Annotated in this window: 102 protein-coding genes, 1 tRNA gene and 2 pseudogenes (2 of these 105 cut by a window edge); 44 read left to right on the forward strand and 61 right to left on the reverse strand. The window is 70.8% G+C overall.

The window, feature by feature from the left end; genetic code table 11:
• Positions 1 to 821, reverse strand: the 5' portion of a protein-coding gene (locus IW245_RS26825) for a serine/threonine-protein kinase (RefSeq protein WP_197005932.1). 448 nt of this gene lie to the left of the window's left edge; the window shows 821 of its 1,269 coding nt (coding positions 1-821); it begins with the start codon at positions 819 to 821; its stop codon lies off the left edge, out of view.
• A 192-nt stretch (positions 822 to 1,013) separates the two neighbouring features.
• Here IW245_RS26825 and IW245_RS26830 point away from each other — a divergent pair, with 192 nt between their 5' ends.
• The gene (locus tag IW245_RS26830; RefSeq protein WP_197005933.1) at positions 1,014 to 2,552 is read left to right on the forward strand and encodes an MFS transporter; all 1,539 of its coding nucleotides are present in this window, start codon (positions 1,014 to 1,016) and stop codon (positions 2,550 to 2,552) included.
• A gap of 119 nt (positions 2,553 to 2,671) precedes the next feature.
• Here the strand turns inward: IW245_RS26830 and IW245_RS26835 are convergent, their stop codons facing one another.
• Entirely contained in the window at positions 2,672 to 3,469 is a 798-nt protein-coding gene (locus tag IW245_RS26835; RefSeq protein ID WP_197005934.1) for an SGNH/GDSL hydrolase family protein, read from the reverse strand.
• 24 nt (positions 3,470 to 3,493) lie between these two features.
• Positions 3,494 to 4,111 (reverse strand): DUF4386 domain-containing protein, encoded by a 618-nt coding sequence (locus IW245_RS26840; RefSeq protein ID WP_197005935.1) that lies wholly within the window; start codon positions 4,109 to 4,111, stop codon positions 3,494 to 3,496.
• 207 nt (positions 4,112 to 4,318) lie between these two features.
• On the opposite strand from IW245_RS26840, the gene IW245_RS26845 reads away from it, so the two are divergent.
• The 8 genes from IW245_RS26845 to IW245_RS26880 all read left to right on the forward strand — a co-directional run bounded on the left by IW245_RS26845 (position 4,319) and on the right by IW245_RS26880 (position 13,364).
• Entirely contained in the window at positions 4,319 to 4,780 is a 462-nt protein-coding gene (locus IW245_RS26845; protein WP_197005936.1) for a MarR family winged helix-turn-helix transcriptional regulator, read from the forward strand.
• 89 nt (positions 4,781 to 4,869) lie between these two features.
• Positions 4,870 to 5,859, forward strand: coding sequence for a 3-oxoacyl-ACP synthase III family protein (locus tag IW245_RS26850; RefSeq protein ID WP_197005937.1), 990 nt, complete (start codon positions 4,870 to 4,872; stop codon positions 5,857 to 5,859).
• On the forward strand, positions 5,856 to 6,596 hold the full coding sequence (locus IW245_RS26855) for a glycosyltransferase family A protein (RefSeq protein ID WP_197005938.1): 741 nt from the start codon (positions 5,856 to 5,858) through the stop codon (positions 6,594 to 6,596). The genes IW245_RS26850 and IW245_RS26855 overlap by 4 nt, the downstream gene beginning before the upstream one ends.
• Positions 6,593 to 7,717, forward strand: coding sequence for a cytochrome P450 (locus tag IW245_RS42370; protein ID WP_197005939.1), 1,125 nt, complete (start codon positions 6,593 to 6,595; stop codon positions 7,715 to 7,717). Before IW245_RS26855 ends, IW245_RS42370 begins: the two co-directional genes overlap by 4 nt.
• Entirely contained in the window at positions 7,717 to 9,333 is a 1,617-nt protein-coding gene (locus IW245_RS26865; RefSeq protein ID WP_197008698.1) for a class I adenylate-forming enzyme family protein, read from the forward strand. Before IW245_RS42370 ends, IW245_RS26865 begins: the two co-directional genes overlap by 1 nt.
• Positions 9,334 to 9,397: 64 nt before the next feature.
• Complete coding sequence (locus IW245_RS26870; RefSeq protein WP_197005940.1) at positions 9,398 to 10,282, forward strand: NAD-dependent epimerase/dehydratase family protein; 885 nt, start codon at positions 9,398 to 9,400, stop codon at positions 10,280 to 10,282.
• 23 nt (positions 10,283 to 10,305) lie between these two features.
• On the forward strand, positions 10,306 to 10,971 hold the full coding sequence (locus tag IW245_RS26875; RefSeq protein WP_197005941.1) for a GDSL-type esterase/lipase family protein: 666 nt from the start codon (positions 10,306 to 10,308) through the stop codon (positions 10,969 to 10,971).
• A gap of 293 nt (positions 10,972 to 11,264) precedes the next feature.
• Complete coding sequence (locus IW245_RS26880) at positions 11,265 to 13,364, forward strand: hypothetical protein (protein ID WP_197005942.1); 2,100 nt, start codon at positions 11,265 to 11,267, stop codon at positions 13,362 to 13,364.
• A 416-nt stretch (positions 13,365 to 13,780) separates the two neighbouring features.
• Here the strand turns inward: IW245_RS26880 and IW245_RS26885 are convergent, their stop codons facing one another.
• Positions 13,781 to 14,467 carry a hypothetical protein gene (locus tag IW245_RS26885; protein WP_197005943.1) on the reverse strand — a complete coding sequence of 229 codons (687 nt, stop codon included), beginning with the start codon at positions 14,465 to 14,467 and terminating at the stop codon, positions 13,781 to 13,783.
• 418 nt (positions 14,468 to 14,885) lie between these two features.
• On the opposite strand from IW245_RS26885, the gene IW245_RS26890 reads away from it, so the two are divergent.
• Complete coding sequence (locus IW245_RS26890; protein ID WP_197005944.1) at positions 14,886 to 16,310, forward strand: pentapeptide repeat-containing protein; 1,425 nt, start codon at positions 14,886 to 14,888, stop codon at positions 16,308 to 16,310.
• Positions 16,311 to 16,464: 154 nt separating this feature from the next.
• On the opposite strand, the gene IW245_RS26895 is transcribed toward IW245_RS26890, so the two are convergent.
• From IW245_RS26895 to IW245_RS26950, 12 genes are all read right to left on the reverse strand, one after another.
• Complete coding sequence (locus IW245_RS26895) at positions 16,465 to 18,396, reverse strand: DUF3987 domain-containing protein (RefSeq protein ID WP_197005945.1); 1,932 nt, start codon at positions 18,394 to 18,396, stop codon at positions 16,465 to 16,467.
• Positions 18,397 to 18,398: 2 nt separating this feature from the next.
• Positions 18,399 to 18,761 carry a hypothetical protein gene (locus IW245_RS26900; protein ID WP_197005946.1) on the reverse strand — a complete coding sequence of 121 codons (363 nt, stop codon included), beginning with the start codon at positions 18,759 to 18,761 and terminating at the stop codon, positions 18,399 to 18,401.
• A gap of 63 nt (positions 18,762 to 18,824) precedes the next feature.
• Positions 18,825 to 19,172, reverse strand: a complete 348-nt coding sequence (locus IW245_RS26905) for a hypothetical protein (protein WP_197005947.1) — start codon at positions 19,170 to 19,172, stop codon at positions 18,825 to 18,827.
• Between the two features lie 27 nt (positions 19,173 to 19,199).
• Entirely contained in the window at positions 19,200 to 19,442 is a 243-nt protein-coding gene (locus IW245_RS26910; RefSeq protein ID WP_197005948.1) for a hypothetical protein, read from the reverse strand.
• Positions 19,427 to 19,636, reverse strand: coding sequence for a hypothetical protein (locus tag IW245_RS26915; protein ID WP_197005949.1), 210 nt, complete (start codon positions 19,634 to 19,636; stop codon positions 19,427 to 19,429). Before IW245_RS26915 ends, IW245_RS26910 begins: the two co-directional genes overlap by 16 nt.
• A 204-nt stretch (positions 19,637 to 19,840) precedes the next feature.
• Entirely contained in the window at positions 19,841 to 22,039 is a 2,199-nt protein-coding gene (locus IW245_RS26920; protein WP_197005950.1) for a cell division protein FtsK, read from the reverse strand.
• Between the two features lie 89 nt (positions 22,040 to 22,128).
• Positions 22,129 to 22,293, reverse strand: coding sequence for a hypothetical protein (locus tag IW245_RS26925; RefSeq protein WP_197005951.1), 165 nt, complete (start codon positions 22,291 to 22,293; stop codon positions 22,129 to 22,131).
• 149 nt (positions 22,294 to 22,442) lie between these two features.
• Positions 22,443 to 23,324: an ABC transporter permease gene (locus IW245_RS26930; protein WP_197008699.1), complete on the reverse strand. Its 882-nt coding sequence runs from the start codon at positions 23,322 to 23,324 to the stop codon at positions 22,443 to 22,445.
• 8 nt (positions 23,325 to 23,332) lie between these two features.
• Complete coding sequence (locus tag IW245_RS26935; RefSeq protein ID WP_197005952.1) at positions 23,333 to 23,551, reverse strand: hypothetical protein; 219 nt, start codon at positions 23,549 to 23,551, stop codon at positions 23,333 to 23,335.
• Positions 23,548 to 23,925: a hypothetical protein gene (locus tag IW245_RS26940; RefSeq protein ID WP_197005953.1), complete on the reverse strand. Its 378-nt coding sequence runs from the start codon at positions 23,923 to 23,925 to the stop codon at positions 23,548 to 23,550. The genes IW245_RS26935 and IW245_RS26940 overlap by 4 nt, the downstream gene beginning before the upstream one ends.
• Positions 23,922 to 24,158 carry a DUF6284 family protein gene (locus tag IW245_RS26945; protein WP_231400278.1) on the reverse strand — a complete coding sequence of 79 codons (237 nt, stop codon included), beginning with the start codon at positions 24,156 to 24,158 and terminating at the stop codon, positions 23,922 to 23,924. Before IW245_RS26945 ends, IW245_RS26940 begins: the two co-directional genes overlap by 4 nt.
• Entirely contained in the window at positions 24,158 to 24,418 is a 261-nt protein-coding gene (locus IW245_RS26950; RefSeq protein WP_233472941.1) for a helix-turn-helix domain-containing protein, read from the reverse strand. The genes IW245_RS26945 and IW245_RS26950 overlap by 1 nt, the downstream gene beginning before the upstream one ends.
• 142 nt (positions 24,419 to 24,560) lie before the next feature.
• Between IW245_RS26950 and IW245_RS26955 the strand changes: the two genes are divergently transcribed.
• The 4 genes from IW245_RS26955 (at position 24,561) to IW245_RS26970 (ending at position 27,956) form a co-directional block, all read left to right on the forward strand.
• Entirely contained in the window at positions 24,561 to 24,923 is a 363-nt protein-coding gene (locus IW245_RS26955) for a hypothetical protein (protein WP_197005955.1), read from the forward strand.
• Positions 24,924 to 25,105: 182 nt separating this feature from the next.
• Positions 25,106 to 26,440, forward strand: coding sequence for an NsdA family TPR-like regulatory protein (locus tag IW245_RS26960; protein WP_197005956.1), 1,335 nt, complete (start codon positions 25,106 to 25,108; stop codon positions 26,438 to 26,440).
• 23 nt (positions 26,441 to 26,463) lie between these two features.
• Entirely contained in the window at positions 26,464 to 26,988 is a 525-nt protein-coding gene (locus tag IW245_RS26965; RefSeq protein WP_231398953.1) for an NUDIX domain-containing protein, read from the forward strand.
• Between the two features lie 413 nt (positions 26,989 to 27,401).
• Positions 27,402 to 27,956, forward strand: coding sequence for an SLATT domain-containing protein (locus IW245_RS26970; RefSeq protein ID WP_197005958.1), 555 nt, complete (start codon positions 27,402 to 27,404; stop codon positions 27,954 to 27,956).
• Between the two features lies 1 nt (position 27,957).
• Here the strand turns inward: IW245_RS26970 and IW245_RS26975 are convergent, their stop codons facing one another.
• The 3 genes from IW245_RS26975 to IW245_RS26985 all read right to left on the reverse strand — a co-directional run bounded on the left by IW245_RS26975 (position 27,958) and on the right by IW245_RS26985 (position 30,842).
• Positions 27,958 to 29,082: a YaaC family protein gene (locus tag IW245_RS26975; RefSeq protein WP_197005959.1), complete on the reverse strand. Its 1,125-nt coding sequence runs from the start codon at positions 29,080 to 29,082 to the stop codon at positions 27,958 to 27,960.
• A 101-nt stretch (positions 29,083 to 29,183) separates the two neighbouring features.
• Complete coding sequence (locus tag IW245_RS26980) at positions 29,184 to 30,689, reverse strand: tyrosine-type recombinase/integrase (protein ID WP_197005960.1); 1,506 nt, start codon at positions 30,687 to 30,689, stop codon at positions 29,184 to 29,186.
• A 76-nt stretch (positions 30,690 to 30,765) separates the two neighbouring features.
• Positions 30,766 to 30,842 (reverse strand) — tRNA-Thr (locus IW245_RS26985).
• A gap of 155 nt (positions 30,843 to 30,997) precedes the next feature.
• Between IW245_RS26985 and IW245_RS26990 the strand changes: the two genes are divergently transcribed.
• Entirely contained in the window at positions 30,998 to 32,644 is a 1,647-nt protein-coding gene (locus IW245_RS26990) for a metallophosphoesterase (RefSeq protein ID WP_197005961.1), read from the forward strand.
• 190 nt (positions 32,645 to 32,834) lie between these two features.
• Positions 32,835 to 34,400 (forward strand): putative Ig domain-containing protein, encoded by a 1,566-nt coding sequence (locus tag IW245_RS26995; RefSeq protein ID WP_197005962.1) that lies wholly within the window; start codon positions 32,835 to 32,837, stop codon positions 34,398 to 34,400.
• Between the two features lie 54 nt (positions 34,401 to 34,454).
• On the opposite strand, the gene IW245_RS27000 is transcribed toward IW245_RS26995, so the two are convergent.
• Both IW245_RS27000 and IW245_RS27005 read right to left on the reverse strand, forming a co-directional pair.
• The gene (locus IW245_RS27000; protein WP_197005963.1) at positions 34,455 to 35,279 is read right to left on the reverse strand and encodes a PSP1 domain-containing protein; all 825 of its coding nucleotides are present in this window, start codon (positions 35,277 to 35,279) and stop codon (positions 34,455 to 34,457) included.
• A 194-nt stretch (positions 35,280 to 35,473) separates the two neighbouring features.
• The gene (locus IW245_RS27005) at positions 35,474 to 36,775 is read right to left on the reverse strand and encodes an MFS transporter (RefSeq protein WP_233472942.1); all 1,302 of its coding nucleotides are present in this window, start codon (positions 36,773 to 36,775) and stop codon (positions 35,474 to 35,476) included.
• Between the two features lie 258 nt (positions 36,776 to 37,033).
• Here IW245_RS27005 and IW245_RS27010 point away from each other — a divergent pair, with 258 nt between their 5' ends.
• Positions 37,034 to 37,489, forward strand: a complete 456-nt coding sequence (locus tag IW245_RS27010; RefSeq protein ID WP_197005965.1) for a MarR family winged helix-turn-helix transcriptional regulator — start codon at positions 37,034 to 37,036, stop codon at positions 37,487 to 37,489.
• Positions 37,486 to 39,051 carry an MDR family MFS transporter gene (locus tag IW245_RS27015; RefSeq protein ID WP_231398954.1) on the forward strand — a complete coding sequence of 522 codons (1,566 nt, stop codon included), beginning with the start codon at positions 37,486 to 37,488 and terminating at the stop codon, positions 39,049 to 39,051. The genes IW245_RS27010 and IW245_RS27015 overlap by 4 nt, the downstream gene beginning before the upstream one ends.
• Before the next feature lie 108 nt (positions 39,052 to 39,159).
• Here IW245_RS27015 and IW245_RS27020 read toward each other — a convergent pair whose 3' ends face one another.
• Both IW245_RS27020 and tmk read right to left on the reverse strand, forming a co-directional pair.
• Positions 39,160 to 40,350, reverse strand: coding sequence for a DNA polymerase III subunit delta' (locus IW245_RS27020; RefSeq protein ID WP_197005967.1), 1,191 nt, complete (start codon positions 40,348 to 40,350; stop codon positions 39,160 to 39,162).
• A 114-nt stretch (positions 40,351 to 40,464) separates the two neighbouring features.
• Entirely contained in the window at positions 40,465 to 42,441 is a 1,977-nt protein-coding gene (gene tmk / locus IW245_RS27025; RefSeq protein ID WP_197008701.1) for a dTMP kinase, read from the reverse strand.
• Between the two features lie 153 nt (positions 42,442 to 42,594).
• On the opposite strand from tmk, the gene IW245_RS27030 reads away from it, so the two are divergent.
• Positions 42,595 to 43,767 (forward strand): amino acid deaminase/aldolase, encoded by a 1,173-nt coding sequence (locus IW245_RS27030; RefSeq protein ID WP_197005968.1) that lies wholly within the window; start codon positions 42,595 to 42,597, stop codon positions 43,765 to 43,767.
• 71 nt (positions 43,768 to 43,838) lie between these two features.
• Here IW245_RS27030 and IW245_RS27035 read toward each other — a convergent pair whose 3' ends face one another.
• Positions 43,839 to 46,904, reverse strand: coding sequence for an AfsR/SARP family transcriptional regulator (locus IW245_RS27035; protein WP_197005969.1), 3,066 nt, complete (start codon positions 46,902 to 46,904; stop codon positions 43,839 to 43,841).
• A 112-nt stretch (positions 46,905 to 47,016) separates the two neighbouring features.
• On the opposite strand from IW245_RS27035, the gene IW245_RS27040 reads away from it, so the two are divergent.
• On the forward strand, positions 47,017 to 47,568 hold the full coding sequence (locus IW245_RS27040; RefSeq protein ID WP_197005970.1) for an RICIN domain-containing protein: 552 nt from the start codon (positions 47,017 to 47,019) through the stop codon (positions 47,566 to 47,568).
• Between the two features lie 44 nt (positions 47,569 to 47,612).
• Here IW245_RS27040 and IW245_RS27045 read toward each other — a convergent pair whose 3' ends face one another.
• Entirely contained in the window at positions 47,613 to 48,227 is a 615-nt protein-coding gene (locus IW245_RS27045; RefSeq protein WP_372445253.1) for a TetR/AcrR family transcriptional regulator, read from the reverse strand.
• A 124-nt stretch (positions 48,228 to 48,351) separates the two neighbouring features.
• Here IW245_RS27045 and IW245_RS27050 point away from each other — a divergent pair, with 124 nt between their 5' ends.
• Positions 48,352 to 49,626 carry a D-arabinono-1,4-lactone oxidase gene (locus tag IW245_RS27050; RefSeq protein WP_197005971.1) on the forward strand — a complete coding sequence of 425 codons (1,275 nt, stop codon included), beginning with the start codon at positions 48,352 to 48,354 and terminating at the stop codon, positions 49,624 to 49,626.
• 43 nt (positions 49,627 to 49,669) lie between these two features.
• Here the strand turns inward: IW245_RS27050 and topA are convergent, their stop codons facing one another.
• Entirely contained in the window at positions 49,670 to 52,480 is a 2,811-nt protein-coding gene (gene topA, locus IW245_RS27055; RefSeq protein ID WP_197005972.1) for a type I DNA topoisomerase, read from the reverse strand.
• Positions 52,481 to 52,636: 156 nt separating this feature from the next.
• Entirely contained in the window at positions 52,637 to 53,215 is a 579-nt protein-coding gene (locus tag IW245_RS27060) for a hypothetical protein (protein WP_197005973.1), read from the reverse strand.
• A 56-nt stretch (positions 53,216 to 53,271) separates the two neighbouring features.
• Between IW245_RS27060 and IW245_RS27065 the strand changes: the two genes are divergently transcribed.
• The gene (locus tag IW245_RS27065; RefSeq protein ID WP_197005974.1) at positions 53,272 to 53,808 is read left to right on the forward strand and encodes a hypothetical protein; all 537 of its coding nucleotides are present in this window, start codon (positions 53,272 to 53,274) and stop codon (positions 53,806 to 53,808) included.
• Here the strand turns inward: IW245_RS27065 and IW245_RS27070 are convergent.
• The 3 genes from IW245_RS27070 to IW245_RS27080 all read right to left on the reverse strand — a co-directional run bounded on the left by IW245_RS27070 (position 53,777) and on the right by IW245_RS27080 (position 58,119).
• Complete coding sequence (locus IW245_RS27070) at positions 53,777 to 54,439, reverse strand: class I SAM-dependent methyltransferase (protein ID WP_197005975.1); 663 nt, start codon at positions 54,437 to 54,439, stop codon at positions 53,777 to 53,779. The two genes, IW245_RS27065 and IW245_RS27070, sit on opposite strands and share 32 nt — an antisense overlap.
• A 94-nt stretch (positions 54,440 to 54,533) precedes the next feature.
• The gene (locus IW245_RS27075) at positions 54,534 to 56,897 is read right to left on the reverse strand and encodes a sodium-translocating pyrophosphatase (RefSeq protein ID WP_197005976.1); all 2,364 of its coding nucleotides are present in this window, start codon (positions 56,895 to 56,897) and stop codon (positions 54,534 to 54,536) included.
• A 430-nt stretch (positions 56,898 to 57,327) separates the two neighbouring features.
• Positions 57,328 to 58,119: an alpha/beta fold hydrolase gene (locus tag IW245_RS27080; RefSeq protein WP_197005977.1), complete on the reverse strand. Its 792-nt coding sequence runs from the start codon at positions 58,117 to 58,119 to the stop codon at positions 57,328 to 57,330.
• 110 nt (positions 58,120 to 58,229) lie between these two features.
• On the opposite strand from IW245_RS27080, the gene IW245_RS27085 reads away from it, so the two are divergent.
• Positions 58,230 to 60,668, forward strand: coding sequence for a choice-of-anchor D domain-containing protein (locus IW245_RS27085; RefSeq protein WP_197005978.1), 2,439 nt, complete (start codon positions 58,230 to 58,232; stop codon positions 60,666 to 60,668).
• Between the two features lie 21 nt (positions 60,669 to 60,689).
• Here IW245_RS27085 and IW245_RS27090 read toward each other — a convergent pair whose 3' ends face one another.
• Together IW245_RS27090 and IW245_RS27095 are read right to left on the reverse strand one after the other, a co-directional pair.
• A complete protein-coding gene (locus tag IW245_RS27090) occupies positions 60,690 to 61,094 on the reverse strand; it encodes an ATP-binding protein (protein WP_197005979.1) in 405 nt (134 codons plus the stop codon).
• 5 nt (positions 61,095 to 61,099) lie between these two features.
• Positions 61,100 to 61,441 carry an STAS domain-containing protein gene (locus tag IW245_RS27095; RefSeq protein WP_197005980.1) on the reverse strand — a complete coding sequence of 114 codons (342 nt, stop codon included), beginning with the start codon at positions 61,439 to 61,441 and terminating at the stop codon, positions 61,100 to 61,102.
• A gap of 41 nt (positions 61,442 to 61,482) precedes the next feature.
• Between IW245_RS27095 and IW245_RS27100 the strand changes: the two genes are divergently transcribed.
• Entirely contained in the window at positions 61,483 to 64,077 is a 2,595-nt protein-coding gene (locus IW245_RS27100; protein WP_197005981.1) for a DEAD/DEAH box helicase, read from the forward strand.
• Positions 64,078 to 64,311: 234 nt separating this feature from the next.
• Here IW245_RS27100 and IW245_RS27105 read toward each other — a convergent pair.
• The 7 genes and pseudogenes from IW245_RS27105 to ssd form a co-directional block, all read right to left on the reverse strand.
• Positions 64,312 to 64,683 (reverse strand): annotated as a pseudogene (locus tag IW245_RS27105) (Rv3654c family TadE-like protein); the annotation flags it as partial.
• Entirely contained in the window at positions 64,680 to 65,048 is a 369-nt protein-coding gene (locus tag IW245_RS27110; protein WP_197005982.1) for a TadE family type IV pilus minor pilin, read from the reverse strand. The gene IW245_RS27110 and the pseudogene IW245_RS27105, both read right to left, overlap by 4 nt.
• Positions 65,045 to 65,224: a DUF4244 domain-containing protein gene (locus tag IW245_RS27115; protein ID WP_197005983.1), complete on the reverse strand. Its 180-nt coding sequence runs from the start codon at positions 65,222 to 65,224 to the stop codon at positions 65,045 to 65,047. The genes IW245_RS27110 and IW245_RS27115 overlap by 4 nt, the downstream gene beginning before the upstream one ends.
• An 11-nt stretch (positions 65,225 to 65,235) precedes the next feature.
• Positions 65,236 to 65,904 carry a type II secretion system F family protein gene (locus tag IW245_RS27120; RefSeq protein WP_197005984.1) on the reverse strand — a complete coding sequence of 223 codons (669 nt, stop codon included), beginning with the start codon at positions 65,902 to 65,904 and terminating at the stop codon, positions 65,236 to 65,238.
• Positions 65,891 to 66,226: a type II secretion system F family protein gene (locus IW245_RS27125; protein ID WP_197005985.1), complete on the reverse strand. Its 336-nt coding sequence runs from the start codon at positions 66,224 to 66,226 to the stop codon at positions 65,891 to 65,893. Before IW245_RS27125 ends, IW245_RS27120 begins: the two co-directional genes overlap by 14 nt.
• 785 nt (positions 66,227 to 67,011) lie before the next feature.
• Positions 67,012 to 68,013 (reverse strand): annotated as a pseudogene (locus IW245_RS27130) (TadA family conjugal transfer-associated ATPase); the annotation flags it as partial.
• A complete protein-coding gene (gene ssd, locus IW245_RS27135) occupies positions 68,010 to 69,062 on the reverse strand; it encodes a septum site-determining protein Ssd (RefSeq protein WP_197005987.1) in 1,053 nt (350 codons plus the stop codon). The pseudogene IW245_RS27130 and the gene ssd, both read right to left, overlap by 4 nt.
• Positions 69,063 to 69,840: 778 nt before the next feature.
• Between ssd and IW245_RS27140 the strand changes: the two genes are divergently transcribed.
• Entirely contained in the window at positions 69,841 to 70,644 is an 804-nt protein-coding gene (locus tag IW245_RS27140; RefSeq protein WP_197005988.1) for an HAD family hydrolase, read from the forward strand.
• 40 nt (positions 70,645 to 70,684) lie between these two features.
• On the forward strand, positions 70,685 to 71,677 hold the full coding sequence (locus tag IW245_RS27145) for a LacI family DNA-binding transcriptional regulator (RefSeq protein WP_197005989.1): 993 nt from the start codon (positions 70,685 to 70,687) through the stop codon (positions 71,675 to 71,677).
• On the opposite strand, the gene IW245_RS27150 is transcribed toward IW245_RS27145, so the two are convergent.
• Entirely contained in the window at positions 71,674 to 72,855 is a 1,182-nt protein-coding gene (locus IW245_RS27150; RefSeq protein ID WP_197005990.1) for an alpha-L-fucosidase, read from the reverse strand. The two genes, IW245_RS27145 and IW245_RS27150, sit on opposite strands and share 4 nt — an antisense overlap.
• Positions 72,852 to 74,564 (reverse strand): glycoside hydrolase family 35 protein, encoded by a 1,713-nt coding sequence (locus IW245_RS27155; RefSeq protein ID WP_197005991.1) that lies wholly within the window; start codon positions 74,562 to 74,564, stop codon positions 72,852 to 72,854. Before IW245_RS27155 ends, IW245_RS27150 begins: the two co-directional genes overlap by 4 nt.
• Positions 74,565 to 75,033: 469 nt before the next feature.
• On the opposite strand from IW245_RS27155, the gene IW245_RS27160 reads away from it, so the two are divergent.
• The gene (locus tag IW245_RS27160) at positions 75,034 to 75,876 is read left to right on the forward strand and encodes an NAD(P)-dependent oxidoreductase (RefSeq protein WP_197005992.1); all 843 of its coding nucleotides are present in this window, start codon (positions 75,034 to 75,036) and stop codon (positions 75,874 to 75,876) included.
• Between the two features lie 55 nt (positions 75,877 to 75,931).
• Positions 75,932 to 76,498 carry a hypothetical protein gene (locus IW245_RS27165; protein ID WP_197005993.1) on the forward strand — a complete coding sequence of 189 codons (567 nt, stop codon included), beginning with the start codon at positions 75,932 to 75,934 and terminating at the stop codon, positions 76,496 to 76,498.
• Positions 76,499 to 76,522: 24 nt separating this feature from the next.
• On the opposite strand, the gene IW245_RS27170 is transcribed toward IW245_RS27165, so the two are convergent.
• Positions 76,523 to 77,239, reverse strand: a complete 717-nt coding sequence (locus tag IW245_RS27170; protein ID WP_197005994.1) for an oxidoreductase — start codon at positions 77,237 to 77,239, stop codon at positions 76,523 to 76,525.
• 290 nt (positions 77,240 to 77,529) lie between these two features.
• On the opposite strand from IW245_RS27170, the gene acs reads away from it, so the two are divergent.
• The 5 genes from acs to IW245_RS27195 all read left to right on the forward strand — a co-directional run bounded on the left by acs (position 77,530) and on the right by IW245_RS27195 (position 86,010).
• Entirely contained in the window at positions 77,530 to 79,461 is a 1,932-nt protein-coding gene (gene acs / locus IW245_RS27175) for an acetate--CoA ligase (RefSeq protein WP_197005995.1), read from the forward strand.
• Between the two features lie 70 nt (positions 79,462 to 79,531).
• Positions 79,532 to 81,262, forward strand: coding sequence for a bifunctional metallophosphatase/5'-nucleotidase (locus tag IW245_RS27180; protein ID WP_197005996.1), 1,731 nt, complete (start codon positions 79,532 to 79,534; stop codon positions 81,260 to 81,262).
• Between the two features lie 189 nt (positions 81,263 to 81,451).
• Positions 81,452 to 83,737 carry an immune inhibitor A domain-containing protein gene (locus IW245_RS27185; protein ID WP_197005997.1) on the forward strand — a complete coding sequence of 762 codons (2,286 nt, stop codon included), beginning with the start codon at positions 81,452 to 81,454 and terminating at the stop codon, positions 83,735 to 83,737.
• A gap of 74 nt (positions 83,738 to 83,811) precedes the next feature.
• Positions 83,812 to 85,062 carry a Na+/H+ antiporter NhaA gene (gene nhaA, locus IW245_RS27190; protein WP_197005998.1) on the forward strand — a complete coding sequence of 417 codons (1,251 nt, stop codon included), beginning with the start codon at positions 83,812 to 83,814 and terminating at the stop codon, positions 85,060 to 85,062.
• 21 nt (positions 85,063 to 85,083) lie between these two features.
• Entirely contained in the window at positions 85,084 to 86,010 is a 927-nt protein-coding gene (locus tag IW245_RS27195) for an alpha/beta fold hydrolase (protein ID WP_197005999.1), read from the forward strand.
• Here the strand turns inward: IW245_RS27195 and IW245_RS27200 are convergent.
• The 3 genes from IW245_RS27200 to IW245_RS27210 all read right to left on the reverse strand — a co-directional run bounded on the left by IW245_RS27200 (position 85,973) and on the right by IW245_RS27210 (position 90,468).
• The gene (locus tag IW245_RS27200; RefSeq protein ID WP_197006000.1) at positions 85,973 to 89,161 is read right to left on the reverse strand and encodes an AfsR/SARP family transcriptional regulator; all 3,189 of its coding nucleotides are present in this window, start codon (positions 89,159 to 89,161) and stop codon (positions 85,973 to 85,975) included. The genes IW245_RS27195 and IW245_RS27200 overlap by 38 nt on opposite strands.
• 126 nt (positions 89,162 to 89,287) lie before the next feature.
• On the reverse strand, positions 89,288 to 89,611 hold the full coding sequence (locus IW245_RS27205; RefSeq protein ID WP_197006001.1) for a hypothetical protein: 324 nt from the start codon (positions 89,609 to 89,611) through the stop codon (positions 89,288 to 89,290).
• On the reverse strand, positions 89,608 to 90,468 hold the full coding sequence (locus IW245_RS27210) for an SseB family protein (RefSeq protein ID WP_197006002.1): 861 nt from the start codon (positions 90,466 to 90,468) through the stop codon (positions 89,608 to 89,610). Before IW245_RS27210 ends, IW245_RS27205 begins: the two co-directional genes overlap by 4 nt.
• Before the next feature lie 36 nt (positions 90,469 to 90,504).
• Here IW245_RS27210 and mycP point away from each other — a divergent pair, with 36 nt between their 5' ends.
• A complete protein-coding gene (gene mycP, locus IW245_RS27215) occupies positions 90,505 to 91,686 on the forward strand; it encodes a type VII secretion-associated serine protease mycosin (protein WP_197006003.1) in 1,182 nt (393 codons plus the stop codon).
• A 25-nt stretch (positions 91,687 to 91,711) separates the two neighbouring features.
• Here mycP and IW245_RS27220 read toward each other — a convergent pair whose 3' ends face one another.
• The 3 genes from IW245_RS27220 to eccB form a co-directional block, all read right to left on the reverse strand.
• On the reverse strand, positions 91,712 to 92,005 hold the full coding sequence (locus tag IW245_RS27220; RefSeq protein ID WP_197006004.1) for a WXG100 family type VII secretion target: 294 nt from the start codon (positions 92,003 to 92,005) through the stop codon (positions 91,712 to 91,714).
• Positions 92,006 to 92,017: 12 nt separating this feature from the next.
• Positions 92,018 to 92,335, reverse strand: a complete 318-nt coding sequence (locus IW245_RS27225; protein ID WP_197006005.1) for a WXG100 family type VII secretion target — start codon at positions 92,333 to 92,335, stop codon at positions 92,018 to 92,020.
• Between the two features lie 84 nt (positions 92,336 to 92,419).
• Positions 92,420 to 93,790, reverse strand: a complete 1,371-nt coding sequence (gene eccB, locus IW245_RS27230; protein ID WP_197006006.1) for a type VII secretion protein EccB — start codon at positions 93,788 to 93,790, stop codon at positions 92,420 to 92,422.
• Between the two features lie 65 nt (positions 93,791 to 93,855).
• On the opposite strand from eccB, the gene eccE reads away from it, so the two are divergent.
• Positions 93,856 to 95,202, forward strand: coding sequence for a type VII secretion protein EccE (eccE, locus tag IW245_RS27235; RefSeq protein WP_197006007.1), 1,347 nt, complete (start codon positions 93,856 to 93,858; stop codon positions 95,200 to 95,202).
• Positions 95,199 to 95,876 carry a hypothetical protein gene (locus IW245_RS27240; protein ID WP_197006008.1) on the forward strand — a complete coding sequence of 226 codons (678 nt, stop codon included), beginning with the start codon at positions 95,199 to 95,201 and terminating at the stop codon, positions 95,874 to 95,876. The genes eccE and IW245_RS27240 overlap by 4 nt, the downstream gene beginning before the upstream one ends.
• 140 nt (positions 95,877 to 96,016) lie before the next feature.
• Here IW245_RS27240 and IW245_RS27245 read toward each other — a convergent pair whose 3' ends face one another.
• From IW245_RS27245 to IW245_RS27260, 4 genes are read right to left on the reverse strand one after another with little or no spacing between them, the layout of a single operon-like run.
• Positions 96,017 to 96,265, reverse strand: a complete 249-nt coding sequence (locus IW245_RS27245) for an alpha/beta fold hydrolase (RefSeq protein WP_197006009.1) — start codon at positions 96,263 to 96,265, stop codon at positions 96,017 to 96,019.
• A 26-nt stretch (positions 96,266 to 96,291) separates the two neighbouring features.
• Positions 96,292 to 96,474 (reverse strand): DUF397 domain-containing protein, encoded by a 183-nt coding sequence (locus IW245_RS27250; protein ID WP_372445255.1) that lies wholly within the window; start codon positions 96,472 to 96,474, stop codon positions 96,292 to 96,294.
• A 42-nt stretch (positions 96,475 to 96,516) separates the two neighbouring features.
• Positions 96,517 to 97,011, reverse strand: coding sequence for a DUF5753 domain-containing protein (locus IW245_RS27255; protein WP_197006011.1), 495 nt, complete (start codon positions 97,009 to 97,011; stop codon positions 96,517 to 96,519).
• Positions 96,950 to 97,339: a helix-turn-helix domain-containing protein gene (locus IW245_RS27260; RefSeq protein ID WP_197006012.1), complete on the reverse strand. Its 390-nt coding sequence runs from the start codon at positions 97,337 to 97,339 to the stop codon at positions 96,950 to 96,952. The genes IW245_RS27255 and IW245_RS27260 overlap by 62 nt, the downstream gene beginning before the upstream one ends.
• A 245-nt stretch (positions 97,340 to 97,584) precedes the next feature.
• On the opposite strand from IW245_RS27260, the gene IW245_RS27265 reads away from it, so the two are divergent.
• Complete coding sequence (locus IW245_RS27265) at positions 97,585 to 97,854, forward strand: hypothetical protein (protein ID WP_197006013.1); 270 nt, start codon at positions 97,585 to 97,587, stop codon at positions 97,852 to 97,854.
• A 64-nt stretch (positions 97,855 to 97,918) separates the two neighbouring features.
• On the opposite strand, the gene eccD is transcribed toward IW245_RS27265, so the two are convergent.
• Positions 97,919 to 99,340 carry a type VII secretion integral membrane protein EccD gene (eccD, locus tag IW245_RS27270; RefSeq protein ID WP_197006014.1) on the reverse strand — a complete coding sequence of 474 codons (1,422 nt, stop codon included), beginning with the start codon at positions 99,338 to 99,340 and terminating at the stop codon, positions 97,919 to 97,921.
• A gap of 175 nt (positions 99,341 to 99,515) precedes the next feature.
• Between eccD and eccCa the strand changes: the two genes are divergently transcribed.
• From eccCa to IW245_RS27295, 5 genes are all read left to right on the forward strand, one after another.
• Positions 99,516 to 103,391, forward strand: a complete 3,876-nt coding sequence (eccCa, locus tag IW245_RS27275; protein WP_197006015.1) for a type VII secretion protein EccCa — start codon at positions 99,516 to 99,518, stop codon at positions 103,389 to 103,391.
• A gap of 1 nt (position 103,392) precedes the next feature.
• The gene (locus tag IW245_RS27280; RefSeq protein WP_197006016.1) at positions 103,393 to 104,205 is read left to right on the forward strand and encodes a hypothetical protein; all 813 of its coding nucleotides are present in this window, start codon (positions 103,393 to 103,395) and stop codon (positions 104,203 to 104,205) included.
• 29 nt (positions 104,206 to 104,234) lie between these two features.
• A complete protein-coding gene (locus tag IW245_RS27285; protein WP_197006017.1) occupies positions 104,235 to 104,681 on the forward strand; it encodes a hypothetical protein in 447 nt (148 codons plus the stop codon).
• Positions 104,682 to 104,683: 2 nt separating this feature from the next.
• Positions 104,684 to 106,273 (forward strand): hypothetical protein, encoded by a 1,590-nt coding sequence (locus IW245_RS27290; protein ID WP_197006018.1) that lies wholly within the window; start codon positions 104,684 to 104,686, stop codon positions 106,271 to 106,273.
• 209 nt (positions 106,274 to 106,482) lie between these two features.
• Entirely contained in the window at positions 106,483 to 107,589 is a 1,107-nt protein-coding gene (locus IW245_RS27295) for a S8 family serine peptidase (RefSeq protein ID WP_197006019.1), read from the forward strand.
• A gap of 54 nt (positions 107,590 to 107,643) precedes the next feature.
• On the opposite strand, the gene IW245_RS27300 is transcribed toward IW245_RS27295, so the two are convergent.
• The 8 genes from IW245_RS27300 to IW245_RS27330 form a co-directional block, all read right to left on the reverse strand.
• Positions 107,644 to 108,033, reverse strand: a complete 390-nt coding sequence (locus IW245_RS27300) for a hypothetical protein (protein WP_197006020.1) — start codon at positions 108,031 to 108,033, stop codon at positions 107,644 to 107,646.
• Positions 108,030 to 109,670, reverse strand: coding sequence for an alpha/beta hydrolase (locus IW245_RS27305; protein ID WP_197006021.1), 1,641 nt, complete (start codon positions 109,668 to 109,670; stop codon positions 108,030 to 108,032). The genes IW245_RS27300 and IW245_RS27305 overlap by 4 nt, the downstream gene beginning before the upstream one ends.
• Positions 109,670 to 109,966 (reverse strand): type VII secretion target, encoded by a 297-nt coding sequence (locus tag IW245_RS27310; RefSeq protein ID WP_197006022.1) that lies wholly within the window; start codon positions 109,964 to 109,966, stop codon positions 109,670 to 109,672. The genes IW245_RS27305 and IW245_RS27310 overlap by 1 nt, the downstream gene beginning before the upstream one ends.
• A 15-nt stretch (positions 109,967 to 109,981) precedes the next feature.
• Positions 109,982 to 111,166 (reverse strand): MarP family serine protease, encoded by a 1,185-nt coding sequence (locus tag IW245_RS27315; RefSeq protein WP_197006023.1) that lies wholly within the window; start codon positions 111,164 to 111,166, stop codon positions 109,982 to 109,984.
• Positions 111,167 to 111,175: 9 nt separating this feature from the next.
• A complete protein-coding gene (locus IW245_RS27320; RefSeq protein WP_197006024.1) occupies positions 111,176 to 111,817 on the reverse strand; it encodes an NUDIX hydrolase in 642 nt (213 codons plus the stop codon).
• A complete protein-coding gene (locus tag IW245_RS41795) occupies positions 111,814 to 111,945 on the reverse strand; it encodes a hypothetical protein (RefSeq protein WP_267920027.1) in 132 nt (43 codons plus the stop codon). The genes IW245_RS27320 and IW245_RS41795 overlap by 4 nt, the downstream gene beginning before the upstream one ends.
• A complete protein-coding gene (nth, locus tag IW245_RS27325; RefSeq protein ID WP_233472949.1) occupies positions 111,942 to 112,667 on the reverse strand; it encodes an endonuclease III in 726 nt (241 codons plus the stop codon). The genes IW245_RS41795 and nth overlap by 4 nt, the downstream gene beginning before the upstream one ends.
• A 70-nt stretch (positions 112,668 to 112,737) precedes the next feature.
• Entirely contained in the window at positions 112,738 to 113,874 is a 1,137-nt protein-coding gene (locus tag IW245_RS27330; RefSeq protein WP_197006026.1) for a CapA family protein, read from the reverse strand.
• 81 nt (positions 113,875 to 113,955) lie between these two features.
• Here IW245_RS27330 and IW245_RS27335 point away from each other — a divergent pair, with 81 nt between their 5' ends.
• Together IW245_RS27335 and IW245_RS27340 are read left to right on the forward strand one after the other, a co-directional pair.
• Positions 113,956 to 115,191, forward strand: coding sequence for a Gfo/Idh/MocA family protein (locus IW245_RS27335; RefSeq protein ID WP_197006027.1), 1,236 nt, complete (start codon positions 113,956 to 113,958; stop codon positions 115,189 to 115,191).
• A 49-nt stretch (positions 115,192 to 115,240) separates the two neighbouring features.
• Positions 115,241 to 115,343, forward strand: the start of a protein-coding gene (locus IW245_RS27340) for a hypothetical protein (RefSeq protein WP_197006028.1). It continues 890 nt past the right edge of the window; only the first 103 of its 993 coding nucleotides appear in the window; its start codon is at positions 115,241 to 115,243; its stop codon lies off the right edge, out of view.

A 115,343-nucleotide genomic window follows, 5' to 3' on the forward strand; every position in this document is an offset into this window, starting at 1 on the left:
CCGGCCAGGTGCAGCCCCGGCAGCTGGATCAGCCCGGAGATGTCGCCTTCACCTCCACTGAGCTGCGACAACAGGGCGCGCGCCGTTGGCCGGTCCTCGGGCCGCTTGGACACGGCCCTGGCCACGTGCTGGTACAGGTTGTCGGGCAGTCCGGACAGGTCGGGCTGCTCGTGCAGGATCTGGAGCACCCGGGTCACGGAGTCGCCCTCGCCGAACGGGTGCCGCCCGGTCGCGGCGAACGCCACGAGGCAGCCCCAACCGAAGATGTCGGCCGCCTGGGTGACCGGTCCGCCGCGGGCCTGTTCGGGGGCCATCCAGCCGGGGCTGCCGACCATCATCCCGGTCCGGGTCAGGTCGGAGGAGCCGTCCACGGCCCGGGCGACCCCGAAGTCGATCACGCGCGGGCCGCACAGCGACAGGATCACGTTGCCCGGTTTGAGGTCGCGGTGGATCAGTCCGGCCGCGTGGATCGCGGTGAGCGCCGCGGCGACCCCGACGGCGACGCCCTGGACGGAGGAGCTGGGCAGCGGGCCGCGTTCGGCGACGGCCCTCGACAGCGGGATGCCGTCCACGTACTCGGTGACCAGGTACAACCCCTGGGCGTCCTCGCCGAAGTCGATCACGGGTGCGGTGCAGAAGGCCGCGACCCGACGGGCCAGGGCCGCCTCCCGGCGGAACCGCTCCAGGAACTGCTCGTCGTCGGCGAGCCGGGGGTGGATCACCTTGACGGCGACGATCCGCCCGTCCGGGGCGCGGCCCATGTGCACCGTGCCCATTCCGCCGGCGCCCAGCTTCCCGATGATCTCGTACTGACCGATCATGGTCCGCCGTCCCGAGCTCTGGACGCGCGTTTCGAACTCAAGATCACCCATGTTGCCTCTCGGAGTGCGCGTTACACACTCAACGGGCAAAACCGGGCCGAGGTGACGGAGCGGGTCCGCACGGTGACCGGCGCGACTACGATCACTGAGGTACCCATTCGTCACCCCTCGTCATGAGATCAGGTGTCAGCGATGGCGACAGAACCACAGGCCACCGTGAGTGGCAGCCATGTCCAGCAGGGCCGGCACCCCGGGATCGCCCTGGCGGTGATCACCTCGGCGCAGCTGATGATCGTCCTCGACGCGACGATCGTGAACATCGCGTTGCCGCAGATCCAGCGGGCACTCGGCTTCTCGTCGACCGACCTGTCGTGGGTGCTCAACGCGTACACCCTGACGTTCGGTGGTCTGCTGCTCCTCGGCGGCCGGGCCGGCGACATCCTCGGCCGGCGGCGGGTCTTCATCTTCGGCATCCTGCTGTTCACCCTCGCCTCGCTGCTCGGCGGTCTCGCCCAGTCGGCGGAGTGGCTGCTGCTCGCCCGCGCCCTGCAGGGCATCGGCGGAGCGATCGCCTCGCCCACGGCCCTCTCGCTGATCACCACGAACTTCGACGAGGGCCCCGAACGCAACCGGGCCTTCGGCGTGTTCGCGGCGGTCTCCGGGGCAGGGGCCGCGATCGGGCTGATCGCCGGAGGCATGCTGACCTCCTGGCTGTCGTGGCGGTGGACGCTGTTCGTGAACGTGCCGATCGGGATCGCGCTGGCGCTGCTGGCCCCGCGGTACATCAAGGAGTCCGAGCGGCACCCCGGACGGTTCGACGTCGCCGGCGCGATCGCCTCCACAGCCGGCATGTCACTGCTGGTGTACGGCTTCATCCGCGCCGCGGACAAGGGCTGGAGCGACACCGGCACGATCGTGTCGTTCGTGGCCGCCGCGGTGCTGCTGGCCGGTTTCGTCCTGATCGAGCGGCGCAGCGCCCAGCCGATCACGCCGCTGCACCTGTTCCGGGACCGCGACCGGGTCGGCACGTACGTGGTCATGCTGATCACCGCCGCCGCGATGTTCGGGATGTTCTTCTTCCTCACGCTGTTCGTGCAGAACGTCCTCGGCTACTCGCCGCTGCGGGCCGGCTTCGCCTTCGTGCCGGTGACCGTGGCGATCGGGGTCACCGCGCAGCTCGCGTCCCGGATCATCCCGAGGACCGGCCCGAAGATCCTGCTGATGATCGGCGGGGCGCTCGCGGCCACCGGACTGATCTGGCTGTCCCGGATCTCGGAGAGCAGCCAGTACGTCACCGGCCTGCTGCTGCCGATGTGCATCTTCGGGCTCGGGATGGGCTTCATCTTCGTCCCCGTCACGATCGTCGCCCTGGCCCGGGTGGCCAACAAGGACTCGGGCGCGGCGTCCGGGATGCTGAACGCGATGCAGATGGTCGGCGGCTCCCTCGGGCTGTCCGTGCTGGTCACCGTGTTCGGCACGGCCAGCCGCAACGAGGCGGCGATCCAGGTCAAGCGGTTCCTCGCCCAGGCGTCCCCGGAGCAGCTCGCGCTGTTCCAGAAGACCCAACAGCTGCCGAAGCCGTTCTCCAGCCACGTCCTCGCGCACGGCATCTCCTCGGCGTTCCAGCTCGCGGCACTGCTGGCCGTGGTGGCGCTGGTGGTGACCACGGTGGTGATCCGCCGCAAGGTGGCGGGCGAGGAAGCCGGCACGGCGGCGCAACCGATGCCGTAGTCGAAAGACAAAGACCATCATGTGTTACGGCGAGGCCTGCCCCCGCCCGCCGGCACTCGTCAACCCGTGAACGTCATGCACCTCGGCGGGCCGGGCCACCGAGGCGCGTGAAGATCACGTCACAGCGTGGCCAGGGTTTCCACGAGCGTGGCGGCCACGGCGCGCTGGCCGGCCAGGGACAGGTGCAGGCCGTCGTCGAGGTGCCGGTCCGGGTCGGTGACCGTCCGCGTGTCGACCGTGGGCTCGGGGCGCTGGCGGAGCAGGTCGCCGATCGCGGTCAGATCCTCGTTGGCCCAGGTCAGTCCGGCCCGCTGGAAGTGGGGGTAGGCGGCGACCCTGGCCTCGTCGGCCAGGGTCGGGGTCAGCCACACCCAGCGCGCCCCCGTCCGGTGTCCGGCGAGGTCGCGGAGGGCCGTGAGGTTGCGGTCCGTCTCGGTCAGGCTCACCAGGGTCGGGCCGGTGGGCGAGCCGAGGCGTTGGGCGTCGTTGCCGCCGAGCATGCACAGGATCCAGTCCGGCGCGTGGTGCGGCAGGGCCGGGAGCAGGGTCAGGGCCTGGGTGCTGCTGTGGCCCGACACCGCCAGGTTCACGCAGGTGATGTCGTCCGCCGGGCGGCGCAGGGCGAGTAGGTGGCGCAGGATCTCGAACCAGGACAGCAGGTCGTCGGTGGTGCTCTCACCGATCGCCACGATCCGCTGGCCCGGCTCGAAGGGGAGCTTGTCGACCTTCGCCGCGAACTCATCGTCATCGAGCAGGTCCCGGGCCGCAGCCTGGGCGCGCTCGGCGAGGCCGGTCCGGAGCTGCTGATATGCGGCAACGTCCAGGCCGTACAGCGCCGCGAGTCGTTCGTCGTCGACCCCGCCGAGATAGCCCAGCGTCTTCTCCGGGTGCTGGAACCGGACGAGCCTTTCCGTCATTTCCGGGTGCATGTTCATCCTCGATCAGCGGGTACGGGTACTGGGCAGCAGGAAGCCGGCCGTGATCAGCCAGGCCATGCCGGTGAACCGGGCGATCGGCAGCAGGACCGCCGCGTCCGGGACGAGCAGGGTGAGGGTGGCCAGCTCGGCGACCGCCGCGATGACCAGGCCGGTGACGGCCAAGCCCCTGGGCAGCAGCCGGGCGAGCAGGCCGGGCACGGCGAGGCCGGCGACGAGCAGGCCGGCGAACACGACGTGCCCGACGCCGCCGGTGGCGAACGCGAGGTTGTGCAGGGCGTGCACCAGCGCCGGTTCGGTGAGGACGTCTGGGCGGGACAGCACCCAGGTGAGCAGCCCGGACAGGGTCAGCATGGCCGCAGCCAGCACCCCGCCGACCAGCGCGATGGTCGCGCCGGGTGCGCGGATGCCGAGGTTGCGGAGCCGGGCGGCGGTGGTCGCGGCGTACAGCGCGAACGGCACCGAGGCCGCGAACTGCAGCGCCGCGCCCACGCCCACGGCGGTGTGGTGTTCGCGGAAGTAGGCCAGGGTGCCGGCGGGGTCGCCGAACGGCGACGGGAACGGGTCGCCGCCGGCCAGGGCCGTGCCGAGCGCGATCCCTCCGACGAACAGGGTGGTGAACACGATGGCGAGGATCCCGGGCGGCGGACCGCCGGTTGCCTGCGGTGTCCTGGGTGGCGGGCCGCCAGTGGCCTGCGGTGCGGGGCGTGCGGTCGCCGGGTCCGCGCTGGTCAGGGCAGGGGTGCCAGAGTCTGGGCGCACAGGGCAACTCCGTTCACTAGAGTGAATCATTCTTAGCACAGAACTATTCTGCCCCGCTACTATCACCCGATGAGCACCCCACCGCAGCCCGGAGCGGCCTTCCTGCTCGCCCAGGTGGGGGCGCACGCCGCCGCCCGGTTCGCCGAGCGGATCAGCGAGGTCGGGGTCGACCCGCCCGACGTCGGGCTGCTGCGCATGATCGCCAGCCAGCCGGGCCGCAGCCAGCAGTCCCTCGCGGAGCAGCTCGGAGTGGTGCCGAGCCGGGTCGTCGTCCTCGTCGACGGGCTGCAACGCCGTGGCCTGGTCGAACGGCGGCGCAACCCGCAGGACCGCCGCAACCACGCACTGCACCTCACCGCGGAGGCCGAACAGGTCATGACGCGGATCCGGGAGCTGGCGTCCACACACGAGAGCGACATCTGCGCGGCGTTGGACGACCACCAGCGGGCGCAGCTCACCGAGCTTCTCGGGGCGATCGCGGCCCAGCAGGGCCTCACCCCCGGCGTGCACCCGGGATACCGACGCCCTTAGCAGAGAGGCGGGGTCGCGACAAGAGGGGCTGGGCTCTTCCTGCGCCGGTCGTCGTGGCGGACGATTCGAGCAGACAGGGGAGGGTGAGCATGGGTGCTCGGATCACTGGGCTGGCGGTGCATCTGCCGGAGGCCAGGTTGACCAGCCGTGAGGTGACGGAACGGATCACCGGGTACCGGCCGCCGGCCGGCCTCGTCGAGCGGCTGACCGGTGTGGAGTCGTTGCGCGTGATGCCCGACGACTGGCAGGCGTCCGACCTGGCCGCTGAGGCCGCGCGCAAGCTGTTCGCCGACACGGGCACCGATCCCGGCGACGTGGACCTGTTGCTGTTCGCGTCGGCGAGCCAGGACATGGTGGAGCCGGCGACCGCGCACATCGTCGCCGCGAAACTGGGCCTGAGCTGCCCGGTGTTCGACGTGAAGAACGCGTGCAACAGCGTGCTCAACGCGATCGAGGTGGCCGACGCGCTGATCGGGGCCGGGGGGTACCGGCGGGTGCTGATCGCCAGCGGGGAGGCGCCGTCGCGGGCCGTGCGGTGGGACGTGCCGGACCTGAAGGCGTACCTGGAGGCGTTGCCGGGGTACACGTTGTCGGACGCCGGGGCCGCGCTCGTCATGGAGCGCTCCGACCGGCCAGGGGTGCTCGGGTCCGGGTTCTCCGCGCACTCCGGGGCCTGGCGGGTCGGGACGCTGCCGGCCGGGGGGTCGGCGCATCCGAGGGACCCGGAGTACAGCTACTTCCGGATGGACGGGGCGGCGCTGAAGGAGGCGTTCGACTCGTTCGGGGCCGAGGTCGTGGTGGACACGCTCGCGCGGCTCGGGCTGGGGTGGGACGACTTCGCCGTGGTCGCCGTGCACCAGGTGTCGCTGCCGTACCTGGAGATCCTGCGGGAGCGGCTGGGGATTCCGGCCGACAAGCTGGTCGTCACGCTCGCCGAGCATGGGAACCTGGCGTCGGCCAGTCTGCCGTTCCAGCTGGTCAGGGCGCGGGAGGCTGGCAGGCTGGGGCCGGGGGACCTGGCCTGCCTGATCGGGTTGGCCGGCGGTGTGAGCATGGGCGTGATGGCGGTGGAGCTGTGAGTCTCTTTGTTGTGGTCCCGGCCTACAACGAGGCCCGGGGGATCCTGCCGACGTTGCATGCCCTGGCCGCGCAGGTCGACCGGGACTTCACCCTGGTCGTGGTCGACAACAACTCCACCGACGGCACGGCGGCCATCGTGCGCGCCTTCGACTTCCCCGGCGGGCACCTGATCCACGAGCCGGTCAAGGGCACGGGGGCCGCGGCGGACACCGGGATGCGGTACGCGATCGCGCACGGCGCGACCCTGCTCGCACGGACCGACGCGGACTGCCTGCCCGCCCCGGACTGGACGGCGTCGGTCCGCCGGTGCTTCGCGGAAGGGCTCGGGCTCGTCGGCGGGCAGCTGACCCCAAGAACCGACGACGTACCGGTGAGCGCGTGGCGGCGGGGGCTGCTGCTCGCGGCCGTCGAGGTCGCCGTCGTGTTCGGCAGGCTGCGCAAGGGCAACCGGGGGCCGGAGTACCTGGGGCCGTACATCATGGCGCCGGGGTGCAACATGGCCATCACCGCCGACCTGTACGAACGGGCCGGCGGCTTCCCCCGCACCAGGATCGAGGACCTGCACGAGGACCGGGCCCTGGTCAACGCGGTGCGCAGGCTGACGACGGCGTACGCGTACCGGCGCGACGTCCGGGTGAGCGGCTCCGTCCGGCGCGCGCACGCGTGGGGGCTGCGGCGGACCCTGGCGTGGTACGCCGACCACCGCTACCGGCCAGAGATCGTGGACATCCGGTGACCGCCTGGGAGGAGCGGGTGCAGACGGGGGCGCATCCCGTGGCGTACCGGATGATGCGGTTGATCGCGAACAGCGGGCCGGTGCGCCGGGTCCCCCGGGTCGGGGTGGTCGTCAGCGACCCGGTCCTGGCCCGGGGGGTGTTGATGGACTCCGACACGTTCACGAAGACCGGGCCCGGCTCGCCGGCCGATCTGTGGACGCCGGTCCTCGGCCCGTCGGTGCTGCTCAACATGGAGGGCGACGCGCACTCCCGGCTGCGGCGCAAGCTGTCCGGGCTGTTCACGCCGGGGTATGTCCGCGACCTGTGCGAGCGGGTGCTGACTCTTCCGCTGGCGCACCTGCGCGAGGACCTGGCCGCCGGCCGCGAGGTCGACCTAGTCCAGGTCGTGCGGGACTGCGCGGGCGCCGTGATCTGCGAACTCGTCGGCCTGCCCGCCGACCGGGTCGCCGAGGCCTACGCCCGGGGCACCGCCATCACCTCCATGGTCAGGCTCGGCCGGCCCCGGCTCACCGACCGGCAGATCCGGCACGCCCGCACCGAACTCGGCGGCCTCACCGAGCCGGCGATCCGGGCGTACCGGTCCGGGGATCCGGCCACCGTGCCCGGCAGGATGCGCGAACTCGGCCTGACCGAGGAGGAGGCGCACGGCGCGGTCGGGGCTTTCGTCCTGACGGGTACCGAGACCCTGGTGTCCTATCTGCCCCGGCTCGTCGCGCTGTGCCACGACACGGGAGTGTCGATCACCGAGTCCAATCTGGACAGTGTTGTGGCCGAGGGGCTGCGGTACACCGTGCCGTCGCCCGTGATGCTGCGCAGCGTCGTGCGGGACGGGTCCGTCGGCGGAGTCGCCGTCCGGGCCGGGGACCGGGTCGTGATCGCCACACTGTTCTGCGCGCGGGGCCGCTCCCCGTTCGACCCGTCACAGCCGGCCGACCCCGACGTGCGCCAGCTCTGGTTCGGGGCCGGCACGCACTTCTGCCTCGGCGCGCCGCTGGCCAGAGCGGAGATCGACGGGGTGCTCCGCGCGCTGATGGCGGGGCGGGTCGAGATCACGTCCCGGACCGTGGCCCGCCGGGTGCTCATTCCCGGGTACTCCCGACTCATGATCCGGAGCGTGTGATGGACCTGGTGGCGGCGGTGCTGTCGACCGCGGACGCCTCGCCCGACGCGCTGGCGATCGGGGAGATGACGTACGGCGAGCTGGCGCGGAGGGTGCGGTGCACCGCGGCCGGGTTGCTCGACGCCGGGCTGGAGCCCGGTGACCGGGTGCTGTTCTCCGTCCGGCCCGAGGCGGCCGGGGTGGTGCTCGCGTTAGGGATCGTCGCGGCCGGCGGGACCGTCGTGTTCGCCGATCCGGGGACCGGACCGGAGCTGTTCGCCGCCCGGCTGGCGCTCGCCGGGCCGACGTGGGCGGCGGCCGAGTCGCTGCTGTACGCCACCAGTCGGTACGGGCGGGGGCTGGCGCGGCGGCGGGGGCTGCTGTTGCCGTCGTACCGGGAGTTGCCGGTGCGTCACGTGTACGCGGGGCGGTGGCTGCCGGGGGTGCCCGGTGGTGCGTTGTCGGCCCGGAGGCTGGCTTCCACGCCGTCGATCACGGCCGGAGGCGCGGCGCGCGGCGGGTCGGGGGTCGCGGGCCATGCCGGATCGGGCGTCGCGGGGCGCTCCGGGGTCGCGCACCTCGCCGATCAGGAAGCGCTCGTCGTGTTCACCTCCGGCAGCACCGCCGCGCCCAAGGCCGTCGTGCACACCCGCGGCTCCCTGGGCGCAGGCCTCCAGCTCCTGGCCACCCGCTGCCGGATCGGCCCCGGCGACACCGTGCACACCGACCAGCTCATGCTCGGCCTGCCGGCCCTCGTCGCCGGCGCGCACTGGACGATGCCGCCGTACGGGTTCGCCCCCGGGGCCGATCCGGCCCGGTACGCCGCCGGACTCCGTGGCGCGACGCACGCGTTCTGTGTCCCGGCCGACCTCGCGGTCCTCCTCGACGCGGGGATCACCGCCCCCGGGCTCCGCCACCTGCTGGTCGGCGGGGCACCGGTCCTACCGCCCCTGCTCCGCCGGGCCCGGGCGGCGCTCGGCGGCACCGAGATCCTCGCCGTGTACGGCATGACCGAGATCCTGCCGATCGCCATCGCCACCGCTGAGGAGAAGCTGGCCCACACCGGGCCGGGCGACCTGATCGGCGAGCCCCTTCCCGGGGTACTGGTCACCATCGCGCCCGACGGCGAGCTGTCGGTGTCAGGGCCGAACCTGTGCCGGGGGTACCTCGGGGAGGCCCCGCTGGACAGCCACGCGACGGGTGACCTGGCGGCCATCGACGACGGCCGGCTCGTGTTGCTCGGCCGCAAGAAGGACATGATCATCCGCCGGAAGACCAATGTGTACCCGGGCCTGTACGAGCCGGCGATCAGCACGCTGCCGGGGGTGCGCGAGGCCGCGCTGGTGGGGGTGCCCGACGAGATCGGCGACGAACGGATCGTCCTGGCGGTGGTGCCGGACCTTGTCCGGGAGCCGGGGCACGACGGGCGTCCCGGAAGGACCGGCGGCCCGGGCGACGGGCACGAACTCGTGGCCGAACTGCGGGCGAGGCTGCCGCATGTCATCGACGCTTCCGCGCTGCCCGACGAGATCGTGCCGGTCGCGGCGATCCCGACGGTCGGCCGGACCCGCAAGCCCGACCGCGAGGCGTTGCGGCGACTGGTGACCGGGGACCGGGCCGAGGCGGGGAAGCCGTGACCGGGCCGGGCCGGGGTGTGCGTGTGCGGGGTGCCTGGGCAGGGACTATTTCGAGGGGTGTCTGGTGCGGATCGCGGTGACCGGGGCTGGCGGGTTCGTGGGCGGGGCCGTGTGTCGGGGGCTCGTCGCCGACGGGCACCGCGTCGTGCCCCTCACCCGGCGGGAGTGGGACATCACCACCGGCCCGATGACCGACCCGCCGGAGGTCGACGCGGTCGTGCACTGCGCCGCGGCCGTCACCGACTGGGGACCTCTCGAACCGGTCCGCCGGGCCAACGTCGACGGCACCCGGCACGTGCTGGCCACTTTCCGGACCGCCCGGTTCGTGCACGTCTCCACGGCCAGCGTCTACGACCCGTTCCGCCCCACGGTGCGCGCCGTCGAGGCGGAGGCGCCCGTGGGCCGCTACCTCACCGGGTACGCCGCGACCAAGGCCGCCGCCGAGCAGCTCGTCCTGCACCGCCCGGACGCCGTCGTCCTCCGCCCGCACGCCGTGTACGGCCCCGGCGACCCCACCCTGCTCCCCCGGGTACTCGGCGCGATCCGGGGCCGCACGCTGTGGATCGTCGGGGACGGCCGGGCGGCCCAGTCGCTCACGTCCGTGGCGAACCTGGTCCGGGCCGTCGGGTTGGCGTGCGCCGGGGGCCCCGGGGGCGCGTACAACATCGCGGACGCCGAGCCGGTCGAGGTCGGGGCGGCGTTGCGGGACCTGTTGGCGGCCCGGGGGCTGGCGGTCCGGGTCCGTGGGCTGCCGATCGGGGTGGCGTGGCCGGTCGCCGGGGCCCTGGAACGGGGGTTCCGACTGGCGGGTACGCGCCGCCCACCCCGCCTGACCAGGTACGCGATCAGCCACCTCGCGATGGAACGCACCCTGGACCTGACCAGGGCGACCACGCTGCTCGGTTACGCCCCGACCCCGACGTCCTTCGCCGGCGCGGCCGACTGGTGAGCGAGCGTGGGTAGCATCGGTTCATGATCACGAACCCGGACGCGGTCACCGTCCTCTGCTACGGCGACTCCAACACGCAGGGCGAACGCCCCAGCGACTACGACCTGGGCCGCTGGCCCGCCGACGTGCGCTGGACCGGCCAGCTGCAGGACCTCCTGGGCGACGGCTTCTCCGTCATCGAGGAGGGCCTGGGCGGCCGGACCACCGACGTGGACTACGCCGATCGGGTGGGGAAGAACGGCCGCACCTACCTGCGCCCGTGCCTGGACACGCACACGCCGCTCGACATCGTCGTGCTGATGCTCGGCACCAATGACCTGAAGATCGTGTTCGACCGGTCGGCCGACCAGATCGCCGCCGCGGTGGGCGGGTTGTTGGACGACATCGAGACGTACGGGGTCGGCCGGGCCGGGCCGCCGAAGGTCATCCTGCTGTCCCCCGCCCCCGTGGACGACACGAAGCCGGGGTACTACGCCGACGAGATCCCGAGGTACGACACCGCCTCGGTGGCGAAGTCACGGGAACTGGCCGACCGGCTGCGGGCGCTCGCGGAGAAGCGGGGGCACCTGTTCGCCGACATCGGCATCGTGGCCGAGGTGGGCGACGACGGCGTGCACCTCACCCGGGACTCGCACAGCGCCGTGGCCGCGCTGGTGGCGGCACGCATCTCCGACGCTCTGGCCCGCTGACCTACCGTCGCACGCCGGGTCGGTGACGCGGCGTAATCAGAGAATGGTTTTCAAGACCTTCAAACCCATTCATCGGTTACGCCGCGTCTCTCCCCCTGCGCGCGGCGGCTCGACGACAGCGCGGTCGCGGCGCTGCGGGCGCGTCTCCTGACCACATAGCGGGATCAACCGCCGGTATCGGCAACGTTCACTGTCCACGCCTTGCGGGTCTCGATGTGGAGCTCTACGGTGGAGGCCCGATCCGCGCCTACATCTCACACGGGGGAGACTCGTTGCGCACCCTTCGCGGCGCCATGACCGCTGCCATCGCACTGGCGGCTTCTGCCGCAGTCCTTCCGGCTCCGGCCCTCGCCGGACCCGCCGCGCCCACCGCGCCGTACACGGCCATCACCCTCACCGGGCCGGCCTCCGGCAACCACATGTTCAACGGGAGCAAGGTCCTCGACGCGACCACCGCGACCGTGACCGCCACCCCGTGGGGGGCCGAGGGCCTCGTCCTGGGAGCCACCCCGACCGCTGGTGACCCGGTCAGCGTCGAGATGGTCGCTCCGCCGTCGACGCCCTGGCAGACCGGTACGACGTACCAGGTCCAGCGGTCCGCCAACGGCGCCTACGCCGGCATGGATGTCAGCGTGAGCTCGCGCGGCTGCAACCAGACCTCGGGTTCCCTCACGGTCCTGCAGGTCACCCGCAACGCCGGCGCGCTCACCGCGTTCGCGGCCAGCTACTCCTACCAGTGCGACAACGACCAGCCGGTCACCGGCCAGGTCCGGTGGAACTCGACGGTCGGGTACAACGCCGTCGCCCTCAACACCTCCGGAATCGACTTCGGCAGCCAGGAGGTCAATGTCCCGGGCACCCCGCAGCAGGTGGTGCTGACGTCGCTGGGCTCCGAGGCGACCACGCTCGGCTCGGCCGGCATCGTGGGCCCGCACTCCTCGGCGTTCTCCGTCACGGCGGACACCTGCTCCGGCGCGACCCTCGCGTACGGTGCCACATGCGCCGTGACGATCAAGCCGCTGACCGCGCTGAAGGGCCAGCAGACGGCCCAGCTGTCGATCCCGAACTCCACCACGGGCGGCTCGCTGGTCGTCAGCCTCGCGCTGTACGGGACCGACGCGTGGGCGGGTAACAAGGGCACGTACACGACCCTGAACCCGAACCGCATCCTCGACACCCGCAGCGGGCTCGGCGCGGCCGGCAAGGTCGGCCCGGGCGGCATCCTGCACCTGCAGGTCGGCGGCCGGGGCGGCGTCCCGGCGACCGGGGTCTCCGCCGTCACGCTGAACGTCACGGTCACCGAGCCGACCAGCTCGGGCTTCCTGACCCTGTTCCCGACGGGCGTGGCCCGTCCGACGGCGTCGTCGCTCAACTTCCTGCCGGGCTGGACCGGGGCGAACTCGGTCACGGTCAAGGTCAGCGCCGACGGCGGGGTGGACATCTACAACCACGCCGGTCTGACGCACATCATCGCCGACGTCCAGGGCTACTACACCGACAGCGACCAGACGTACTCGATGGGCGGCTTCTTCCACCCGATCGCCCCGCGCCGGCTCATCGACACCCGCGAGGGCGCCGGGGGCAAGCTGCCGTCGAACTACTACCTGCGTACCGGCCTGAACTTCAACGCGGCCAACCCGCACATCCGCGCGTACGTCGTCAACGTCACCGCGACCCAGCCGGAAGGCCCGGGCTTCCTCACCGCGTGGAACGGTCACGAGTCGGACCTCCAGCCCACCTCGACCCTGAACTACCAGCGCGCGGAGACCGTGCCGAACCTGGCCGTCGTCCCCGTCGCGCCCTGCTGGGGCTGCGGCTCGGCCGAGAACTGGCCGGTGATCGGCGTGTACACGATGGCGACCACGCACGTGATCGTGGACATCGTCGGCTTCTTCGACGACGGCACCTACTCGGGCGACGGCCTGCGGTTCGACCCGGTCACCCCGACCCGGATCGTCGACTCCCGCGAAGGCCAGGGCGTCCCCGGCGCGCTGAACGCCCAGACGACCACTAAGGTCACCGCCCCGGCCGGCGTCCTCGACACGAAGGGCGGCCAGACCTACAGCCTCGCCCTGAACGTCACTGCCGTCGACCCGACCGCCGACACCTTCCTCACCGTGTGGCCCAGCGAGATCCCCGGCCTGGAGAAGCCGTGGGTCAGCAACCTGAACCCGCACCCGGGCAAGGTCACCCCGAACGCCGTGGTCACCGGCATCGGCCCGTCGAACGGTTTCAACGTGTTCAACCACGCCGGCCGGCTGCACCTGGTCGTCGACGTGGTCGGCCGCTACTACTTCCACGCCCCGAGCGGGAGCGCCCTGCGGTCGCCGGGGGCGTCCGTGCCGGCACCCGACGCCGGGCCGGTCGCGATCGGCTACAAGGCCGCCGCCTGACAGCTGACGTCTGATGGCGCCCCGGGGGGGGACTCCCCCCGGGGCGCCGTTCGCGTTCCGGGCTTCTCCGGGCCCGTCCGTGTTCCGGTCCCGGGGATGCCGTCCGCGTCACGGGCTCCTGGTGGAGCCACGCGAAAGGCCCCGATCGATGATCGGGGCCTTTGAGCTGGAGCCGCCTTCGGGATTCGAACCCGAGACCTACGCATTACGAGGGGGTATTTTCCTTTGATCACAGGCATCTAGCTGGGCTTTTGTCTTCAGTCGGCATAGCTCCACGGTCCCTGGTTTCATCATGGGCTCACAGTTCGCTCCACGTGTGGCTCCACGTCCCAGCGCACTGCGATCCTGACCCCGGAGATCGGCACGGCCTTTCCGTGGTGACACAGGGTGCCGACCTCCGAGCCTTGGAGCGGTTGCTACTCCTCGGCCGCCGCTGCCGCGACGAGCTGCCCGATCGCCTTCTTGGTCAACTTCGCTCCCTGCCCGCGGGGGCACAGGTAGGCCTGCGGCTCCAGGATGTCATTCAACGCCCGAACAAGCCCGGACACGGTCTGGTCGTCGCCCCAGGTCTTGCCCGCGATCTGAATGATCCAGTCGAGGGTTTCGGCACTGGTGTTGCACTGGTCAAGGTCGACCTCGTAGTCGTACGCGTCTTTCGAAGAGTTGCGCAGGACACGCGTGCTTGCGTCGAGGTGCCACGGGCCCCACCCCTGCTTGGTAAGACGCGCGGGGTCCTTTGCCGTCACTGCCCGGAGACCGCGGTTCAGCAGGACGAGCTGGGTGAAGTCGGAGTCCTGCTCCGCAGCGGCGAGCGCTTGTACCGCCTGGTCGGTGTAGCTCGCAGGAACCATGAGCCGGTACCACCGTGAGTCCGAACTCATGTGTAGGTCATCTCCGAGCCCCTCAGCCCGGAGCACTTCGATTCCAGCCTCGCAACAGCTCCGCACGCAGGCGAGGATGTGGAACGGCACCTCTGGGTCCTGGCCAGAGATACGAAGCTGATCGAAGATGCGGTCGCGGTCGATTTCAACCTTTGACCAGGTCGGATGGGGTTCGACAACGAGGAAGCTGCCGTTGGCAAGTTCAACGCGTTGCTGCTCCATGGAACTCCGTTCGCAGGGTGAGGATGACGACACCAGGGTCCAGCGTCAGGACATCGCCAGATGTTCCACAGAATCAGCAAAATTCTGATGTGCCGGCGAACGGCTCGACAAGATGGCAGCCGTCCCGTAGTCCGTCCTGCAAGGCGCTGGCGGTCGGCGATGCAACTGAGCTGACAGACTTGGCTCAACCCCTAGGCTGGGGTTGGCATGTCGGCTGTCAGCATCACTGCGCTAGGGCATCGTCCGGTCGATGGGGTGATAGGCCACCTTGGCACGTCGAACAATTCTGTGCCCATGGAGCTCGCTGAGTCGGCTTTGTGCTTGCCCATCAACGCTACGTGCCGTAGCACACAACACCATGACTTCATCACGGGCGTCCGAACCAGGACCAGGGAGCCTTGATCAGCCGGTGCGGTTGATGAGCATCAGGCGAGCGATTGGCCTCGGGATCGGTAGTGGCCTGATACTTGTTGCCGGTTTAGTTTTGACAGCCCTTTGGGCGGCCGGCTTTCCACAGTTCAAAAGCGATGGAACCGTTACTGCGGGAACCTTGTTTGAGCTGTTAAAGCTCACCTTCTCTGTCGTTGCCGGCATAGGGGGCGCAGTGGCTCTCGTAATCGCATATCGCAAGCAACGAGTAACCGAGGCTCAGAACATATTGGCACACGTTGCCGATGAGCGTGCGGCAGCAGCAAAGATTCTCGCAGACGCCGCAGATGCACGTGCAGCACTGGAGTCGGACAGGACAGGTGTCCGCATTTTCAATGAGCGCTACGCAAAGGCCGTTGAGCAGCTCGGAAATGATAAGGCTGCCGTTCGCCTTGGCGGGGTCTACGCTCTGGCCGGTCTCGCCGACGACTGGGAGGCTGGTCGGCGTACCTGTATTGACGTTCTTTGCGCGTACCTGCGCATGCCGTACGCACCTCCACCCGATCTGAATGACGAAAGGGTCCAGAAATCTGTTGCCATTACCGGAATGGCTGAATGGTTGCGGAAGAATGCACCAGCCAAAGAGGAGCAGCAGGTCCGCTTCACCATCATCCACCTCATCGGGGCGCACCTGCGCGACACTTCGCCCGTGTCGTGGCAAGGCCACGATTTCGACTTCACAGGCGCAATTTTCGATGGAGGAGATTTTGGTGGCGCCGTCTTTAGCGGAGGCACTGTAAGTTTCAAACAGGCCAAGTTCACTGGCGGAAACACTCGATTTCAAGGGGCTACGTTTTCTGGCGCCGCAGTCAGCTTCGTTGGGGCAGAATTTGCCGGAGGTGTAGTCCAATTTAGCGAGTCACGATTCATGACAGGACTAGTAGACTTCCAAGACAGCGGGTTTACTGGTTCGGACGTATTGTTCGACAGCTGCGTTTTCGCCAGCGAGGTCCTATTCTCGAATATTTCCGTCCTCGCTGGCACGATCTACTTCGGAAGTACCGAATTTCTGGACGGCGCACAGGTGGTCCTCGAAGGCTGCAATATTACAGACGGGGCGCTCGATTTCAGCGGGGCGGAGTTTTCGGGGGGCGATGTTTACTTTGATGGTTCGGAGTTCATTGGAGGTGAGGTAAAATTTACCTCTTTCGGCCTAGGGGCTACGTTTAGCGGCGGCCATGTTCGGTTCAACTCGGCGAGCTTTTCAGGCAGTGTGGCGGACTTCCGCTCGGCAATCTTCTCCGGCGGAGAGGTATCCATGACGGATGCCGAGTTTGAAGTTCCGCCGCTCTTTCCAGACTGGCCCAGCGGACCACCAAAAGGGCTGACGCTCCCCGCTGGAATGGATGCGAGGGGCAATCCGAACACCACATCTCTGCCCCAGAGAACGGGTCAGCAACCCTCAGGAGTTTGAAGGTACCCTGACGCGACCAAGCAGACGCCGGTCGCACGCGCCGACTGGTAGTCGGTGACACAACTGACAGAACTGACACAACCCGCTCGCGACGGGGGTTGTGTCAGTTCTGTCAGTTGTGTCAGGGCAATCTCCGGAAGCATGGATCGGGCTTCTATCGGGTCAAGTTCGGGTTGGTGTGCTTGTCGAGTTCGGGGTGCACCTCGTAGGTCGGGGATGGCGGCCGTCCGCCCCCGACCTTCTGGGATGTCGGTAACTGCCGGATGTATCCGTGGTTTTCGAGGAGCTCGAGAACTGGGTCGAGATGTGCAGCGGTCTTGAAGTGGTTCTGGGTGCCCCGGTAGAGGTCGCGTTTGGTGAGCCGGTCTGTTCGCGTGCGGGTAATCCAGACGAGGGCAGTTCGGGCCTGGGCAACGGTAGGGTCGGCTCCCATATCGTCGAAGGCGGCGAGGGCGTGAGTGGCGTAGTAGTGGCCAAGGATGGTGGCTCGCTCCAGGGTGTCGGCGGTGACGGGGCGGCACGGTCCGTCGTCGAGGTGTTGGGCGAGGTGAAGTAGTCCGGCGATGCGGACGATCGCTCCTGTGTATTTGCTGCCCCAGTCGACGATGTGAGACCACTCGGCTCCTGGTGCAAGGCGTGGTTCGGTGTCGCGTTCGATGTCCAGGACGCGTTCGTTGGCCTCTGGGGTGAGTGGGAGTGCTGCGGGGTCGGTCCAGTCGGCCATGGCACACACCAGCCGGGTGAGGTTGGTGGCGTACGTGTCGGTGACCTCCGCGGTGACGGGTTCGGTGCCGATGCGGCGGCGGCCCACGGTGTTTTCGGGGACGGCGAACAGGATTCGGGCGAGGAGGCCCTTGCCCCGGAATCCGGGCAGGCTGGCGATGTCGCGCAGGACATCGGGCTGAACCGCGAGCCCGAGGGTGAGGGCGGGCCTTTCGACGTGCTCGGATTGGCGGCCTTGGCGTCCGACGCGGAGCATGTCTCCGGCGTGGCCTTTGAGGAAGACTTCCAGGTTCGGGGTGCCGGAGTAGCGGCCGGCGAGGGTGGCGAAGATGCCCCCTTCGGCGGACAGTACTGCGATGCGTCCGCCCTGCTCGCACAGCAGCGAGGCGGCCTTTTCGCTGGTGACGTCGTCGGCGATGAGCTGTGGAATCACGGGAACGGTGACGCTGTCGGCCTGCATGGCGGCGGCGATCGCGTCGGCAAGCAGGGCGTCTCGGGTTGTCGCGTCGGCGTTGGCGGCCACGACGGTGGCTTTCTCCGCTGCCTTGGTGGCGACCCGGGAGGCGAGCTCGGCTTCGATGATGAGGGGCTTGACCCGCTCGGTCATGGCACGTTCGGCTACCAGTAGCGGGCCAATCATGGCTGCGAACACGGCGGACTTTCGCGCCCCGGGCGGCAGGACGACGACGGCGAACAGGTTGACGGGTTCACGCCACGAGCCGCGCACCTCCACCTCGGCGCGTCCCCCTGCTGCGGTGGACAGGGCGGCTAGGGCGAGGGTGCCGGCGACGTCGGGCGGGGTCTGGGTGAACTCGGTGACCCCGGCGACCATGTCGCCGACCCACTCGGGCAGTACCTCGATCGGGAACGTGGGCAGCGTCGCCCGGGAGCCGAGCGGGATCGGTGCCGGCCACACGCCGACCGTCTGTGCGGCCTGTTCCAGCCAGGTGCGGCCCTCGGCGAGGAGTTGGGCGGTGTCGGTGCCGTTGCTGCCGGCGTTGATGAGTCGCGTGCCGATGGTGACGACGTCGCGGTTGCGGGCGTGGTCGGCCACGATCCGGGCGTAGTAGCCGGCGTTGGCGCTGGTGGGCACTGCCCGGACGCAATCATGCAGGTAGGCGACTCCGCCGACCCGGTTGAGTTCGCCGTTGTCGGCGAGGTGGGCGGCGACGGCGACGGGGTCGGTCGGGGCTCCGCTGGCGTGGAGGGAGTGCAGCGTCTGCCAGATGATCATATGTCGTGGGTAGTAAAAGTCCCCCGCCCCCACGACCCCTTTCGTGGTCAGGATGACGCTGGGGTCGAGCATCGCGGCACCGACCACGAGGCGTTCGGCATCCAGGTCGTGCGGCAGGCTGCGCTCCACGGTCAGCTCCCGTCGAGGTCGAAGAGCGGGGTCATTCCGGCGGTCAGGGCCCGGTGTCGGGTGAGGGCGGCGGTGCGGGCGTGGTGCGGAGCGTCGTAGCGCAGGTGGCAGCGCTGGCACATCGCCCGCAGGTTCGCCGGGTCGCAGTTCTCCGGCGTGTGGTCGAGGTGCGCGACGGTCAGGATCACCAGAGAGTGGGTGACCGGGTGCGGCAGCTCGTTGACGGCGGTGCAGCGTCCGCCGTGCCGGGCTCCGCACTCCCCCGCGCACTCGCACCGCCAGCCGGCGCGCTCGTCGCGGATCGCGAGGGATATCTGGGGCCAGCCAGGCGGGTAGCGGTGCAGGTTCTCGGGCCGGATCGGCACGGAAGGCTCCTCAGCGCGGGATGGGTGGCCCGCACCGCACCAGGGCGGTGCGGGCCAGGGCAATCAGCTCGTGGAGTGGGTGCAGTCGGCTCCGCAGGCGCAGCGGCGCGGGCTGGCGATGGAGGTCTTGACGGTGAAGGCGACGGCGTCGGGGACGTGGAGCGCGGTGGCCTTGTGGTGCCAGTAGTCCGCCGACAGGCTCACCGGAGCGGCCGTGAGCCCGAAGAGGGCGGCGATGCCGTCGACCAGGGCCACGCGCTCGGCCTCGTTCCTGATGGCGGCGGTGCCGTACTCGCGGACGTCAAGGAACAGATGCGCCTGCATCCGGTTGGCGTCGGGGTGGGCGTCGAGCGTGTCTGCGATGGCGCGGAGCTTGTCGGCGAGGGTCGTGGTGATGGTCGGGGTGCTCATGGCTGCTGTTCTCCCTACTGGGGTGGGCTATCGGGTTCCGCGTGCGTGGGTGGCTCGGGCGTGGGTGAGGAGCTTCCGGCCGAGCCGGAGTCGTTTGCCGGTGCCCTTGCACCGTTTGCAGTCGCGCCAGGCGCGTCCGGTCGGGGAGCGTTTGCGGCCGGAGCCGGTGCAGCGCGGACAGTTCTTGAACGGCCAGATCGCGCACGCTGCGGCGTAGATCGCGGCCCAGATCAGGGCCGCGCCGACGGCGAGGATCAGGAGTTGCGCCACGGGCCTGACTTGGGTCGGTGCGGTACCGGGCAGCCGACGCCCTCGCAGCGGCCCTTGAAGCATCGGGCCAGGGCCCGCATGCCCGGGGTGGGGCCGGTGCGGATGACGGTCAGGGTGAGTTCGGCGAGTTCGAGGATGCCGCCAGCGACGGCCAGAGCGCCGATGGCGGCGAGGATGATGAGCAGGGTGTTCACGGGTGACGTGCTCCAATTCTGGTGACTGTGCGTGATGACGTTTGGGCATGGCTATCGCCAGCCCGGGGACCCGCCGATGGCCGTTCTTGGCCGTTTCGGCTGGTCAGCGGGTCGGGGTCTAGGTCGCTAGGTGGCTGGCCAGGGTGGTTGGCGGGTTCTAGCGGGGGGTCTAGACCTAGAGGGTTGGGGGTCTAGACCTAGCCCCTATCCGCTCTTCCACTTTCGGTTACTGTCGGTGATGGCCAGGGTGATGTGGTCGCGGATGATGCCCTTGAGGTTTTGGCCCTTCTCGCCGGGCACCTGTCCCCAGACCTGTTCGGTGGCGACCTTGAAGGGCTTGAGGGCTGCGGCCAGCCAGGTGGCCTTGGCTCCGTTGTCGTTGTCGGCCTGGTGCCCGTACACGTCGGGGCGCAGCTCAATCAGCCGCTCGACGACGGTCTTGGACCACACCTTGGCCTCGGATGCCGGGATGACGGCGAGGATGTCTTCGAGCAGGGTCGACGCTGCGGTGGTGTCGGTGGCGGCAACCTCGCCCACGGCCTGGCCGGTCAGGGTGCCGGCGTTCTCGCGCAGCAGCCTGGCCCGGTCGAGGATGGTTTCGGCGTCCTGGCCGTTGGCGAAGTGCGTGCGAACGATGCCCGGGGTGTCGGACATGCCCTTGAGGATGCCGACGCCCTTGTGGGACGGCAGCAGCCGCGACGCGTCGAGGCCCTCGGAGTATGAGCCGGCTCCGAGGACGGTGTCGGAGACCTGCCAGGCGGCGACGCGCAGGGCGAAGCGGGCCTGGTGCTGGTCGCGCAGGATCGACGGGCAGGACTTGTCGTCGGGCTTCTGGGTGGCGCACATGACCGACACCCCCACGGCTGGGGCGACGCGGGTGAGGTAGACGAGGACGTCAAGGATCTGCTTGCCGAACTCCGGGTGCAGCAGGTACTCCTGCACCTCCTCGATGATCGCGAGGGTGAGCGGCATGTCCAGGGACTTGTTCCGCGACAGCTCCGGCGTCAGTTTGCCCTCCGGGCACACCGACTTCGGCAGCTCCGACAACCGGACGTAGCGCTGTTCGGCGTCGGCCTTCAACTCGAGCAGGGCGTTGAGCAGCCGCTCGGCCGGGTCGACCCCGTCCTTGCCGACCACCAGTCCGAACCCGCAGCGGTGGGCCACCTTGGCGAAGCTGCGCCAGTCCGGGGAGCCCTTGCCGTCGAAGACGTACAGCCGCACGAACGGGTCGAGCGCTGCGGCCAGGCCCACCAGGCGAGCGGAGAACGTCTTGCCCTGCCGAGGAACCGCACCGATGAGCAGCGAGATCCACAGCATGGAGATGGCGACCTGGTTGCCGCGCTCGTCCACGCCGAACGGGAACGGCTTCCAGAAGTCCACCTGGTCCATACCGACCAGCGGCGACCTGCCGGCCGGCACCGCGAGGGGGTCGCGGTCGGCCACCCACATGTTCACCCTCCGGTTCGACGTGGTGTCGCGGTCGAGGAACACCTGGGTGTCGGCGATGTCGATACCCGACGCAAGGCGCTCACGGCCCTTGACCGCGTCCCCGAACGTCTTGCCGTACGGCAGATCGACGACGGCACGCCAACCGTCGCCGTCACGCGCGATGGGCTGCGGGAACGCCACCCCCTCATCGGGCTTGGCCAGCCCAGCGGCGACAAACGCGCGGGTCACGATATCCGCCGACAGCTTGCGGGCCCGGAAGGTGACCATCGCGGTGTCGAGGAGCGGCTTGTCCTTGTTGCCACCCACCAGACCCAGCGCACCCAGCAGCGCGGCCAGGAGGGTCCAGGCTCCCCACTCAGGAACCATGTTCAGCACGACCAATGCCGTGACGAACAGGACCACCGCGCCGACGGCGGCGAGGATCAGGCGCATCTTCACGCGGTCATTGCGGACCCCCGTAAGCCGCAGGTATGCATCGATGTCGCCGCTGGACACAGCCGCGCTGCGCAGCGGAGCAGCCTCGGAGTCGAACGTCCAGCGGGTCACGCCGCTGGTGACCTTCCACAGTCCGCCCGGGGAGCGCAGGAGCAGCTTGCCGCCGTACTTCGGCAACCTGACCGCGTGGTAGCCGGCGGTGTGGGTGTAGTGCCGCACGACCCAACGGGCGACGCTACGGGCTTCGGTGGCGGAACGTGCCCAGGCAGGCAGGATCGGCAGTCGGGCCGCATCCTTGGCGGCCATGACCGCCCGGTAGCCGTCCGGGTCGAACCGCTCGACGGCGGCGACCTGGTCGACGGGCAGCAGCTCCCCCTCCACCACCTCGGCGTCGTCGAGGGGCACTTCCCACTCTGGGGACCGCACCTGGTCCGGAACGCTGTCGAGGGCGGGGAGGCTGGGGTTGGCTCGGATCTCCGTTTCGAGCCGATGGAATAGCTCGTTGTCGTCGTGGTTCACTGAAAGTCCTTCCTCGGCTTGCTGGGGAGTGGGTGCCGGGGCGCGGCAGCGGTTCCTAGGCCAGACGGCCGCGCCCCGGGCGAAAATCTCTAGTAGTGCTTCCACCAGGGGAGCTTCTGCACGATCGCGTCCACCTCGGCCGAGACGGCGTCGAGGCGCTTCTCGCTGACGTTCTTCGGGAGCTTGTCGTACTTCGCACGCGCCGCCTTGAGGTCTGCGCGGGTCGGCTTCTCCGGGTTGGACTTGCTGGCCATGAATGATCTCCTTCACCACGGGCCACCTCGTGTGGCCTCGTGCCCGCCCCCGACTCGAACGGGGGTGTCTGCCAGCCGGGCTACCTTGCTGGGCGGATGCCGGGGCGCGGCAGCGGTTCCTAGGCCAGACGGCCACACCCCGGGCGGACCTACCGTTTGATGTTCGTCTCGGTGGTGTTGTGCATCAGGTGCGCGAGCGCGGCGCCCATGCCAAGGACGGCCACGGGCAGGCAGGCGACGGCGGTGGTGATCGGCCACGGGGCCTCGGTGACTCCGGCTGCGGACATCAGGTGATAGGCGACCTGCCCGGCAGCCCCCAGGACGAGGGACCCGATCGCCGACCACTTGGCGAACCTCCGGGCCCGGATCGGGATGGACCCGGACAGCCAGGCCCGCAGCGCGTAGGCGGCGTAGGTCTCCACTCCGATCGGCAGAGTGATCGCGGTGTTGAGCTTCGCGTCATCCCACAGACCCGGCAGCGGGTGCACGACCCCGAACCCGGTCAGCTCCCCCAGGCCCACCCACCCGGACCAGATCGCCACGAACGCCGGTAGCGCCAGCAGCAGCACCGGCCAGGAGCGCACCCGACGCGCCCGCCGGGGCGACTCGGCCTCGGCCAGGTCGGTCACCGTGTCCGGGTGTCCGGCCTCATCCACCTGCACGGTCGCCGCTACCGGCGACGAGTCGGCGGAGGCGACCTCGGTGGTGTCGGATCCGGGTTCCGGGTGGGTGTCCGTGGGCACGGTCTCGGCCGTGTCGGCGTTGCTCGCCAGGAAGTCGGGGACCTCAGTCGGGCTGGTCCACTCGATTCGGCCACTGGCCTTCAACGCCCGGTTCGCGGCCGTCAGGTTCAAGCCGCTGTCCTCCAGGGCCTCGCGGACCTTGATGGCCTTGGGGGCTCCGATGCGCAGCTCGGCCATCAGCCGGTTACGCGACGGGACCTCGCCCAGCTCCACCGCCAGGTTCAGAGCCTTGGCGTGCAGCTCGTCCATCGGCCACGGGTAGGCGCTCCCGCTCTTGCGCTCCTCCATCGCGGCGGTCACTTCGCACCCCCGAACAGCGAGTCACCGATCGAGTTGAGCGACTGGCGGACCGCGCCGACGAGGGCCTTGGACGGCTCCGACAACGCCCCGCCGGAACCGGCGATCGTCAGCCCGAGCATCACGGCGATGACCGCCGCACCGGTCGAACGCGAGTTCTTCCAGCACAACCCCACCAGCCCACCCAGGAGCAGGACCCCGAAGATCGCGAGGCTCATCGGGTCACCCCCGACCCGCCGTAGTGGCGGGCAGCGGCCAGCATGTACGCGGCCAGGACGTCCGCGCGGAGGCGAGCGGCCCACCGGTTGATCGTGTCCGGGTCACAGTCCAGCAGCAGGCACCGGCCCGCCAGCCGGGGCAGGAGGAACCTGCCCAGGCTGATGACCGCGCCCCGAGCGTGCGCCTCGGCGGCCTGGCGCTCGACGTGGAAGCCGAGGGCGACGAACTCGACGAGCTCCGACAGGTCGACACCGGTCACCATCGCGGGGACGGTGTCCCACTTCGGCAGCAGCCGGGCGGCCTCGGCCAGCAGCTCCCCGTTGGACGGGGCGGGAGTCTCAGCGGCCGGAGCCACCACCAACGTAGCCATCACGCAACCTCCTCCAGCTCGACCAGGTCCCCGGCCACCGACGTGGCCCAGGCCAGACGCGCAGCCAGGATCTGGCGCACCAGGTGCCGCTCACGCCGCAGCTCGACGTCCGACGCTGGACGCCCGAGCCGCTTCAACTCCAGGCCCGTCAGCTCCAGCTCCAGCTCGATCACCGGCCACTCGGCCTCGATCGAAGCCAGGTCAGCCGCCGTGGGCTCCAACTCGACCGCGGCCATCACGCCGCGCTCCGCGTGACCGTGTACTCGGCGGCGTCGACCAGGCCCAGCTCCAGCGCTCCCGACTCCATGGCGTCGATCGCCTTGGCCGGAACGACGTACCGGCCCCGGACCCTGATCGCGGGAAACTCCCCCGCGCGGATCGCCCGGTACACCGTGGGCTCGGACAGCTTCATCAGCAGGGCCGCCTCAGCGACGTTGTAGAAGCGCGGCGCCGGCGGGCTGTTCCCGCCCGGTGTCGCGAGTGTCGTGGTGTTCACGAGGTGGTCTCCGTTCTCAGAGGATTCCGTGTAGCGCTGATATTAGCGCTGATATTAGCGCTTGGGAAGTGCGAACTTCGCCGACACGTCGGACTACGATCAGCAGGACGACTGAGCGGCGCGAACGTGCAGGAGGACTCGGGTGGGGGACTGGCAGGCGGTAGCCGACGCCATCAACGCGCGGATGGGCGACCTGCCGATCCAGCAGAACGAGCTAGCCGCCCGTTCAGGAGTGTCTGTCGCGACGATCCGCGAACTCCAGGGCGGCGGCCCAGGCCGACGCCGGTCGGCTCGAACCATGTCCGCGATCTCGACCGCGCTCGACTGGCCAGAGGACCATCTGGCGCGGGTTCTGGCCGGCACCAACTCATCCGGAGGTGGTCGCTCTTCCGCGACATCGGCTCCGAACGACATGAGTGCCGTCCTGGCCAAGCTCGACGAGCTCCAAGTGGAAGTACGTGAACTCTCTCGGAAGCTCGACCGTCTCGCTTCCGATCAGTCGTAGTCGGTTGTCATGTCCGCTGCCCCCTCGCTGTCCGTTTCGCTTGCTGGACTAAGCAAACCGCGCCAGCGAGGGAATCGACAGGCGACGCTTGAGCGACGACGGCTGCCCCAGCTTGACCAGGGGATGACGGGGGATGACTCGGAGGGTTGCCCGGCGCGGAGGCCAAGCCGCATGGTGATCACATGACCCGGTTGCGCGAGGAGCGTGAGCAACGAGGCTGGACCAAGACCAGCCTCGTGCACAAGCTCGAACGCGCTGCCGCTGCACAAGGGGTCGGCGTTGCGACGCGCAAGAGCCTGCTGCGGATGCTCGCCCAGTGGGAGAACGGGCACCGCGAGGTCGGCGAACCCTACCGAACGCTCATGCCCATCGTGTACCGGCTGGAGCCTGCCGAGCTCGGCCTTGGCGCATCCTCGAACGGGACGAACTCGAAGCTCGGCCTTGGGTTCGAATCCTCGCTCGCCGCGACGCTGGTGATCGTCGAGGAGCTTGCCAAGTACGACCTGCTCGGGCACACGGCGATCGTGCAGGGCAAGTTCGCACCCGACGCCCTCAACGCCGCAGTGCTCGACTGGATGTTCGCTGCGCCGTCCTCGGACGTGGAAGGCGGCCGGCGCGAGGTCACCGCTCGTCACGTCGCGGAGGTGCAGGCGACCACGCAGGCATTCGACCGCCTCGACCGCCAGTTCGGCGGCGAGCACAGCAGAGAGCTCGCGACGAAATACCTTCGGGATGCCGTGGTGCCCATGCTCCGCGGTCGGTACGCCGAGGGCGTGGGTCACGACCTGTTCAGCGCCGCAGCTGCGCTGTGCGAACTCATCGGCTGGATGGCCTACGACGCGGACCGCCACGCACTCGCGCAGAGGTACTTCACCCAGGGCCTTCGCCTGGCGAGCCAGGCCGGCGACGATGCCTACGGCGCATTCCTGCTCGCGAGCATGGGCCACCAGGCGCTGTACCTGAAGCAACCAGCCCAGGCGCTACGACTCGCGCAAGCGGCATACGACCGGAGCAGCCGCACGAGCTCGGCGGCAATGCTCACGGAGGCAGCCTTCCTTACCGCTCGTGCGTATTCCGAGCTCGGCGACGCGTCCGGTTGTGGCTCCGCGCTCAAGAGGGCTGAGGATGCCTACGAGCGGATTCGGCCAGACACTGAACCGGCATGGGCGACGAACATCGACGAGACGATTTTCGCCAGCCACGCAGGTACGTGCTGGACCAGGCTGGACCGTCCCGCTCAGGCACTACCGTTCCTGCGCACCCTCTGGGACAACAGCGCGGATCAGGCTCGGCGGAGGGCCTACGCCGCCGTCCAGCTCGCCACCGTCGCCGATCAGGAGGGCGACCTCGAACGGGCTGGCATGCTTGGTATCCAGGCAGCCGAGGCAATCAGCCAGGTCCCCTCAGCTCGTTCCAAGCACGAACTCGCGGCACTACTGCGAAGGCTCGAAACGAAGAAGGACCACCCCTTGATCCGAGACCTGCACGAGCGTGCGCGTCTTGTACTGGCCGACTAAACATGTCAACCACAGGAGTGTCCTTGAACGTCAGCATCGAAGAGGACCTGGTCGCCGAGGGCGAGCCAGAGCCGGAGTTCAACCCGGGGATCGCCGCTCGACTGCCGCGAAAGATCATCGCTGGCGGAGCGCTGATTCGGGACGCTGCTGGACGGATCCTGTTCGTGGAGCCGAACTACAAGCCGTTCCTCGACATCCCCGGCGGCATCGCCGAGGCGAACGAATCCCCTCTTCAGGCATGTCGCCGCGAGGTTGTCGAAGAGCTCCAGCTAGACCTGCACATCGACCGGACACTGGTCGTGGACTGGACTCCGGCCCACGGCGTCTGGGGCGACACGATCCAGTTCGTGTACGACGGCGGCGTCCTCACGCCTGAGCAGATCGAAGCGATCCGCCTACCAAACGACGAACTCGCATCGATCCGCTTCCTGACCCTCGACGAGGCGACACCGAACCTGCGGCCCTCAATGGTTCGCCGAATCGCCGAGGCACTACACGCTCTCAACAAGGGCGATGTTCGCTACGCCGAGTTCGGTCGGCTCCCTTAGACCGATTCGCAGGCGTGGGCACGAGGCCTACGCCTGCGGCTCGTACGCAACGTCTTACTACTCCTGCTCGATCCTTAGCACTGGGCCCGTCCAACCCTCAGGTGCCACCACGAGGCGCATCGTTACACCCGTGGCGTGCTCATCTGCCGCTCTCCCGAAGCACCCCAGAGCAGCTATAGCGTTGTCATCGAAGTTGCCGATGAGTCGAGTCCAGGTCTGAGTGCGAGCGTCGTAGTTCGCGGAGGACTGGCGCATCAATCGGCGTTGCGCTTCCCAGCCTGGTTCGTCGGCGGAGGCAAGCTTTGCTCGGACCTCGATCAGGACCGCCACTTGCGAATTTTCATCACCCATGCACCCAAAGGTAGCGGGTCCACGACCTCACTATCCATCGATGCCCGTGCTAGCGTCCCGACGTGACCCATCCACTTGGCTCAACGTCAGCGTCCGGAATGCGGCTCCCCGCAGACCCTCCAGTCGGCACAGACCCTCTAGACATCGCGCTTCACTACCTGGACTTCTACGTTCAGGAGTACGCGCGCGCAAGGGCCGTCGTGAAGGGACGAGCAAGCCGCGTAGTCATCGGGACGGCCGGCGCGAACGGCTTGATCGCATTACTTGGGGCTCTCATCGCCGTCATGAATGCACCCTGGCTCGGCGTCGTCAGCGCCGGGTTGGCAGGGTTCGTGTCAGTCATCGTCGCCTGGGATGGCATGTTCAGACACCGAGACCTGTGGGTGCAGAGAACGATGATGCTCGCTCAGCTTCAGGCTCTCAAGCGGGTCACCGAGCTCCGACGGGCATCGGGTGATGACCGCCAAACACTCGCACAAACCTGCATGCAACAGCTGAACGAGATCCTAAATGAAGACCTATCGACTTGGGCCGAACTCCGTCGGTCACCGACGTCGGACAGAAACGTCGATGTGGTTTCAGGCGGAGCCGCCAACCCTAATGGGACGGCGACCTGAGCTAGGGCGCAATCGCCAAGTGAATCGCCTCCAGGAGGAGCGTTGGAACAATGTCTAGTGCCTGATCAAGAATGTGTTCGATAGCGTTGGCTTCTCCGGACACGTCAATCTGGATCATCTTCGCCCAGTTATTAGGCTCATAACGCGCCATCATCGACAACGCGAAGAGCACTGCCCACCAAACCAGTAGCGGATGCAATGACTCGGCCATACTTCCAACACTCGGAAATGCCCACCAGTCCACAGAACCACGGTAGCGAAATGACTTCAACTCTCGCGCGGCCTTTCCCCATTCCGGATCCCCTTGTTGCGGATGCGGCCAGTAGACAGGCAAACTGCATGCTTTGCCAGAATCGTCTGGCTGCCACCCGAGTGGGTTGCCGTCAGCCGCAGGGAAGATGTAGCCGCGCAACGAAGGGTAGCGGTCCAGGAAAAGGCTCAACTTTTTCTGATCGTCGCCGATGTCTTGCCTAACAGAATCAGGCACGAACCCAATCGGGACCTGATATGTACTACCTGAGCCTTCCAACGGTTCTTTGCCGCCCCCGAATGACAATGCCGGGAACTTCGGACTCCCATTCAATGGAACGGCGTTTGATTCCGGAATTAACGGCCACAGGTCACCCAGATTGACCTTTTCTCCTGGAACGAGCCCCTGTACCCCGATCGCCGCAGCAACCCCGGGCATCAAGCCAGTCCAGTCCGCCTTGACCGTAACTTTGGCAATTCGATTCTGACTCGTTGCTGGTGCAGTAATCCCATGTCCTCGAAGCATCCAGGCGATGGTTTCAGCCTTAAATTGCCCAGGATTTTCGCGATCGGGGATAGATACTGTCGTCGGTAGTCGCACTGAAGCCGCAGCAATCGCTCGCCCACCCTGCGAAAGGGCGTAAAACAACTGGAGGGGGCGAGTGGCATACCCCGCTCCTTCCGCCGCCGTCATTAACTGCTGTGCTTGTTCGAGTGCAGCCTGGAAGGTGGCCGCCCGAGCGGCATTCGTTGCGGTTGCTCCTGGCAGCGTCATGCGGAGTCCGCGCAGCTGCCGCCATGCCTCCTCGCGTGACGGGAGGCTGATGTCACGCCATGTCAGAACCAATTCGGTCGGCCTCCAATCCTTGGCCTTCAAGCCACGCTTCTGCGTGGAGGATGCCCTGAGAGCATCCTATGCTCGGCATCGGCGAAGACCGCTGATCAGCAGAACAGAGTTCGTTAGCATTCGGTTGCAGGTTAGACAACACGCGCGCGCCTCCCACGCGAGACCGCAACTAGCCTCTCTGCTTGCAGCAGCTCGACGGCACGGTGCGCCGTACTGATCGCGACGCTGTATCGATTCCCTAGGTCGGCCATTGTGGGAAGCTCGTCTCCAGAACGCAGAACTCCACATGCCATCGCAGCCCTAAGGTCAGCGGCGATTCTCTCGTACGGCGCGGAGGGCTCCTCGGGCTCCCGCACCGTTGTCGGCGTACCTGAGACGTCCAGGGCAACCGGCGGGCGTGGGATGTGGTTCGTCAGGTTGCCTGCCGCTCGCTGGTCAGCCTCCGCCCGCCAAGCCGAGTACACCCGCAATGTCGTCGTCCCTCCCCCACCGTGCCCGAGCCGGCCCGCGACCGTGCGCACGTCCACCCCGCTGCTGATCAGCTCCGTCGCCGAGTAGTGCCGGAGGTCGTGGATGTTCATGTCCCAGCCGAGCCGGGCGCACATGTTCGAGTACCGCTGACTCACCGAATCCGGCTTCCGCCATGTGGCGTGGTCTGGGTCGAGGGAGAACACCCGCGCGTCCCTAGGCAGTTTGAGGCCCAGCGCATCGGCCTGGGTCTCGCAGTGCAGCAGATAGGCGCGTAGTAGCGCGATCGAATCCGCGTCGAGCGCGATCCGGCGCTGCTGGTGGTCCTTGGTGTCCTTCTCCCAGGTCCGGCCGCCCTCCTGACCGATGCTGCTGCGGATCGTCAGTACGCCCTTGTCGAGTTCCACGTACTCCCACCGGATCGCGCACAGCTCGCCGCGGCGGGCGCCCGTCACCATCGCCATCCAGACGAGCATGCCCCAGTCGAGATCCTTGAACGCCTCGTTGAGGATTCGGGCGGCCTGGTCGGTCGTCGGCGGGTGCGGCTTCGGCGGTGGGGACGGTGGCGGCTCAGTCATCTCGATGGGGTTGACAGTGAGCCAGCGCCAGCGGATCGCCCGCTTGTACGCCCCGCTGAGCACCCAGTGCACCTTGCGGATGGTGGCCTGGGCGAGGGGCTTGCAGACGTGGGCCCGACAGCGTTTGTCGCAGCTGTGCGGCCCCTCGGTGTGGTGGTCGGTGCCGGCACGGCCTTTGCAGTGTGTTCGGCAGCGGCGCAGCTCGGCGTAGAACGAGTCCACAACCTCACCGTCGAGCCTGGCCACCTGGACGTGCCCGAGCAACGGCCGGATGTGGTTCCGGATGATCCCCTCGTAGCCCGACTTCGTCTTGTCGTCGATCTCGGTGAGCTCCATGTACCGGTCCATGAGCTGACCGATCGTCGCCTTGGTCTTCGGGTTGCGCTGCTCGTCGACCTGGTTGAGGAACCGGGTGCGGACCTTCTCGGCCAACTTGGCGGCGTTCGGGCCGGGAGGAACGGTCTCGACCAGGTAGTTCCGCTTGCGCGAAACGGGGTCGATTCCCGCGTAAACCCTGACTCTGAGTGATCCCGACGGGAGCTCTTCGATCTCTCCACGGGTGCGTCCTTTGGTGCCCTGTGGGGTGGCCATGGAGCCAACATAGCTCGAATAGCTCCACGCGTAGCTCCACGCAAAAGGGCCCCGATCGATGATCGAGGCCCTGAGCTGGAGCCGCCTTCGGGATTCGAACCCGAGACCTACGCATTACGAGTGCGTTGCTCTGGCCAACTGAGCTAAGGCGGCACTACAACGGGCACCGGCAGGCCGGTGTCGCCGCCCCAGCATACGTGAACGATCGGGTTCTCGCGAACCACCCCTCAGCCAGCGGACATTCGGACTGACAGGTCCATGACAGGCATCTATCCGACTCAAGATCCCAGTGGATAAGGTGCTGGACGATGGACACCACGGAACCAATCCGGAAGAAGCCGGTCGCCTGGTTCGCACCGGGGCAGCTGGCGGGGACGGCCCTGCGCGTGCTCCTGGCGCAACGTTTCGGGGCGTACCTGGACAAACGTGAACTTCAGGCGATGTTCGAGCAGCCGACGTTCCGGCACGACAGCGAGGAGCTGTGGCTGGACTACGTCGCAGACGTCGGCGACGGGTTCGACTCGACGTATTCGATCGCCTACCTCCTGGCCCAGCCGAGCCTGCGCCTCACGCCACCGCCCGCCACCGGCCCCGGCGCAGGCGGCGAACCCGGCGCTGCACCCGGACCCGGCGCGGAAACCGACCTCCCCCGGGGCAACGTCCTCGTCATGGGCGGCGACCAGGTCTACCCGGTCGGCTCGGCGATCGGCTACCGCGAGCGCTGCGAAGGCCCCTACTCCACGGCCTTCCCCGACTCCGACGACGACGGCGCGGACCTGCGCGCCCCGGCCCTCTACGCTCTCCCCGGCAACCACGACTGGTACGACGGCCTCACAGCCTTCCTGCGCCTCTTCGGCAAGGGCCGGCACTTCGGCGGCTGGCGCAGTCCGCAGAGCCGGAGCTACTTCGCGCTCAAGCTGCCGCACGGCTGGTGGCTGTACGCGATCGACGAGCAGTTCGACGCGTATCTCGACGAGCCGCAGATGGACTATTTCCGCGCGGCGGCCAAGGAGCTCAAGCCCGGCGACAAGGTGATCATCGCGTCGCCGGCGCCGTCGTGGGTGTACACGGAGGAGAAGCCGAGCGAGTACGACACGATCAAGTACTTCATCAAGAAGATCATCGGGGACCGGGATGTGCGGGTGAAGCTGCACCTGTCCGGGGACGCGCACCACTACGCCCGGTACGGCGACGGCTTCATCACCTGTGGCGGCGGCGGGGCGTACCTGGCGGGGACCCACGGGCTGCCCAAGGGGATCGCGGTGCCCGTGGTCGGGGGCGCGGCCGTGCACCCGTTGCAGACGACGTACCCGAGCAAGGAGGACTCGAAGCGCTACGGCTGGGGCGTGTTCTGGCGGATGCCGCTGCGGAACCCAACGTTCGCGCTGCTCATCGGCCTGCTGCACACGCTGGTGCTCCTCGCGTTCGTCTCCTCGAAGCCCCGGATCCTCACCCTGCCGGTGATCGGGATGGTGGCGGTCGCGTTCGCGGCGACGGTCGGGTTCTCCACTCTGGAGGCCCGGGTGATCCGCAAACGGCACTGGTCGGCCGGGTTCCTGCACGGCTGCGGCCATCTCGCGCTCGCCATCGCCGGGATGATCGTCTGGAACAGGCTGCCGTTCGTGCACCTCGACCCGCCGTGGGGCTCGGCGTCCACGCTGCTCTACCTGCCCGTGGCCTCGGTGCTCGGCGTGCAGATCGTCGCCGCCTACCTGCTGATCGCCGACCGGTTCGGCGTCAACCGCAACGAACTCTTCGCCGGCCAGGGCATCATCGACTCGAAGTCGTTCCTGCGGATGAAGTTCGCCAAGGACGGGTCACTGACGATCTACCCGATAGGCCTGGAGCGCTCCGGCCGCGCGTGGCAGCCGAACACCGGCGACGGCCCCAGCCTGCTGGCCCCGGTCGACCCCCTGGTCCCGCACCTGATCGAGTCCCCGATCGTCGTGTCATAGAAAACCATCATTTTTTACGGCGAGGCCTGCGCGGCTTCCGACGGTCCGCCGGCGGTCAGCTGTGAACGGAGGTTAACGGCCTTCAGAAACATTTAACGTCGCCTTGAGTCGCCCTTGAAGTGCGGGTCCCGATACTCCGGACAGCCAATCCACCCCCCGGTACTGGCGCCCCGAACATCGTGGAGCATCCATGCGTAAACAATTCCTCACCGGCCTCGGCGCGTCGCTGTTCGCGGCAGCGGTGGTCGCCGCCGGTGTCGCGGCGCCGTCCTCGGCGGCCCCGAGCCTCCAGGCGAGCGGGCTCAACGCCACGATCGCGCTGAACAACTGTTCGGCCTCGCTGGTGCGCTTCCCGTCCTCGGTGGACACCGACCGGGCCCTGATGCTGACCAACGGGCACTGCTACGAGGGCAGCATGCCCGGCGCCGGGGTGGTGCTGCAGAACAAGGCCAGCACCCGGTCCGGCACCCTGCTCAACGACGCCGGCACGGCGCTGGGCACCCTGCAGGCGGACAAGCTGATCTACGCGACGATGACGGGCACGGACGTCTCGCTGTACCAGCTCACCACGACCTTCGCCTCGATCAAGACCAGCTACGGCGTCACGGCCATGACGGTCTCGGCGAGCCACCCGGCCGACGGCATCGCGATGACGATCCCGTCTTCGTACTGGAAGCAGACCTGGTCGTGCTCCATCAACGGGTTCGTGCCCACGTTGAAGGAGGACGTCTGGACCTGGAAGGACTCGATCCGGTACAACACCGGCTGCCAGACCACGCACGGCACCTCGGGCTCCCCGATCCTGGACAGCGCCCGCAACGTGATCGGCATCAACAACACCGGCAACGACGACGGCGCGACGTGCACCCTGAACAACCCGTGCGAGGTGTGGGCCGACGGCACCACGCACGTCACCAAGGGCCAGAGCTACGGTGAGCAGACGTACTGGTTCACCACCTGCCTGAACTCCGGGCGCCAGATCGACCTGACGGTCAGCGGCTGCCTGCTGACCGGGGCCACCCCGCCCACCGGCAACACGGTGACGGTGACCAACCCGGGTGGCCAGACCGGCACGGTCGGCACCGCCGCCAGCCTGCAGATCCAGGCCAGCGACTCGGCCTCGGGCCAGACCCTGACCTACTCCGCCACCGGCCTGCCGGCCGGCCTGTCGATCAACGCCGGCACCGGCCTGATCTCCGGCACCCCGACCACCGCCGGCACCTCGAACGTCACGGTCACCGCGAAGGACACCACGAACGCGACCGGCTCGACCTCGTTCAGCTGGACCGTCAACGGCACCGGCGGCGGCTGCTCCGGCCAGAAACTGCTCAACCCGGGCTTCGAGTCGGGCTCGGCCTCGTGGACGGCCTCCGCCGGCGTCATCGACAACGGCACGTCGCAGCCGGCGCGGACCGGGTCCTACAAGGCCTGGCTGGACGGCTACGGCAGCACGCACACCGACACCCTGTCCCAGTCGGTGGCGATCCCGGCCGGCTGCCGGGCCACCCTCACCTACTGGCTGCACATCGACACCGCCGAGACCGGCAGCACCGTGTACGACAAGCTGACCCTCAAGGCCGGCTCGACGGTGCTGTCCACGTACTCGAACGTGAACGCCGCCGCCGGCTACGTGCAGCGCACAGTCGACCTGTCCGGGTACGCCGGCACGACCGTGACCCTCACGTTCACCGGCACCGAGGACAGCTCGCTGCAGACCTCGTTCGTCATCGACGACACGGCCATGACGCTGAGCTGAACTGAGCAATCCCGGGGACGGGGCGGACACCTCCGGGTGCCCGCCCCGTCGCCGTTAGTCGAGGCCTTCGTAGGCCCGGCGCGAGCCGCACACCGACGCCCGGCTGCACGACTGCCGGGACCCGTCCGAGTCCAACCGGACCACCACCGAGTCGCTGGGCACGTTGTGCGCCACCACCCGGCCGTCGCCCTCCCCCGTGGTCACCCGGGAGCCGACGGCCGGTGCCGTGGCCTGGAACTGCTGGTACAACGGATGCTCGTATTTGAGGCAGCACATCAGCCGGCCGCAGGCCCCGGAGATCCGCAGCGGGTTCAGCGGCAGGTCCTGGTCCTTGGCCATTCTGATCGTGACCGGCTCGAAGTCGGTGAGGAACGTGGCGCAACACAGGTCCCGCCCGCAGGAGCCGATGCCGCCCTGGATCCGGGCGGAGTCGCGCGCGGAGAGCTGGCGCAGTTCGACCCGGCACTTCAGGGTCGCGCCGAGGTCGCGGACCAGGCCGCGGAAGTCGACCCGCTGGGGGGCGGTGAAGTAGACGGTGCTGCGGTCGACGTCGCCGCCGGGCACGTGGTCGACCCCGACGATCTTCATGGGCAGGTCGTGGGCGCGGATCAGTTTCTTGGCCGCGACCTTGGCCTCGGCCTTGCGCTTGCGGATGTACGCGTCGCGGGTCAGGTCCTCGTCGCCGGCCAGCCCGAGCAGCCGGGGGAACCCGTCGGTGTCCTCCGTGACCCACTGCGCCGCCCAGACGCACTCGGCGACCGCTGAGCCGTCGTCGGTGGGGACCAGGACCTTGTCGCCGACCTGCGGGGTGAGGTCACCGGGGTCGAGGTAGTAGAGCCGTCCGTACCGGTTGAAACTGACGGCGCACAGCATGCCCATGCGGGAACTCTATCGGGCGACACGAAGACCGCAGGCCCGCGCTTGGCCGAGGATCTGAGTGTCCAAGACCGGCATATGTAAAAAATCCGGTTTTGCTCCCCACGGATGGGCGAAATGCTAGAAATATTGCAGAACCGAACTGGTTCGAAGACCTGCGGGGGGTGCAGGGGCCTGCGGCGTCGTGTACATGGATCTCACCGTGATTCAGGTACCGGCGCCGCAGGCTTGTTCCCGCCCGGCGACGCCGCCTCCTCCGCCACGCGGACCGCGATCCCCTGCCGGTTGTCGTAGGAGATGAACCTCGGTAGCAGGGCCGAGATCGCCACGGTGCCGACGACGCACAGCACCCCGCCGGAGACCACCGAGCCGGTCACGCCCATCAGCTTCGCCGCGACCCCGGACTCGACCTGGCCGAGGGTCGGCCCCGACGAGTACGAGATCACCTCGATGCCGGCGAGCCGGCCGCGCAGCCGGTCGGGGACGGTCTGGCCCCACATCGTGCTCCGGAACAGGCCGGAGATCATGTCGGCCCAACCGGCCAGGACCAGGAAGAACAGGGCCAACCAGAGGGCACGCGACAGCCCGAATCCGATGATGGCCAGCCCCCAGCCGGCGGCGGCGAGCGCGACGGCGAGGCCGTGCCGGTGGATCCGTTCGGCCCACCGGGAGGTCAGCGAGGCGACGAGCGCGCCGAGCGCAGGGGCCGAGTAGAGCAGGCCCAGCACGCCGGGGCCGCCGAGTTTCAGGGCCAGCGCGGGGAACAGCGCGGTGGGCATGCCGAAGAACATCGCGTTCATGTCGATCAGGTACGTGCCCAGCAGCTCCTGCCGGCTCCGCGCGTACCGCAGGCCGGTGACCACCGTGCGCAGGCTCGGGCGTTCGGCGGCCTCCGGTGGGGCGACCGCGCGGACCAGGAGCAGGCAGACCAGGGAGAACGCGTAGGTGGCGAGGTCGACGGCGTACACCCACGGGAGGTCGACCGCGGCGATCAGCACGCCCGCCACGGCAGGCCCGGCGAGCATCGCGGCGGTGGTGGCAGTGGATTTCAGGGACACCGCCGCCGGGAGCTTCTCCGGGCTGACCAGCCTCGGGATGATCGAGTCGAGGGCCGGGCGCTGGATGCCGGCGACCCCGGCGGTCAGCCCGGCGAAGACGTAGAGCACCCAGAGCTGGGGACGGCCGGACAGCGAGTTGAGCATCAGCACCGTGACGAGGACGGCGAACGCCAGCTCGCTGTAGAGGACGAGCTTGCGCCGGTCGACGTAGTCGGCGAGCGCGCCGCCGACGAAGGCCATGAACAGCAGGGGCACGAGCTCGCACAGCCCCATCAGGCCGACGGCGAACACGTCATGGGTGATCGCATACAACTGGTACGGAACGGTCACGTGCGTGATCATCGCGCCGAGGAAGGTGACGCTCCGGGCGCTGAACACCAGCCGAAAGTCGCGGAACTCACGCAACGGGCTGAGGTCGGGGGCCCAGCGTCTGATACTCACGCGCCTCAGCATTCTCCCCGGTCAGGGGCGGGTCGACCGAATTCTCCGTGCCGCTCGTCACAACATGAAGGGGTTTCGAGACAGAAGCGTTCCCTATGACGGATGCTTTCAGGGAGCAAGTTTAAAGCAGGGCGCGTAGCGCCCCTGCGTGAAACGCAAGGCCCTGGCCCCCTTGCGTGAAACGCAAGGGCGTAGCGCCCCTGCGTGAAACGCGAGGCGCGCAGCGCCCTTCACAAACGGGGTCGGGGAGGAGTTGACATGACGTCCCGTAATCCCTCCGACGAGATCCTCGGTCAGATCGGACTGTTCTTCCGCAGGTCCCAGGCGCTGTTCCAGCTGATCAAGCCCCAGGACGACGGCCTGGAACGCCCCGCCTACATCCTGCTCGGCATGATCGACACAGATGGTCCCGTGCGGCTCACCACCCTGGCGGGTCTCGCGCAGCTCAACCTGTCGACGATCAGCCGTCAGGTCGCCGCGCTGGAGGCCGCCGGCATGGTCGAGCGCGACGCCGACCCGGCGGACGGCCGGGCCAGCCTGGTCCGGGTCAGCGAGCAGGGCCACGCGGTCCTGGAGCACAACCGGGGCAAGTGGCGCGCGGAGATCGCGTCGATGCTCAGCGATTGGAACGAGAACGAACGGGGCGAGTTCGCCCGGCTGTTCACGCAGTTGAACGAAGCGATGGCGGTGCGATGCGCCGTGGAGGACAAATGAACGTACAACTCAGCCCGAAACAGATCTGGACGCTGATGTCCGGGCTCATGCTCGGCATGCTGCTCGCGGCACTCGACCAGATGATCGTCGGCACGGCGCTGCCGACCATCGTCGGCCAACTCGGCGGCCTGAACCACTACTCGTGGGTGGTGACCGCGTACCTGCTGGCGTCGACCGCCTCTACCCCTCTGTACGGCAAGATCTCCGACCTGTACGGCCGCCGGCCGTTGCTGCTGTTCGCGATCGGGACCTTCCTGGTCGGCTCGCTGCTGGCTGGCATGTCGCAGAACATGATCCAGTTGATCCTGTTCCGGGGCATCCAGGGCCTGGGCGCCGGCGGCCTGATGACCCTGGCGTTCACCATCATCTCGGACGTGGTCGCACCCCGGGAGCGCGGCAAGTACCAGGGCCTGTTCGGGGCGGTGTTCGGGCTGTCCAGCGTCGCGGGCCCGCTGCTGGGCGGCTACTTCGCCGACCACAACTGGCGGTGGATCTTCTACATCAACCTGCCGATCGGCATCATCGCGCTGGTCATGATCGACCGACTGCTGCGCAGGGTGCCGTTCAAGCGCCAGGACCACAAGATCGACTACCTCGGCGCCGGGCTGCTCGTCGCCAGCGTCGTGTCGCTGCTGCTCGCCACGTCGTGGGGCGGCAAGGAGTACGCCTGGAGCTCCGCCACGATCATCGGCCTCTTCGCCGCCGGTGCGGCGCTCGCTGCGGCGTTCCTGGTCGTCGAGACCCGGGCCGCCGAGCCGATCCTGCCGTTGCGCCTGTTCAGGACGGTGACGTTCTCGATCTCCAACCTCGCGGCGTTCATCCTGGGCGTCGGCATGTTCGGCGGCATCATCTACATCCCGATGTACCTGCAGATCGTCAAGGGCTACACGCCCACCGTCTCGGGGCTGCAGATGCTGCCGATGATGGCCGGCATCATCATCACGTCGATCGTGGCCGGCCGGTCGATCAGCAAGATCGGCAAGTACAAGTGGTACATCGTCGCCGGCACGGTCACGATGACCGCCGGGCTGGGCCTGTTCACCCAGCTGCAGGTCGCCACCCCGCTGTGGCAGACGGCGATCTACATGGCCGTCGTCGGCATCGGGCTGGGCCTGTGCATGCAGCCCCTGGTCCTGGCCGTGCAGAACGCCGTCGGGCCCAAGGACCTGGGCGTGGCCACGTCGACGTCGACGTTCTCCCGGTCGCTGGGCGGCTCGTTCGGCGTCGCGATCCTCGGAGCCGTGCTGTCCACGAAGCTCACCAGCTGGATGACCGAGCTGATGCCGAAGGCCGTGGCGCAGCTGCCCCGCGAGCAGGCGGCGAAGCTCCCGAAGGACATGAGCGCCCTGCTCACCTCCCCGCAGGAGATCGCCAAGCTGCCCGGCGTCATCAAGGGCGCGATTCAGGACTCGTTCGTGAACTCGCTGCACACCGTGTTCTGGGTCGCCGGCGCGGTGTCGCTCGTGGCCGTGCTGGTCGCGCTGTTCCTGCCGGACAAGACGCTGAAGGGCGCACCGTCGCCCGAGGCGGCCGAGGCTCTGGCGGAGTCCTCCGCGCTGTAGTCACACCTGATGCCGCCCCTGCCTGCTGGTGGGGGCGGCATCGTCGTCAGAAGATCAACATCATTCGAGGGTTACGGAGGAGACCGACCCGGCGCGCGTCGGCTGGCCCTAGCCCTGCCAGAGGGACAGCATCATCGACTCGACGGCGATCCGGGGCTTCACGTTGGCGTCGATGGCCTCCCGGCAGGCCAGCACGGCCTCCAGGCGGCGCAGGGTCGACTCCGGGGTCCAGCGCTCGGCGGCGGCCCGCGTCATGTCCGTCCGGTCGGCGTGGATCGGCCGGGCCGGGGAGCGCAGGGTGAGGGCGAGGACGTCGCGGTACAGGCCCGCGAGGTCCATCAGCGCCCGGTCCAGGGCGTCGCGCTGGGCACGGGTGGCCCGGGACTTCTGCCGTCGTTCGAGGTCCTTGAGGATGCCGGCGGTGCCCCTCGCCGCGCCCGCCGCGCCCTTGCCGGTGCCGCCCGCGCCGAGGGCCGTCTCCAGTTCGGCCTTCTCCTTCGCCGACAGTTCGGCGACGGAGGACGCGGCCTCGGCCTCGGACGCCGCGATCAGGGTCGCCGCGGCGTCGAAGGCGGCGCTGATGTTGGTGAGCTTGCGGGGCAGCCCCAGCACCTGCTCGCGGCGGGCCCGGGCCTCCGGGTCGCGGGCGAGCCGCCGGGCCCGGCCCACGTGTCCCTGGGCCGCGGCGGCCGCCCACTGGGCCTCGGGCGGGCTGATCCCGTCGCGTTCGACGAGCACCCGGGCGATGGACTCGATGTTCGGGGTGCCCAGGGCGACGACCCGGCACCGGGACCGGATCGTCACGGATATGTCGTCGGGGTGCGTCGACGGGGTGCAGAGCAGGAACACCGTCCTGGGCGGCGGCTCCTCGATGGCCTTGAGCAGCGCGTTGCCGGCGGCCTCGGTGAGCCGGTCCGCGTCCTCGACGAGGAGCACCTGCCAGCGGCCTTGGGTCGGGGAGCTGGCCGCCCGCAGTACGAGGGCGCGCATCTCGCTGACCGCGATCGACAGGCCCTCGGGGACGACGAACCGCACGTCGGCGTGGGTGCCGCCGAGCACGGTGTGACAGGCGGGGCACACGCCGCAGCCGCCGTCGGGGCACTGCAGGGCCGCGGCGAACGCCCGGGCGGCCACGGACCGGCCGGAGCCGGGCGGGCCGGTGAACAGCCAGGCGTGGGTCATCGCGCCAGCCGGGACCTGTTCGCCGCGCACGACGGCGTCGGCGGCCAGCGCGGCGCGGCGCAGGGTGGCGACGGCGTCGTCCTGGCCGGCGAGGTCGCTCCAGACGCCACCGTTCACGATCCGCTCCGCCTCTCGACGCGAAGCGCCCGCTCCACGAGGGACGCCCCACTGCTGGCACGCACATGCCGTCCCTCGCCGCCGGGCGGGCCGGGGCGCGTCGCCCCCTGGGCGTCAGACATGGGCCGGTTCCCGGGTTAGGAGGACGTCGATCCGCTCCCGGATCTCCAGCGCGATCTTCTCCGGGTCCCCGGAGGCGTCGATGACCAGGTAGCTCTTCGGATCGGCGGACGCAAGGTCCAGGAACGCGTACCGGACCCGCTCGTGGAAGGCCAGGGACTCCGACTCGATCCGGTCGGCCCCGCTGCGCTCCCCGGCCCGCTTCAGGCCGACGGCCGGGTCGAGGTCGAGGAGGATGGTCAGGTCGGGCTTGAGCGCCCCGGTCGCCCAGGTGGACAGCCAGCTGATCTCGTCGGCGGCCATGGTCCGGCCGGCGCCCTGGTAGGCGAGGGAGGAGTCCACGTACCGGTCGCTGAGCACGACCCTGCCCTCGGCGAGCGCCGGGCGGACCACCTCGGTGACGTGCTGGGCCCGGTCGGCCGCGTACAGCAGTGCCTCGGCGCGCGGCGAGATGTCGTCCTTGCCGTCGAGGACGAGCCCCCGGATCCGCATGCCGATGTCGGTGGCCCCGGGTTCGCGGGTGACGACCGGTTCCTGGCCCCGGAGCCGCAGCCACGCGGCGAGCTTGACGACCTGGGTGGACTTGCCGACCCCCTCGCCGCCCTCGAACACGATGAACAGCCCCTTGCCGGGGTCGGTCTCGCCGACGGTGAGCGGCCGGCGGCTGACCGCGCCCCAGATGTCCTTGAGGACGGGCACGCCGGGCCGGTCGTCCATCTGCCGGAAGGCGAGCACGCCGGCCATCGCGCCGACGATGCCGGCGGCGGCGAGCAGGATCCGGGTGAAGGACACGTTGACGCCGAAGATGAGCCGGGTGCCGCCGAAGCCGACCAGGGTGGCCGACAGGGAGATGCTGAGCATGAGGACGACCCGGACGGCCGTCCACACGAAGCCGAAGACCCGGCCCCGGACGTCGTCGCCGATCTCGGTGCCCAGCATGGTCGTACCGGCGAGGAAGGCCATGCCGGCACCCGACCCGACGAACAGCGCGCCGAGGACGGCGACGGCCAGGTGCGGGGCGATGGCGAGCAGGAACACCGCGCAGCTGGCCATGACGATGCTCGCGCCGAACCAGCGCTTGCGGGACAGGGTGCCGATCAGCCGGGGGCCGAGGGCGATGCCGATGGCGAGCCCGACGAACAGGGTGCCGAACAGCATCCCGAACGAGGCGTCGCCGCCGCCGAGGGATTCGGCGTAGAACGGGCCGGCGCCGATCACGACGCCCGCGCCGGCGAACGCGCCGAGCATCCCGAAGACGAGGCCGCGGACGAGGGGGGTGCGGCCGACGTACCGCCAGCCGTCGAGGAACTGGGTCAGCACCCCTTCGCCCTTGTCCCGCTTGGCGCTGCGGCCGCTGATCTCCTTGATCCCGAAGAACACGGTCACGGCGGCGGCGAGGAAGGTGAGCGCGTTGAAGTACAGCGCGATGTTCGACGGGGAGGCCCAGGTGTCCGTCTTGGCCTTGAGCAGCGAGGACACCACGACGATCGTGAGGGCGGCCGACACGGGGGCGACGCCGTAGGTCATCACGAGGCTGAGCTGGTTGGCCCGTTCGAGCTTGCCCTTGGGCAGCAGGTTGGGCACGGCCGCCTCCTTGGCGGGGGCCCAGATCATGCCGACGGTCTCGATCAGGAAGGTGGCGATCGCGGCCCAGCTCACGGCGACCCCGGCGTTCCTGGCGAGCGTGCCGACCAGCGGGATCGAGGCGAACAGGACAAACCGCAGAAGATCACAGACCACCATCGTGTACCGGCGGTCGAACCGGTCGGCGAACACTCCGGCGATGGGCCCGAGGATCAGGGCCGGCAGCAGCCGGATGGCGATCACACCGCCGAAGGCCGCGCCCTTGGCCGCCGAGGAGCTGACCTGGGCGGTGGCGAAGATGGCGGTGGCCATGAGCCCGAGCCAGTCCCCGAACGAGGACAGGCTGAGGACGAGCCAGAGACGACGGAACGGCCGGATTCGCAGAATCGCGCGGACGTCGGCTCCGCTGGACAGATCGACCTGCGCGCTGATGACGAATCCCCCAACTCGGAAGCCTGATACTGCCGATCACTGTATAACTGTTGGCCGTCCGACTCCGTGGCACCATCAATGTGAGTGGGTTTCGCGTTAAGCTGGGCCATGCCTGCGCGCTATGACCTAGCGACCACCCATCTCGACCCGCCGTTCGCGGTGGTCGACTCCGCCGCCTTCGACGCCAACGCCGCCGCCATGCTCCAGCGGGCGGGCGGCAAGCCGATCCGTGTCGCCAGCAAGTCCGTGCGCTGTCGGCCCCTCATCCAACGAGCCCTGGCCCTGCCCGGGTACGCCGGCGTCATGGCCTTCACCCTCGCCGAGGCCCTGTGGCTCGCCGAGACCGGCACGAGCGACGACATCCTGGTCGCCTACCCGACGGCCGACCGGGGCGGGCTCGCCGACCTGGTCAAGTACACCGACAAGGTCACCCTGATGGTCGACGACCCCGCACAGCTTGACCTGATCGACGCGGCCGTGGCACCGACGCACCGGCCGGACTTCCGACTCTGTCTGGAACTCGACGCCTCCTGGCGGCCGTTCGGGGCGCACATCGGGGTCCGGCGCTCGCCGCTGCACTCCCCGACGGCGCTCGGCGAGTTCGCCGGCCTGATCGCCGGACGCCGGGGATTCACCCTGGTGGGCGTCATGGGGTACGAGGCCCAGATCGCCGGCCTCGGCGACGCCCAGCCGGGCCGGCGCGCCTACAGCAGAATGGTCCGGTTCATCCAGCGCCGGTCGGCCGCCGAGCTGGCCGAACGCCGGGCCGCGGCCGTGGCCGCCGTGCGCCGGCACGGTGAGCTGGAGTTCGTCAACGGCGGGGGCACCGGCAGCCTGCACCTGACCGCGGCCGAGGACGCCGTCACCGAGCTGACCGCCGGCAGCGGACTGTTCGGCCCGACCCTCTTCGACGGGTACTCGGCCTGGCAGCCCCGACCGGCCGCCCTGTTCGCCCTGTCCGTGGTCCGCCGACCGGCTCCCGGGATCGCGACGGTGCTCGGCGGGGGCTGGGTCGCCTCGGGGCCGGCGCACGGCAGCCGGCTGCCGAGCCCCTATCTCCCGGCCGGGCTGAAGCTGAACAGCTCCGAGGGGGCCGGCGAGGTGCAGACGCCGCTGCTGGGCCCCGGGGCCGACGCGTTGCGGGTCGGGGACCGGGTGTGGTTCCGGCACGCCAAGGCCGGTGAGCTGTGCGAGCACGTCAACGAGCTGCACCTGGTCACCGGGGACCAGGTGGTGGACGTGCTGCCCACGTACCGGGGCGAGGGCAAGGCGTTCCTGTAGGGCACGACCGCCGGCCCCGGGCGGGCTCGCCCGGCACCTGAGCAGGCATCGGCCGGGAGGCCCAGGCCCGGTCAGGGGTCGGGCGGGAGGCCCAGTGCCTCGTGCAGGGCCGCTGCGAGCGCGCGGAGCCGGGTCGCCTCCGGCTCCGGCGCGCACCGCGCCACGCTCAGCAGCGCCGTCGCCTCGGCCTTGCGCGCGCCCGTGCCGCGGGCCAGCTCCAGCGCGGCCTCCAGGTGCACCAGGGCCGCCCCGCGCTGTCCGACGGCCTCCAGGGCCAGGCCGAGCCCCTGGTGGGCGTTCATCAGGGAACCGGGCACCCCGAGGTCCATGGCGAGCGCCACGGTGCCGCGGAACCGGGCCACGGCGTCGGCGTGCCGGCCCTCGCGGTGTTCGAGCAGGCCGAGGATGTTCAGGGTCTCCAGCTCGGCGACCCGGCTGCCGAGCTCGCGGTGCACGGCCAGCGCCTCGGAGAGGTGGATCCGGCCTGCCGCCCAGTCGTCCCGGTTCGCCGCGGCCAGTCCGAGGTTGTTGAGCGCGACGCCCACCCCGCCCCGGTCGCCGGCCGCCCGGTAGACAGCGAGGGCCTGTTCCAGGTGGTCGACGGACTCGGGAACCCGGCCGCTGTGCCGGTACACGATGGCGATGTTGTTGAGGGTGTCGCCCTCCCCGGTCCTGAAGCCGGTCGCCCGGTGGATCGCGAGGGCGCGCTGGTAGCAGTCGAGCGCGTCGGGCCACTCGCCCAGCCACTCGTGCACGAGGCCGATGTTGCCGAGAACCGCGCCCTCTGCGGCGACGTCCCCCAGTTCGCCGGCGACGGCCAGGGCGCGGTGGAAGTGGTCGAGCGCCTCGTGCGGGCGGCCCGCCTCGCTGTGCACCGTGCCGAGCCGGTGCAGGGTCGCGCTCTCCCCGATCCGGTCGCCGTTCTCGGCCCGGATCGCCAGCGCCCGGCCGAGCTGGTCGAGGGCGTCGCTGAACCGACCCATCCGGAAGAGCGCCACGCCCCGGTCGTGCAGTGCCGCCGACTCGGCCCGGGAGTCGGCGGCCTCCCTGGCCACGTCGAGAGCGAGGTCGTGCAGGGCGAGCATGTCGACGTAGCGGCCCCGGGTGGACAGGTGCCGGTGCAGGGTGCCCGACAGGGTCGCCACGGGCCCGCCCCAGCCGGTGTCGGCGGCGAGCCGTGCGACGGCGAGCAGGTTGTCCAGCTCCGCGTCGAGCCAGGCCCTGGCAGCGTCCGGGTCGGCGAACGCCTCGGTGGGCACCGTCGGCTCGACGGCCTTGGGGCGGCGGTGCGCCTCGTGCGGGTACACCAGGTCCATCGCCACCGAGGCCGTGTAGACCTGCTGATCGAACAGCCGGGCCAGGGCCGCGTGCCGCTCGTCGAGGCCGGCCGCGAGCTCGTGGGCGTAGCTGCGCAGCAGGTCGTGCGAGGCGTACCGGCCCGGGGACACCTCGTGCACCAGGTGCGCGCGCAGCAGGCTGCCGAGCAGGGGGCGGGGCGGGGCGTCGGCGAGGGCCGCGAGGGCGTACCGGTCGAAGTGTCTTCCGGGGTGCAGCCCCAGCAGCCGGAACGCCCGGGCCGCCCCGGGCGACAGGTGCCGGTCGGACCAGGACAGCACCGAACGGACGGCGGTCTGCGCGTCGCCGCCGGCGTCGAGGACGTCGAGCCGGTGCTGCTCGTCGGCGAGTTCCCCGGCCAGCTCGGACAGGGTGGTCGCCGGGGAGTCGACCACGAGTTCCGCGGCGATCCGCAGCGCCAGGGGCAGCCGGGCGCACCGGTGCGCCAGGGTCTCGGCGGTGCCCGGCTCGGCGTCGGCCCGACCGCCGATCAGGCCGCGGAGCAGGTCCACGGCGTCGCCCGCCGGCAGGAGTTCCACGTCGACCCTGGTCGCGCCGTCCCTGGCGACCAGGCCGGCGAGGGCGTCGCGGCTGGTCACGAGCACCCCGCACGAGTCGCCGGGCAGCAGGGGCCGGATCTGGTCGGCGGACCAGGCGTTGTCGAGGACGACGAGCATCCGCCGGCCGGCCAGCACCGTGCGGTACGTGCCGGTCAGGTCGCGCCGGGACTCCACCCCGAGGGCGCTGAGGAACTCCACCAGCACGTCCTCGGGGAGCCGGGGCTGGTCGGGGCCGTAGCCGCGCAGGTCGACGTACAGGCAGCCGTCGGGGAAGCGTTCGCGGGCCCGGTGCGCCCAGTGCAGGGCCAGCGCCGTCTTGCCGACCCCGGCCGTGCCGCTGAGGACCGTGACGGCGATCGGGCCCCGGGGGCCGGCCGCAGCGCGCATCGCCCCGTCGACCAGCGCCAGCTCGGCCGTCCGACCGACGAATCCGGCCGGGACCGGCGGGAGCTGCCACGGCGCCGGGGCCGGGGGGCTCAGCGGATCCGCGCCCAGCCCCGGGTCGGAGCGCAGGATCCGGCCGTGCAGCTCCTGGCTCTCCGGGCCGGGCTCGACGCCCAGCTCGTCGGCCAGCAGCCGGTAGAGGCGCTGGTAGGTCTCCAGGGCCTCGGCCTGGCGTCCGCACCGGTACAGCGCGAGCATCAGCTGGCCCCAGCGCCGTTCGCGTAGCTCGTGCCCCGCGATCAGGGTCGGCAGCTGGGCGGCCAGGTCAGCGTGCTGGCCGAGCGCGAGCCGGGCGTCGATCGCGTGCTCGGTGACGTCGAGCCGGCGGTCGTCGAGCAGCCGGGCGTCGGCGGCGACGGCGTCGGGGATGTCGAGGCCGGCCAGCACAGGACCGCGCCACAGGCCGGCGGCGTGCCCGAGACGGTCGGCGGCCAGGCCGTAGCCGCCGTCGGCGAGGTGTTGGCGGCCCTCGGCGGCCAGGGCCTCGAAGCGCAGCACGTCCAGGCCCGTGGTGCCGACCCGGAGCAGGTAGCCGCGGCGCACCGCCTCGACCCGCGGGTCGGCAGGCAACGCGCCGGGCAGCAGGCGGCGCAGCTCGGCCACATAGGACCGCAGGTTGGCCCGGGCGGACCGCGGCGGCGCTGACCCCCACAGCGCGTCCATGATCGCGTCGGTGGACAGCGGCAGGTTGGCGCGCAGCGCGAGCATGCCCAGCAGCACCCGGGTCAGCCGACGCCGGGGCGCGGACACCAGCCCGCCGTCGCGCACCTCCAGCGCGCCGAGAACCCGCAATTCCACAGTGGCCTCCCGTCGCCCCTCGGCGAGCATACGGGCGTGTGTGCGCCGCCGTATGCCAGGTGGAGCAACTATGCAACCCAGCTCTCGCCCGTACCAAGGGAAATGAGGTCACATGTTGAAGCGGATCATGATGACGCTGGCGACCGCGGCGGTCGCTTTCATCACGATGGCACCGGCCACGGCGCACGCCTCGGACTGGTGGATCGAATACTCGAACAAGGCCAGCCACAACTGCATCGACGTCAAGAACTCGTCGAGCTCCAACGGGGCGATCGTCCAGGAGTACCCCTGCAAGAACCCGGGCACGAGCGGTGCCGCCAACCAGCAGTGGCAGTTCCAGGGCCACCAGTTCGTCGTGCTGCACAGCGGCAAGTGCCTCGACCTCGCCGGCTGGTCCACCGCCGACGGCGGCACGGTCCAGCAGTGGAGCTGCACCGGGGCCCTGAACCAGAGCTGGACCTCGGTCTACGTGAGCACCAACCCGCGGGGCTCGGAGAACTGGCTGATCAAGAGCGATCTGAGCGGCAAGTGCCTGAACCGGGCCAACGTCGGCAACGCGCTCTACCAGACGGCCTGCGACAGCTCGAACCTCAACCAGGTGTGGACGTCGCTGCTCATCGACTCCGGCTGCACGACCTGCATCGCCCCGGCCCGCCGGGACTAGTCAGGACCGGGCGAGCACCCCGCGCGGGTGCTCGCCCCATGGCGTCACACGTGCTTGGCCAGGTACTCCCGGATCATCGCCTTACCCTCCGCCAGCACCGCCGGATCGCCGTTCGGGTCCCGGCGGAACGCCAGTTTGATCAGGGCGTCCCCCGTCTCGACGGCCACCGCGAGTTGCAGCTCCGGCGGGTTGACCCCGAACCGGTCCGCGAGCAGCCCGCCGAGTCGGGCCGCGATCGCCGCGTTGTTGTCCAGCTCAGGGTCCAGCAGGTGCACGTCGACGACGTCGCCGAAGTGCAGGGTGCGGAACCCGGGCAGGTCCCGGCGCAGCGCTATGTACTCCTCGATCACCGCGTCGACCCCGTCCCACCAGTGCGCCACCGTCTCGGCCGCGAACCGCTCGCCGATCCGGCGCAGGTACTCCGCGAGGTTGCGCTCCGTGAGCGCCTGCACCAGGGCCCGCTTGTCCGGGAAGAACTGGTACACCGAGCCGATCGCGACCTCCGCGCGCTCCGCGACGAGCGTGGTGGTGAGGTCCTCGTAGCCGAGCTCGTCGACCAGGGCGGCGCAGGCGTCCAGCATCCGCTCGACGCGCGCTGCGCTCCGCTCCTGCACCGGCAGTCGGCGCAGTGGCCCGTTTCGGACCTGATTAACCGCCATGTCCTAGTGCCTCCGTGTCCGTACACTAACCGTCTGCACATCATGCCCGATTCGTCCCAGCGAACTGGAGCCGTCCCCCTCCGGCCCCTTGACGCGGGGCAGACATGAAGAGTACTCACGTCACATGCAGGAATGGCGGAACTGGGCCGGCAACCAGCGCGAGACCGCGGCAAGGGCGGTTACCCCGGGCTCTCGGGATGAGCTTATCGATGCCATCAAGAGCTTCGATGGTCCGATAAAGGCACTCGGATCGGGGCACTCGTTCAGCGCCGCGGCCGTCACGACGGGCATGCGGCTGTCCCTCGACGGGTTCACCGACCTGGTCAGCGTCGAGAACGACCTGGTCACGGTGGGTGCCGGCATGCCGCTGCACGTGCTCAACCCGCTGCTCGCCTCGCACGGGCTCGCGCTGCCCAACCTCGGCGACATCGACGCGCAGACCATCGCGGGAGCCATTTCGACGGGTACGCACGGGACGGGTTCCCGACTCGGCGGCCTCGCCACCTTCGTCGAGGCCCTGGAGCTGGTCACCGGCACCGGGGAGGTCCGCAGGTTCGCGAAAGGGGAGCCGGGCTTCGACGGGGCCGTCGTCGGGGTCGGCGCGCTCGGCGTGCTCACCGAGGTGACCCTGCGCTGTTGCCCGGCCTTCGTCCTGCACGCCACCGAGGGGCCGGTGCCCCTGGCCGACGTCCTCGCCGGGTACGAGGACCTGTTCGGGGCCAACGACCACTTCGAGTTCTACTGGTTCCCGTACACCGACCGGGCGCTCACCAAGGCCAACAACCGGGTCGGGCGCGACGACCGGCCGCTCGGCGGGTTCAAGAGCTGGCTCGAGGACGACTTCCTGTCCAACACCGTGTTCGACGGGCTCTGCCGGGTCGGTCGGGCCGCGCCCCGCCTCGTCCCGTCGATCACCCGGCTGTCGGCCCGGGTGCTGTCCGCGCGGGAGTTCACCGGGGCCTCGCACGAGGTGTTCTGCTCGCCGAGGCGGGTTCGGTTCGTGGAGATGGAGTACAGCTTCCCGCGCGAGGTGCTGCGCGAGGCGTTCGCCGGGCTCCAGCGGGTGATCGACGCGCTGCCCTACAAGATCGTGTTCCCGGTGGAGGTGCGGTGCGCCGCAGCCGACGAGCTGTGGCTGTCCCCCTCCTACGGGCGCGACTCCTGCTACATCGCGATCCACCAGTACCGGGGGATGCCCTACGAGGAGTACTTCCGCGAGTTCGAGCGGATGGCGCTGGAGCTCGGCGGACGGCCGCACTGGGGGAAGATGAACTACCGGACGGCAGAGGACCTGCGCCCGGCCTATCCCCGGTTCGACGAGTTCCTGGCGCTGCGCGGGGAGCTGGATCCGGAGCGGCGGTTCGCGAACGCGTACACGGAAAAGGTGTTCGGGGTCTGATCTCGGGAAGGTGCCACCGTCCGGCGGCACCTTCCCGAAGGATCTACTTGGCCGCGGCCTTCGCGGCCTTCTTCGCGGCGGCCATCGCTGCCTTCACCGCCAGGTTGGCCTTCTGGGTCTCCGTCAGCTCCTTCTCGGGAGCCGCCGCCTTCTTCGCGGGGGCCTTCTTGGCAGCCGGGGCCTTCTTCGCCGCGGTCGTCTTCTTGGCCGCAGCCGCCTTCTTCGCCGTCGGGGCGTCGGCCTTCTTCGCCGCAGCCTTCTTGGTCGCCTTCTTCTTCACCGGGCCGGCGGCGCGCTTCTCGGCGAGCATCTCCGACGCCTTCTCGATCGTCAGCTCCTCGACCGTGTCGCCACGGCGCAGCGACGCGTTGTACTCGCCGTCCGTGACGTACGGCCCGAACCGGCCGTCCTTGATGACCAGCGGCTTCTCGGTCACCGGGTCGGGACCCATCTCGCGCAGCGGCGGCTTGGCTGCCCCCCGCGCGGCCCGGGTCTTCGGCTGGGCCAGGATCGCCAGCGCCTGCTCCAGGGTGATCGTGAAGATCTGCTCCTCGGTCTCGATCGACCGCGAGTCGGTGCCCCGCTTGATGTACGGCCCGTAGCGACCCGAGGTGGCGACGATCTCCTCGCCCTCCGGGTCCTTGCCGACCACCCGCGGCAGCGTCAGGAGCTGCACCGCCTCCTCGAAGGTGACGGTCTCCGGGGACTGGGTCTTGAACAGCGAGGCCGACTTCTCCCCACTGGAGATGTACGGACCGTAGCGGCCCGTCTTCACCAGGATCGGGTCGCCGGTCTCCGGGTGCTGCCCGAGGTCGCGCTCACCGTTGCCGCCGATGAACAGCTCCTCGACCTTCTCCCGGGTCAGCTCGTCCGGGGCCACCCCCTCGGGGATGGCGGCGCGGGCCTCGGCGTCCTCACCCTTCTGCAGGTACGGACCGTAGCGGCCGACCCGGACCACCACGTCGTCGAACAGCGGGATCGAGTTGACGGCGCGCGCGTCGATGTCGGCCAGGTTCTCCGTGACCATCTTCTGCAGGCCACCGGAGCGGGCGACGGAGCCCTCGGGCCCGTCCTCGCCGCCGAAGTAGAACCCCTTCAAGAAATCGACGGAGGCGGCTTCACCCCCCGCGATCTGGTCGAGTTCGTCCTCCATGGAGGCCGTGAAGTTGTAGTCCACCAGGCGCGGGTAGTACTGCTCCAGGAGCTGGATCACCGCGAACGCCGTGAAGGACGGGATGAGGGCCTGGCCCTTCTTGAAGACGTACTCCCGGTCCTGGATCGTCTGGATCGTCGGGGTGTACGTCGACGGGCGGCCGACGCCCAGCTCCTCCATCGCCTTGATCAGCGAGGCCTCGGTGTAACGCGACGGCGGCTGGGTAGTGTGCCCGGTCGGGGTCAGCGCGTCGGCGTTGAGCTGGTCGCCCTTGACCAGGACGGGAAGCCGGCTCTCCGCGTCCTCCGACTCCTCGTTCTCGTCGTCGGTGGACTCGACGTACGCCTTGAGGAAGCCCGGGTCCGTGATCGTCTTGCCCGACGCGGTGAAGTCGCACTCCTCGCCGCTGGCGGTGGTCGCCTTGATCCGCACCGAGGTCGAGTTGCCGATCGCGTCGGTCATCTGCGAGGCGATCGTCCGCCGCCAGATCAGCTCGTAGAGCTTCAGCTCGTCGACCGGCATCTCCTTGGCCACGTCGCCCGGGGTGCGGAACGCGTCACCGGCGGGCCGGATGGCCTCGTGCGCCTCCTGGGCGTTCTTGGCCTTCTTCGTGTACAGCCGGGGCTGCGGCGGCACGAACCGGTCGCCGTACAGCTCGCGGACCTGCTGGCGGGCCGCGTTCAGCGCCGTCTGCGACAGATTCGTCGAGTCGGTACGCATGTAGGTGATGTACCCGTTCTCGTACAGCCGCTGGGCCACCCGCATCGTCTGCTGCGAGGAGTAGCGCAGCTTCCGCGACGCCTCCTGCTGCAACGTGGAGGTGATGAACGGCGCGTACGGCTTGCGCCGGTACGGCTTCTCCTCGACCCGGTCCACCACGAACTGCCGGCCCTCGAGCCGCGCCGCCAGACCCCGCGCGCCCTGCTCGTCGAGGTGCACCACCTGGGCGCCGACCCGGACCTGGCCGGTCGCCGGGTCGAAGTCCTTGCCGGTCGCCGTCTTCACGCCGTCCAGCGCGTTGAGGGTGGCCGTGAAGGCGCCCTTCTCCTTGCCGCCGACGAGCGCGGCGAGGATGTCCCAGTAGGTCGCGGCGTGGAACGCCATCCGCTGGCGCTCGCGCTCGACCACGATCCGGGTCGCGATCGACTGCACCCGGCCGGCGGAGAGGCCGCGCTGGACCTTCTTCCACAGCACGGCGGAGACGTCGTACCCGTAGAGGCGGTCCAGGATCCGGCGGGCCTCCTGGGCGTCGACGAGGTCCTTGTCCAGCTCGCGCAGGTTCTCCACCGCCGCGAGGATCGCCGGCTTGGTGATCTCGTTGAAGACCATCCGCTTGACCGGGATCTTCGGCTTGAGGGTCTCGATCAGGTGCCAGGCGATGGCCTCGCCCTCGCGGTCGCCGTCCGTGGCGAGGTAGAGCTCGTCGGCGTCCTTGATCAGGGCCTTCAGCTTGGTGATCTGCTTCTTGCGGTCGGCGCTGATCACGTAGACCGGGGTGAAGTTGTCGTCGACGTTGACGCCCAGATACGCCCAGGGCTGCTTCTTGTACTCCTCGGGGAGGTCTTTCGTCCCGCGCGGCAGGTCCCGGACGTGGCCCAGACTCGACTCCACGACATAGCCCGAGCCGAGGTAGCCCGCGATGATCTTGACCTTCGCCGCGGACTCGACGATGACCAGGCGGGTGCTTGTGGAACGAGGCACGGTACTCCAGTCCCCTAGTGCAGTAGGCAAGCCCTCTTAAGGCGGCGATCAATTGTTAAACGTAACGCGCCGACCGAACGGCCAGTTGCGCAGGTGGCGATTTGGCCATGCTTTCGCCCTCACACGTCCCGCTATGCCCCTGTATATCGGGTTATTTCACCGACGCTCGGGCCAGCTTCCCTCGGGCGCGCCGCGCGGAACCGGCCCCACCAGCTCCGCCAACCGGCTCATCCGCCGCCGCCCCACGATCCGGTACGCCGGCCCGCCCGCCCGGGGCCCGACCAGCTCCGCCGGCAACCCGGCCCGGGCGATGGCCGCCCCCACCGCGCGCCACGACCGCTCGTCGGTCGCGGTCAGCGGCAGGTGGTAGCTCCGGTTGTCCCCGGGGCCGCCCGCGGCGATCACCCAGAGCCGCAGCTTGTGCCCGTCGAGCTCCAGGTCGGGCGGCGGCATCTTCACCGCGCCGCGCAGCCAGCTGCCCAGCGGGGCGAGCTCCTTGGAGTAGACGGTGCGGACCGAGATGTGCTCCTCGGCCGTCGGGGTGCGGTCGCCGCCCAGGCCCCGGGCCGCGTACTCCGCCGTGAGGGCCAGGGCCCGCCACTCGTCGGCCACCACGACCGACACCCGGGCCGTGCCGCCCATCCTGACAAGCTGACCCGGACCCGCCAGCAGACCGGCCAGGTCCAGGGGACTCCGGTCGGTCGACTCCGCCGCGAACAGGGACAGCTGATTCATCGAGAGCATCGTACGACTGTTCGGCCCTCCCGGGACATGCTCCTAGACTGTCCGTCATGGCCTCACGCAGCCGCGCAGTTCTCGCCGTCCTTCTCCTGTCGTCCGGGCTCCTCGCCGGATGCCAGGGGGACGTGGCTCCGGAGCGGTGGGCCGACTCGGTGTGCGTCTCCGTCCGCACCTGGCAGGTCAAGGTCGGCCAGCTCACCAAGAACGCCCAGGACAGCATGGCCACGGCCAAGAACCCGCACGAGGCCCAACAGAGCCTCCTGGGCCTGCTGGGCGGGGCGGAGACCGCCTCGGAGACGGCCAGGGCCACCGTCGTGGGCGCCGGGGTGCCGGACGTGGACCGGGGCTCGCAGTTCGCCGACCAGCTCGCGAAGGCGATCGCCGCGGCCCGCGACGCCTACGGCAAGGCCCGGCGGTCGATCGCCGGCCTGCCGACCACCGAGGACAAACCGTTCTACGACGGGGTGACCTCGGCGATGGAGACGCTGAAGCAGGAGTACCAGCCGGAGTCGGCCAACCCGGCCAAGCTCGACTCGCCGGAGCTGAAGAAGGCGTTCACGACGGCGCAGAGCTGCCAGAACTCGTGACCGGTTTGCGGGCCAGCAGGTAGGCCCGCTGGCTCGGGTGCTCGGCCGGGTCCAGCGGGGCCCGCTCCAGGGTGGTGACGATCTCCAGGCCGGCCCGCTCCAGGCTCGCCTGCTCGGCCGACGGGTCGAGGAACCGGAACGTCAGGTCCACCGCCTCCCCCCACCAGGTGTCCATCGTGTGCGACTCGCCAGCGAGGTGCCCGGCGTCGGACACGTGGAAGGAGATCAGCGCGAACCCGCCCGGCCGCAGCACCCGGGCGAACTCCCCGTAGGCGCGGGCGCGGTCCTCTGCGTAGAGGTGGATGACGGTGTACAGGGCGGTCAGCGCGCCCAGGGAGCCCGTCCGGAGCGGGAGCCGGGTGAGCTCGCCGGCGAGCATCGGCAGCTTGTAGCGCCGGGCGCCCACCGCGCACATCACCGGCGAGAGGTCCAGGCCGAACACGTCGGCGCCGTGGCCGCGCAGGTAGTCGGCGATGTGCCCGGGGCCCGCGCCGAGATCGGCGACCGGGCCGGGACCGGCGAGTTCGAGGAGGGCGAGGAGGAGTCCTCTGTCGAGTGGCTTGCCGGCGAGCTCGTCGCCGAACTCGTCGAGGTAGCGGGCGGCGACCTTGTCATAGCTGGGGCCAGTCACCCGGCCAACGTTAGTGTCGCGCCGGCCCCGGCGGTGTCCCACTCATGACAGAGGGCCCGGCGCGGAATGCGCCGGGCCCTCCTCGAGCAGGGTGTTACGCGTTCACCTTCTCGTGCGCCTCGCTGCCGTTCGTCTCCTCGGCGGCGTCCACGGCGTTCGGACGCCGCTTGCTGATCAGCACCGCGACGAAGATGACAGCGGCCGCCGCGGCGGCGATCGCGATCCGGACCCCGGTGTTCATGTCGTTGCCCAGGGTGAACAGCACGATCGCCGGAGCGATCAGCAGCGCCACCAGGTTCATGACCTTGATCAGCGGGTTGATGGCCGGGCCGGCGGTGTCCTTGAACGGGTCACCGACCGTGTCACCGATGATGGTCGCCTCGTGCGCCGGCGAACCCTTGCCGCCGTACGCGCCGTCCTCGACCATCTTCTTCGCGTTGTCCCACGCGCCACCGGAGTTGGCCAGGAACACCGCCATCAGGGTGCCGGTGGCGATCGCGCCGGCCAGGTACGCGCCCAGCGCGCCCACGCCCAGTCCGAAGCCCACGGCCACCGGGGCCATCACGGCCAGCAGACCGGGGGTGATCAGCTCGCGCTGCGCGTCCCGGGTGCAGATGTCGACGACCTTGCCGTACTCCGGACGCTGGGTGCCGTCCATGATGCCGGGGAAGTCGCGGAACTGGCGACGCACCTCGAACACCACGGCCATCGCCGAGCGGGACACGGCGTTGATCGCGAGCCCGGAGAACAGGAACACGACGGCCGCGCCGACGATCAGGCCGACCAGGTTGCGCGGGTCGGACACGTTGAGCGTCTTGAGGATGTACTCGTCGAGCTTCGCGGCGGTGCTCACCGCGTCGGCGCCGGACTTCTCCAGCGCGGTCCGCATGATCGCGGTGAACGCGCCGAACAGCGCGGTCGCGGCCAGCACGGCCGTGGCGATCGCGATGCCCTTGGTGATCGCCTTGGTGGTGTTGCCCACCGCGTCGAGGTCGGTCAGGGTGCGGGCACCCTTCTCGTCGATATCACCTGACATCTCGGCGATGCCCTGCGCGTTGTCGGAGATCGGGCCGAACGTGTCCATGGCTACGATCACGCCGACCGTGGTCAGCAGACCACAACCGGCCAGCGCCACCGCGAACAGCGACAGCAGCAGCACGCCACCGCCGAGCAGGTACGCGCCGAACACGGCCGCGCCGATCACGATCGCGGTGTACACGGCCGACTCGAGGCCGACGGAGATGCCGGCGAGCACGACGGTGGCCGGGCCGGTCAGCGCCGCCTTGCCGATGTCGCGGACGGGCTTGCGCGAGGTCTCCGTGAAGTACCCGGTGAGGGCCTGGATGATCGCGGCCAGCACGATGCCGATCACGACGGCGCCGATCGCGAACAGCCGCGGGTCGCCGGAGTGCGCCAGGATGTCGGCGTCCTTGGTGGCCAGGCCACTGAAGCTCGACGGCAGGTACGCGTAGGCCGCCGCGCCGCAGAGCACGGCGGCGATGGCCGCGGAGATGTAGAACGCGCGGTTGATCGCGGTCATGCCGCTCTTGTCGCTCTTGCGGAGCCGGGTGATGAACACGCCGACGATCGCGGTGAGCACGCCGAGGGCCGGCACGATCAGCGGGAACACCAGGCCCTGGTTGCCGAAGGTCGCGCTGCCCAGGATCAGGGCGGCGACCAGCGTCACGGCGTACGACTCGAACAGGTCGGCCGCCATGCCGGCGCAGTCGCCGACGTTGTCGCCCACGTTGTCGGCGATGGTCGCGGCGTTGCGCGGGTCGTCCTCCGGGATGCCCTTCTCGATCTTGCCCACGAGGTCCGCGCCGACGTCGGCGGCCTTCGTGAAGATGCCGCCGCCGACCCGCATGAACATCGCGAGCAGCGCGGCGCCGAAGCCGAAGCCCTCCAGCACGGTGGGGGCGTCGCCCTTGTACAGCAGCACGACCAGCGCCGCGCCGAACAGGCCGAGGCCCACGGTGAGGAAGCCGACGACGCCACCGGTGCGGAACGCGATCTGCATCGCGGTCTCCCGGCCGCCCTCAGCGACCCGGGCGGCAGCCGCCACCCGCAGGTTCGCCCGGGTGGCCAGCGACATGCCGGCCCAGCCGATGAAGCCGCTGAACAGCGCGCCGACGATGAAGAACGCCGACCGGCCGAACCGGATCGAGTTGCCGCCATCGGCCGGCAGCAGCCACAGCAGGCCCACCGCGATGACGACCAGAACGGCCAGCGCCTTGAACTGCCGGTTCAGGTACGCGCTCGCGCCCTCCTGGACCGCTCCGGCGATATCTTGCATCTTCTGGGTGCCCTTGTCGGTGGCGAGCACCGCCTTGACGAGACCCGCCGCGAAGCCGAGCGCGAGAAGCGCGATGGCCGCGGCGATGATCACGTAGGTGGTGTTCGAACCAGTCAGGGCCGCCCCGTTCTCGCCGCCGATGGCGAGAAGTACTGCGGACATCCGTCCTCCTGATAACGAGCGCCCAGCTAACGGCTTCAGGAAGCGGTCGGGCCGCTCCGTGGCCCGCCGAGGGCGGCGTGCTCCACATGTGGAGTAGCGATCCCCGTCGGCCCTGGCGGGTCGACGCCGACGTGTCACAGCGCGCGAACGCTGCGACACGACCCGCGTACTCTAGCCCGAGATCGTGGGCGGAGTCACACCTGGCTCCACCTCTTTTTGAAAGACTTTCGTCTCTATGCTATGGATCTTGGCCGCCGGAGCGAGGGAGAGCGGTCTCCGCAGGTCACCGGGGTCTGCCGCAGGCGCAAGCCGGGGCGCAAAAGCCGCGTAGTGACATGCGCCACCCTCGATAGCCGGGCGCGCCCAATCCAAGATCAATTTTTGGTACGGCGGTTCCCGACCCGGCGCGCACCGGCTCTCGTAGTGCACTTTATCCAGAGATAGCCCATAAGTCCGTGAGCAGCGCGTTCGTCGTGTCCGGTTGCTCGCGCTGCACCTCGTGCGCCGCCCCGGCGACCCGGACGAGCCGACCGCCGATCCGGTCGGCCACCACCTCGCCGACCAGCTTCATCACGACGCCCATCCCGGGCCAGTACCCCGGAACGTCGACGTCCCAGGCCCCCGTCACGACCAGCTTCGGGAACGCCGCCCCGGCGAGCGGCTCCGTCGGGATGTCCGCCAGCCAGCACGGCCGCTCGTGCAACGCGGTGTGCGCCGCCCGCAGCAGCCAGTCCGCCGGCCCCGGCCGGGGCCGGTCACCGAACACGACCTCCAGGTACTCCTCAGCCGTCGCCCGCCGCGCGCCCGCCATGGACTCCCTGCCCGCCGCGATGGCCGCGGCGACCACCGGCCGGTCGGCCGCCACCTGGTGCGCCGCCGGCTCGATCAGGGCCAGCGACCGGACCAGGTCGGGACGGCGGGCGGCGGCCAACAGGGCGACCACCCCGCCGTAGGAGTGCCCGACCAGGTGCGCGCCCTCGCCGAGCAGGGTGACGACGTCCTCGGCGTCCACGTCGTGGTCGCTGGTGTGGGCGCCGCCCTCCAGGTCCGGGCTCGCCCCGAATCCGCGCCGGTCGGGGACGAGCAGCCGCCGGTACCGGGAAAGGGGTCTCTGGTCCTGAAACGCCAGCGTGCCCCAGTTGAGGGTGCCGTGCACGAACACCACCGGGGTCGCGTCCGACGCACCCTGGTCCCAGACGGTGATGTGCAAGGGAAGCGGCATGCACCCGACCATAACGCCGTTATCGGCATTGCCCCGGTGCGGCGGCATGACTAGCCTTCGCTATTGACGTCCGCCTCTGTCGAATCTCACGGGGAGTTTCCTTGCGGCTCATGCGCGCCGTTCTGCTGTCCGCCGTCACCCTGACCGCCGCTGTCGTGGTCGCACCGGTCCCGGCAAATGCGGCCACACTGCCACCGGCCCCCTACGACGCCCTGATCCTCGACGGCGGGGCTGGCGGCTCCCTGCTCCAGGGCACCCTCGCCTTCGACCGGAACAACGCGGCGATCGCCGGACGGTCCTGGGAGAACGACAGGTTCTACGTCACCTTCAACAACCCCGACCACGTGTGGCAGGCCATCCTCCAGCCGCCAGCGGGCACCACCTGGGTCGCGGGCACCAGCTACGTGGTGCAGAAGGACCAGAACAACCCCGCCTACGCGACGGCCCTGGTCGAGGGCGACGGGCGGGGCTGTGACCAGCGCGTACCCGGCTCCCTGCTGGTCAAGGAGGTGGTCCGCGACGCGGCGAACCAGGTCAGCGGGTTCGCGGCCTCGTTCTCCCTGCCCTGCGACGCACAGCCCGACGCGTTGACGGGCGAACTCCGGTGGAGGTCCACCGTCGGCTACGCCGGAGCGAACGCCGACGTCACCGGGCTCACGTTCGGACCGCAGGCCCTCGGCGAGCCCGGCACGAGCAGGACCGTCACGTACACCGCCGCGGGCAGTGAGCCCACCCGGTTCGGCACCCCGACCCTCGGCGGGGCCAGCCCGGCGGCGTTCGCCGTCACCGGCGGCACCTGCGCCAACAAGACACTGACCTACGGCCAGACGTGCACGGTGACCGTGACCCCGTCCCCCATGAGGCTCGGCGAGCAGTCGGCCCAGCTGCTGCTGCCCGACAACGCCGTCGGCGGCCGGAAGGTCGTCCCGCTGACCGTCGACGGGGTGGACCCGAGGATCCTCACGCTCAGCACGAGCGCACTCACCTTCGGCCGCCAGGACATCGGCCGGACCGGAGCGCCCCGGACGCTCACGGTGACCTCCTCCGGCATCCATGCGGTCACCTTCGGGACGGCGTCGATCGCCGGTCAGTGGCCGGACGCGTTCTCGATCTCGGCGGACGACTGTTCGGGCCGGACCCTGGCCCCCGGGCACAGCTGCACGGTCGACGTCGTGCCGAACCCGCACTCGGTCGGCGACCGGACGGCGCTGCTCCAGCTGCCGAACAACAGCGTGACCGACCCCGCCACCGTGTCGTTGTCCGTCAACGCCGTCGTGGGCGCCACCGGCACCTACCACCCACGGACCCCGACCCGGATCCTCGACACCCGGTCCGGCACCGGCGCACCCGCCGCCAAGGTCGGCCCGGACGGCACGATCACCCTCCAGGTGACCGGCACCAACCAGATCCCCGCGACCGGCGTGGGCGCCGTCGTCCTGAACGTCACGGTGACCGAACCGACCGTGGACAGCTTCGTGACGGTGTACCCGTCGGACGTGCCCCGGCCCAACACCTCCTCGCTCAACGTCGTCCGGGGCTGGACCGGAGCCAACTCCGTGACCGTCGCCGTCGGAGGGGACGGCAGGATCAAGCTGTACAACCTGGCCGGCCAGACCCACCTCATCGCGGACATCGTCGGCTTCTACGCCAAGAACAACGACATCCTGGACTACGGGTACCGCAACGGCGGCCAACTGCTCCCGGTCCAACCGCAGCGCCTGTTCGACAGCCGCTCCGACTGGGGCGCCAAGCTCGCCTCCGACCACTACCTGCGCCTCCCCGTCAGCTACGGCACCGCCATCGACCCGCACATCCGTGCCCTCGCGGTCAACATCACGGCGACCGAACCCGACGGCCCGGGCTTCCTGACCGCGTGGGACGGCGTTATCGGGACCGGCCTGCCGGACGCCTCGACGCTCAACTACACCCGGGGCGCGAACGTGCCCAACATGGCCATCGTGCCCACCGCGCCCTGCGAACGGTGCGGCGCGTCGGAGGGCCTGCCGACCATCGGGGTCTACACGATGACCACCACCCACGTGATCGTGGACATCGTCGGCATCTTCGACGACGGAACACTGCCGGGCGGCCTGCTGTTCAGCCCGATCACCCCGACCCGGGTCGCCGACTCCCGGATCGGCCAGGGCACGCCGACCGCGATCCCCTCAGGCGGCACCGCGACGATCGCCACCCCGCCGGCGCTGCTCGCCAACGGAACGAAGGCGCTGGCGCTCAACGTGACCGCCGTCGCCCCTACCGCGCAGACATACCTGACCGTGTGGCCGAACGGCATCGCCCGGCCGGGGGTGAGCAACCTCAACCCGTACCTCGGCCAGATCATCCCGAATGCCGCGATCACCCGGATCGGCGCGCAGAACTCGTTCAACGTCTTCAACTTCACTGGTACGACGCACCTCGTCGTCGACGCCGTCGGCACCTACTACGACAATCCGGCGACCCTGAGAGTGGGAGCCACGGCGCTGCGCGGTGGGGTGCGGGAGCCCGTCTCGGGGCTCACGCTCGTCCGGCACGGCGCGATCGGAAGCTGAGCCGCGCCGGTGGCGGTGTGGTCAGCGGTGGTTCGCCGTCGGCCACCACAGGGAGATCGTGCTGCCGATCCCGTCGGCACCGGGCGTCACCTTGAGCACGTCCGCCGACTCGGCCAACAGCGCGATCCCGGCCTCGGCGACCACGGTCTCCTCCGGGTCGTCCGGATTGCCCGGATCGGCCGGCGCGTAGTCCAGGACCCGGACCTCGAAGCCGGCGTCGTCCACCAGCTCCAACAGGACCATGTCGGGAAGGCTGCCCCGCCGGTGCCGGGCGACCGCCCGCGCGCAGGCCTCACCCACCGCGAGCTTCAGCTCCTCGAGCCGGTCCACGGCGACGCCCGCGCGCCGGCCGCAGGCGACCGCCACCAGGCGCGCCGTACGCACGTGCGCCGGCGACGGTGAGAAACGCAGCCGAACCGTCGGCATCCCGGTTACCGCGCTCCAGCCAGCGCGTCGGCCACCGATGGATAGAGCTCGAACACCCGCTCGAGCCCGGTGATCCGGAAGATCTTCAGCAGCCGGGGCTGGTCACAGACGAGCACGAAGGTCCCATCGCTGGCCCGGGCCCGTTTCAGGCCTCCCACCAGCACACCGAGCCCCGTCGAGTCCAGGAACTCCACCATCTCCAGATCCACCACGATGTGGCGGGCCCCGCCGTCGGCGAGCTCGACCAGCCGCTCCCGCAGGCTCGGTGCGGTGTACACGTCGATCTCCCCGCCAACCCTCAACAGGGTGCGGTCCGCGACAGCCTCGGTTTCGAGCGACAGCTCCATGGGTGAATCTAACCACCTCCGGGATGTGTCAGAGTGCATGAGTGACGGCGATTGACGTATTGGCCAGCCTGGTGCGCGGACGCACCGGTCTGGTCACCCACGTCGAGCGGGTGCCAGCCAGGAGCGGACGCCCAGCTCAGTGGCCCGATTTCGTACCAGAAGATGTGCTCTCCGCCCTGGCCGACCGGGGTATCGAGCGGCCCTGGGCGCACCAGGCCGAAGCCGCCACGGCCGCCTGGGAGGGCAGGCATGTCGTGATCGCGACAGGAACGGCGTCCGGCAAGAGCCTCGCCTACCAGTTGCCCGTCGTGTCCCGGCTGCTCGCCACCAACGCCACGGCGCTGTACCTGTCGCCCACCAAGGCGCTCGCCGCCGACCAGCTGCGCTCCCTGACCGGCTTCGACGTCTCCGCCGCCGTGTACGACGGGGACACCCCCCGCGCCGAACGCGACTGGCTCCGCCGGCACGGCCGACTCCTGCTCACCAATCCGGACATGCTGCACCACGGGATGCTGCCGCAGCACGCCCGGTGGGCCGGGTTCCTGCGCCGGCTGCAGTACGTCGTGATCGACGAGTGCCACACGTACCGGGGCGTGTTCGGCTCGCACGTCGCACACGTGATCCGCCGGCTCCGGCGGCTGTGCGCCCGGTACGGCACCTCACCGACGTTCGTGCTGGCCTCTGCAACGGTCAGCGATCCGGCGGCGTCGGCGTCCCGGTTGACCGGGTTGCCGGTGGTCGCGGTGACGGATGACGCCTCGCCCCGGGCGGGGGTGACGTTCGCGTTGTGGGAGCCGCCGTTGCTGCCGGTGCTCAGGAGAGGGCACGGGGCAATTGATCCGTGGGAGGCCGCGTCTCCGGACCGGCCGGCCAGCGGCGTCGTGGGCAGCGCCGTCGGGGTCGGCGGGGTCGGCCTCGGCGGGGAAGGCTCCCTGTCGCTGGCCGGGGCTCAGACCGGCGCTGTCACCGTGCATGGTGTTGTGGCGGGCCACGCGTCCGCCTCCGGGGCCGGCCACGTCACGGTGACGCCCCGGGTGCCCGCCGAGGACGGGGAACTCTGGAGCCCCGGCCCCAGCGACGACCACCCCGAGGAGCTGTGGGCCGTCGAGCCACCCGAGCACCACGATGACTCCCCCACCTACGAGGCCCCGGCTGTCGGGGAACACGGCGCGCCGGTCCGCAAGACGGCGCTCCGCGAAACCGCCTCCCTCCTCGCGGACCTCGTCGCCGCCGGAGTGCGCACCCTCGCGTTCGTCCGGTCCCGACGCGGGGCCGAGCTGGTCGCGACCATGGCCAAGCGCGGACTCCGCGACGCGGAACTGGACTTCCTCACCGACCAGGTGGCCGCCTACCGGGCCGGCTACCTGCGCGAGGAGCGCCGCGCCCTCGAGAAGGCGCTCCGCTCCGGCGAACTCGTCGGGCTCGCGGCCACCAACGCCCTCGAACTCGGGGTGGACATCGCCGGGCTCGACGCGGTGCTGCTCACCGGGTACCCGGGCACCCTCGCCTCCCTCTGGCAGCAGGCCGGCCGGGCCGGGCGCTCGGGGCAGGAGGCCCTGTGCGTACTGGTCGCCCGCGACGACCCGCTGGACACCTACCTCGTGCACCACCCCGACGCCCTGTTCCGCCGGCCGGTGGAGGCGACGGTGCTGGACCCGGGCAACCCGTACGTCCTGGGCCCGCACCTGTGCTGCGCCGCCGCCGAGTTGCCCCTGACCGCCGAGGACCTGCCGCTGTTCGGCGCGAGCGAGGAGCTGCTCGACGGGCTGTTGCGCCGCCGCCCCACCGGGTGGTACTGGACAGGGCACCGGCGGCCCACCGTCGACCTGCGGGGCACGGGCGGCGAACCCGTGGCCGTGATCGAGACGGGCACCGGTCGCCTGCTCGGCACGATCGACGCCGGCTCGGCACACTCCCAGGTGCACCCCGGCGCCGTGTACCTGCACCAGGGCTCCTCCTACGTCGTCGACGAGCTCGACCTCGACGACGGCGCGGCGCTGGTCCGGGCGGAGGAGCCGGACTGGAGCACCCACGCCAGAGACGTCACCGAACTGCGCATCATCTCCACACAGGCCACGATCGACGCCGGCCCGGTACGGCTCAGCCTCGGCGAGGTCGACGTGACCAGCCAGGTCGTCGCGTACCAGCGCCGGCGGCTGAGCAGCGGGGAGGTCATCGACGAACGGCCCCTGGACCTGCCGGAGCGGCAGTTGAGGACCGTCGCCGTCTGGTACACGATCACGGGCGACCCCGTCGCCGGCATCGAGCCCGCGGACCTGCCCGGCGCCCTGCACGCCGCCGAGCACGCGGCGATCGGCCTGCTGCCCCTGATCGCCACCTGCGACCGGTGGGACATCGGCGGGCTGTCCACCGCCCGCCACCAGGACACCGACCTGCCCACCGTGTTCGTCTACGACGGCCACCAGGGCGGGGCCGGCTTCGCCGAGCGGGCGTACGCCGCCGCGACCGACTGGCTGACCGCCACGCGGCAGGCGATCGCCGCGTGCGAGTGCCCGGCCGGGTGCCCGTCGTGCGTCCAGTCCCCGAAGTGCGGCAACGGCAACGATCCCCTGTCCAAACCGGGCGCCGTCCGGGTGCTCGACGCGGTGCTCGCCGCCCTCGCCACAGTCGCCTGACCGCACACGACACCGCCCAGCGAGGGCGTGCCGTGCTCGGGATCCGCCGCCGTTCTCATTCCTGTCCCGCGGCGGGCGGCCATCGCGGGCCGGCCTTCGCGGCTTCCACCATCGCTGCGTGAGCCATCGAGTCCCGGCCCCACCCATCGCATCGCGGAACACGTCCTCGTGACTTCCGTTCTCGCGGAGCGAATCCTCCTGGTCGCCGTCGTCGTCTCCGAGCGGGCCGGCGCGGGCTGTCGCACGGGCCGAGCCCCGGCGGACGATCGACGCTGGGACCACCTCGGCGGTGACGACCAGGTCCAACCCGTCCAGGGCGCACCCGACGAGCCGCGCGCCGTTCGCGGCGACGATCGCCTCGGCCGCCGAGCAGGCCGGCCCGGCCCCCTCGATCGCGTACCGGGCCCCGGCGAGCGCCCCGAGATCGGCCGCTGCTCCGGCCCGGTGCCGGGCGACCACCGCCGCACCGACGGCTGCGGCGAAGGACGACAGCAGCACGAGCAGACAGCCGATCCCCAGCATGATCAGCGAGGCCGAACCGCGCTCGCGGCCCCCGGCTCCACCGAACCGGTCGCGGAGCCGTTTTCGAGGCGGCCGGGCGGTCACCGGGTCTCGCCCGGTTCGAGGGCAGCGACCGCCTCGGCGCTGACCGTGACCCCGGGCAGGCGCCGGCCGAGCGGGCGGACGACGAGGACGACCCTGGCCCTTACCGATTCCGCACTCCGCGTCACGGTGATCGACGCCCCGGGCGCTGCCCGACGACCGGCTTCCACCCCGCCGGAGCCCCTGGCCTGAGCCCGCGCGGCCTCCCGGGCTGCGTCCACGCACCGCACCTGGCCAAGCACCGCCAATACCGCCGTCAAGCCCCCGAGCAGCAACAGGACCACGACCGGCAGGCACGCAGCCAGCTCGACGGTCGCGGAACCCCGGTCGCCGGCCAGCCGGGAACGCCCGCGCGCGAGCCACCTCATCGGAGCGCCCTTTCGATCAGGGCATTCAACGCGGTCTGTACTCCACCCGATGTCACCACCTTCAACAACAGGCCCGCGAACGCCACGGCCGCTATGGTCCCGACGGCGTATTCCGCAGTGGTCATTCCGTCGTCGCCTCGAAATCGACCGATTACCCGGCGAATTAGTGCCCTCATGTCATTTCCTTTCATCGGAGAAACTGACCAAAAATCGTGAAAACCACGGGGGCGAGGCCCGCGAGTACGAATGCCGGCAGGAAGCACAGCCCGAGCGGCAGCACAATGAACACTCCGACCCGCTGGACGGCCGCCGTGGATGCCGCGTTCCGCTCGACCCGGAGTTCGAGCGCGAGGCGTTCGAGGCCGACGGCGAACGCCCCGCCGCTCTCGCTGCTGCGCACCGCGGCGGCCGCGATCCGCGCCCCCGGCACGGTGTCCGCGAGCCGCGCCCAGGCGTCGGCCGGCACCCGCCCCGACCGCAGGTCCGCGGCGGCCCGGGTGAGCCGGTCGCCCAGGGGACCGCCGAGGACGGCTCCGACAGCCCCGGCCGCGCTGGACGGCGGTGCCCCGGACCTGAGCACCGTGCTCAACAGGTCCGCGGCGAAGGGCGCGTCGGCCAGCATCCGTAGCCGGATCCGCCGGCTGGCCGCCGGCTCGAGCCCCGCCACGGTCCGCGCGGCCACCGCCCCGACCGGCACCCCCACGGCCAGCCCGACCCAACCGCCGACGAGCAGCGCGGTCACCGCGCCGGCCGCGAGCCCCGCCGCGACCCGGGCGGCCACCGGTACGGTCGACGCCTCGACCCCGGGCGGGCAGATCCGGCGGAGCCTGTCACGGGCCGCGTTACGCCGAAGCATGGCGCACCAGCCTGTCCGCCCAGGTCAGGCCGAGCAGTTGGAGCAGCAGGGCGAGCACGGCGCACACCGCGCCGAACCGGGTGTGCAGCAGCACGGCCAGGGGGTCGCCGCCGATCGCGTACCCGAGGGCCAGGCCCATGGCGGGCAGCGCTGTGAGGATGGCCATCGTGGCGCGGGCGCCGGCCAGTTGCGCCGCGGTCCCGGCCCGGCGGGACTGCTCCTCGCGGAGATCCAGCACCACCAGGTCGAGAGTGTCGGCAAGTGGCGCGCCGGTACGCTCCGCGAGCCGCCACGCCGCCAGCAGCCGGCCTTCCGCCGTCACCGACCCCAGCGCCGGCAGGGATCGCCCCAGGCCGTCGGGCGGTCGCCCGGCACCCCTCCCCGGTCGTGACCGCGCCCCGGGCCAGCGGGAACCCGCCCGGGCACGCCACCGACGCCGTTGGATTGCCCCGGCCTGCCGCCCTGAAGGCATGTCCACGACTGACGGGTGATCCGACCGGTGCCGACCGGTGCCTGACCCTCGATCCGACGTGCCCACGACCGGCGAAAGTTCCGGCCGGCGCGCGGACTCGCCGCTCGACGGCTTGCCCACGACCGGGGAAGGATCTGACATGCCGGATGAATCCGGGGCGTGGATGTCCGGCTGGGCCAACCGGGCCCTGACGGCTTCCAGCCCTCGAGTCAGCGGCAGACCCGCCCGTAGGTCGGCGGCGAGGCCGACCACAGCGTCGAGCGCGCGGCTCTGGCGCCTCACCTCCGCCCGGCTCACAGCCCGCTGCAGGAGCGCCCTGGCCGCCACTGCCGTGTACCCCCCGGCGAGAAGTGCCGCGACAGGGCCAGCGAACAGCCCAGCCGCGATTCCGGCGATGAAGCCACCAGCCGCCGCCTGTCCGATGCGCAGACGCGGGGTCCGCGCAGGACGCACCAGCCGCCGGAGCCGACCCGTCAACTCGCGCCGCCAACCCGAAGCCCCTGTCTGACGGGGCGTGCTCACCGGTCACCCGCCCGATGCCCCAGGTCACCGGCGCGCCGATCGAACTCCTGGGTCCGACCAGGTCCTTTGATGCCGTGAAGCCGGTGCTGGCCGACCTCGGCCCCCCGGTCCACCAGCAGCCCCGGGACCGCCACCCCACGGTTCGTCAGCAGCCCGGCCAGCCGTCCGGCCCCCGGCGCTGGCCCCTCGGCACGCCCCCAGACCCGGCACGCGGTGACCAGGCCGCCGGCCCCCGGGACCAGCAGGCAGACCTCGTCGAGCACCCGGAGCTGTCCCTGACGGCGCAGGTGGACCACGACCGGCGCGGCTGCCCCGAGCTGGGCGTGCAGGGCCGCCCGGTCCAGCCCGCCGGCGAGGGCGAGCGCCTCGAACCTGGCCGGCACGTCCGCCGGGGCGTTCGCGTGCAGCGTCCCGGCACCGCCCTCGTGGCCCGTGTTCAGCGCCGCGAGCAGGTCCACCACCTCCGGCCCCCGGCACTCGCCGACCACGATCCGGTCGGGCCGCATCCGGAGCGCCTGACGGACCAGGTCACGCAGGGTCACGGCCCCGGCGCCCTCCACATTCGGGGTACGCGCCTCCAACGCCACCACATGCCGGTGCGCCGGCCGAAGCTCCGCCGAGTCCTCCACGATCACGACCCGCTCGGCCGGCGACACCTCGCCGAGCAGCGCGTTGAGGACGGTGGTCTTCCCCGACCCGGTACTCCCCGTGACCACGAACGCGAGCCGCGCCGCCACCACCGCGCACAGCAGGGCCGCCTCGTCGGCCGGCACGAGTTCGCGAAGCGCCCAGACCTGCCGGCGGAACAGCCGCAGCGACAGGTACGGTCCGCGCCGGGCGATCGGCGGCAGCACCGCGTGCACCCGGGTGCCGTCGGGCAACCGGGCGTCCACATACGGACTCGCGTCGTCCAGCCGTCGCCCACAGGCCGCCGCGAGCCGCTGGGCGACGGCGCGCAGCTCCGCGTGCCCACCGAACCGCAGCCCGGTACGGAACAGGCCGGCCCCGCGGTCGACCCACACCTCATCCGGCCCGTTGACGAGGATGTCGGTGATCAGGTCATCCTGTTGGAGGGACTCGAGGGGCCCGATCAGGCCCGAGGAGGCGGCGCTCATGACGCCTCACCGGGCCGCGCGGACACCGGGCCGAAGCGCGGGTCGGCGAGCAGCCGCCGGCACAGCTCGGCGAGCGGGCCGCGGCCGGTGTGGGCGGGGGCCGAGCCGCGTTCGAGGGCCGTGACCAGACCGGGCTCGGACCGCAGGGTACCGGCCAGCGGCAGGCTGAGGGCGCGGGCGATCTCGGCGGCCCGCAGCCTGCCGGGCGACGGGCCACGGACGATCACCTCGACGGGCACGTCCGGCGTCCCGAGGTGCGCCACGACCTTCGCCGCCGCGGCGCAGGCGCGCAGCTCGGCCGGCACGACCAGCAGCAGCCGGTCGGCGTGCCCGATCGCGTGCCTGGCGGCGTCGTCGAGGGTGCGGGGCAGGTCGAGCACGACGAGGTCGGAGCTCGACCGCCCGGTACGCAACGCTGTCGCCATCAGCTCCGGCGACACCTCGACCGCGACGTGCCTGTCCTGGGACAGCACGCTGAGCCGGCCCCGCTCCGGGAACGGCCCGAGCTCCCCCGAGGTGAGCTCCGGCCACCGCAGCCCGCCGACCTCCTCCCAGCCGAGCACCAGATCCACGCCGCCACCCAGCGGGTCGGCGTCGACGAGCAGGACGTCGGAACCGCCACGGGCGGCCGTCACGGCGAGCCCGGCGGCGAGCACCGAGGCCCCAGCCCCGCCCCGGCCGCCGAGGACCCCGATCACCGGGGCGACCGGTGCCGCCCGCTCGGCCGCGCCGAACCTCTCGACGAGCCAGGGCTCGGCGGCCGGCAGGGCCGCGACGTGCTCGGCGCCGAGGAGCTGGGCCAGCTCCCACAGCGGGTCGTCGGGATCGGAGTCGACGACGAGGACGACCCGGGACCTGCTCGGCAGCCCGGCGCAGCCCTCGGCCTGGTCCGGGCCGACGACGACGAGGGTCGCGCCGTTCCAGAGCTGTCGGGCTGCCGCGGGATCCGGCGCGACCATCGGCACGACGCCGGCCCGGGCGGTGAGCCTGAGCAGTTCGTCCAGGAGGCGGGGGTCGGCGGTGACGATCAGCGATCGGGGATGCTGCACGGCGGGCTCCCTGCTCGGTGGGTGACCGCCCCACGTTCGCTCCGGAACCGGCAGGTTGTGCACAGCCTGTGGACAACCACCCACCCTGTGGATAACCCGGTGGACAACCGCGCTGGTGAGAGCCTCGAAGCCTGCGAAACTCCGCCGACCCCGCCCCACCACCGACCTCACGAACGGCACGCACCAGCGGCCACCAGGCCCGGCGTCACGCACCTGACCCAGGCACGGCACAGACCCGACCGCTACACAGCCCGAAACCAGACCCCTACCCGACCACGGGATAGAGGCCTCTCTGACGGAAGCCGCACAGAAAGTCACACGGTCCCGATCGGAAGCCGACCAACTCCCCGTGAGTGAATAGCCGCCCTGGACTTTCCGGCAATGGAATTCATCCGCGAATCACATGCCCGACGCTGGCCATTCGAACGACGGACCCTCGGCCGAGTTCCCGCTGACGATTCCGGCCGTCCTCGGGCACAATCGTGGTGACGATCAGCTACCGGGCCCTGACCAGGGGGAACAGCCAGCCGACACCGATGCCACTAAATGGACGACCCCCGCCGGGGGGTGGCGGGGGTCGTCGTGCGGCCCGGCTCCGGGGGGTGAGCCGGACCGACTCAGCGGTCACGGGGGGTGCGACCGCCGAGGGGCCAAGGTAAGGGAGCTATGACTATGCACCAGCATGCCTGACTTGGCCTACATAGTCGAGGCCCCTTGTTCTTCCTCCGATTCCGGCCCGGTCATCGCCCTGTTGGCGTTGAGGATCTAAACTCCGGCCGTGGGTCGCAGCGCCGCGTTCTTCGATCTCGATAAGACCGTCATTGCCAAGTCGAGCGCCTTGGCCTTCGGGCGGCCGTTCTACCGCGACGGCCTGATCACCCGGAGTGACGTCCTGCGGGCTGCGTACGCGCAGCTCGTTTATCAGCGTGCCGGCGCGGACGACCAGCAAATGGATCGAATGCGCGATTATCTCGCCCAATTGTGTAAGGGGTGGCGGGCGGACCAGGTCCGGCAGATCGTCACCGAGACTCTGGACCAGCTCATTCACCCTTACATCTACGCCGAGGCCGCGACCCTCATCTCCGAGCACCGCGCGGCCGGTCGCGACATCGTGCTCGTGTCCGCCTCCGGTGACGAGATGGTGCGGCCGATCGGCGAGCTGTTGGGCGTGACGGACGTGATCGCCACCCGGATGGTCGTCGCTGACGGTCACTACACCGGCGAGGTCGACTTCTATGCCGCCGGCCCGAACAAAGCGACGGCGGTGACCGCCCTGGCGGCCCAACGGGGGTATGACCTCACCGAGTGTTACGCGTACTCCGACTCGATCAGCGACGCCGCCCTCCTCGCCTGTGTCGGACATCCGACAGCGGTCAACCCGGATCGCGGGCTGCGCCGAGCGGCCCTCGAACACGACTGGCCAGTGTTGACCTTCCGGCACCCGATTCCGTTGCGCCGCAGGGTTCTGGGCGAGAAGCCGGCCGTCCCGGTCGCGGCGATGGCGGTCACCGCCGTGGCCATCGGCGGCGCTGCGGCGCTCTGGTATGGACGGCGCCGCCGGAGACTCACCGCCGCGATGTGACCGGCCAAAGGAACCCACGCGAGCGAGCTACGGTGGCCCGGTGACCCGTCAGCCCACACTGCAGGACGTCGCACAGGCCGCAGGGGTGTCGATCGCCACCGCCTCGCGGGTGCTCAACGGCTCAGCGTCGGCGACCTCCCGCACGGTCGGCCCCCACCTGCGCGCCCGGGTGCTCGACGCGGCCCGACGCCTGCACTACACGGCGAACGCCCAGGCCCAGGCTCTCGCGCGGAGCAGCAACCCACTGGTCGGCCTCCTGCTGCACGACATCGCCGATCCGTACTTCTCGCTGATCGCTTCGGGGGTGCTGGCCGTGGCCGAGGAGTACCGGATGAGGGTGGTCATCGCCAGCACCGGCACGGACCCGGACGTGGCGGCGGCGCATCTCGCGGCACTGCGCGGCCAGCGGGCCCAGGCGGCGATCCTGGTCGGCAGCCGGACCACGTCCGACGCCGGGGAGGCCCGGCTGGCCGAGGAGGTCGAGCAGTTCACGGCCGCCGACGGCCGGGCGGCGTGCGTGGGGCAGCCGGGCCTGCCGGCGCACACGCTCTGCCCCGACAACACGGGTGGCGGCGCGGCCGTCGGGCGGCACTTCCGGGGTCGGTCCTCGGTCGCCGTGGTGGCCGGGCCCGGACGGCTGCAGACCGTGCGCGACCGGTTGCACGGGTTCCGGTCCGGGCTGGGGCGGCTCGAGGACACCCTGGTCGAGGCCGACTTCAGCCGGGACGGCGGCTACCGGGCGGCGCAGGCGGTCCCGGCGGACACCACGGCGGCGTTCGTGATGTCGGACGTGATGGCGACCGGGTTCTGCACCGGGCTGCGCGACCGGGGGCTGCGGATTCCGCAGGACGTGTGGGTCGCGGGGTTCGGCGACGTGCCGTCGGTGCGCGACCTCTCGCCGGCGCTGACGACGGTCCGGCTGCCCTTGGTGGAGATGGGCGCGCGGGCGCTGACCCTGGCCCTGGGCGAGGAGCGGCCCCAGACGATCGGGGTACCGGCGGAGCTGGTCGTCCGCGGCAGCAGCGGAGCCTAGGTCAGCTTCACCACGGCCGGGAAGTCCCCGGGATTCATGCTGATCCGCAGGTGCCCGTCGCGCACCTCGGAACCGCGTACCCGACTCCCGATCGCCTCCGTGTACGGGAACCGACCCGGGTCCGGCAGCGGCACGGACAGCTCCGACGCCGAGGACGTCACGATGATGTAGTCCGCGCCCTCGCGCCGGGTCGACGTCCAGCCCTGCCCGGAGCTGAAACCGACCCTGGTCCCGTAGATGGCCTCACCGTGGGTGACCAGCCACTCGCCCACCCCGCGCAGTCGGCTGATCTGGTGGTCGGGGATGTTGCCGGACTGGGTGGGGCCGACGTTGAGCAGCAGGTTGGAGCCGTACCCGGCGGCGCGGGCCAGGCGCGCCGTGAGCTGCCCGGCGCTGCGCCGCAGCGGGTCGTGCGGCATGAAGCCCCAGCTGGCGTCCATGGACATGCAGGTCTCGGCCGGGGCGTCGCCGGCCAGTGCCGGGTTGACCTCCTGCTCGAAGCACTGGATGTCCTCGCCGGGTAGCAGGGTGGAGTGCCGGTTGTTGAGGATCACGGCGTCGGGCTGGGCGTTGTGCACGGCCGCGTACAGCTCGGGGTAGTGGTAGTCCGCGCGGCCGGCGAACCAGTCGGGGTGGTCGCGGGACAGCCGGGTGCCGGGCCAGTCGCCGTCGAGCCAGAGCTGCACGAGCGGCCCGTACTGGGTGCAGACCTCCTTGACCTGGCCGAACAGGTACTCCCGGAACGAGTGCCACGAGGAGTTGTTCTGCCAGTCGCGGTAGCCGGGGTGCGACCAGTCGACCAGGGAGAGGTACACACCGAGTCCGAGGCCCCGGTCGCGGCACGCGTCGGCGAGCTCGGCCAGCAGGTCCCGGCCGAACGGCGTCTTCGTGATCTTGAAGTCGGACATCTGGGTGTCGAAGAGCGAGAAGCCGTCGTGGTGCCGGGCGGTCACGGTGATGTAGCGCTGGCCGGCGTCGAGGGCGAGGTCGGCCAGTCGGGCTGCGTCCCACTCGCTGCCGTAGAAGTGGTCGGCCAGGCCCCTGTATCGGTCGGCGGGCACCCTGTCGTTGAACATGTGCCATTCGCCGCGCCCCACGAGCGCATACAGACCCCAGTGGACGAACAGCCCAAAACGGGCGTCCTGGAACCACTCAAGACCCCGAGCGCTCGCCTTCACCCCAGACCTGCCTCCCCATCGATGGACACAGCGGACTGTGCCACACCATCAAGCTCCAACACAACGACCTCATTCGACCCAGAACGCAGGATCGGCGCGGGCAGGTACAGCGTGCGCTGCGGGCCCACCGCGTTGTACCTACCCAGACAGAAGCCGTTTACCCATACATACCCGCGCAGTCCACCGGGGACGGCCAGGTACCCGTCGAGGGGTTCGTCGATCTTCAAGTCGCCCCGGGTGAAGACCGGCCCGACCCCCTCGACACCCGAACCCCAAGGAACATCTTCCCAGTTCAACGGGTACGCGGTCACCCCGTGCAGATACTGCCGCTCATGCCGGAGCGCCCGGATGCCCTTGGTCTCCCCGACGTGCGGCCCGTAGTTGACCCGGCCCAGCGACTCGACGAGGACCTCCACGGTCGCAGGACCAGCAACATCATCGATGGTGTTAGTCCCGCCACGTTCCAGGGTCGCCCGCAACTGTCCGTCAACGAACACATGCGCGCGGTCGGCGATCCCGTCCACGACCAGCGGATAGGGCTGCCGGGGGCCCGGGACCTCCACCCTGTACAGCACGAGGCCGTGCACGACGCCCAGGTCCTCATAGCTCACCGGCATCGGACTTCCGACACCGTCGCGCACCAGACCACGCCAGGACGTCGGCTCGCCGAGCGTCACCGTCCGGGGAACCAGCACCGGCGGCAACGGCTCAGGATCGGGAATGTCCGACGTGTACTTCGCGAGCACCTCCCGGAACGCCCAGAACTTCTCCGTCGGCGCCCCGCGCTCATCGATCGGCGCGTCATAGTCGTACGACGTGACGGTCGGCTGGTAGTCGCCGTCGTGGTAGGTGCCGCCCCGGTTCGCGCCGGCCCAGGTGCCGAAGTTCGTCCCGCCGTGCGCCATGTAGAAGTTGACCGACCCGCCCAGGGCCAGCATCTCGTCCAGAGTGGCCGCAGCGTCCGCCGCCGACCGGGTGATGTGCTCGTCGCCCCAGTGGTCGAACCAGCCGTTCCAGAACTCCATGCACATCGGCGGGTCGTCCGGCCGGTGCCGCTTCAGCGTCTCGAACGCCGCCTTCGGATCCGACCCGAAGTTGACCGTGGCCAGGATGCCCGGCACCGACCCCCCGGTGAGCATGTGGTCCTCGGGCCCGTCGGACGTGAACAGCGGCACGTCGACCCCCCGGGCGAGCAGCCCGTCCGCGAGATACCGCAGATACTCCTGGTCCGAGCCGTACGAGCCGTACTCGTTCTCGACCTGCACCATGATGACGTTGCCACCCCGGCTCACCTGCCGCTCGACCACCAGCGGCAACAGCGCGTCGAAGAACCGGTCCACCGGCGCCAGGAACCGCTGGTCATGACACCGCAGCGGCACGCCCGAACCGGTCAGCCACGCCGGCAGCCCGCCGTTCTCCCACTCCGCGCAGATGTACGGCCCCGGACGCACGATCGCGCACAACCCCGCCTCGGCCGCGTCGTCGAGGAACTTCGCCAGGTGGTCCAGCCGCTCCACCACCCCGGCGACCGGTTCGTGGTAGTTCCACGCCACGTACGTCTCGACCGTGTTCAGCCCCATCGCGCGGAGCATCCGCAGCCGGGCCGGCCACTGCTCGGGCAGGCTGCGGAAGTAGTGCATCGCGCCGGAGAGCACCCGGAAGGGCTCCCCGCGCAGCTCGAAGCCCTGGGGCGTGACGGCGAACGACATACGCAAGTTCCTACCCGATGTCGCGGTGCGGTGCCAGCCGGTCCCAGAAACCCCGCCCCCGGTCCCATGAACCCCAGCCGTCACAGGTTGCCCGGAATCCCTGGCGGGACCGGGAGAACCGGGGTAGAAAGGTTATAGCGGATCTCATCTGATGAACCCCGTTTCACCAGCAAGATATGAGCTCCGCCGCACGGCCACCGGGCACCCACGCGCGACCAGCCGCGGGAAGGCGCGTCGCCCAGGACAGCAGCAATGGTCCTGGCTCGACGAGAAAAGGTGCACGCATGATCACTCGGCCGGACGTGCGGATTTGAGACGGCGCTCCAGACTGTTGGAGCGCCGTCCCTCCTTGTGGGGCCTGGTCGGGCAGCCCCGTCGAAGGCGTCTCCGTCCGGGCCGGCCAACCCACAGGCCTACCTCACGGATCGCCAACCGACCAGAGTGGCAAGGGCAGCCTAGGCTTGTGGGTATGACTGTCGGCATTGTCAGCCCCGGGCACATGGGTGCCGGACTCGGATTTTCTCTGGTGCGCGGCGGCGAACGCGTGGTCGCCACGATCACCGGCCGCTCGGCGCGTACGGCCCGGCTCGCCCGGGACCTGGAGCTGCTGCCCGACCTCGACGCCGTCGTGTCCGTCTCCGACGTGCTGCTCGTCGTGACCCCGCCCGCCGAGGCCGTCGCGGCAGCCGCTGAGATCGCCGCAGCCGCGCAGCGGACCGGGGCCCGGCCGCTCGTCGTGGACATGAACGCCGTCTCCCCCGCCACCGTGACGGCCGTGCAGGCGGAGCTGGCCGGGCTCGACCTGGTCGACGGCTCGATCTCGGGCGGTCCGCCGAGCGTCGTCGACGGTACCCGGCTGTACTTCTCCGGGCCCCGGGTCGCGGAGGTCCTCACCCTGTCCTGGACCGGCGTGGAGCCGATCTCGATGGGCGGGGACGTCGGGACGGCGAGCGCGCTGAAGATGTGCACGGCGAGCGTCTACAAGGGAACCGCGGCCCTGCTGGCGCACGCGATGGTCACTGCCGAGCACCACGGGGTGCTCGACGCCTTCCTGTCGGATGTCGGACGCAACATTCCGGGCAAGCCGGTCGATGTAGCGCGGGCCGCAACAAAGGCGCACCGCTACGTCGGGGAGATGCACGAGATCGCGGCCACCCAGGCCGACGCGGGGCTGTCCCCGGCCCTGTTCGCCGCCATCGCCGCGATCTGGCGGGACATCTCGGGCGGCCCGTTGGCGAAGGGCGATCCGGAGTCCGTCAACGCGGCCATGCCCGCGGCCGAGATCGTCGCCGGGTTGTTGCCCAGAGGTTGACCTGGCCCTCTAGTGTTCCGCTGGTCATTTCCACACCCTCAGCGGAGCACCCTCCATGAACCAGGCAGCAATCACCCTCCCCGATGAGGTCTTCTACGGCCTCTTCGCGTTCTACGGCGTGTCCGGCGCGTTCCTGATCCTCGCGTCGGCACTCACCAAGAACGACACCGTCGGCTGGCGGATCGGTCGCGCCGTGATCGGCGTCGCCCTCCTCGGCTACTGCGCCTACGGCTTCCTCGGCGACGCCGAGACCGTGTTCATCAGCCTCAAGCTGACGATCGCCCCGGTGCTGCTCGTCGGCCAGGCCATCATGGCGCTGTTCAAGAAGCCCGAGCCGACTCCGGACCTGAGCCAGCTCCCGCCGCCGACCGCCCCCCAGGGCTACCCGGCCCCGGGCATGCTGCCCCCGCCCCAGGGCGCCCCGGTCCCCGGCCAGGCCCCCGCTCCGGGCCAGGCCCCAGCTCCGGGCCAGGCTCCCCAGGGCCAGGTCCCCGCCCCGGTCCCGGCACCGGCACCGGTCTCGGTCCCGCAGCAGGGCTTCGAGCCGTCCCAGGCCGGCTTCGTCGCGCCGACCCTGGCAGCTCCCGTCGCCCCGCAGGCGCCGGTCTCGCCCCAGCAGTAGCGCTCGGCGACGGGCCGGCCTCCCTCAGACCAGCCCGTCGCAGATCGCCGTGGTCTCCTCGGCGGCCCGGGTCACCGCCGCCGCGTAGTGCTTCAACCAGGACCGCAACCCGTCGGGGGTACCCGTCGCGAACGTCGCCTGCGACCCCCGGTACTCCGGCTCGCGGTCCAGGTGCCCCAGGTCGATCGGCAGCAGCCCGCGCAGGTCGAACCCGCCGGCGATCAGGGTCAGCCGGGCCGCGCCCCGGGCCACCACCCCGTTGACCTGCCCGAACGCGCCCAGCGCCAGCAGCTCCCCGTGCACGACGGCCGCGAGCAGCAGCGTGTCCTCCTTACCGGTGACCAGCTCCACGAGCGTGTCGAGCCGCGCCTGGGCCCCGGGGGCCGGCCGGCCCAGCTCGTCGTCGGGCACGATGCCCCGGCCCGCCAGCATGTGCAGTTTGGCCAGCACCTGGCGCGGGGCCCGGGGCCAGCTCGGGGCCAGCCCCTCCAGCGCCTGGGACACGCGCAGCGCGCCCTGCACCACCGGGTCGAGCGCGGTACCGGCCCGCAGGTCGTCCAGGTCGTGGTCGTGGCCTTCGAGGGCGGCGCTGGCCCGGGCGGTCCGCAGTCCGGCTTCCACGGCGACCTGGCCGCCCTGTTTGCGCATCGCGCGGTGCCGGAGCGTGGCGTCGAAGGAGGCGCGCGCCTCTGCCAGCGTGTCGGCGATGTCGGCGAGGTCCAGCAGCGGGGCGAGCGTCATGCCGCCGAGGTTACCCACCGGTTCAGTGTCGCTCACCGCGCCGGGCCGCCTTTCCGCTCCCAGCGCCGGGCCCCGACGCGGCTCACCCGACGCGGCGGCCAGCTCACGGAACGCGCCGGGTCTCGCCGGAAAAGCACCCCATGCCCCAGGCTGGGCGGACAATCTACCCGGCAGCCAACCGGTTACTGCGCGATTGGTTTCGAAAAACGGCCGGACCGAACATTTATCGAGCAGGCAGAGCACGCTATGTTGGGCCTGAGCCCTGGATCACACAAGGAGCGGCCAAGAAGATGAGCGACGCACTGGAGAACCTGCTGTCGGAAACGCGGCGTTTCGCCCCGCCCGCGGAGCTGGCGGCCCATGCCAATGTCACGAGCGACGCCCAGCCCGAGGACCGGTTGGCGTTCTGGGAGACCCAGGCGCGCCGCCTGTCCTGGGCGAAGGACTGGGACCAGACGCTGGACTGGTCGAACCCCCCGTTCGCGAAGTGGTTCGTCGGCGGCGAACTCAACGTCGCCTACAACTGTCTCGACCGGCACGTCGAGGCCGGCCTCGGTGACCGGGTCGCCATCCACTGGGAGGGCGAGCCGGGCGACACCCGCACGATCACCTACTCCGACCTGCTCAGCGAGGTCAAGCAGGCCGCCAACGCGCTGACCGACCTCGGCGTCGGCCAGGGCGACCGGGTCGCGATCTACCTGCCGATGATCCCCGAGGCCGCCGTCGCGATGCTGGCCACGGCGCGGATCGGCGCGACCCACAGCGTCGTCTTCGGCGGGTTCTCCGTCGACGCGCTGTCGGGCCGGATCCAGGACGCGGACGCGAAGCTCGTCATCACGGCCGACGGCGGCTACCGGCGCGGCGCGCCCAGCGCGCTGAAGCCCACCGTGGACGAGGCCGTGGCGCTGTGCCCGGGGATCGAGCACGTGCTGGTCGTGCGGCGGACCGGACAGGAGGTCGCCTGGACGGACAAGGACCTGTGGTGGCACGAGACGGTGGCCAAGGCCTCCACCGAGCACACCGCGCAGGCGTTCGACGCGGAGAACCCGCTGTTCATCCTCTACACGTCGGGGACGACGGCGAAGCCCAAGGGGATCCTGCACACCACGGGCGGCTACCTGACCCAGGCTTCGTACACCCATCACGCTGTTTTCGATCTGAAGCCGGAGACCGACGTCTACTGGTGCACGGCGGACATCGGCTGGGTCACCGGGCACTCCTACATCGTGTACGGCCCGCTCTCCAACGGCGCGACCCAGGTGATGTACGAGGGCACCCCGGACACCCCGCACCGGGGCCGGTTCTGGGAGATCGTGCAGAAGTACAAGGTGACGATCCTCTACACCGCGCCGACCGCGATCCGGACGTTCATGAAGTGGGGCGACGACATCCCGGCCGGTTTCGACCTGTCTTCCCTGCGCATCCTGGGCAGCGTCGGCGAGCCGATCAACCCCGAGGCCTGGATGTGGTACCGGGAACACATCGGCGCGAACAACTGTCCGATCGTCGACACCTGGTGGCAGACGGAGACCGGCGCGATGATGCTGTCCCCGCTACCGGGAGTGACGCACACCAAGCCGGGCTCGGCCATGTCCCCGCTGCCGGGCATCGCCGCGGACGTGGTGGACGACCAGGGCAACTCCGTGCCGAACGGCGGCGGCGGTTACCTGGTGCTCCGCGAGCCGTGGCCGTCGATGCTGCGCACCATCTGGGGTGACGACGCGCGCTACCTGGAGACCTACTGGTCCCGGTTCGGCGACATGTACTTCGCCGGGGACGGCGCGAAGAAGGACGAGGACGGCAACATCTGGCTGCTCGGCCGGGTGGACGACGTGATGCTGGTCTCCGGGCACAACATCTCCACGACCGAGGTGGAGTCCGCGCTGGTCAGCCACCCGGACGTCGCCGAGGCCGCCGTGGTGGGCGCGACGGACCCGACGACCGGTCAGGCGATCGTGGCGTTCGTGATCCTGCGCGGCGGGGTCGAGAGCGACGTGGACGTGCTGCGCAACCACGTGTCCAAGACGCTGGGCCCGATCTGCAAGCCCCGGCAGATCATGATCGTGCCGGAGCTGCCGAAGACCCGGTCCGGGAAGATCATGCGGCGGCTGCTGCGGGACGTCGCGGAGAACCGTACGCTCGGTGATGTCACCACTTTGCAGGACTCGTCCATCATGTCCCTGATCTCGTCGGGGATGCAGTCCAGCAAGGACGAGGACTGACGGTCTGTAGGAAGTGCTGCGGCCTACCGACGTTTACCCGTCGGTAGGCCGCAGGTCCTATGCTGCCGGCATGAAGCGACTACTCCTCGCGACGACAGCGGTGGCCCTCGCCGCCGGCATGTTCGCGGCGCAGCCGGCCACCGCCGGTCGCCCCCACGACCTCGCCGACCTGCAGATCCTCGCGATCAACGACTTCCACGGCAACCTCGAGCCCCCGACCGGCTCCTCGGGCGTCGTCACCACCCTCGATGCCTCCGGTGCCACGGTGAAGGTCCCGGCCGGTGGCGTGGAGTACCTGGCCACGCACCTGAAGAACGCCCGGGTCGGCAACCCGAACACCACCACGGTCGGCGCTGGCGACCTGATCGGCGCGAGCCCGCTGCTGTCGGCGGCGTTCCACGACGAGCCCAGTGTCAACGCGCTCGGCGACCTCGGCCTGGAGGCCACGGCCGTCGGCAACCACGAGTTCGACGAGGGCTCCGCCGAGCTGCTGCGCATGCAGGGCGGCGGCTGCCACCCGACCGACGGCTGTGCCGACCCGGCGGCGCCGTTCCAGGGGGCCAAGTTCCAGTACCTGGCGGCGAACGTCGTGGACACCGCGGCCCAGAAGACCGTCCTGCCGCCCTACTGGGTCAAGGACTTCGGCAACGGCGCCAAGGTCGGTTTCATCGGCATGACGCTGCGCGGCACCCCGGACATCGTCACCAAGTCCGGCATCGCCGGCCTGCGGTTCGACGACGAGGTCACCACGGCCAACCACTACGTCAGCGAGCTGCGGCTGCAGGGCGTCATGGCGATCGTCGTGCTGCTGCACGAGGGCGGCGTGCCGGTCAGCCAGGTCTACAACTACGACTGCAACGCCGGTGGCAACCTCGGCCTGAGCGGTCCCATCGTGGACATCGCCAAGAAGCTCAGCCCCTCGATCGACCTCGTCATCACCGGGCACACCCACCAGTCCTACGCCTGCTCGATCCCCGACCCGATGGGCCGGCCGCGCATGGTGACGAGCGCTGGCTCGTACGGGCGCGAGTACACCGACGTGCGGCTGAAGTTCGACATCGACAAGAACGACATCGTCCAGGTCACCGCGCAGAACAAGATCGTGACCCGGGACGTCCCGAAGGACCCGACGGCCACGGCACTCGTGACCAAGTACAAGACCCTGATCGCGCCGATCGCGAACCGGAAACTCGGTTACATTGCCGGCGACGTTCAGAAGGCCGTTTCCTCCACTGTCGAGACCCCGCTCGGTGACCTGATCGCCGACGCGCAGCTCGCCGCGACTTCCGCGCCGGACAAGGGTGGCGCGCAGATCGCATTGATGAATCCCGGTGGCATTCGGGCCGACCTGACCTACGCGCAGTCCGGCTCCGAGGGCAACGGGGTCGTGACCTACGCCGAGGCGTTCACCGTCCAGCCGTTCAACAACTACGTGGACACCGTGAGCCTGACCGGCGCCCAGATCGTCACCGTGCTGGGCCAGCAGTTCACCGGGACCAACTCCGGTGTGGCGAAGAAGGTTCTGCAGGTCTCGACCGGTTTCACGTACACGGTGACGGGTCTGCTGACCGTGTCCGACGTGCGCCTCAACGGCGTGCCGCTGGATCCGGCCGCGACCTACCGGGTGTCCATCAACTCGTTCCTCGCCGACGGCGGTGACGGCTTCCCCGAGCTCGCCAAGCACACCAACAAGCTCGTCGGGCCGCTGGACATCGACACGTTCGCCGCCTACATGGCCGCGAACTCCTCGGCCGCGAATCCCTACCCGGTTCCGGCCGCGACGCGGATCACGTTCCAATAAACCCTTTTCGTCGGTGCCCCGGAAGATCTTTTCCGGGGCACCTTCGTGTAACAGAAGCGTTATCCAATGGCCGCTCTACCTTAATCCCCCCTTGAGGAGCCCTCTGCCAGTCTCTGGACTACCCGCGCCATCCGATGTGAGATCCCTCATGCATCGGCCGGCGGGGTCCCAGACTGAAGGGGAGGAACCGTGCGACGACGCACAAGAGTTCTCGTGGCCGGGGTCGCGTCCGGCCTTCTTATGGCGGGCATGGCCGCCGCCGCCGTGCAGGCGCATCCCGGCGGCCCGGCCGCCCAGCCGCCGGCCTCCGACGAGCAGCGCACCAGCCGTCCCGACGAGATGCTCACGGCCGGGATGGCCAAGGAGCGCGCGCAGAAGCTTGAGGCGCTCAACGCGATCGTCAAGGACCCGACGAAGCTCGTGAAGCGCGGCGAGTCCTCCGGCGTCCAGCTGCCCAACGGCAAGTGGGTCCAGTGGGGAACGCCGAAGACGGCGCACATCTTCACCCTGCTCGCCGAGTTCGGCGACGCGACCCCGGACGGCGGTGCCCCCGGTCCGGCGCACAACCTGATCCCGGAGCCTGACCGCACCAAGGACAACTCGACGCTGTGGAACAAGGACTCCAGCCAGGCGTACTTCCAGAACACGCTGTTCTCGAAGTCCGGTGGCGACTCGATGTCCGACTTCTACCTGCGGCAGTCCTCGGGCCGCTACACCGTCACCGGTGAGGTCACCCCGTGGGTGAAGCTGCCGGCGAACGCCACCCGGTACGGCAAGAACGACCACACCGACGCCGTGCGCTACGGCGCGCTGGTCAAGGACACGGTCGACGCGTGGTACGCGCAGCAGAAGGCCGCCGGCCGGACCGACGCGCAGATCAAGACCTACCTGCAGCAGTTCGACCAGTGGGACCGCAACGACTTCGACGGCGACGGCAACTTCGACGAGCCCGACGGCTACCTGGACCACGTCCAGATCATCCACGCGGGTGAGGGCGAGGAGGCCGGTGGCGGCGCCCAGGGCGACGACGCGATCTGGTCGCACTCCTGGTCGGCCTTCGGCAGCGACGCCGGCGCGACCGGCCCGGCGGGCAACCTGCAGGGTGGTGTCCAGTTCGGTAACACCGGCATCTGGGCCGGCCGCTACACCACCGAGCCGGAGAACGGCGGGCTCGGCGTCTTCTGCCACGAGTACGGCCACGACATCGGCCTGCCCGACTACTACGACACCGACGGTGGCGACAACGGCACCGGCTTCTGGACCCTGATGTCCGGCGGCTCGTGGCTCAACCACGGCAAGCAGGACATCGGCTCGACCCCGGGCTACATGGGCCCGAACGAGAAGCTGTTCCTCGGCTGGCTCGACTACGACGTGGTTGACACCACCAAGAAGACCTCGGTGAACGTCCTCGGCGCGGCTGCCGGCGGCAACCTGTTCGGCCTCAAGCAGGCCACCATGGTCAAGCTGCCGACGCAGCACCTGACCAAGGAGTACACCAAGCCGTTCGGTGGCAGTGGCGAGTGGTGGTCCGGCTCGGACGACAACCTGCAGACCTCGCTGTCCCGCGACATCGACCTGACCGGTGCCACCTCGGCCTCGGTGAGCGCCAAGGCCTGGTACGCCACGGAAGAGGGCTACGACTACGCCAAGGGCCAGGTCTCCGTCGACGGCGGCACGACCTGGATCGACGCCGGCGCGAAGCTCGAGGGCAACTCCAACGGCTGGGTGGACCTGAACTTCGACCTGTCGGCGTACGCCGGCAAGAAGATCAAGTTCCAGTTCTACAACTACACCGACGGCGGCCTGCACTTCGACGGCCTGTTCGTGGACAACATCTCCGTGACGAAGAACGGCGCGGTCGTGTTCTCCGACGACGCCGAGTCGACCGACGCGGGCTGGACCGCCAAGGGCTTCACCCGGTTCGACGGCACCATCCACTACGACCGGGAGCACTTCTACCTGGTCGAGAACCGGCAGTACGTCGGCTACGACAAGACGCTGAAGACCGGCCCGTACAACTTCGGTTGGGGCGACACCAAGCCGGACTGGGTCGAGCGCTTCGCCTTCAACCCGGGCATCGTGGTCTGGTACGTCAACGGCGCGTACGGCGACAACAACACCAGCGCGCACCCCGGCTTCGGCCAGTCGCTGCCGGTGGACGCCCGTCCGGGTCTGATCAGCTTCCCGGCTCCGCTGAAGCCGCTGTCCAACGGCAAGGCGGGCTTCGACGGCGCGTTCAGCCGCCGTGGCGTCCCGGCGGTCACGTTCCACAAGAACGGCAACGCGGTCACCCTTCCGGCCCGCCCCGGTGTCGCTGTCTTCGACGACACCGACGTCAACAAGTACTGGAGCAACACCTCGGTCCGGGACAGCTGGAACTCGACCAAGGTGTCCGGCACCGGCGTCCGGATCGAGATCCTGCTCGACGGCAACGGCGACCTGGTCCCCGCGATCATCAAGGTCACCCGTAAGTAGTTAGAACGCACTCAAGGCGGGTGTTCCGGTTCATTCCGGAACACCCGCTTTCGCATGCCCGATATGATCATGGGATGTCCCGACCAGCGCGCGAGACCCGCAACCCGAAAGTCAAGCGCGCCCGCCGTCGGCTGCACAAACGGGCCCGGAGCGCGGCGGGCACCGTCGTGCGGTACCTGCGGATCGAGACCATCGGGGGCATGCTCCTGCTCGCGGCCACCGTCCTCGCGCTCCTGATGGCCAACACCCCGCTGTCGGACTTCTACTTCCGGCTCCGCGAGGCCCAGTTCGGGCTGGACATGTTCCACCTCAAGCTGCCGCTGGAGTCCTGGGCCAAGGACGGCCTGCTCACCCTGTTCTTCGTCGTCGCCGGCCTGGAACTCAAGCGCGAACTCGTCGTCGGGGAGCTGCGCGAGCCCCGCCGGGCGCTGTTCCCGGTGTTCGCGGCGATCGGCGGCATGCTCACCCCCGCCGCCGTCGCGCTGGCCGTCGGCTGGGGCGCCGACGGGGCGCTGAACGCGTGGGCGATCCCGGTCGCGACCGACATCGCGTTCGCGCTGGCCGTGCTGGCGGTCACGGCGTCCACCCTGCCAGCGAGCCTGCGGGTGTTCCTGCTGTCCCTGGCCGTCGTCGACGACCTGGGCGCGATCCTCATCATCGCCGTGGTCTACACCGCGTCGCTCTCCTGGACCTGGCTGCTCGCCGGGATCGCCGTGCTCGTCGTCTACGGGGTGCTGCAACAGCTCCGGTTCAAGGGCGTGTACCTGTACGTGGCGCTCGGCGTCGCCGCATGGGCGTTCATCCACGCCAGCGGTGTGCACGCGACCATCGCCGGCGTGGCTGTGGGCCTGCTCACCCGGGTCAAACCGGACAAGGGCGAGGCGCACACCCCGGCGGAGACCCTGGAGCACAAGCTGCAGCCGTTCAGCGCCGGGGTGTGCGTACCCGTCTTCGCGTTCTTCGCCGCCGGGGTCGCGCTCGACGGGGGCGCGATCCGGGCCTTCCTTGGGGACCGGGTCGCGTGGGCGGTCGTCGCCGGTCTCGTTGTCGGAAAGACGATCGGGGTACTGGGCGGCGCCAGCCTCGCCGTCCGACTCCGACTGGCCAGGCTCCCCGAGGAGCTGAGCTGGTGGGACCTGGCGGCCGTGGCGGTGCTCGCCGGCTGCGGCTTCACGGTCAGCCTGCTCATCGCCGAGCTGGCGTTCGTCGGCGACCCGCAGGCGGAGCGGATGAAGGCTGCCGTGCTGCTCGGTTCCCTGCTGTCGGCGACCGTCGCTGCACTGCTGCTGCGACGTCGGACCAAGCGCTTCGTGTCCGCCGCGTGAACGTGAGCTTATTCTTGACGGATGATCCCCGTGGCCACTGACGAGTCCGCCGTCCTGCTCGACGGGCCGTGGACGCACCGGTTCGTCAGCGCCAACGGCATCCGGTTCCACGTCGTGGAGGCCGGCCAGGGGCCACTGGTGCTGCTGCTGCACGGCTTCCCCGAGTTCTGGTACACGTGGCGGCACCAGCTCGTGGGCCTCGCGGAGGCGGGCTACCGGGCCGTGGCCGTCGACGTGCGGGGCTACGGCGCGTCCGACAAGCCCCCGCGCGGCTACGACGGCTACACCCTCGCCGGGGACATCGCCGGCCTGATCCGGGCCCTCGGCGAGCGCTCGGCGACCCTGGTCGGGCACGACATGGGCGGCATGCTCGCCTGGACGGCCGCCACGTTCCATCCGAAGCTGATCCGCCGACTGGTGATCCTGGGCGCCGCGCACCCGCTGCGGATGCGCAGCGCGCTGGTGGCGGACCCCCGGGGCCAGTTGGCGGCGAGCACCGACCTGCTCCGGTTCCAGCGGCCGAGGTACGAGCACGTGATCACCCGGGACAACGCTGCCCTCGTCGGGTCGTACCTGCACCGGTGGGCCGGGCTGGAATGGGTGCGCACGACCGACTTCGAGGAGTACGTGGCGGTCTGCCGGGCGGCCATGCAGATCCCGCAGGCTGCGTTCTGCGCCCTGGAGGCGTACCGGTGGGCGATGCGCAGCGTGCTCCGCCTCTCCGGCTACCGGTTCGTGAGCCTGCTCAAGCAGCCCATCGTGACCCCGACGCTCCAACTGCACGGGGAGTACGACGCGTGCGTGCTGCCCCGCACCGCCCAGGGCTCCGGCCGCTACGTCATCGCGCCGTACGAGTGGCGGCTGATCGACGGCGTCGGGCACTACCCGCAGATGGAGGTCCCCGAGCTGATCACCGGGGAGATCGTCCGCTGGGCGAAACAGGAGTAGCGCCGACCTCCACCCGGATCCGGTTCGCGGCGGCCAGGTGTTCCGGGTCGCCCGTGATCCGGGTCAGCACGGCCAGCGCGTCGGCCTCGCCCAGCCGGTAACCGGTCTGGCGCTGGATCTCCAGGGCCGCCCTCAGGTGCCGCTCGGCCTCGCCCCGGGCACCGGACCGGCCCAGCGCGTCGGCGAGCGCCGTCAGAGCCAGACCCTCGTGCATCCGGTACCCGATCTCGCGGGTGATCGTCAGCGCCCTGGTGGCGTGCGCCGTCGCCTGCTCGACGTCCCGTCCGGCGCGCGCGAGGCCGATGCACGCCTCCGCCTCGCCGAACAGGTAGTTGGACTCGCCGGCCCGGGTCAGGGCCTCCGCGAACCGCGCCTCGGCCTCCGCCCGGTCGCCCTGCGCCAGGAGCAGGTTGCCGAGCACGACGAGGCCGTCCACCTCCGGAACGTGGTCGTTGCCGACCCTGCTGATGGTCAGCGCCTCCCGGACCTGTTCGATGGCCTCCGGGAGCAGCCCGAGGTCCCCGGTCACCGCCGCCACCCGGATCAGGGAGTCGGCCTCACCGTGCCGGTTGCCGAATCCCCGGTGCAGCGCCAGCGCCTCGGCCAGCCGGGCCCGCGCCGAGGACAGATTCCCGAGGAAGTGCTCGGCCATGCCCAGGTTGTGCAGCGTCGGAGCGCGCATCGTCGGGCTTTCGCCGAGGGAGTCGGCCACCTCCAGGAGCCGCTCGCGCGCGATCTTCAGGCGCCCGAGCTGCATGGACACGGTCCCCAGGTTCGCCAGGCTCGTGAAGACCGGTCGGCCGGCGGCCCGCGCGTACTCCAGGGCCTCCGTGTAGGTGTCCGCGGCCCGCTCGGGCTGCCCGGTCTGCCGGTACAGGATGCCCAGGTTGTTCAGCACCGTCGTCAGGCCCTCCGGCCAGGCCCGCACCGCCAGGTCCCTGGCCCGCAGGAACAGGTCCACCGCGGCGGCGGAGTCGTTGACCGCCGCCCGGGCCATGCCCAGGTTGACCATCGCGGACGCCTGGCCGGCCGGGTCCCCGGCGTCGTCAGCGGCCCGCAGGGCGGCGGTGGCCGTGGCCAGCCAGTCCACCGGGAACCTGCGGCGGTAGAAGTAGTCGCGCAGGGCGTCGGCGAGCAGCCAGGACACCTCGGGCGAGCCGGCGGCAGGAGCCGCCTCGACCACGGCACACAGCGCGGTCCGTTCGGCGTCCAGCCAGGTCACGGCATCGGTCACGGCGTCGAACCGCGGCACGCTCGCCGAGCTGAGGCCGGGCGGCCGGGGGAGCCGGCGTCCGACGGGGTTGAGCACGGCCACCGCGGCCAACGTGCTGGCCAGATACCAGTCGTGCATCCGCCGGACCGCCGCCGGCGCCTCGTCGCCCACCTGTTCGCCGGCGTAGAGCCGCAGCAGGTCGTGCATCGAGTACCGCCCGGTCTCCGACGCGTCCACCAGGTGCGCCGACACGAGCTTGCTCAGCGGCCCGCGCACCCCGGCCACCGGCACCCCGAGCACCGCGGCGGCCACCTCCGCGGAGAAGTCGTCCACGGGCAGCAGCCCCAGCAGCCGGAACAGCCGGGCGGTCTCGGCGGGCAGCCGGGCGTAGGACAGCCCGAACGCGATCCGCACCGAGGCCTGGTCGTCCCCCTTGATCTGCAGCGCCGTGAGCCGGTCGCCCTCGCCGAGCTCCCCGGCGTACTCCGCGAGGGTGAGGTCCGGGTGGTCTGCCAGGTGCGCCGCGACGATCCGCAGCGCCAGCGGCAGGTAACCGCACAGCCGGGCCAGCTCCGCCGCCGCCTCCGGCTCGGCGGCCGTCCTGGTCCGCCCCACCACCCGGTCGAGCAGCGCGCACGCCTCGTCCGGGGACAGGATGTCCAGGTCGAGGCGGCGCGCGCCGTCCCGGGCGATCAGGCCCGACAGGCGGTCCCGGCTCGTGATCAGGGCGAGGCTGCCCGGGCTGGACGGCAGGAGCGGGCGGACCTGGTCCGGGTGGCTGGCGTTGTCGAGGACGACGAGCACCCGGCGGTCGGCGAGCAGCGTCCGGTACATGCCGGTCGCCTCGTCCAGGTCGACGGGGATCCGCTCGCCGGGCACCCCGAGGATCCGCAGGAACCGGGCCAGCGCGTCGAGCGGCCGGACCGGCGGGGTCGGGGAGTAGCCGTGCAGGTTGATGTAGAGCTGGCCGTCGGGGAAGCGGTCGCGGGCGCGGCGGGCCCAGTACACCGCGAGGGCGGTCTTGCCGACGCCGCCCGTGCCGGCGATCGTGCTGATCACCACGGCCCCGCTGTGTCCGAGCAGCGTGTCGAGGTGGCCGAGCTGCGCCTCGCGCCCGGTGAAGTCCACGATGTCCGGCGGCAGTTCGGCCGGCCCGGTGTCCGCGGCCGGCGTGCTGGGCGCCGGCAGGTCGAGCGACGGGTCGCCCCGGAGCACGGCCGTCTGGAGCCGCTGGAGCTCCGGGCCCGGGTCGAGACCGAGTTCCTCGCCGAGCGCCGTCCGGATCCGCTGGCACACGTCGAGGGCGTCGCTGCGCCGGCCGGCACGGTACAGCGCGAGGACGTGCAGCTCGGCGAGCCGTTCCCGGAGCGGGTAGCGCCCGGTCAGCTCCGCCAGCTCGGTGAGCACCTCCGCGTGCCGGCCCTGGGCCAGCTCCGCCTCGATCCGCAGGTCGGTGGCCGCGAGCAGCAGCTCGTCCAGCCCGGCGCCGACCCGGGCCCGGGTGCGCTCAGGGGCCTCCTCGCCGAGCGCCGGGCCCCGCCACAGCGCGAGGGCCGCACCGAGGACCTTCGACCGGGTGGCCGGGTCGGTGGTGTCCTTCGCCCGCTGGTACTCGCTCCGGAACCTGTGCACGTCGACGAGTGCCGGGTCGCCCTCCAGCACGTAGGCTGAACCGCGGGTGACGAGCCGGAAGCCGTACCGTTCCGCGTCGGCCTCCGCGAGCCGCTTGCGCAGCCTCGACACGTGCACCTGCAGGGCGCTGCGCGGCCGGCCGGGCTCGTCGCCGTCCCACAGGAGGTCGATCAGCCGATCGGTGGACACCGGATTGCCCAGCTCGAGCAGCAGGAGTCCGAGCAGGCAACGCTCGAGGCGTTGTCCCAGCTCAACGGGCTGGCCGGCCACCAGGGCCTGGACCGAGCCCAGTACACGGAACTCCATTACATGACCCTAACGGGCAGGCTGATCGTGGCGGCAAGCGAACGGCAAGCTTCCGGCAAGCGCCGTACAGCAAGCTGTATCCAGTAGGGCGGAACGCCGGGTCAGACGGGGGTCGGGCGCTCCGCCCTAAATCCTTTGCTCCTGCAGGCCGATGACCTCGGCCCGGGACGCCCAGCCCTGGTAGACGCCGAAGTCGAACTCCTCGAGACCGAGCTTCTCCGCGATCGGGGCCCTGCCACCGGTGTACTCCAGCCGCAGCCACTGGCCGTGCTCGCCCACCACGATGAACGGCTGGCCGCGCCACGAGCAGATTGTCCGGATGTAGTAGAGCTCGACGTCGGACGCGGCGACGACCAGCAGCTCCGGCGTGTACAACCGGACAGAAGGCCCGTCCGGGCTCGCCCGATACTCGACGCCCTGATACCGGGCGAAATAACCGTCGCGGCTCATCTGCGCCACCCGTCCACATCGGCGTCGAAGGTCGCCACCAGCTCGCCGCCGATCCGGGTGATCGTCGCCCCGTGCGGCAGCCGGACACTGTCCACCTTGAACTCCGGGATCACGTCGCCCGTCTCGCCGGGCGCGAACCCGCTGCCCCGGAACGGCGCGCGCTCGATCACCCAGCCCTCGATCGCCGCCATCGCCAGCTCGTCCCGCCCGCCGTACGGAATCCGGTACAGATCCTCGCGGTGGGCGGCCCAGGTCAGCAGGAACTCCGAGAACGACCGGCCCAGCGCGCCCTCCAGGGCCCCGAGGCTGCCCAGGTGGGCGATGTCCGGCGCGCGGTAGACGAACCCGGCGACCCGGTCGTAGCCCCGCTCCAGGTAGAAGGTGACCTCGCGGGGGGTCAGCGGCTTGCACAGCACCGTGGGGCGCGGCTCCGGCGGCACGGGCACCGGCATCACGCCGGTCTCGCCCTCGCCGGTCAGCCCGACCTCGGCGGCCCAGCCTGCGAGCTGCACGACCTGCTCCCCCGGGAGGGTCGCGCTGTAGGGGGTGCCGGGATTCAGCGCCAGGGACCAGGCGGGGCTCGGCCACGCGCCGATCAGCCGGGCGAACTTGACCCGCGCGGCCGGCCGGTCGCCCAGCCGCTCCTCGGACGTGTAGACCGCCTGCTGCGGGACGCCCTCGACCAACGCGGGAGCCCAGGGGAAGTCGGGGTCGGTGGGACGCACGTCGAACCTGAGCCCGCTCGGGGCAGGCAGAAGCACCCGGGCCAGCAGCAACGCGGACAGGAAGCCATCGGTGCTGGCTCCTCCGGCGGCGTCGAGCAGCGCGGCCTCGAGATCGTTCGCCGGCGTCACCACACCACCAACTTACCGTCCCGCCGCTACTCTCATCACATGCGATTTTCGGCCCGGCGAGTATCGGCCGATCTCGTCCTTTCCGGGCTACTGCTCGCAATATCGCTCCTACCAGGGCCGGCGTTCGCCGCTCCGGGGCAGCAATGCGCTCAACCCGGGCAAAGCCTTGCCGAGGTCCCGTGGGCGCAGCGGTCACTCGCCCCCGAGCGGGTCTGGCCACTGGCCACTGGGGCCGGGATCACGGTCGCGGTCATCGACTCGGGTGTGGACTCCACCGCCCCGCAACTCGCCGGGCGGGTCGACCCGGGCCGCGACTACCTGTACGGCGGGCCGAACGCCGCCGACGACTGCGTCGGACACGGCACCGGGGTGGCCAGCGTCATCGCCGCCCAGGCGGACCCGCGCACCGGGTTCCGGGGGATCGCGCCCGGCGCGCGGGTGCTGCCGCTGCGGGTCAGCGAGCAGGAGCTGGTCGACGGGGAGACCCAGGGCAGGTCCAGCGCCGCCGGGCTCGTCTCCGCCATCCGGTACGCGGCCGACAGTGGCGCGAGGGTCATCAACCTGTCGCTGACCACCGACGACAGTCCCGGGCTGCGGGCGGCCGTGGAGTACGCCGCGGCCAAGGACGTGCTGCTCGTGGCCGCCGTGGGCAACCGGGAGACCAGCGGCAAGCCGGTGCCCTACCCGGCGGCGTACGACGGGGTGCTCGGGGTCGGCGCCGTCGACAGCGAGGGCCGGCGCTACCCGGACTCGCAGACCGGCCCCTACGTCGACCTGGTCGCGCCGGGGGTCGCCGTGACCGTGGCGGCGCGGGGCTCGGGTCAGGCCACGGTGAACGGGACCAGCTTCGCGACGCCGTTCGTGGCGGGGGCCGCGGCGCTCGTCCGGCAGTACCACCCCGGGCTGAGCGCGGCCCAGGTCGCCCAGCGGCTGATCGCCACGGCGGACCCCGCGCCGGGCGGCCGGCACAGCGACGCCTACGGCTACGGCGTCGTGTCCCCCTACCGCGCGGTCACGGACCTGACCGGCGTCGGCACCCCTCGCGCCGACGCGGCCGTGCCCCCGGTGTCCTACCCGCCCGACCCGCCCGGGCGGGACCGCCGGCAGGACGTCGGCGTGGCACTGGCCGCCGGCGGGGTGGTGGCCGCCGCGACCCTGGCGGCGGTCGCCGCCGTGCTGCCCCGCGCACGCCGCCGCGGCTGGCGCCCGGGCCGCTCGTGACCCGAAACCCGGCCCGGGCGCGGTGTCAGGAGAACAGGCCGGTGTTGGCCTTCTCCGTGCGCAGATACTCCCCCACCGAGGTGTCCACCGCCGACTTGATCGCCGTCAGCATCGTCCGGATGTCGTCGGCCGCCGTGGACCACTTCTGCTGCCGGGCCGCATAGGCCTGCCGGGCGTCGCCGTCCCACGACGCGACGAGCGGGGCCGCGTGCTGGTCGAGCAGCTCCAGGCTCGCGCTGAGCTTGGCGACGGCCGCGGCGATGTCGGCGCTGCCGGCCTGCAACGCCGCGAAGTCGACGACCAGATGGTTGTCCGTCACTGCCCTACTCCTCTACAGCGGAAGGTGCTTGGCGGGGGACACGCGGCTGAGGTCCGCCGCCGCGCCCTGGTCGGTCGTGGCGTAGCTGTGCCCGGAGGTGCGGATCGCAGCGGCCGTCTCCCGCAGCGCGGCGTTGATGGCGACCTGGTCGTCGTGGAACGCGCGCTTGACCTGCTCGAACGAGTGACCGCCCGCCCCCTGCCACTTCTGCCTGAGCGGCTCGAGCTCGTCCATCAAACGGGTGAGCATCTGTTGCAGCTCGCCGTTGACGGACTCGAACTCGCGGGCTGTCCTCTCCATGGTCTGGAGCTCGGCCTCGGTCTTCGCCATGACACTCCCCTCACCGGGACTGATACATCGACGAACTTAGCGACCCCTGTCAAGACGCGCGAACATGTTCCAACAAGCCGAAAATCAGTCAGTGCCCACGACCGGGACCAGCGCGGCGTCCGGGTCCAGCGCGCGGCCGGCCGGCAGGAGCGCGACCAGGCCGGCGGGGAGCCGCACCGGGGTGGCCGAGCCATAGCCCAACATCGCCTGGACGTCGGCGTTCGGGATGGCGTACCGCACGCCCAGGTCGGTGACCAGGGACAGGCCGCCGGGTGGGGCGCCGGGCGCGGACAGGGCGGCGACGAGCGCGCCCCGGCCGGGTTCGACGACGATCCGGTCGGCGAGGACAGTGCCGTCCTTGGACCGCCCGCCGGTATCCGGCGCGTCGTCGCTGCGGGTCACCGGCACGTCCAGGCTGAGCTCCGGTACCCCCGAAGCGTCCTTGAAGGCCGCGCACAGGGCACCGTCGGCCGCCGGGCGGACCGACTTCGGCGTCTCCACCGGGAGCGCGGCCGGGCCGGGTTCCGGGGTGAGCGGCGCGGCCCGGGGCGTGACGGCGTAGTCGGCCGGCGCGATCCGCACGGCTCCGGCGGACGCGAACGGGGTCTCCGGGTCGCCGAGCAGGAGGTCGGCCTGCACCTGGGTGACCGCGGCGAGCCCGTCGGCGACCGCCACGTGGTACTGCCGGCCGCCGCCCTGGGTCTCCACCACCGCGACCTGCCCGGTGCGCAGGTTGCCGGCCTTCGACGGTCCGCCCCGGCCAGGGATGGTGATCCGCGCCAGGTCCTGGCCGGCCGGCAGGGCGTTCAGCCAGGCCGGGGCCGCCTCGACCGGGGCGTCGTTGAAGCCGAGGGCCGGCAGGACGAGCCGGGGGTCGCGGACGGCGTAGCGGTGGCCGTGCCAGATCAGGTAGCCGCGCACGACGATCGCGTTGTCGCCGAGGGGGTGGCCGGGCGGGGGCCCTGCTCCGACGTACACGATGGACTGTGGTTCCTTGGCCGGTCGGGAGCACAGCGTCCAGGCCCCGGGCAGGAGTCTGGGCAGCGTGTCGGGGGCGCCGGGGATGCCGAGGGGCTTGCCGCGCGGCACGCCGCTGATCGACGCCGCGGCCACCGGCACCGGCCTGGCGTCCGCGGACCTGGCCAGCAGCAGCGCTGACGCGTAGTTGGCGACGGGGTGCAGCAGGCCGGCGAGGTAGACGTAGCGGGCGCCGGTCTCGCGCTCGATCACGATCGCGCCCTCGGTCCGCCAACTGGTCTTGCCGCCCGGCGACACCAGTCCGAACAGGCCGATCCCGGCCAGGGCGATGGCGGCCACCATCAGGCTCGCCAGCATCGCCCCGGCGGCCCGCCGAAACGGGGACCGAACGGGATCAGTCTCCCGCATCACCATGGCAGACACGACTCGTTGCAGGACAAACTGGTACGACTGCAACTGGTCGCGCCTCTCAGACATCCCGTCAGGCTATCGGCAGTTGGCGCGCCTCGAATAGCATGGGGCAAACACGACGGGAGGCCGCAGTGACGTCCGTGTCAGCGCCGCCCGGCTATCCGACGAGCACCGGCGGCATCTACGGCGTGCCCACTGTCCATGGTGGCCCCCGGCCGTCCGACGCCGCGGCCGTCGCGCCCCGCCCGCCCCGCCGGCCCGGCATGATCCTCGGCGTCCCCGCCGTGCACCTGCTCGTCTGGCAGCTCGCCGCCGCCGGGGTGCTCGCGGCGCTCGCGGCCGGAAACCTCCTCGTGCTCGTCGTCGCCGGCGTCCTGGCCGCCGTGACCCTGGGGCTCACGGCCGTCCGGATCGAGCGCCGCTGGCTCTACCGCTGGCTCGGCACCTGGCTGCGCTACGTGCTGCGCGACCGCGTCGCCCAGCCGGCCCCGTACGTGGACCCGCGCGCGGCCCTGCTCGAGCACCTGTCCCCGTCCACCCTGGTCACCAGCGTCGACGTCGACGGGGCCGGCGTCGGCGTCGTCGAGCACCTCGCCGGGGTCACGGCGCTGCTGGAGCTCGGCCCGATCGACACCGGCCTCATCGCCGAGAGCCCGGTCACGCTGCCGTCCCCCGCCGCGCTGCTCCCGCCCGCCGATCCGAACGCGCCGCCGCTCACCCTCCAACTGCTGATCCAGGCCGTGCCCGCGCCGGCGTTGACGGTGGGCAGCGGGGTGGTGGCCAGTTCGTACCGGCAGCTGACCGAGGGGCGGATCCCCGCTGTCCGGCGGGCGTGGCTGGCGATCCGGCTCGGCCGCGACGGCGCGACGCACTCCGACGCCGACCTGCGCCAGGCCCTCGGCAGCGCCGCCCGCCGGCTGGTCCACCGGCTCCGCCAGGACGACGTGCTGGCCCGCGCGCTCGACCGCGACGAGGTGCTGACCGCCGTGGGGAGCCTGGCGCACCTGCCGGCGACGAACGCGCCGGTGCGCGGCTCGGCGACTGTCGGCTCCGTCGGGGTGGCCAGCGTCGGTGCCGCCAGCCCCGGGCCGATCGGACAGGAGACCTGGAATGCCTGGTGGAGTGGCGACATCCCCCAGGTGACGGTGAAGCTGCGCCGCTGGGCCGATCCGGGGACCGACGGCGGCAGCCGCCTGCTCAGCGTCGCCCTCGCCTCCCCCTGCCTCGCGACCACGGTGTCCCTGGCGGCCCGCCGGGTCGACGTCCGCCCCGCCGACCTGCCGCCGGGCTCCGAGGCCGAGCTGATCGCCGTCGAGCTGGGCGTGCGCCTCGCGGCCCCGGACCTCGCCCTGCTCGACACCGCCTCGGCCGCGCTCGCCGCCAACATGGGCGCCATCGGTGCCACCGTCGAGCGGCTCGGCGGCGAACAGGCCGCCGGGCTGGCCGCCACCCTCCCGCTCGGAGGGTTCCTGCAGTGACCCTGATCAGCTCGCTCGACCCCCAGCTGGCCAGCGCCACCTCCCTCGACGCCCTCGAACTGCACGGCGGCGGCGCCGGCCTGATGCTCGGCACCAACCGGCACCGCCAGCCGGTCATCGCCCGCGTCTTCCGGCCGGAGCCGACCAGGGGCGTCCTCGTCGGCGGCCTGCGTTGCGCCCAGCTGATCGCCTTCCGGGTCCTGGCGCTCGGTGCGCAGGTCGTCATCCAGAGCGCCCGGCCCGCCGCGTGGCAGCCGTTCACCCACGGGGTGGGCGCGCCCGGCGACGCCGTCGTCTACGCCGCCCCCGGCAGCCCGCTGCCCGCCGCCAGCGCCACCCGTCCCCAGCTCCTGATCCTCGATGTCGGGGCCGGCGTGGGCGAGCTGTCGGAGTCGGCGGCGGCCAACTGGCGGACGACTCTCGCGATCCGCGAGGAGCTGACGGCGTGGGACGTCGACACCCTGGTCCGGGCGCATCTCGTCCTCCTCCAGCCGTTGAGCGAGATCGAGGCGGCGCTGGCGTCGTCGGCGCTCGGGCTGTCCGAGGTCCAGGACTGGCTGCACCGGATCCGGGCGGACATGCTCACGGTCGTCAGTCAGGGGTCGGTGCGCTGGGCGTTGCTGGGGACGACGGCGATCGAGCAGCAGGTGATCGGGGCCCCGAACAGGTTCTGAGGTGGCGGCTCCGCTTCTGAGGTGGCGGCTCCGCGCGGAGCGCTGCCGCGCAGCGGCACGAAGGTGACTGTCAAGATCTGAAACCCCTTTTTCCGGTTACGGTGGTCACCGACCCGGGTTCCAGCGCTCATCCGCCTTGTTCAGCGCGCGTCGGCCGCGACGGCGAGGGGCCGGACCCGGTCGAGCAGCTCGGCGAGGAACTGCCCCGGCTGGCTGAACGCCGCGAAGTGCCCGGCGTCGCGGATCAGCGCCAGCTCCTTGACCGGGGCGTCGACCTCGGCGAAGTACTCCTCCGCCAGGGCGCGCAGGGTCAGCACGTCGTGCTCGCCCTGGAGGACGAAGACCGGGATCTCGAACCGGGTGCCGCCGGCGCGCACGTCGTAGGCCATCCACTGGTTGGGCCCCGGCGCGGAGTCTAGAGCTGGGCGGCGAGGAACGCGTGCCAGTCGGCGACCGGGAAGACGAGCACCGGGCCGAGGGGGTCCTTGCTGTCCCGGACACCGACGACACCAGCGGAAACATGATCGAAGGTGCACTCGACACAGTTGTCGGGGTTGCCATCACTGCGCGCGGCTTTGATGAAATGCGCGGCCGTCATGTCCATCTCGCACCTCCCCATCCGCGTCGACCTGCGGAATCCTCAGGCGTTGCCCAGTCGAGCGACGAGTTTAACTGAGTCGTCCGGATCGAGCGCGTGTTGAGCCAGCCGGCCAAACATCTCGACATAAGCCTCAACGTCACAGGGCTCATCGAAATACACGGAACTGAGGTGATTTGGGACCGCAACCACACCGACATCGAGATCATCCTTGAATCGCAGCACCGAGAATGCCCCACCCGGCGATGGAGGCGTGACTGCGTCAATGGGAAACACCTGCAAGGTGATGCTCGGCAACTCGGCCAACTCCACCATCCGACGAAGTTGTGCACGCATGATCCGATCTCCGCCGACCGGTCGGCGCAACACCACTTCGTCGATAATGAGGTGAAATGTGGGCCCATCGGTGGCGGTCAACAGCGCCTGGCGGGAGATTCTTCGAGCACTGAGCCACTCCGTTTCTGCGACGGTGGCGTCAGGCCTGTGAGATGCCACGACGGCTCGGATGTATTCCGGAATCTGCACGATGCCCGGCACGACACTCGACTCGTAGTTGAGAACAGCCGCCGACTCGGCCCAGCTCCGGATACGCCCCCAGCATGCTGCGCACGGCCCCGCTTCGCGCCATGGCCAGCAGCCAGTCTCGGCGGGGGGACACCACCTTGTAGAGGTCCAGCAGGCGCGCCGCGTCGGAGGGAGTCACGCCTGTCAGGCTGGTTTCGATGCGGCTCAGTTTCGAGCCCGACCAGCCCAGGCGACGGCCGACGGTCTCGATGGTCAGGCCGGAGTCCTCGCGGAGCAGCCGCAGGTGCCGGGCGAGCCGCGCTCTGCGGGGATGCGGAGTGCTGCGTCCATCGCTGACCATGAGTGCATTGTCCGCTGAGGACCGTCCGCGACCGGATAGGCACGCTGGGCTGCAAATCTGCAAGGTAGACATTCAAAATTCGGGATTGTCCGGGTACGTCGTGCCGGGCGAAGCTGGGCGGGCCGAACTCCCCGGCCCGGCGCGGACCCCCAGATCCGCCGGGCCGGGTCGAGCGGGGCGGGCGGCGGAACTTCCCTGATCATGGCCGCCGTCCGCCCCTTCCAGAACGAGGATGGGAGTACACGATGACCGCCGAGGATCTGCCCAGGGTGTTCGCGCTCGACCGGCACATCGACGTGTCCGGGGTGTCGGGGACGGGGCTGGTGGCGTTCGGGACCTGGTACCCGGTCACCGAGAAGGTCACCCTGTCCTGGCTGGGCGAGAACACCGGACATGCCGCCGTCAGCGTGTACGACTCTCTGGCTGTGGTCGCCGCGATCCACTGCCATGGCGGGGCGACCGAGCTGGTCTGGTTGACCGGGGTCACGTGGCCGCGGCGGGACCTTGTCGAATAGGGGACTCCGTGGACCGACGCTGTCGGGTCGGGCCCCACTCGTAACCGTCCAAAGATTTTGATCTTTAGCCGGCGAGGCCTCTGACCAGGGCGTAGAGGCCCAGCACCTGGCAGGCGATCGGCACGACGGAGATCACCAGGGCCACGTCGAGGATGTCGGCGGCACGGCCCAGATACGGGGACGGCGGGCGGCGGCCGTAGACCAGACCCGCGGTGGCCGCGACGCCCGCCACGAGCACGGCCGCCACCGCGACCACCAGCAGACGCGCCCACGGCGGGGCCGCCACGAGCAGGCCGACGCCCAACACGGCCAGGCCGGCGACCCCCGCCCCGAACAGCGGCGACCTGTGCCGGACCGCCGGGAACAGCCTGGCGCGCAACAGATAGGCACAGGACACGGCGCCCACCAGGATCGGCCCCGCCAGGCCGCCCCGGAACACCAGCACCCCGGCGCACGCCGTCGCCACCACCGCTGCGCCCAGCAACAGGCCCGTGAGCAGCTCGTCCGCACGGGCCACCGCCGCGAACACCGTCACCCGGGGCGGCAGGGGCACGGTCGGGTCCACGGCCGCCGCGTTCGCCGGCACCACCGGGACCGGCAGCTTGCCCAACCACATCGACAACAGCGGGAACGCGCTCGTCGCGGCCAGCAACACGCTCGCCACCAGCGCGCACGCGCCGGCGGCCCCGAGCCACAGGCCCAGCAGCGCGCCGAGCAGACCGAGGATGGCCGTCAGGATGCCGGCGGCGAAGACGCGGGGCGCGTCGGCGACTCCGACGTAGCCGGCCACGGCCAGGACCAGGAGGACCGATGAGCCGAGGAGGACGTCGGTGGCGGTGACGGACCTGTTCTCGGCCAGGGCCAGGAATCCGCCGAGGAAGCCGAACGGGAGGCCGTACGCGGCGATGGCCGCGCCGGCGAGGCCGTCGGACAACGCCCGGGACAGGATCGCTCCGGTGAGGACGAGGACCACGCCGATGGTGAGGGCGAACAGGCCTGCGGTCAGCCAGCCGAGGCCCGCGTGGGCGGCTGCGGCGTGGGCCGCGTCGGGGGCGGCCAGACCGGAGGCCAGGATCGACAGCCAGGCCAGGGCCACGGCGATACCGGCCGCCGCCAGGCCGGCGCGGCGGGTCGCGGCGCCCGACCACGCCGGGCCGTGGGCCTTCGCACCCGTCGCGATGGCGTCGATGACGTCGTCGTAGTCGAGTTCCGGCCAGGCCGCGCGGCGCGGGAGCAGGTGCAGGATCTCGCCGTCGCGGACGCCGTTGGCGGTCAGGGTCCGTCCGGCCGTCAGCGGGGTGCCGTCGGACCTGCGGAGAATCCAGCCGCCGTGCGCCTCCCCGTCGTCGGCGATCGCCTCCCCGGCGTGGGCCAGGATCCTGGGCAGCAGCTCGGCCAGAGGGGACTGGTCGGGCAGGGCCACGTCGATCCGGCGGCGGGGGGTCGCGATGGTGACCCGCGCCAGGCCCAAGCCAGTGGTGCTCATGACCCATGACCATACCGGTCGATCCCCGGGCGATCCTCCGTCGATCGGGAGGGCGACGCCCGCCGGTGCCGTGTGGGCCGCTGTCGCGGAAAGTGTGGGCCGGGTTTGCGGAAAGTGTGGGCCAGAACCCAAACCGGACGAGCGGATCCGTCGATCCGCGCCCTAGGGTGGTCGAGTGAGCACCGTCATCGTCAAGCGCCCCCCGCGCAGACCCGGCCCCGAGCTGCCGTCCGGTGACATCGTGCTCAACCCGCCACCGGAACTGCCCCAGGTCATGGGCCGGGCCTGGTCCCAGCTGCTGATGATGCTGCCGATGCTCGCCGGCAGCGGTTCCATGGCGCTGATGTTCATGGGCGGCCGGGGCGGCGGCACCCTGCAATGGATCATGGGTGGCCTGTTCGGGCTGTCCTCCGTCGGCATGCTCGCGACGAGCTTCGCCGGCCAGACAGGGCCGAAGAAGGCCGAGCTGATGGCCCAGCGCCGCGACTACATGCGCTACCTGGGCAAGGTGCGGCGCAAGGTCCGCGCGAACATCGAGGCCCAGCGCACCGCCATGCACCACCGGCACCCCGAGCCGGCGTCGCTGTGGTCCACGGCCGCCAGCCACCGGCTCTGGGAGCGCCGCCCCGCCGACGGCGACTACCTGACGGTCCGGATGGGACTCGGCCCGCAGGAGCTGGCCACCCCGCTGCGTACGGGCCCGTCGAAGGCGCTGGAGGATCTGGAGCCGATGACGGCGCTGGCCCTGCGCCGGTTCATCAGTACGTACCATATCATTCCGGATCTTCCGGTCGCGCTGTCCCTGCGCAGCTTCGCCACGTTGTACGTGCGGGGCGAGCGCGCCGCCAGCATGGACTGGGTCCGGGCCATGCTCGCCCAGATCGCGACCCTGCACGCTCCGGAGGACATCCGGATCGCGGTGTGCGCCGCCAACGACCGCCGCCCCGAGTGGGAACACCTCAAGTGGCTGCCGCACGCGCTGCACCCGCACCGTTGCGACGCCCTCGGTCAGCTCCGGCTCATCGCGCCCGGCATCACGGCCCTGGAGTCGCTGCTCGACGACGTGATCTCCAGCCGCCCCCGGTTCGCCCCGGGCGGCGGCGGCGGCACCGAAGGCCCGCATCTGGTCGTGGTCATCGACGGCGGCGACCTCGCCGGCTCCGACCACCTGATGACCGACGGCGGCGTCGCCGGGGTCACGATCGTGGACCTGTCCAGCCGGCCACCGCGTTCCCTCGACCGGGGCTCGATCGTGTTCGACGTGACGACGGAGAAGCTGGTCAGCACCACGATGGAGGAGAGCTCCTGGATCGGGCGGCCCGACGCGCTCGGCGAGCTGGAGCACGAGGCCCTGTGCCGGCAGCTGTCCCCGCTGCGGCTGTCCCTGCTCGCCGGGGGCGACGACCAGCCGCTGGCCGCCGAGCTGGGGCTCGCGGAGCTGCTGGAGCTCGGCGATCCGTATGAGTTCGACCCGGCGTTCACGTGGGGTCCCCGGCCCAACCGCGACCGGCTCCGGGTGCCGATCGGCGTCGGGCCCGAGGGGCAGCCGGTCGAGCTGGACCTCAAGGAGTCCGCCCAGGACGGCATGGGCCCGCACGGCCTGCTGATCGGCGCGACGGGCTCAGGCAAGTCCGAGCTGCTGCGCACCCTGGTCCTCGCCCTGGCGATCAACCACCCGTCCGAGACGCTGAACTTCGTCCTCGTCGACTTCAAGGGCGGCGCGACGTTCGCGAGCATGGACAAGCTTCCGCACACCAGCGCCGTCATCACGAACCTGGCGGACGAGATGGCGCTCGTCGACCGGATGACCGACGCGCTCAACGGCGAGCTGGTCCGCCGCCAGGAGCTGCTCCGCGACGCCGGCAACTACGCGTCGCAGCGCGACTACGAGAAGGCCCGCGCCGCCGGTGCGCCGTTCGCGCCGCTGCCCAGCCTCCTGATCATCTGCGACGAGTTCGCGGAGCTGCTGACCGCCAAGCCCGACTTCATCGAGATGTTCATCCAGATCGGCCGGGTCGGGCGTTCGCTGGGCGTGCACCTCCTGCTGGCCTCGCAGCGCCTCGAGGAGGGCAAGCTGCGCGGCCTGGACACCCACCTTTCGTACCGGATCGGGCTGCGCACCTTCTCCGCCACCGAGTCCCGGGTGGCGATCGGGGACGCCGCGGCGTTCGAGCTGCCCCGCCAGCCCGGCCACGGATACCTGCGCAACGGGACGGAGCCGCTGGTCAGGCTCAAGGCGGCGTACGTGTCGGGCGTGCACCGCCGCGCCCAGGGCCCGGGGCTCGTCCGGGCCGGGTCCCAGGTCCTCGACTACACCAGCCGGTTCATCGCCCCGGGCGTCGTCGCGCTGGCCCCGGTCGAGGAGCCGGCCGTCGGCGACAGCCTGCTGGACATCCTGGTCCGCAAGATGGAGGGCCGGGGCGCGCCCGCGCACCAGGTGTGGCTGCCGCCGCTCCAGGAACCGCCGACCCTCGACCAGCTGCTCGCCCCGCTCACCGGCGACCCGGAGCGCGGCCTGACCGTGACCGGCCCGGAGCCGCGCGGCGCGCTCCAGGTGCCGATCGGCGTGGTCGACAAGCCCTACGAGCAGCGCCGGGACCTGCTCCGCGCCGACCTGACCGGGCACGTGGCCGTGATCGGCGGCCCGCAGTCGGGCAAGTCCACGATGCTGCGCACCCTGATCGCCGCGACCGCGCTCAGCCACACCCCGACGGAGGCCCAGTTCTACTGCCTCGACTTCGGCGGCGGCGCGCTGGCCGCACTGCGGGACCTGCCGCACGTGGGGGTCGTCGCCGGCCGGCGCGAGGTGGACGTGGTGCGGCGGACCGTCGCCGAGGTGTACACGACGCTGACGGACCGCGAGCGGACCTTCGCCGAGCGCGGGCTGGACTCGGTGGCGGCGTTCCGGCGGACCGGCGGGGCCGACGTGTTCCTCGTCGTGGACGGCTGGGGCACGGTCCGCGGCGAATTCGAGGACCTCGAGGCCACGATCACCGACATCGCGACCCGCGGCCTGTCCTACGGCGTGCACGTCGTGCTCAGCGCCAGCCGGTGGATGGACCTGCGGCCGGCGATCCGCGACCTGCTCGGCACCCGGCTGGAGTTGCGGCTCGGCGACCCGACCGACTCGTACCTCAACCGTCGGCTGGCCGCGAACGTGCCCGTCAAGGCCCCCGGCCGGGGCATCACCCCCGCCGGCCTGCACTTTCTCGGCGCCCTGCCCCGGCTCGACGGCCGGCAGGACGCGTCCGACCTGGCCACCGGCTGCCAGGCGCTGGTCGGGGCCGTGCGGGCCGGCTGGCGGGGGCCGGCAGCGCCGCCCGTCCGACTGCTGCCGTCCTCAGTGCCGTTCCTGTCCGGCCAGGCCGACGGGCTGCGGCTGCCGATCGGCATCGCCGAGGCGGACCTGCGGCCGGTGACCATCGACTTCGGGTCCGAGCCGCACCTGTACCTGTTCGGGGACTCCGAGAGCGGCAAGTCCACGTTCCTGCGGTCGGTGGCCCGGTCCATCGTGGAACGCTACACCCCTGAGCAGGCCCGGATCATCCTCGTCGACTACCGCCGGTCGCTGCTGGGCGCGATCACGACCGACCACCTCATCGGGTACGGGACGAACGCGACCACCGCCCTGGAATACACCTCCTCGGTCGCCGGGTACATGGCCAAGCGGCTCCCCGGCACCGACGTGACCGCCGCCCAGCTCCGCGACCGCAGCTGGTGGACCGGCCCGGAGTGCTTCGTCCTCGTCGACGACTACGACCTGGTCGGCCCCGGCGCCCTCGCCCCGCTCGTGGACTACCTGCCCCAGGCCCGCGACGTGGGGCTGCACCTGATCCTCACCCGCCAGGTCGGCGGCGCGAGCCGCGCGCTGTACGACCCGGTCATCCAGCGGCTCCGCGAGCTGGCGTCCCCCGGGATCGTGCTGTCGGGGAACCGGGACGAGGGGGTGCTGCTCGGCAACGTCCGGCCCGGCCCGCTGCCGCCCGGCCGGGGGTTGCTCGTCACCCGGCGGGGTGGCACCCAACTGGTCCAACTCTCGGAGGCGAGTTGAGATGTCGCAGCTGACGACACTGTTGCGCCGGTCCTGGGTGCTGCGCGCCTTCTTCCGTCGGGCTGCGATCGCCACCAGGATCACCCCGTGGCTGGCCCTGGCCGACCTGTCCCCGGTCCGGTCGGCGATCGAGCCGCTCCTCGCCGGCGCGGACAGCGACGAGGAGCGCCACTATCTGCTGCTCGCCGCGGCCGCCGGCCGGACCACCGAGGAGATCACGGCCTTCGCCGACCGGATCCGCGGCCAGTCGGCCTACTGGCTCGACGGCCACCTCCGGCTCGTCGACCCGGCCGTGCCCGGGACGGTGCCGATCGCGCAGTCCACCCCCACGACCTGCGGTTCCGTCTCGATCCTGATGACCCGAGCCCTCCTCGACCCGGTGTACGCGCTGTCGCTCACCGCCGGCGACGCCCCCTTCGCCGACCGGCTGGCCGAAGAGGAGCGTCGGATCCACGACGCGACCAACCGGCTCTGGCCGCGACGGCTCGGCACGTCGCCGTGGGGCGTGGCCGGGGCGCTGGGCAGGGCGTACGACTGGCGGCTCGTCGACGACACCGACCCGGCCAGCATCCGGGCGGCCCTCCGCGACGCCGTGGCGGCCGTCAGCGCCGGCCACCCGGTCCCGGTGCTGATCGGCGACGGATATCCCCGGCACTACGTGCTCCTGATCGGCCCTGAGCTGACGTTCTACAACCCGTCCGGGGAGGTCGTCCAGGTGGCACCCGAAGCGTTCCTAGCGGGTGATCTTGGCATACTCGGCTTTCGACATGTTCAGGGCATAGTGCTCCCGGCGCGGGTTGACCGGATCCACTAACCTCGAAGGACGGCGGGAGGAGGCGCGCGATGATTCCCAACGAGAGCCCCGACTGGATCGGCAGCTACCAGGCCATCGACGTCGACATCACCTCCCTGCACGACTTCGCCGAGGTGGTCCGGCGCGACCTCGAAGAGAACTTCAAGCAGGCGTGGAACACCGATATCCGGCCGTACTTCGAGCAGGGCGCACAGATGGGCAACTCCTGCTACATCCGCGACCTGCTCAAGGTCCGCGCCTACTACGAGCGGTGCCTGACGAAGATCGACCAGTCGATGGCCAACTTCCACCGGGGCACCGCGGCCATGGCCGCAGCCGCGGACCTGGTCGCCCGGCGCTACCAGGGTGGTGACGTGTTCTCCGCCGAACTGCAGGACCAGGTCCGGCGCGACATCGACACCGCGCTGCCCCCGCCGGGCCCCGCCCCGGTGTCTCCCAGCCCCGTGTCGCCACCCGGCCCCGGAGCGGTGTCCTGACCGTGGGCCGATACGACAACCTCGACGTCGACGACATCCAGCGGATCATGTCGTACGAGCACGCCCAGCCCAACGCCGCGCACTCCGTCGCGTGGTTTCGGCTCACCCAGATCCTCGACCAGCACCGGGCCAACCTCAAGGTCTACACCGACCGCCTCGCCGCGCACTGGGACCCGGCCACCAACGTCGCCGCAGCGGCCTTCCTCTCCCATATCGACGACCTCCGGGCCGCGCTGGACGCCTCCGCACAGGTCACCATGACGAACTCCAACGCCCTGACCGACCTCGCCGGGCACATCACGACCACCCAGCAGCAGCTCGAGAGGATCGCGAAGCTGCACGAGGTCCACAAGGCCGAGGACAAGGAACTGATCAACACCATCAATCCCTGGTATGACGCCCGGGCACCCCAGGACGACGCGCACGCGCGGACGGCGTTGGAGGAGTTCGACCGGGCCAGCTTCGACACGTACATGCGGATGCAACTCCCGCCGGAGTACATCCCCCCGGCTCCCGGCGAGTTCGATCCGAACGACCCGGGCACGGACACCGGTTGGCAGCCGCTGAGCCCGATCGCGCCGCTCGTGACGCCGGTGCCCAGCCACTCCGGGGTCATCGCCGGTCCGGTCACGCAGCCATGGCCCACCCAGCCGGCCGGCCCCGCGCCCGGCGGCCCGGTCGTCGCGGGTTCCGCTGGCGGTCCGGTCATCCAGGGCGGCGCTCCCGTCACCCCCACAGCGGTGACCCCCGGCCCGCCTCTGCCTGGAGGCCCGACCCCGCCCGGTCCGAGCGGGCTGCCGGCGCTCCCCGGCACGCCGCCGATCAATGGGCTACCGACCAACCCCGGCGGGTCGGCTTCGGCCGGGCCGAAGCGGCTTGGCCTTCTGGACAACCTCCCGACCAGGCGCAGCGTCTCGCCCGTCGTCGGCGGCGCGACTACCGAGACCACCACAACCCGGCCGCCGCTGCGTTCCCGCCCGCCGGGCACTGTGCCCTCGATGCTCGGCGAGACCAGCCGGCCACCGGCTCCGGCCCGACCGGTCGAACCCCCTGGACGCGGCCTCAGCGCCCGACCGAACCGTGGCGGGGTGATCGGCCAACCTGCGGATGACAGCTCTGGAGGCTCTCGGACCGGGGCGCGTCACGGGGGCGTCGCGGACCGCGCTGAATACCGGTACAGCGGCGTCTACGAGGACGATTTCCGGGATCGGCGGACCGCGCCTGCGGTAATCGCCGGGCCAGGCGATCCGCGTCCGGTCGAGCCCGGGCCGACCCGACCGGTCCCACCGGTCGAACATCCGGTCGAGCCGGGGCCGACCGGGCCGGTGCCACCGGCCGAGCGTCCTGCTGGCGTGAGCCCCGTCATCGGCGCGCCCGGCCCCGGGCCTGCTGCGGGCCCAGGCCCGGTGTTCGGCACATCCGGTTCGGTGCGTCCGGTGACCTCTGGCGGGGCGATGGGCGCGCCTGACTCCGAACTTTCCGCCGCTTCTCCCGTCCTCCCGTTCCCGACGATCGGCGCTCCCGTGGCGTCCCCTGGGTCGACCGACCCTGGTCCGACCGTCGGAGGACCGCCCGGAGCGCCGTCTCCGTGACCTCCGGCTTCCGGCGTGCTCCGCGTGTTCGCGGCGGGTCCAACGCTCCCTGCCGCCCGCCTTCAGCCCATGCTCGCGGTGAGTCCCCGACTCCAGGCCCTCCGCCATCTGGGCCTGTTCGCGGCGAACGAGTCGTCCGCAGAAGTCGCGGACGGAGTTCACAGGGCCGGGTAGCGGCCCTGCTCGTCGCTGTCCTCGTCGCCGCCGCCGTGCCCAACGTCGCCTGGTCCGACCCGGTCCGCGACGCGCAGTGGTACGTCTCCACGCTGCACCTCGCCGACGTGCACGCCATCGGTCGGGGTTCCGGGATCACGGTCGCGGTCATCGACAGCGGGGTCAACGGCGCCCACCAGGATCTGACCGGCACAGTCCTCCAGGGAGCTGACGCCGACCTGGCCGGCATCGGATGGACGGACGGCGGCGACCACGGCACGGGCGTCGCGTCCCTGATCGCCGGCCACGGCCATGGCGGTTCCGACGGCATCCTCGGCGTCGCGCCGGATGCCCGGATCCTGCCGATCGGGCGGAGCACCTCGGCACTCGACCGGGGCATGCCGAGCACCCGCATCCCGGCGGCGATCGACTACGCGGTCCAACACGGGGCCAAGGTGATCACGCTGGCGTTCGGCGGAGTGGCGTTCGGGGAGCTTGAGGGGGCCGTTCAGCGGGCCCAGGCCGCCGATGTCGTCATCGTCGCCGGCACCGGCAACGTCGGCGACCCCGGCACCGAGGGCATCGGCGGCATCAACTACCCGGCGAAGTACCCGGGTGTCGTCGCCGTGACGGCCACCGGGCGCGACGGTACCGTCGACCCGATCTCGGTCACCGGTGCCGGCGTCGTGCTCGCGGCCCCCGGTGCGGACCTGTACGTCGCGAGTTCGACCGGCGGCTACCGGCGCACCTCCGGCACGAGCCTCGCGACCGGCGTGGTGGCGGGGGCGGTGGCGGTGCTCAGGGCCCGGTTTCCACGGCTGTCGGCGAGGGACACGGTCGCGTTGCTCACGGCGACGGCGGTGGACAGGGGCGCGCCGGGCCGCGCCGCCCAGTACGGTTTCGGCGGGCTCGACCTGCTCGCGGCCCTCCGCAGGGGTCCAGCGGACGGTACTCCGACCGTGCCTGTGTTCAGCGCCGCGCCCTCAGCCTCGCCCGGCGGGGCTCCGGCCGGGCCGTGGACCACTGTGGTCCTGGTCGCGATCGTCGTGGTGCTCGTCGCGTGGGGGGCGCTGGTCGTCCTGGTGCTGCGCCGCCGTCGCCGGGTGATCCCGCCGGGCCCGCCGAGCGACGTTCCCCCGGACATTTTCCACCGTCCGAACTAGATCATTCGGCGTCGATGTCGTGGCCGGGACGTGCCGGACGCGGAGCTGAAACCGTCAGACGACGTTCACGCACGGCGACGATCCGCTGAGGTACAACCCGTCGCCGCTGTACCCGGCGTCCACCTTCAGCACGAAACCGTCCGGCGTCTCGACCACCACGCCGGGCGCCCCGGCCGACCGGTGGTCACGGAGCACCGTGTAGTCCAGCCCCGCCCAGTACCCGAAGAGGGTGTCGAGGACGGCGGCGTGGCCCGCCCTGGGCACCTCCACCAGGGCGTGGTTGTGCTCGACGCTCACCCCGACCTCGCCGGGCGCGGCCCTGACGAGCCCGTCGCACGGCACGGAGGTGAACAGCGCCCGGCGCATCGTCGGCCGGGGGCTCACCTGCCGCACGGCCTCCTCGATGTAGCACTCGATCCGCTCGGCGGCCTGTTCCTCGTTCATCGTGGTCCTTCCGTGGCGACCTCGGCGTAGTGTCCGGTCACGATGTCGGCGATGTTGGCCCGGGCCGGATTGCCCGCGTCCCAGTATTGCGAGTGCGCGTGCCCGCTCAAGCCGGTCGGCACGGTCACGGAACCGAGGTGGTGGCCGAGGACGTCGATCGACACGTGCCCCGTCGTCACGATCGGGTCGCCGGGGGCGCTGGTGAAGACCTGACCCCCGAATCTCCCGGTACTGGGGTTGGTGCCGAACACCAGGTCCGGCTGGGGAGTGACCGGATTCGCCGCATACTGGATCGGGTCGTTCCGCGCCGTCGACGACCAGACGTGCCCGCTGGCGACCCCGAGGTCCCCGGCGTGATCCACCCCGACCCCGGGACTGCCCACGAAGATCAGGTCGTCGGCGAGCCCGGGGTGCTCCCTGGCCGCGAACCCGACAGCGGTGGAGCCGTAGCTGTGCCCGATGATCGAGGCGTGCGACGGGACCCCGTCATGGGTGACCCGCAACCCGGACTGGAACCGGCTCAGATCCTCCTCGGCCCCCGACGCGTACCCGCCGCTCGTCGCCGCGACCAGGTTGTCCGGCGCGTCGTAGCCGAGCCACAGGATCGCCGCCGTGCGCCTCGTCGGGTCCAGCTTGTTGGCGTCGAACGCCATCCGGTCGACCCGCGCCACGTCACCGGCCACCGTGGACAGGTCGGTCCCGGTACCCGGCAGGTAGGTCAGCACGTTGTCCGCCGCGTCCGGGTTGCCGACCGCCAGGACGGCCAGGCCGTCGCGGTCGGTGTCGATCCCGAGCAGATACCCGCGCTGCTCGGACCCTTCCGCCCCGCGCGGAGCGTCGACCAGCCGGTCGTTGATCGCGTCGAGGCCACCGAGCGTGCGCCGGATGGCCCCGAGTTCTCGCTGCTCCGCCCCGGACAGTGACCGGCGGGCCTCCAGATCCGCCCGCCGCGCGCCCAGCGTCTCCCGGCGCTGCTCCAGGACGAGCCGGTTGGCCAGGTCGCGGTCACCGGCCGGCACCCCGTCGAGCCAGCCGACCAGCTCCGGATGCCGGGTGATCAGGAACCGCCGCTCGCCGTCCGACAGGCCCCGCCACCACTCCCGGACGGCCGCCGGGCTCGACCCGCGCCCGGGCACGGCCGCCAACGGCACCCCGGTCACGGCGGTGCCGCTCCCGGGCGCCAACCCGGCCAGGCCCCGGGCGGTGTGACCGTCGGTGTCCGCCGCCAGCCGCAGCGCCGCCTCGAACTCCCGCACCAGCCCCGCCACCCGGGCCGGCTCGACGACCCCGGTCGGAGTGATCGTGCCGTCCTCGCCGACCGTGGCCGGCAGAGCCCGGGCCCGTTCCAGGGCGGAGTGCAGCATGCCGCGCGCCTTGAGGACCTGCTCGTGGTGGGCGTCCAGCAGGATGGCGATCCGGCGCAGCGGAACCTGGTCGTCCTCGACGTCCCTGCGGAACCGGTCCAGGAACCGGCGGGCGGCGGCACCGGCCCCGCCCTCCCAGCCCTCCAGCGGCCTGGTGTCCCGGATCAGGTCGTCGGCCCGGCTCTCCGTCGCCGCGGCCAGGGCCGTCCACGCCGCGGCCGCGGTGGCGAACAGCGCCGGGTCGGCATCCCGGAGCTGCGCGAACGTGACCACTAGCCCGGCCCGAACCGGCAGGCCACGCCGTGGTCCGTCCCGTCATACCCGTCGGCGGCGCGGGTCAGCCGGGCGCCGGCGTCGACCGCCCGGCCCCGGAGCATCTCCGCGTGCCCGCCCCAGGCCTCGACGACGGCGTGCAGCGCCGCGGCGGCGGCCCAACCCGGCTGGTCCGCCGGACACAGCTCGGCCCTGACCCCATCGAAGTGGGTCACGATCCGGCCGCCGGTCGCCGCGACGTCCACGGCGACGCTCCGCAACGCGTGGGTGTCCACTCGCAATTGTGGTTCGGCCATGGCCGAGGGTACTGACTAGGCGCAATCCCCCGTGTTGGTCGCCGCCGTCCGGGCCTTGCCGTCGCCGGCGACACTGGCCGCCTCGGCGGCGGTCACCGCGAAACCGGTGGTCTCGTCGTCGGCCGCCGCGGCGAAGATGACCCCGTAGACCGCGCCGGCCGGCGAGATCAGCGGGCCGCCGGAGTTGCCGCTGCGCACCTCGGACCGGATCGTGTACACCTCGCGGACCACGGTGCCCGAGTTGTAGATGTCCGGCCCCTTGATCTGCCGGGAGTCACGGATCCTGGCGGCCTTCGCCGTGTACGGCCCGTCCAGCGGGTAGCCCAGCACGATCGCGTCCTGGTTGCTCTGCGCCGGAGCGGTGGCCCAGGGCAGCGCCGGGGCGGTCAGGCCGGGCACGTAGATGACGGCGAGGTCCTTCATCGGGTCGTAGGCCACGACGGTGCCGGCCCGCTTCGTACCCCCCGCATCGATCTGGATCTTTCTGGTGCCCGCCACGACGTGCGCGTTGGTCATCACGTGCTCCGGCGCGTAGACGAAGCCGGAGCCCTCGATCCGCCGCGAGCAGCTCGGGGCGTCGCCGAGGACCTTCACGACGGACGCGTGCACCCGGCGCACCGCGTCCGACCCGGCCAACGCGCCGTCGGGCTCCCCCACACTGGGAACGTTGGTAGGCGCCAGCCCACCGAACACCTCGGGGAAGCCGTTGGTGTTGACCGTGTCCCGCAGCTCCTTGTAGATGCCCTTGATCGGGTCGGGCATCACGGCGTTGACCGTGCTCACGATGCTGCTGTTCCGGATGGCGCTCGACAGGCCCGGCACCGAGGACGACGCCAGCGGGGCCGTCACCATCCACGCGACGAGCAGCACGGCGACGATCGAGACCAGCGCGCCGCCGATGTCGTCGAGCACCTGCGCCCCGCTGTCGCGGATGCCCTGCCGCAGCCGGCTGCCGAGCCACGCGCACAGCGCCTGGAGCAGCAGCGCGATCGCGAAGATCACCGAGAGGGCCGCGAGGACCCGGATCGTGGGGCTGTCGAAGTAGACCGCGATGGACGGGGCCACCTGCAGGCCCAGCAGGGCGCCGCCGAAGAAGCCGACGAAGGACAGGATCCCGATCACGAAACCCTGCCGGTAGCCGTTGATCGCGAAGAGCAGGGCGAGGACGACGAGGATGATGTCGACAAGGTGGCCGGGCATGACGCCAGGCTATCTCAGCTCGGCAATCCGATCCTGATCCCACGGAACGGACCATTGCGCGATATCCAGGAGCACTGACAACACTCCGGCCGTGAAACCCCATACCTGCATGTCCGCGACCTCGAAGGCCGGCGAGACGTACCCGCTGGAGTGCCGGACCCGGATCCGGTTGGCCGGGTCGACCAGGTCGGCGATCGGCACCCGGACCACCCGGGCCACCTCGCCGGCGTCGACCGGGCCCACCGGGTGCGGCGAGTGCCACCAGGCGAGCACCGGGGTGACGATGTAGTCGCTGACCGGAATCCACAGGTCGGGCAGGGTGGTGAGGACCTGGACGCTCGCCGGGTCCAGGCCGACCTCCTCCTCGGCCTCGCGGAGCGCCGTGACCGCAGGGTCGTCCTCGCCCTCGTCGGCGGCGCCGCCGGGGAAGGCCGGCTGGCCGGCGTGGTTGCGCAGGGTCGCGGCGCGCTCGAGGAGCAGCACGTCGGCGGCAGGGGCGAAGTCCCCGGTCGTCGGGCTCGTGCCGAGCAGGATCAGCACCGCACTGCGCCGCCCCCCGGACTCCGGCGGCGCGAACCGGGTGAAGTCCGCCGTGGTGGACTCGTTGATCCGCTCCACGATCGGCGGCAGCCAGTCGGGCAGGTCGGTCACAGGTGCTCCTTGACGAGCGTGCCCAGCGTCGCGTCGTCCAGCGCCGGTCCGCTGTAGGTGTGGGTCACGTGGCCGCTGGGGTCCCCGGCCGGCCGCCCGGCCTCGCGCCGCGCCGCTCCCGGTCTCACAGCTCGATGCCCGCCCGCTCGGCGATCTGCGCGACCCGGTCCCCCTTCAGCAGCCGCACGGCCGCCTCCGGTTCCGTCGGTCCCACCCCGTACGACGGGCACAGCGGCGCCAGCGAGCACGCCCCGCACGCCGGCTTCCGCGCGATGCACACCCGACGCCCGTGGAAGATGATCCGGTGCGACAGCATCGTCCAGTCCCGACGGTCGATCAGCGCGGCGACCTCGTGTTCGATCTTCACCGGGTCGGTGGACGTGGTCCATCCGAACCGGGTGGCGAGCCGCTGGAAGTGGGTGTCGATGGTCAGCCCCGGCACCCCGAATCCGTCGCCGAGCACGACGTTCGCGGTCTTGCGCCCGACCCCGGGCAGCGAGACCAGCTCGGCCATCGTCCCGGGCACCTCGCCGCCGAACCGGTCGACGAGCCCCTGGCCGAGCCCGATCAGCGAGGTGGCCTTGTTCCGGAAGAAGCCGGTGGGCCGGATGATCTCCTCCAGCTCGGCGCGGTTCGCGCTGGCGTAGTCCTCGGCCGTCCGGTACTTCGCGAACAGCGCCGGGGTGGTCAGGTTGACCCGCACGTCGGTGCACTGGGCGGACAGGATCACCGCGACGGTCAGTTCCAGGACGTTGGTGAAGTCGAGCTCGCACACCGCGTCGGGATGCAGCGCGGCCAGCTCCCGGCTGATCTTCCTGGCGCGTCGTTTGAGCGCGAGCGGGGTCTCCACCGGAGCGGAGGCCGGGACGTGCGAGGGTCGGCGCCGCCGCCGGACGGGCGAGTCTGTCACAACCCCGAGCCTACTGGGGCGTCAGTGCCCCGTCGTCTCCGATCGTGGCGGCGCTGGCCTTCAGGTCGGCCTTCGACAGGTCCCGGATCAGGGTCAGTGCCTGCTTCTTCGGGTCGATCGACGGATACCCGCCGTCCACCATCACGGTCGGCAGCACCTTTCCGGAGACCCAGGTCCCGTCCGCGCGCAGGGTCGCCGACACCACGCCGCCGATCCCGGTCGGCCCGGCGCTGGACAGCACGCGGTACCCGGAGAAGTTGCCCATCGAGTACGCGATGAGCCTGCCCTTGTAGAACTCCATCCCGCGCAGCACGTGCGGCCCGTGCCCGATGATCAGGTCGGCCCCGGCGTCGACCATGGCCCGGGCGAACTTGATCGGGTCGCCCCGGTTCTCGCCGAGGAAGTTCTCCGTCCCCGGCTTGACGTGCGCGTACGCCGCCCCTTCCGCCCCGATCTGCATCTGGACGACGACGAGATCCGCCTGGGTGGCCGCCGTGCGGACCAGCTCTGCGGCCTTGGGGACGTCGAGGAGGGACGCGCCCCAGGAGTAGGGCGAGAAGCCCAGCACCGCGACCTTGAGCCCCTTGACCTCGACCATCGTGATCTCTCCCGGGCCGCCGGTGGGCTTGAGCCCGGCCGTGGCGAGGGTCTTGCGGGTGTTGGCCAGCCCGGTCGGGCCCATGTCGAGTGTGTGGTTGTTGGCGAGGTTGAGGACGCCGAACCCGGCCGTCTTGAGGTGTTCGGCGTAGCCTGGCGGCAGTCGGAACGCGAAGCAGCCCTCCTCGGGCTTCCCGTTGACCTCCTTGCACTTCTTGTGCCCGGTGTCCTCGGTGAGCGGGCTCTCCAGGTTGCCCATGATCAGGTCGCCGGTGAGCGGGGCCCGCTGGAAGAAGTCCCTGCCGCCGTTCGGCGGGAGCAGGGTCGGGGCCGCGCCCATGATCACGTCGCCCGTGCCGGTGATGGTCACCGTGGGCGGCTCGGCCGACGGCGTGGGGACGGGAACAGATTCCGTCGATGGCACACCGGCAGAAACCGGCTTCTTCTGCTCATCTGTGTCGATGGTGAAGCCGACGACCACCGCGCCGACGCCGAGCAGCATCACCGCCGCCAGGCCTGCGACCAGCCAGTTCTTCCCGCCTGCCACCATCGGGCACCTCTCTCAGCCGAAGCCTCAGCCGGGGCAGCCTAGCCTCTGGCCTTTTAGAAAGAGTTCAGCAATACTCGGCTGGTGTCGCAGATAACCATCGCCATCGTCGGGGCCGGGAGCCGGGGCGGCTCGTACGCCGACTGGGTCGCCCGTCATCCCGAGCACGCCCGGGTCGTCGCCGTCGCCGAGCCCCGGGTCGAGTACCGGGACAAGCTCGTCACCGCCCACGAGGCCGAGGCGTTCACGGACTGGCGCGAGATCATCGCCAGGGGCGAGCGGATCGCCGACGCCGTGGCGATCTGCACCCAGGACGCCGACCACCTGGAACCTGCCCTCGCGTTCGCGGCCGCCGGCTACCACATCCTGCTGGAGAAGCCCCTGGCTCCCACCGAGGACGAGTGCCGGCGGATCGTCGCGGCCTGCGCCGAGGCCAAGGTGATGCTCGCCGTCTGCCACGTGCTGCGGTACACGCCCTACACCGCGCTGGTGCGGCAGGCGCTGCCCCGGATCGGGAAGATCGTCAGCATCCAGCACCTCGAACCGGTCGGCTTCTGGCACCAGGCGCACTCCTTCGTCCGGGGCAACTGGCGCAACACAGCCGAGTCGACGTTCATGCTGCTGGCGAAGTCCTGCCACGACATCGACTGGCTGCAGTACGTCGTCGGCGCGCCGATCAGCCGGGTCTCCAGCTTCGGCGGCCTCGCGCACTTCACCCGGGACAACCAGCCCGCCGGCGCGGCCGACCGGTGCACGGACTGCGCGCTCACCGACTGCTCGTACGACGCCCGGAAGATCTACAACCGGTTCTTCGACGAGGGCCGGCGCGGCTGGCCACTGACCATCCTCACCCCCGACCCGACGGCTGAGACCCTCGACGAGGCGCTGCGCGACGGCCCCTACGGCCGGTGCGTCTACGCCTGCGACAACGACGTCGTCGACCACCAGGTCGTCGCATTGGAGTTCGAGGGCGGCGCGAGCGGCGCGTTCACGATGACGGCGTTCAACGAGCAGGCCCACAGAAAGACCCGCATCTTCGGTACGCACGGCGAACTCGACGGCGACGGCGAGTCCGTCCGGGTCTTCGAGTTCGCCACCCGCACCTGGGAGAACGTCGAGGCGGAGTCCACGGGGGACGCCAGCGCCTCCGGCGGGCACGGCGGCGGCGACGACGGCATCATGGCCGCCTTCACGGCCGCCGTCCGCACCGGCGACCCCGAACACATCCGCAGCGGCGGCGAGGCCTCACTGAACTCGCACCTCGCGGTCTTCGCCGCCGAGCGGGCCCGTCTGCGGGGGACGGTCGAGACGGTCCGATAGCCGTCCTTCGCATCGATGGGCGTGGCGGGCAAATGGTAATGTGCCGCCCATGGCGCAGGTCGAGTTCAGTCCGGACGAGCTCGACGGGTTCGCCGCCGTGCTCGACGGGTTGGACGCCAGCCTCGACGCCCTCAGCCGGTATGCCGACGTGA

Source organism: Longispora fulva (assembly GCF_015751905.1).
GTDB lineage: Bacteria > Actinomycetota > Actinomycetes > Mycobacteriales > Micromonosporaceae > Longispora > Longispora fulva.

Bases quoted from the DNA above. Each gene is read 5' to 3' on its own strand.
- IW245_RS27170 (WP_197005994.1), bottom strand. From the start codon at position 77,239: ATGACGCTCGCCCCGCTGCTGGACCTCGCCGACATCGCCGACACGCTG.
- IW245_RS26990 (WP_197005961.1), top strand. From the start codon at position 30,998: ATGGACACCACGGAACCAATCCGGAAGAAGCCGGTCGCCTGGTTCGCA.
- IW245_RS26845 (WP_197005936.1), top strand. From the start codon at position 4,319: ATGAGCACCCCACCGCAGCCCGGAGCGGCCTTCCTGCTCGCCCAGGTG.
- IW245_RS27115 (WP_197005983.1), bottom strand. From the start codon at position 65,224: ATGAGGGCACTAATTCGCCGGGTAATCGGTCGATTTCGAGGCGACGAC.
- IW245_RS26835 (WP_197005934.1), bottom strand. From the start codon at position 3,469: ATGACGGAAAGGCTCGTCCGGTTCCAGCACCCGGAGAAGACGCTGGGC.
- IW245_RS27040 (WP_197005970.1), top strand. From the start codon at position 47,017: ATGTTGAAGCGGATCATGATGACGCTGGCGACCGCGGCGGTCGCTTTC.
- IW245_RS27075 (WP_197005976.1), bottom strand. From the start codon at position 56,897: ATGTCCGCAGTACTTCTCGCCATCGGCGGCGAGAACGGGGCGGCCCTG.
- IW245_RS27285 (WP_197006017.1), top strand. From the start codon at position 104,235: ATGATTCCCAACGAGAGCCCCGACTGGATCGGCAGCTACCAGGCCATC.
- IW245_RS27015 (WP_231398954.1), top strand. From the start codon at position 37,486: ATGAACGTACAACTCAGCCCGAAACAGATCTGGACGCTGATGTCCGGG.
- IW245_RS27250 (WP_372445255.1), bottom strand. From the start codon at position 96,474: ATGACGGCCGCGCATTTCATCAAAGCCGCGCGCAGTGATGGCAACCCC.
- IW245_RS27095 (WP_197005980.1), bottom strand. From the start codon at position 61,441: ATGGAGCTGTCGCTCGAAACCGAGGCTGTCGCGGACCGCACCCTGTTG.
- IW245_RS26935 (WP_197005952.1), bottom strand. From the start codon at position 23,551: ATGAGCCTCGCGATCTTCGGGGTCCTGCTCCTGGGTGGGCTGGTGGGG.
- mycP (WP_197006003.1), top strand. From the start codon at position 90,505: ATGCGATTTTCGGCCCGGCGAGTATCGGCCGATCTCGTCCTTTCCGGG.
- IW245_RS27165 (WP_197005993.1), top strand. From the start codon at position 75,932: ATGAACCAGGCAGCAATCACCCTCCCCGATGAGGTCTTCTACGGCCTC.
- IW245_RS26945 (WP_231400278.1), bottom strand. From the start codon at position 24,158: ATGGCCGCGGTCGAGTTGGAGCCCACGGCGGCTGACCTGGCTTCGATC.
- IW245_RS27245 (WP_197006009.1), bottom strand. From the start codon at position 96,265: ATGGCCTACGACGTGCGCGCCGGCGGCACCCGGTTCGAGATCCCGGTC.
- IW245_RS27000 (WP_197005963.1), bottom strand. From the start codon at position 35,279: ATGGGCATGCTGTGCGCCGTCAGTTTCAACCGGTACGGACGGCTCTAC.
- IW245_RS27315 (WP_197006023.1), bottom strand. From the start codon at position 111,166: ATGCCCGGCCACCTTGTCGACATCATCCTCGTCGTCCTCGCCCTGCTC.
- eccB (WP_197006006.1), bottom strand. From the start codon at position 93,790: ATGTCTGAGAGGCGCGACCAGTTGCAGTCGTACCAGTTTGTCCTGCAA.
- IW245_RS26865 (WP_197008698.1), top strand. From the start codon at position 7,717: ATGGACCTGGTGGCGGCGGTGCTGTCGACCGCGGACGCCTCGCCCGAC.
- IW245_RS27030 (WP_197005968.1), top strand. From the start codon at position 42,595: ATGCCTGCGCGCTATGACCTAGCGACCACCCATCTCGACCCGCCGTTC.
- IW245_RS27180 (WP_197005996.1), top strand. From the start codon at position 79,532: ATGAAGCGACTACTCCTCGCGACGACAGCGGTGGCCCTCGCCGCCGGC.
- IW245_RS26885 (WP_197005943.1), bottom strand. From the start codon at position 14,467: ATGGAGCAGCAACGCGTTGAACTTGCCAACGGCAGCTTCCTCGTTGTC.
- IW245_RS26925 (WP_197005951.1), bottom strand. From the start codon at position 22,293: ATGGCCAGCAAGTCCAACCCGGAGAAGCCGACCCGCGCAGACCTCAAG.
- IW245_RS26880 (WP_197005942.1), top strand. From the start codon at position 11,265: ATGACCGCTGCCATCGCACTGGCGGCTTCTGCCGCAGTCCTTCCGGCT.
- IW245_RS27110 (WP_197005982.1), bottom strand. From the start codon at position 65,048: ATGAGGTGGCTCGCGCGCGGGCGTTCCCGGCTGGCCGGCGACCGGGGT.
- IW245_RS27120 (WP_197005984.1), bottom strand. From the start codon at position 65,904: ATGCTTCGGCGTAACGCGGCCCGTGACAGGCTCCGCCGGATCTGCCCG.
- IW245_RS26850 (WP_197005937.1), top strand. From the start codon at position 4,870: ATGGGTGCTCGGATCACTGGGCTGGCGGTGCATCTGCCGGAGGCCAGG.
- IW245_RS27280 (WP_197006016.1), top strand. From the start codon at position 103,393: ATGTCGCAGCTGACGACACTGTTGCGCCGGTCCTGGGTGCTGCGCGCC.
- IW245_RS26980 (WP_197005960.1), bottom strand. From the start codon at position 30,689: ATGGCCACCCCACAGGGCACCAAAGGACGCACCCGTGGAGAGATCGAA.
- IW245_RS27300 (WP_197006020.1), bottom strand. From the start codon at position 108,033: ATGAACGAGGAACAGGCCGCCGAGCGGATCGAGTGCTACATCGAGGAG.
- IW245_RS26875 (WP_197005941.1), top strand. From the start codon at position 10,306: ATGATCACGAACCCGGACGCGGTCACCGTCCTCTGCTACGGCGACTCC.
- IW245_RS27265 (WP_197006013.1), top strand. From the start codon at position 97,585: ATGACCGCCGAGGATCTGCCCAGGGTGTTCGCGCTCGACCGGCACATC.
- IW245_RS27310 (WP_197006022.1), bottom strand. From the start codon at position 109,966: ATGGCCGAACCACAATTGCGAGTGGACACCCACGCGTTGCGGAGCGTC.
- acs (WP_197005995.1), top strand. From the start codon at position 77,530: ATGAGCGACGCACTGGAGAACCTGCTGTCGGAAACGCGGCGTTTCGCC.
- IW245_RS27050 (WP_197005971.1), top strand. From the start codon at position 48,352: ATGCAGGAATGGCGGAACTGGGCCGGCAACCAGCGCGAGACCGCGGCA.
- IW245_RS26890 (WP_197005944.1), top strand. From the start codon at position 14,886: ATGAGCATCAGGCGAGCGATTGGCCTCGGGATCGGTAGTGGCCTGATA.
- IW245_RS27060 (WP_197005973.1), bottom strand. From the start codon at position 53,215: ATGAATCAGCTGTCCCTGTTCGCGGCGGAGTCGACCGACCGGAGTCCC.
- IW245_RS27045 (WP_372445253.1), bottom strand. From the start codon at position 48,227: ATGGCGGTTAATCAGGTCCGAAACGGGCCACTGCGCCGACTGCCGGTG.
- IW245_RS27200 (WP_197006000.1), bottom strand. From the start codon at position 89,161: ATGGAGTTCCGTGTACTGGGCTCGGTCCAGGCCCTGGTGGCCGGCCAG.
- IW245_RS26830 (WP_197005933.1), top strand. From the start codon at position 1,014: ATGGCGACAGAACCACAGGCCACCGTGAGTGGCAGCCATGTCCAGCAG.
- IW245_RS26930 (WP_197008699.1), bottom strand. From the start codon at position 23,324: ATGGAGGAGCGCAAGAGCGGGAGCGCCTACCCGTGGCCGATGGACGAG.
- IW245_RS27085 (WP_197005978.1), top strand. From the start codon at position 58,230: ATGCGCGCCGTTCTGCTGTCCGCCGTCACCCTGACCGCCGCTGTCGTG.
- IW245_RS27205 (WP_197006001.1), bottom strand. From the start codon at position 89,611: ATGAGCCGCGACGGTTATTTCGCCCGGTATCAGGGCGTCGAGTATCGG.
- IW245_RS27225 (WP_197006005.1), bottom strand. From the start codon at position 92,335: ATGGCGAAGACCGAGGCCGAGCTCCAGACCATGGAGAGGACAGCCCGC.
- nhaA (WP_197005998.1), top strand. From the start codon at position 83,812: ATGTCCCGACCAGCGCGCGAGACCCGCAACCCGAAAGTCAAGCGCGCC.
- IW245_RS27065 (WP_197005974.1), top strand. From the start codon at position 53,272: ATGGCCTCACGCAGCCGCGCAGTTCTCGCCGTCCTTCTCCTGTCGTCC.
- IW245_RS27260 (WP_197006012.1), bottom strand. From the start codon at position 97,339: ATGGTCAGCGATGGACGCAGCACTCCGCATCCCCGCAGAGCGCGGCTC.
- IW245_RS27155 (WP_197005991.1), bottom strand. From the start codon at position 74,564: ATGTCGTTCGCCGTCACGCCCCAGGGCTTCGAGCTGCGCGGGGAGCCC.
- IW245_RS26905 (WP_197005947.1), bottom strand. From the start codon at position 19,172: ATGAGCACCCCGACCATCACCACGACCCTCGCCGACAAGCTCCGCGCC.
- IW245_RS26960 (WP_197005956.1), top strand. From the start codon at position 25,106: ATGACCCGGTTGCGCGAGGAGCGTGAGCAACGAGGCTGGACCAAGACC.
- IW245_RS27010 (WP_197005965.1), top strand. From the start codon at position 37,034: ATGACGTCCCGTAATCCCTCCGACGAGATCCTCGGTCAGATCGGACTG.
- IW245_RS26995 (WP_197005962.1), top strand. From the start codon at position 32,835: ATGCGTAAACAATTCCTCACCGGCCTCGGCGCGTCGCTGTTCGCGGCA.
- IW245_RS27090 (WP_197005979.1), bottom strand. From the start codon at position 61,094: ATGCCGACGGTTCGGCTGCGTTTCTCACCGTCGCCGGCGCACGTGCGT.
- IW245_RS27080 (WP_197005977.1), bottom strand. From the start codon at position 58,119: ATGCCGCTTCCCTTGCACATCACCGTCTGGGACCAGGGTGCGTCGGAC.
- eccD (WP_197006014.1), bottom strand. From the start codon at position 99,340: ATGAGCACCACTGGCTTGGGCCTGGCGCGGGTCACCATCGCGACCCCC.
- IW245_RS27195 (WP_197005999.1), top strand. From the start codon at position 85,084: ATGATCCCCGTGGCCACTGACGAGTCCGCCGTCCTGCTCGACGGGCCG.
- IW245_RS27160 (WP_197005992.1), top strand. From the start codon at position 75,034: ATGACTGTCGGCATTGTCAGCCCCGGGCACATGGGTGCCGGACTCGGA.
- IW245_RS27330 (WP_197006026.1), bottom strand. From the start codon at position 113,874: ATGGTGGCAGGCGGGAAGAACTGGCTGGTCGCAGGCCTGGCGGCGGTG.